The sequence below is a fragment of the Xanthocytophaga agilis genome (assembly GCF_030068605.1).
Taxonomy (GTDB): Bacteria; Bacteroidota; Bacteroidia; order Cytophagales; family 172606-1; genus Xanthocytophaga; species Xanthocytophaga agilis.
The window spans coordinates 115,343-230,685 of sequence record NZ_JASJOU010000005.1 but is presented as its reverse complement, the minus strand read 5'-3'; the positions used below and the strand labels follow the sequence as shown (position 1 = coordinate 230,685).

Annotated in this window: 106 protein-coding genes and 2 tRNA genes (1 of these 108 cut by a window edge); 61 read left to right on the top strand and 47 right to left on the bottom strand. The window is 38.6% G+C overall.

What is annotated here, in order from left to right:
• Together QNI22_RS16720 and QNI22_RS16715 are read left to right on the top strand one after the other, a co-directional pair.
• A protein-coding gene (locus QNI22_RS16720) for a hypothetical protein (RefSeq protein ID WP_314512311.1) crosses the window boundary here: on the top strand, positions 1–182 show its end. 409 nt of this gene lie to the left of the window's left edge; the window shows 182 of its 591 coding nt (coding positions 410–591); its start codon lies off the left edge, out of view; its stop codon occupies positions 180–182.
• 241 nt (positions 183–423) lie between these two features.
• A complete protein-coding gene (locus QNI22_RS16715; RefSeq protein ID WP_314512310.1) occupies positions 424–1,464 on the top strand; it encodes a patatin-like phospholipase family protein in 1,041 nt (346 codons plus the stop codon).
• Positions 1,465–1,522: 58 nt separating this feature from the next.
• Here the strand turns inward: QNI22_RS16715 and QNI22_RS16710 are convergent, their stop codons facing one another.
• Together QNI22_RS16710 and QNI22_RS16705 are read right to left on the bottom strand one after the other, a co-directional pair.
• Positions 1,523–2,416 carry a MerR family transcriptional regulator gene (locus QNI22_RS16710; RefSeq protein ID WP_314512308.1) on the bottom strand — a complete coding sequence of 298 codons (894 nt, stop codon included), beginning with the start codon at positions 2,414–2,416 and terminating at the stop codon, positions 1,523–1,525.
• 282 nt (positions 2,417–2,698) lie between these two features.
• Complete coding sequence (locus QNI22_RS16705) at positions 2,699–3,298, bottom strand: carotenoid biosynthesis protein (RefSeq protein ID WP_314512306.1); 600 nt, start codon at positions 3,296–3,298, stop codon at positions 2,699–2,701.
• 240 nt (positions 3,299–3,538) lie between these two features.
• Here QNI22_RS16705 and QNI22_RS16700 point away from each other — a divergent pair, with 240 nt between their 5' ends.
• Together QNI22_RS16700 and QNI22_RS16695 are read left to right on the top strand one after the other, a co-directional pair.
• Positions 3,539–3,844, top strand: a complete 306-nt coding sequence (locus tag QNI22_RS16700; protein WP_313979056.1) for a DUF4286 family protein — start codon at positions 3,539–3,541, stop codon at positions 3,842–3,844.
• Between the two features lie 40 nt (positions 3,845–3,884).
• Positions 3,885–4,649 carry a hypothetical protein gene (locus tag QNI22_RS16695; RefSeq protein WP_314512304.1) on the top strand — a complete coding sequence of 255 codons (765 nt, stop codon included), beginning with the start codon at positions 3,885–3,887 and terminating at the stop codon, positions 4,647–4,649.
• A gap of 110 nt (positions 4,650–4,759) precedes the next feature.
• On the opposite strand, the gene QNI22_RS16690 is transcribed toward QNI22_RS16695, so the two are convergent.
• Complete coding sequence (locus tag QNI22_RS16690) at positions 4,760–6,856, bottom strand: Ig-like domain-containing protein (protein WP_314512302.1); 2,097 nt, start codon at positions 6,854–6,856, stop codon at positions 4,760–4,762.
• Positions 6,857–6,999: 143 nt separating this feature from the next.
• On the opposite strand from QNI22_RS16690, the gene QNI22_RS16685 reads away from it, so the two are divergent.
• From QNI22_RS16685 to QNI22_RS16645, 9 genes are all read left to right on the top strand, one after another.
• Positions 7,000–7,419, top strand: coding sequence for a hypothetical protein (locus QNI22_RS16685; protein ID WP_314512300.1), 420 nt, complete (start codon positions 7,000–7,002; stop codon positions 7,417–7,419).
• Positions 7,420–7,551: 132 nt separating this feature from the next.
• On the top strand, positions 7,552–8,145 hold the full coding sequence (locus tag QNI22_RS16680; protein WP_314512298.1) for a DUF4291 domain-containing protein: 594 nt from the start codon (positions 7,552–7,554) through the stop codon (positions 8,143–8,145).
• Positions 8,146–8,299: 154 nt separating this feature from the next.
• The gene (locus QNI22_RS16675) at positions 8,300–8,635 is read left to right on the top strand and encodes a hypothetical protein (protein WP_314512296.1); all 336 of its coding nucleotides are present in this window, start codon (positions 8,300–8,302) and stop codon (positions 8,633–8,635) included.
• Between the two features lie 205 nt (positions 8,636–8,840).
• Positions 8,841–9,644 (top strand): SDR family oxidoreductase, encoded by an 804-nt coding sequence (locus tag QNI22_RS16670; RefSeq protein ID WP_314512295.1) that lies wholly within the window; start codon positions 8,841–8,843, stop codon positions 9,642–9,644.
• A 27-nt stretch (positions 9,645–9,671) separates the two neighbouring features.
• The gene (locus QNI22_RS16665) at positions 9,672–10,589 is read left to right on the top strand and encodes a helix-turn-helix domain-containing protein (protein WP_314512292.1); all 918 of its coding nucleotides are present in this window, start codon (positions 9,672–9,674) and stop codon (positions 10,587–10,589) included.
• A 212-nt stretch (positions 10,590–10,801) separates the two neighbouring features.
• The gene (locus tag QNI22_RS16660; RefSeq protein ID WP_314512290.1) at positions 10,802–11,734 is read left to right on the top strand and encodes an AraC family transcriptional regulator; all 933 of its coding nucleotides are present in this window, start codon (positions 10,802–10,804) and stop codon (positions 11,732–11,734) included.
• Positions 11,735–11,810: 76 nt separating this feature from the next.
• A complete protein-coding gene (locus QNI22_RS16655; protein WP_314512289.1) occupies positions 11,811–12,269 on the top strand; it encodes a VOC family protein in 459 nt (152 codons plus the stop codon).
• Positions 12,270–12,645: 376 nt separating this feature from the next.
• On the top strand, positions 12,646–12,978 hold the full coding sequence (locus tag QNI22_RS16650) for a PadR family transcriptional regulator (protein ID WP_314512287.1): 333 nt from the start codon (positions 12,646–12,648) through the stop codon (positions 12,976–12,978).
• The gene (locus QNI22_RS16645) at positions 12,914–15,625 is read left to right on the top strand and encodes an ABC transporter permease (protein WP_314512285.1); all 2,712 of its coding nucleotides are present in this window, start codon (positions 12,914–12,916) and stop codon (positions 15,623–15,625) included. The genes QNI22_RS16650 and QNI22_RS16645 overlap by 65 nt, the downstream gene beginning before the upstream one ends.
• 156 nt (positions 15,626–15,781) lie before the next feature.
• On the opposite strand, the gene QNI22_RS16640 is transcribed toward QNI22_RS16645, so the two are convergent.
• The 7 genes from QNI22_RS16640 to bshC all read right to left on the bottom strand — a co-directional run bounded on the left by QNI22_RS16640 (position 15,782) and on the right by bshC (position 22,570).
• A complete protein-coding gene (locus tag QNI22_RS16640; RefSeq protein WP_314512282.1) occupies positions 15,782–16,417 on the bottom strand; it encodes an MCP four helix bundle domain-containing protein in 636 nt (211 codons plus the stop codon).
• A 533-nt stretch (positions 16,418–16,950) separates the two neighbouring features.
• Positions 16,951–17,037, bottom strand: a tRNA-Ser gene (locus QNI22_RS16635).
• Between the two features lie 91 nt (positions 17,038–17,128).
• On the bottom strand, positions 17,129–18,187 hold the full coding sequence (locus QNI22_RS16630; protein ID WP_314512280.1) for an asparaginase: 1,059 nt from the start codon (positions 18,185–18,187) through the stop codon (positions 17,129–17,131).
• A gap of 56 nt (positions 18,188–18,243) precedes the next feature.
• On the bottom strand, positions 18,244–19,017 hold the full coding sequence (locus QNI22_RS16625; protein ID WP_314512278.1) for a TatD family hydrolase: 774 nt from the start codon (positions 19,015–19,017) through the stop codon (positions 18,244–18,246).
• Between the two features lie 56 nt (positions 19,018–19,073).
• Positions 19,074–20,078, bottom strand: a complete 1,005-nt coding sequence (locus QNI22_RS16620) for a glycosyltransferase (protein WP_314512276.1) — start codon at positions 20,076–20,078, stop codon at positions 19,074–19,076.
• 31 nt (positions 20,079–20,109) lie between these two features.
• Positions 20,110–20,730, bottom strand: a complete 621-nt coding sequence (locus QNI22_RS16615; protein WP_314512274.1) for a polysaccharide deacetylase family protein — start codon at positions 20,728–20,730, stop codon at positions 20,110–20,112.
• A gap of 286 nt (positions 20,731–21,016) precedes the next feature.
• Positions 21,017–22,570: a bacillithiol biosynthesis cysteine-adding enzyme BshC gene (gene bshC / locus QNI22_RS16610; protein ID WP_314512272.1), complete on the bottom strand. Its 1,554-nt coding sequence runs from the start codon at positions 22,568–22,570 to the stop codon at positions 21,017–21,019.
• A gap of 240 nt (positions 22,571–22,810) precedes the next feature.
• Between bshC and QNI22_RS16605 the strand changes: the two genes are divergently transcribed.
• From QNI22_RS16605 to QNI22_RS16590, 4 genes are all read left to right on the top strand, one after another.
• A complete protein-coding gene (locus QNI22_RS16605; RefSeq protein ID WP_314512270.1) occupies positions 22,811–23,656 on the top strand; it encodes a substrate-binding domain-containing protein in 846 nt (281 codons plus the stop codon).
• Between the two features lie 268 nt (positions 23,657–23,924).
• Positions 23,925–24,719, top strand: coding sequence for a M28 family metallopeptidase (locus tag QNI22_RS16600; RefSeq protein ID WP_314512267.1), 795 nt, complete (start codon positions 23,925–23,927; stop codon positions 24,717–24,719).
• Positions 24,720–24,724: 5 nt separating this feature from the next.
• Positions 24,725–25,663 carry a C45 family autoproteolytic acyltransferase/hydrolase gene (locus tag QNI22_RS16595; RefSeq protein ID WP_314512266.1) on the top strand — a complete coding sequence of 313 codons (939 nt, stop codon included), beginning with the start codon at positions 24,725–24,727 and terminating at the stop codon, positions 25,661–25,663.
• A 37-nt stretch (positions 25,664–25,700) separates the two neighbouring features.
• A complete protein-coding gene (locus QNI22_RS16590; RefSeq protein ID WP_314512264.1) occupies positions 25,701–26,252 on the top strand; it encodes an NADAR family protein in 552 nt (183 codons plus the stop codon).
• Between the two features lie 57 nt (positions 26,253–26,309).
• Here the strand turns inward: QNI22_RS16590 and QNI22_RS16585 are convergent, their stop codons facing one another.
• The 3 genes from QNI22_RS16585 to QNI22_RS16575 form a co-directional block, all read right to left on the bottom strand.
• A complete protein-coding gene (locus QNI22_RS16585) occupies positions 26,310–27,494 on the bottom strand; it encodes a hypothetical protein (protein ID WP_314512262.1) in 1,185 nt (394 codons plus the stop codon).
• Positions 27,487–28,023 (bottom strand): RNA polymerase sigma factor, encoded by a 537-nt coding sequence (locus QNI22_RS16580; RefSeq protein WP_314512760.1) that lies wholly within the window; start codon positions 28,021–28,023, stop codon positions 27,487–27,489. Before QNI22_RS16580 ends, QNI22_RS16585 begins: the two co-directional genes overlap by 8 nt.
• Positions 28,024–28,149: 126 nt before the next feature.
• The gene (locus QNI22_RS16575) at positions 28,150–29,361 is read right to left on the bottom strand and encodes a hypothetical protein (RefSeq protein WP_314512260.1); all 1,212 of its coding nucleotides are present in this window, start codon (positions 29,359–29,361) and stop codon (positions 28,150–28,152) included.
• 154 nt (positions 29,362–29,515) lie between these two features.
• On the opposite strand from QNI22_RS16575, the gene QNI22_RS16570 reads away from it, so the two are divergent.
• Complete coding sequence (locus QNI22_RS16570; protein ID WP_314512258.1) at positions 29,516–30,082, top strand: Maf family protein; 567 nt, start codon at positions 29,516–29,518, stop codon at positions 30,080–30,082.
• A gap of 65 nt (positions 30,083–30,147) precedes the next feature.
• Here QNI22_RS16570 and QNI22_RS16565 read toward each other — a convergent pair whose 3' ends face one another.
• The 3 genes from QNI22_RS16565 to QNI22_RS16555 form a co-directional block, all read right to left on the bottom strand.
• Positions 30,148–31,152, bottom strand: a complete 1,005-nt coding sequence (locus QNI22_RS16565; protein WP_314512255.1) for a hypothetical protein — start codon at positions 31,150–31,152, stop codon at positions 30,148–30,150.
• A gap of 462 nt (positions 31,153–31,614) precedes the next feature.
• A complete protein-coding gene (locus tag QNI22_RS16560; protein WP_314512253.1) occupies positions 31,615–32,109 on the bottom strand; it encodes a dihydrofolate reductase in 495 nt (164 codons plus the stop codon).
• A 105-nt stretch (positions 32,110–32,214) separates the two neighbouring features.
• Positions 32,215–33,066 (bottom strand): AraC family transcriptional regulator, encoded by an 852-nt coding sequence (locus QNI22_RS16555; protein ID WP_314512251.1) that lies wholly within the window; start codon positions 33,064–33,066, stop codon positions 32,215–32,217.
• A gap of 155 nt (positions 33,067–33,221) precedes the next feature.
• Here QNI22_RS16555 and QNI22_RS16550 point away from each other — a divergent pair, with 155 nt between their 5' ends.
• The 5 genes from QNI22_RS16550 (at position 33,222) to QNI22_RS16530 (ending at position 37,555) form a co-directional block, all read left to right on the top strand.
• Positions 33,222–34,166, top strand: coding sequence for an NADP-dependent oxidoreductase (locus tag QNI22_RS16550; RefSeq protein WP_314512248.1), 945 nt, complete (start codon positions 33,222–33,224; stop codon positions 34,164–34,166).
• A 74-nt stretch (positions 34,167–34,240) separates the two neighbouring features.
• Positions 34,241–35,311 (top strand): L-dopachrome tautomerase-related protein, encoded by a 1,071-nt coding sequence (locus QNI22_RS16545; RefSeq protein ID WP_314512246.1) that lies wholly within the window; start codon positions 34,241–34,243, stop codon positions 35,309–35,311.
• 190 nt (positions 35,312–35,501) lie between these two features.
• On the top strand, positions 35,502–36,359 hold the full coding sequence (locus QNI22_RS16540) for a helix-turn-helix domain-containing protein (protein ID WP_314512244.1): 858 nt from the start codon (positions 35,502–35,504) through the stop codon (positions 36,357–36,359).
• 65 nt (positions 36,360–36,424) lie between these two features.
• Positions 36,425–36,997 (top strand): DUF417 family protein, encoded by a 573-nt coding sequence (locus QNI22_RS16535; protein WP_314512242.1) that lies wholly within the window; start codon positions 36,425–36,427, stop codon positions 36,995–36,997.
• An 18-nt stretch (positions 36,998–37,015) separates the two neighbouring features.
• The gene (locus tag QNI22_RS16530) at positions 37,016–37,555 is read left to right on the top strand and encodes a carboxymuconolactone decarboxylase family protein (RefSeq protein WP_314512240.1); all 540 of its coding nucleotides are present in this window, start codon (positions 37,016–37,018) and stop codon (positions 37,553–37,555) included.
• A 151-nt stretch (positions 37,556–37,706) separates the two neighbouring features.
• On the opposite strand, the gene QNI22_RS16525 is transcribed toward QNI22_RS16530, so the two are convergent.
• Positions 37,707–39,050 carry a M24 family metallopeptidase gene (locus tag QNI22_RS16525; RefSeq protein ID WP_314512239.1) on the bottom strand — a complete coding sequence of 448 codons (1,344 nt, stop codon included), beginning with the start codon at positions 39,048–39,050 and terminating at the stop codon, positions 37,707–37,709.
• Between the two features lie 88 nt (positions 39,051–39,138).
• Complete coding sequence (locus tag QNI22_RS16520; RefSeq protein ID WP_314512237.1) at positions 39,139–39,714, bottom strand: tetratricopeptide repeat protein; 576 nt, start codon at positions 39,712–39,714, stop codon at positions 39,139–39,141.
• 379 nt (positions 39,715–40,093) lie between these two features.
• Between QNI22_RS16520 and rpoN the strand changes: the two genes are divergently transcribed.
• The 4 genes from rpoN (at position 40,094) to QNI22_RS16500 (ending at position 43,939) form a co-directional block, all read left to right on the top strand.
• On the top strand, positions 40,094–41,551 hold the full coding sequence (gene rpoN, locus QNI22_RS16515; protein WP_314512236.1) for an RNA polymerase factor sigma-54: 1,458 nt from the start codon (positions 40,094–40,096) through the stop codon (positions 41,549–41,551).
• 22 nt (positions 41,552–41,573) lie between these two features.
• Positions 41,574–42,335, top strand: coding sequence for a phosphatase PAP2 family protein (locus tag QNI22_RS16510; RefSeq protein ID WP_314512235.1), 762 nt, complete (start codon positions 41,574–41,576; stop codon positions 42,333–42,335).
• A 60-nt stretch (positions 42,336–42,395) separates the two neighbouring features.
• The gene (locus tag QNI22_RS16505) at positions 42,396–43,175 is read left to right on the top strand and encodes an enoyl-CoA hydratase/isomerase family protein (protein WP_314512233.1); all 780 of its coding nucleotides are present in this window, start codon (positions 42,396–42,398) and stop codon (positions 43,173–43,175) included.
• Between the two features lie 167 nt (positions 43,176–43,342).
• A complete protein-coding gene (locus QNI22_RS16500; RefSeq protein ID WP_314512231.1) occupies positions 43,343–43,939 on the top strand; it encodes a SprT-like domain-containing protein in 597 nt (198 codons plus the stop codon).
• Between the two features lie 74 nt (positions 43,940–44,013).
• On the opposite strand, the gene QNI22_RS16495 is transcribed toward QNI22_RS16500, so the two are convergent.
• The 4 genes from QNI22_RS16495 to QNI22_RS16480 form a co-directional block, all read right to left on the bottom strand.
• Positions 44,014–44,421, bottom strand: coding sequence for a RidA family protein (locus tag QNI22_RS16495; protein ID WP_314512230.1), 408 nt, complete (start codon positions 44,419–44,421; stop codon positions 44,014–44,016).
• Between the two features lie 181 nt (positions 44,422–44,602).
• Positions 44,603–45,169 carry a hypothetical protein gene (locus QNI22_RS16490; protein WP_314512229.1) on the bottom strand — a complete coding sequence of 189 codons (567 nt, stop codon included), beginning with the start codon at positions 45,167–45,169 and terminating at the stop codon, positions 44,603–44,605.
• A 59-nt stretch (positions 45,170–45,228) separates the two neighbouring features.
• Positions 45,229–46,035 carry an N-acetylmuramic acid 6-phosphate etherase gene (gene murQ, locus QNI22_RS16485; RefSeq protein WP_314512226.1) on the bottom strand — a complete coding sequence of 269 codons (807 nt, stop codon included), beginning with the start codon at positions 46,033–46,035 and terminating at the stop codon, positions 45,229–45,231.
• Positions 46,036–46,274: 239 nt separating this feature from the next.
• Positions 46,275–47,207, bottom strand: coding sequence for an AraC family transcriptional regulator N-terminal domain-containing protein (locus QNI22_RS16480; RefSeq protein ID WP_314512225.1), 933 nt, complete (start codon positions 47,205–47,207; stop codon positions 46,275–46,277).
• A gap of 291 nt (positions 47,208–47,498) precedes the next feature.
• Between QNI22_RS16480 and QNI22_RS16475 the strand changes: the two genes are divergently transcribed.
• The 7 genes from QNI22_RS16475 (at position 47,499) to QNI22_RS16445 (ending at position 52,131) form a co-directional block, all read left to right on the top strand.
• The gene (locus QNI22_RS16475) at positions 47,499–49,019 is read left to right on the top strand and encodes an aldehyde dehydrogenase family protein (RefSeq protein ID WP_314512223.1); all 1,521 of its coding nucleotides are present in this window, start codon (positions 47,499–47,501) and stop codon (positions 49,017–49,019) included.
• Positions 49,020–49,094: 75 nt separating this feature from the next.
• Positions 49,095–49,520: a DUF779 domain-containing protein gene (locus tag QNI22_RS16470; RefSeq protein ID WP_314512222.1), complete on the top strand. Its 426-nt coding sequence runs from the start codon at positions 49,095–49,097 to the stop codon at positions 49,518–49,520.
• A gap of 524 nt (positions 49,521–50,044) precedes the next feature.
• The gene (locus QNI22_RS16465; protein ID WP_313978778.1) at positions 50,045–50,329 is read left to right on the top strand and encodes a hypothetical protein; all 285 of its coding nucleotides are present in this window, start codon (positions 50,045–50,047) and stop codon (positions 50,327–50,329) included.
• 20 nt (positions 50,330–50,349) lie between these two features.
• Entirely contained in the window at positions 50,350–50,511 is a 162-nt protein-coding gene (locus QNI22_RS16460) for a hypothetical protein (protein ID WP_313978777.1), read from the top strand.
• Between the two features lie 118 nt (positions 50,512–50,629).
• On the top strand, positions 50,630–51,520 hold the full coding sequence (locus QNI22_RS16455; protein WP_314512221.1) for an AraC family transcriptional regulator: 891 nt from the start codon (positions 50,630–50,632) through the stop codon (positions 51,518–51,520).
• A 104-nt stretch (positions 51,521–51,624) separates the two neighbouring features.
• A tRNA-Arg gene (locus QNI22_RS16450) sits at positions 51,625–51,698 on the top strand.
• A 199-nt stretch (positions 51,699–51,897) separates the two neighbouring features.
• Complete coding sequence (locus tag QNI22_RS16445; protein WP_314512220.1) at positions 51,898–52,131, top strand: hypothetical protein; 234 nt, start codon at positions 51,898–51,900, stop codon at positions 52,129–52,131.
• Positions 52,132–52,408: 277 nt separating this feature from the next.
• Here the strand turns inward: QNI22_RS16445 and QNI22_RS16440 are convergent, their stop codons facing one another.
• Positions 52,409–52,738, bottom strand: a complete 330-nt coding sequence (locus QNI22_RS16440; protein WP_313978773.1) for a hypothetical protein — start codon at positions 52,736–52,738, stop codon at positions 52,409–52,411.
• A 598-nt stretch (positions 52,739–53,336) separates the two neighbouring features.
• On the opposite strand from QNI22_RS16440, the gene QNI22_RS16435 reads away from it, so the two are divergent.
• Complete coding sequence (locus tag QNI22_RS16435; RefSeq protein ID WP_314512218.1) at positions 53,337–54,146, top strand: DUF5672 family protein; 810 nt, start codon at positions 53,337–53,339, stop codon at positions 54,144–54,146.
• Between the two features lie 146 nt (positions 54,147–54,292).
• Here QNI22_RS16435 and QNI22_RS16430 read toward each other — a convergent pair whose 3' ends face one another.
• A complete protein-coding gene (locus QNI22_RS16430) occupies positions 54,293–54,496 on the bottom strand; it encodes a hypothetical protein (protein ID WP_314512216.1) in 204 nt (67 codons plus the stop codon).
• Between the two features lie 402 nt (positions 54,497–54,898).
• On the opposite strand from QNI22_RS16430, the gene QNI22_RS16425 reads away from it, so the two are divergent.
• On the top strand, positions 54,899–55,435 hold the full coding sequence (locus QNI22_RS16425; RefSeq protein ID WP_314512215.1) for a DUF2911 domain-containing protein: 537 nt from the start codon (positions 54,899–54,901) through the stop codon (positions 55,433–55,435).
• Positions 55,436–55,501: 66 nt separating this feature from the next.
• On the opposite strand, the gene QNI22_RS16420 is transcribed toward QNI22_RS16425, so the two are convergent.
• The 3 genes from QNI22_RS16420 to QNI22_RS16410 form a co-directional block, all read right to left on the bottom strand.
• The gene (locus QNI22_RS16420) at positions 55,502–56,395 is read right to left on the bottom strand and encodes a hydroxypyruvate isomerase family protein (RefSeq protein WP_314512214.1); all 894 of its coding nucleotides are present in this window, start codon (positions 56,393–56,395) and stop codon (positions 55,502–55,504) included.
• A gap of 77 nt (positions 56,396–56,472) precedes the next feature.
• A complete protein-coding gene (locus QNI22_RS16415) occupies positions 56,473–57,165 on the bottom strand; it encodes a 3-keto-disaccharide hydrolase (RefSeq protein WP_313978762.1) in 693 nt (230 codons plus the stop codon).
• A gap of 110 nt (positions 57,166–57,275) precedes the next feature.
• A complete protein-coding gene (locus QNI22_RS16410; RefSeq protein ID WP_314512213.1) occupies positions 57,276–58,328 on the bottom strand; it encodes a sugar phosphate isomerase/epimerase family protein in 1,053 nt (350 codons plus the stop codon).
• A gap of 887 nt (positions 58,329–59,215) precedes the next feature.
• Between QNI22_RS16410 and QNI22_RS16405 the strand changes: the two genes are divergently transcribed.
• From QNI22_RS16405 to lpcA, 3 genes are all read left to right on the top strand, one after another.
• Entirely contained in the window at positions 59,216–60,988 is a 1,773-nt protein-coding gene (locus tag QNI22_RS16405; protein ID WP_314512212.1) for a hypothetical protein, read from the top strand.
• Positions 60,989–61,064: 76 nt separating this feature from the next.
• Positions 61,065–61,400, top strand: a complete 336-nt coding sequence (locus QNI22_RS16400) for a hypothetical protein (protein ID WP_314512211.1) — start codon at positions 61,065–61,067, stop codon at positions 61,398–61,400.
• A 139-nt stretch (positions 61,401–61,539) separates the two neighbouring features.
• Positions 61,540–62,118, top strand: a complete 579-nt coding sequence (lpcA, locus tag QNI22_RS16395; RefSeq protein ID WP_314512209.1) for a D-sedoheptulose 7-phosphate isomerase — start codon at positions 61,540–61,542, stop codon at positions 62,116–62,118.
• A 73-nt stretch (positions 62,119–62,191) separates the two neighbouring features.
• On the opposite strand, the gene QNI22_RS16390 is transcribed toward lpcA, so the two are convergent.
• Positions 62,192–63,442, bottom strand: coding sequence for a TlpA disulfide reductase family protein (locus QNI22_RS16390; protein ID WP_314512208.1), 1,251 nt, complete (start codon positions 63,440–63,442; stop codon positions 62,192–62,194).
• A gap of 572 nt (positions 63,443–64,014) precedes the next feature.
• Here QNI22_RS16390 and QNI22_RS16385 point away from each other — a divergent pair.
• The 6 genes from QNI22_RS16385 to QNI22_RS16360 all read left to right on the top strand — a co-directional run bounded on the left by QNI22_RS16385 (position 64,015) and on the right by QNI22_RS16360 (position 71,720).
• Positions 64,015–67,299, top strand: coding sequence for a SusC/RagA family TonB-linked outer membrane protein (locus QNI22_RS16385; protein ID WP_314512206.1), 3,285 nt, complete (start codon positions 64,015–64,017; stop codon positions 67,297–67,299).
• Positions 67,300–67,327: 28 nt separating this feature from the next.
• Complete coding sequence (locus QNI22_RS16380) at positions 67,328–69,013, top strand: RagB/SusD family nutrient uptake outer membrane protein (protein ID WP_314512205.1); 1,686 nt, start codon at positions 67,328–67,330, stop codon at positions 69,011–69,013.
• A 109-nt stretch (positions 69,014–69,122) separates the two neighbouring features.
• Positions 69,123–69,962 carry an alpha/beta hydrolase gene (locus QNI22_RS16375; protein ID WP_314512203.1) on the top strand — a complete coding sequence of 280 codons (840 nt, stop codon included), beginning with the start codon at positions 69,123–69,125 and terminating at the stop codon, positions 69,960–69,962.
• A gap of 75 nt (positions 69,963–70,037) precedes the next feature.
• Entirely contained in the window at positions 70,038–70,937 is a 900-nt protein-coding gene (rsmH, locus tag QNI22_RS16370) for a 16S rRNA (cytosine(1402)-N(4))-methyltransferase RsmH (RefSeq protein WP_314512202.1), read from the top strand.
• A gap of 43 nt (positions 70,938–70,980) precedes the next feature.
• A complete protein-coding gene (locus QNI22_RS16365; protein ID WP_314512201.1) occupies positions 70,981–71,373 on the top strand; it encodes an FtsL-like putative cell division protein in 393 nt (130 codons plus the stop codon).
• 68 nt (positions 71,374–71,441) lie between these two features.
• Positions 71,442–71,720 (top strand): (2Fe-2S) ferredoxin domain-containing protein, encoded by a 279-nt coding sequence (locus tag QNI22_RS16360; RefSeq protein WP_314512199.1) that lies wholly within the window; start codon positions 71,442–71,444, stop codon positions 71,718–71,720.
• Positions 71,721–71,813: 93 nt separating this feature from the next.
• Here the strand turns inward: QNI22_RS16360 and QNI22_RS16355 are convergent, their stop codons facing one another.
• The 5 genes from QNI22_RS16355 to QNI22_RS16335 form a co-directional block, all read right to left on the bottom strand.
• A complete protein-coding gene (locus QNI22_RS16355; RefSeq protein ID WP_314512197.1) occupies positions 71,814–75,290 on the bottom strand; it encodes an efflux RND transporter permease subunit in 3,477 nt (1,158 codons plus the stop codon).
• A 121-nt stretch (positions 75,291–75,411) separates the two neighbouring features.
• Entirely contained in the window at positions 75,412–76,563 is a 1,152-nt protein-coding gene (locus QNI22_RS16350; RefSeq protein ID WP_314000323.1) for an efflux RND transporter periplasmic adaptor subunit, read from the bottom strand.
• Positions 76,564–76,606: 43 nt separating this feature from the next.
• A complete protein-coding gene (locus QNI22_RS16345; protein WP_314512195.1) occupies positions 76,607–78,109 on the bottom strand; it encodes a TolC family protein in 1,503 nt (500 codons plus the stop codon).
• Positions 78,106–78,795 carry a TetR/AcrR family transcriptional regulator gene (locus tag QNI22_RS16340; protein WP_313978726.1) on the bottom strand — a complete coding sequence of 230 codons (690 nt, stop codon included), beginning with the start codon at positions 78,793–78,795 and terminating at the stop codon, positions 78,106–78,108. The genes QNI22_RS16345 and QNI22_RS16340 overlap by 4 nt, the downstream gene beginning before the upstream one ends.
• A gap of 78 nt (positions 78,796–78,873) precedes the next feature.
• Positions 78,874–79,125, bottom strand: a complete 252-nt coding sequence (locus QNI22_RS16335) for a hypothetical protein (RefSeq protein WP_314512192.1) — start codon at positions 79,123–79,125, stop codon at positions 78,874–78,876.
• Between the two features lie 376 nt (positions 79,126–79,501).
• Between QNI22_RS16335 and QNI22_RS16330 the strand changes: the two genes are divergently transcribed.
• From QNI22_RS16330 to QNI22_RS16310, 5 genes are all read left to right on the top strand, one after another.
• Positions 79,502–81,637, top strand: a complete 2,136-nt coding sequence (locus QNI22_RS16330; protein ID WP_314512191.1) for a PAS domain-containing hybrid sensor histidine kinase/response regulator — start codon at positions 79,502–79,504, stop codon at positions 81,635–81,637.
• 144 nt (positions 81,638–81,781) lie between these two features.
• Positions 81,782–82,597: an alpha/beta fold hydrolase gene (locus QNI22_RS16325; RefSeq protein ID WP_314512190.1), complete on the top strand. Its 816-nt coding sequence runs from the start codon at positions 81,782–81,784 to the stop codon at positions 82,595–82,597.
• Positions 82,598–82,656: 59 nt separating this feature from the next.
• Complete coding sequence (gene pth, locus QNI22_RS16320) at positions 82,657–83,217, top strand: aminoacyl-tRNA hydrolase (protein ID WP_313978718.1); 561 nt, start codon at positions 82,657–82,659, stop codon at positions 83,215–83,217.
• A 49-nt stretch (positions 83,218–83,266) separates the two neighbouring features.
• A complete protein-coding gene (locus QNI22_RS16315) occupies positions 83,267–84,217 on the top strand; it encodes a glutamate--tRNA ligase family protein (RefSeq protein ID WP_314512189.1) in 951 nt (316 codons plus the stop codon).
• A gap of 428 nt (positions 84,218–84,645) precedes the next feature.
• Positions 84,646–85,233: a Crp/Fnr family transcriptional regulator gene (locus QNI22_RS16310; protein ID WP_314031496.1), complete on the top strand. Its 588-nt coding sequence runs from the start codon at positions 84,646–84,648 to the stop codon at positions 85,231–85,233.
• On the opposite strand, the gene QNI22_RS16305 is transcribed toward QNI22_RS16310, so the two are convergent.
• A complete protein-coding gene (locus tag QNI22_RS16305) occupies positions 85,230–86,282 on the bottom strand; it encodes an NAD(P)H-dependent flavin oxidoreductase (protein ID WP_314512187.1) in 1,053 nt (350 codons plus the stop codon). The genes QNI22_RS16310 and QNI22_RS16305 overlap by 4 nt on opposite strands.
• 78 nt (positions 86,283–86,360) lie before the next feature.
• Positions 86,361–86,777 carry an OsmC family protein gene (locus tag QNI22_RS16300; protein WP_314512185.1) on the bottom strand — a complete coding sequence of 139 codons (417 nt, stop codon included), beginning with the start codon at positions 86,775–86,777 and terminating at the stop codon, positions 86,361–86,363.
• Between the two features lie 355 nt (positions 86,778–87,132).
• On the opposite strand from QNI22_RS16300, the gene QNI22_RS16295 reads away from it, so the two are divergent.
• Positions 87,133–89,064, top strand: coding sequence for an ABC-F family ATP-binding cassette domain-containing protein (locus tag QNI22_RS16295; RefSeq protein ID WP_314512183.1), 1,932 nt, complete (start codon positions 87,133–87,135; stop codon positions 89,062–89,064).
• A 44-nt stretch (positions 89,065–89,108) separates the two neighbouring features.
• Here the strand turns inward: QNI22_RS16295 and QNI22_RS16290 are convergent, their stop codons facing one another.
• Positions 89,109–89,726, bottom strand: a complete 618-nt coding sequence (locus QNI22_RS16290; RefSeq protein ID WP_314512181.1) for a hypothetical protein — start codon at positions 89,724–89,726, stop codon at positions 89,109–89,111.
• Between the two features lie 102 nt (positions 89,727–89,828).
• Between QNI22_RS16290 and QNI22_RS16285 the strand changes: the two genes are divergently transcribed.
• The 3 genes from QNI22_RS16285 (at position 89,829) to QNI22_RS16275 (ending at position 91,953) form a co-directional block, all read left to right on the top strand.
• A complete protein-coding gene (locus QNI22_RS16285; protein ID WP_314512179.1) occupies positions 89,829–90,314 on the top strand; it encodes an HAD domain-containing protein in 486 nt (161 codons plus the stop codon).
• A 153-nt stretch (positions 90,315–90,467) separates the two neighbouring features.
• Positions 90,468–91,514, top strand: a complete 1,047-nt coding sequence (gene queA, locus QNI22_RS16280; protein ID WP_313978699.1) for a tRNA preQ1(34) S-adenosylmethionine ribosyltransferase-isomerase QueA — start codon at positions 90,468–90,470, stop codon at positions 91,512–91,514.
• Positions 91,515–91,590: 76 nt separating this feature from the next.
• A complete protein-coding gene (locus tag QNI22_RS16275) occupies positions 91,591–91,953 on the top strand; it encodes a 7(1) septoil knot domain-containing protein (RefSeq protein ID WP_314512177.1) in 363 nt (120 codons plus the stop codon).
• Between the two features lie 395 nt (positions 91,954–92,348).
• On the opposite strand, the gene QNI22_RS16270 is transcribed toward QNI22_RS16275, so the two are convergent.
• Both QNI22_RS16270 and QNI22_RS16265 read right to left on the bottom strand, forming a co-directional pair.
• Complete coding sequence (locus QNI22_RS16270; RefSeq protein ID WP_314512175.1) at positions 92,349–92,510, bottom strand: hypothetical protein; 162 nt, start codon at positions 92,508–92,510, stop codon at positions 92,349–92,351.
• A gap of 142 nt (positions 92,511–92,652) precedes the next feature.
• Positions 92,653–93,018: a hypothetical protein gene (locus tag QNI22_RS16265; RefSeq protein ID WP_314512173.1), complete on the bottom strand. Its 366-nt coding sequence runs from the start codon at positions 93,016–93,018 to the stop codon at positions 92,653–92,655.
• A gap of 276 nt (positions 93,019–93,294) precedes the next feature.
• On the opposite strand from QNI22_RS16265, the gene prmA reads away from it, so the two are divergent.
• From prmA to QNI22_RS16250, 3 genes are all read left to right on the top strand, one after another.
• The gene (prmA, locus tag QNI22_RS16260) at positions 93,295–94,125 is read left to right on the top strand and encodes a 50S ribosomal protein L11 methyltransferase (RefSeq protein ID WP_314512171.1); all 831 of its coding nucleotides are present in this window, start codon (positions 93,295–93,297) and stop codon (positions 94,123–94,125) included.
• Between the two features lie 110 nt (positions 94,126–94,235).
• Positions 94,236–99,506 (top strand): hypothetical protein, encoded by a 5,271-nt coding sequence (locus QNI22_RS16255; protein WP_314512170.1) that lies wholly within the window; start codon positions 94,236–94,238, stop codon positions 99,504–99,506.
• Positions 99,507–99,620: 114 nt separating this feature from the next.
• Positions 99,621–100,127 carry a pyridoxamine 5'-phosphate oxidase family protein gene (locus tag QNI22_RS16250; protein ID WP_314512168.1) on the top strand — a complete coding sequence of 169 codons (507 nt, stop codon included), beginning with the start codon at positions 99,621–99,623 and terminating at the stop codon, positions 100,125–100,127.
• A 77-nt stretch (positions 100,128–100,204) separates the two neighbouring features.
• Here the strand turns inward: QNI22_RS16250 and QNI22_RS16245 are convergent, their stop codons facing one another.
• The 5 genes from QNI22_RS16245 to QNI22_RS16225 form a co-directional block, all read right to left on the bottom strand.
• Positions 100,205–101,113: a DUF1338 domain-containing protein gene (locus QNI22_RS16245; RefSeq protein WP_314512167.1), complete on the bottom strand. Its 909-nt coding sequence runs from the start codon at positions 101,111–101,113 to the stop codon at positions 100,205–100,207.
• A gap of 72 nt (positions 101,114–101,185) precedes the next feature.
• Positions 101,186–102,244, bottom strand: a complete 1,059-nt coding sequence (locus QNI22_RS16240) for a saccharopine dehydrogenase C-terminal domain-containing protein (protein WP_314512166.1) — start codon at positions 102,242–102,244, stop codon at positions 101,186–101,188.
• 410 nt (positions 102,245–102,654) lie between these two features.
• On the bottom strand, positions 102,655–104,865 hold the full coding sequence (locus tag QNI22_RS16235; protein ID WP_314512165.1) for a LysM peptidoglycan-binding domain-containing protein: 2,211 nt from the start codon (positions 104,863–104,865) through the stop codon (positions 102,655–102,657).
• A gap of 180 nt (positions 104,866–105,045) precedes the next feature.
• The gene (locus tag QNI22_RS16230) at positions 105,046–105,687 is read right to left on the bottom strand and encodes an O-methyltransferase (RefSeq protein ID WP_314512164.1); all 642 of its coding nucleotides are present in this window, start codon (positions 105,685–105,687) and stop codon (positions 105,046–105,048) included.
• An 11-nt stretch (positions 105,688–105,698) separates the two neighbouring features.
• A complete protein-coding gene (locus QNI22_RS16225; RefSeq protein WP_314512163.1) occupies positions 105,699–106,937 on the bottom strand; it encodes a M16 family metallopeptidase in 1,239 nt (412 codons plus the stop codon).
• A gap of 146 nt (positions 106,938–107,083) precedes the next feature.
• Here QNI22_RS16225 and QNI22_RS16220 point away from each other — a divergent pair, with 146 nt between their 5' ends.
• On the top strand, positions 107,084–108,082 hold the full coding sequence (locus QNI22_RS16220; RefSeq protein ID WP_314512162.1) for a glycosyltransferase family 9 protein: 999 nt from the start codon (positions 107,084–107,086) through the stop codon (positions 108,080–108,082).
• A gap of 7 nt (positions 108,083–108,089) precedes the next feature.
• Here QNI22_RS16220 and rnc read toward each other — a convergent pair whose 3' ends face one another.
• From rnc to QNI22_RS16205, 3 genes are all read right to left on the bottom strand, one after another.
• On the bottom strand, positions 108,090–108,836 hold the full coding sequence (rnc, locus tag QNI22_RS16215) for a ribonuclease III (RefSeq protein ID WP_314512161.1): 747 nt from the start codon (positions 108,834–108,836) through the stop codon (positions 108,090–108,092).
• A gap of 174 nt (positions 108,837–109,010) precedes the next feature.
• Positions 109,011–110,258, bottom strand: a complete 1,248-nt coding sequence (gene fabF, locus QNI22_RS16210; protein WP_314512159.1) for a beta-ketoacyl-ACP synthase II — start codon at positions 110,256–110,258, stop codon at positions 109,011–109,013.
• Between the two features lie 50 nt (positions 110,259–110,308).
• Positions 110,309–110,545, bottom strand: a complete 237-nt coding sequence (locus tag QNI22_RS16205; RefSeq protein ID WP_313978668.1) for an acyl carrier protein — start codon at positions 110,543–110,545, stop codon at positions 110,309–110,311.
• 444 nt (positions 110,546–110,989) lie between these two features.
• Here QNI22_RS16205 and pyk point away from each other — a divergent pair, with 444 nt between their 5' ends.
• Positions 110,990–112,432, top strand: a complete 1,443-nt coding sequence (gene pyk, locus QNI22_RS16200) for a pyruvate kinase (protein ID WP_314512157.1) — start codon at positions 110,990–110,992, stop codon at positions 112,430–112,432.
• 325 nt (positions 112,433–112,757) lie between these two features.
• Positions 112,758–113,648: a TIM barrel protein gene (locus QNI22_RS16195; RefSeq protein WP_313978664.1), complete on the top strand. Its 891-nt coding sequence runs from the start codon at positions 112,758–112,760 to the stop codon at positions 113,646–113,648.
• A 39-nt stretch (positions 113,649–113,687) separates the two neighbouring features.
• Here QNI22_RS16195 and QNI22_RS16190 read toward each other — a convergent pair whose 3' ends face one another.
• A complete protein-coding gene (locus QNI22_RS16190) occupies positions 113,688–114,212 on the bottom strand; it encodes a DUF5606 family protein (protein WP_314512155.1) in 525 nt (174 codons plus the stop codon).
• A 485-nt stretch (positions 114,213–114,697) separates the two neighbouring features.
• Here QNI22_RS16190 and QNI22_RS16185 point away from each other — a divergent pair, with 485 nt between their 5' ends.
• Positions 114,698–115,270, top strand: a complete 573-nt coding sequence (locus QNI22_RS16185) for a DinB family protein (protein WP_314512154.1) — start codon at positions 114,698–114,700, stop codon at positions 115,268–115,270.
• Positions 115,271–115,343 lie beyond the last annotated feature (73 nt).

Here is a 115,343-nt window from a genome sequence, read left to right as displayed (position 1 = left end):
GAAACACAGCGGATGCAGTAGAAGTATCAATCTATGATAAATTTGGTCAAGCAGTTCACTCTGAAGTTCTTACTCAAAAAGGAAGCTTTACACGTGTGTACGATCTGAGCAAATTAAAAGCAAAAAACCTGACTTTCGAAGTGAAAGCAGCAGGTCAGGTTGTCAATCGTGTACAATTATAAAGATAACAGGTGTTAAAAAGTGATTTTTTTCTATCTAACGAAAAACCCAGTCTACTAAGGCTGGGTTTTTTTCTATTTACAGGAGTAACTTTTGGGTAGAAAAAACAATAATCAAATCAAACCTTACAACTACTAATTACTTCATATTTTGGTAATTATATAGATTAATGGAACAATATGCTATCTTTGACTCTGTCGAGTTGTTCAAACCGCAAAACTTTAATTTCAGATTACATAGCTTATGAGAAAGCCTGCTGGCAAGTTCGTTCGTATTCTTTCTATTGACGGCGGAGGTATCCGTAGTATAATTCCAGGGCAAATACTTGCTATTCTGGAAGAGAAACTGAAAGCCAAAACAGGACGTTCAGAGACCCGTCTGGTTGATTATTTTGATTTGATTGCAGGGAGTGGTAGTGGAGGTATTATGGCATGTGCCTATCTGAGTCCCATCAAGCCTCAAAATACAACTGCGAGATTCTCAGCTCCTCAGGTGGCTGATATCTTTCTTCGTTTTGGTAAGAAGATATTTGAAGAGACATTCGATCATAAGTTGTTATCAGTAGGAGGGCTTATAGATGAAAAATATTCATCCTATGGGCTTGAAAAGTTGCTGAAAGAGTACTTCGATGATTTACACTTGAGTCATTTGCTAAAACCCTGTCTGGTACCAACTTATGATATTACACGGAGAGAAGTACATTTCTTCACTCAACATACTGCAACTAAACCTTCTGAAGACTTCTTTGTACGGGATATTGCACGTGCTACTGCTGCTAGTCCTACTTACTTCGAGTGTAAGAGATTACAGTCTCTTTCAGGTGTTAGCTATGCTATGATTGATGGAGGAATCTTTGCCAATAACCCTACATTATGTGCTTATGCAGAGGCCCGAAAATTATTTAGTCATCCAGAAAATGCAGATAAAGGAGTGACTGCCAATGGGATGGTTATATTCTCATTAGGAACTGGCAAATCAAAACTGCACTATGAGTTTGATGATGCTAAAAACTGGGGTCTGGCTTCCTGGTCACGTCCATTAATTGATATTACAGCTTCTGCTTCTGCTGATGTGGTAGATTACCAATTAAGAGAGATCTTTGGTGCTGTGGAAGTGGCAGGACAATATCTGCGTGTTAATCCTGAATTAGGGATAGATATTAATGCAGAGATGGATAATGCTTCTGTTAATAATGTACAGGCGTTGAAAGAACTGGGACAATATATTGCAGAAGAGATGGATGGTAAACTTAATAACCTGGTGGATCTTCTAGTTGCAGAATAGACAATACTTTACATAAGAAAATAAGAAAGCCTTTCCTGTAGGAAAGGCTTTCTTATTTCTATGAAATCTCAGACGGATTGTCGATGAATTCGATAAAGTCCTGAATTTTCTTCATGATGAGTACATTGTTGGGGCAATCGAGCGACTGGGTGACAGCTTGATAGCCTGAAATTAAAATAATTGTATTAGGAAATGCCTGAGATAGTTTAGTAATATAAGGCTGTAGTTCGTCCGGACCTGGAACAGAAGTAACTATTGTAAACAAATAATCAGGTTTATGAATAGCATGTACACTTTCTATATCCTGAAAAGGAAGACTTTGTCCCAGATAGATAACTTTTTGCTTTCGTACCCTCAGTAGATAGTTCGCAAATAACAAACTTAGTTCATGCAACTCTCCATCTGGTAGAAAGAGCATATACTTGTGCTGTTGATTAGTGTAGTTCGTTATCTGACCATCTGTCGCTACAATTATTTTTTGCCGTATTAAGTGTGAAATAAAATGCTCTTGGGCAGGAGTAATGGCAGCAGTTTGCCATAGTATACCAATCCGAATTAGAAATGGGAAAATTACCTGAATCATTGTCTGTTCAAAGCCCATTTGCAAGGCACATCTTGTAAGTACCTTTTCAAAACGTTCTTCATCAAGATCAATCATTGCAATGGTAAGTGCCTGAATCTGATCCGTATATCGTATACCTTGTTCACTGAGATCTAATACTTGCCTGTGTATTATATCCGGCTGCATCTGAGCGATTTTGGAAATCTTAAAACCATGCTCCTGTAGCAACGATATATTCAAAACTAATTTCAGATCATTATCATCATAGTACCGGATATTGGTATCTGTACGCTTGGGCGTTACTATATTATAGCGTTGTTCCCAGATCCGAAGTGTATGAGCTTTGATCCCCGAAAGGTTTTCCAGATCTTTAATTGAATACACACTCATAATACATACTATTTAATCATAGACAGATAACTTGCTGCTACTTGTAGTTACTGCCAGGTCAAATAAAACTTTAATAAAACAATTGAGGAAATAACATATGCGACAAACCTGTTTAACTACAGGTCCCCGTAGCCGACTCCAAACGTTTCTTTTTCATATCGCAAACTGATACAAATAGATGGATACATGCTAAACACATAACTGTATGATTTGTTTAAAGAAACCGAATTTTTATTTAAAGCGATCTATTCTAAAGCAGACCTCCTATTATCTTGTGCAGAGTTAAAGGAAGTAATATAGTAAATTACAACTCAGAAAGAATGCAAATTGTATCAGGTATACAGGTAGTGCCATCGGATTTTGCTTGACAGGTACAAGTACTGAGAATACTAATTGCAAAAAGAATGAAGTAACATACCAGCCTAGATAGTTATGAAAAGGCACATTATTATCTTGCCACGACCAGAAGTCAAGATGCATGGCAACTGGTTCAATAAAATAATCTATAAAAATCATTAACAATGAAGCAAAAATAGGCCTTAGCCAATTAGTTCGAAGGTAGGTATGGGAAATGATACCTGTACAATAGATTAGAGTAAGCCAATTACAACCAATGATTATGGGTACTCCAGCTATCTTCCAGCCTAGAGTTGGGCCATATTCATAGTTTCCAAAAATGAGTCCTGTTTTTATGCCTGCAAGTTCTACCAGATAACCTGTTATGAAACAGATCAAACAGAAAATATAAAATGAGGTAGTTAAAATAGGTTGAAATAACAACAATAATATTGTTGTAGCCAATAGATTAAAAGGTACCAAAACGATAAATAGCGGTTGAGTCACTTGCCAGTTTAACCCAATAATCCCTGCAACGTGCATCATTATCAACAAGATAAAGATTGTTCTATACAATGTAGAACTAGTTTCTAATGGAATGGATGTAGAGGTAAAGATTGATTTGGGAAGAGTCATGAACAGCTGAGAGACATTATTTTTAATGCGAAAGACAGATTATTTTTTATACGAACAATTTTTTCCGGTAAATGTTTCTATTTTTCGGCAGAAAAGGCAACCGTCCTATTTTGTTTTGCTAATATATCTTTACAACACAAATCATACCCTATGATATTATACAATATCACCATTAACATTGATGATAATGTGCACGATGAGTGGATACAATGGATGCGTGAACATCATATTCCGAATATTTTATTGACAGGATTGTTTGTAGATAACAAAATATTGAAACTCCTGACAGAAATAGAGAATGGGGGTACTACTTATTCGTTTCAATACTTTATGAATAGTATGGAAGACTACGAGAAATACGAAAGCGAATATGCTACTGCTTTACGAACAGAACATGACGCTCGTTTTGGTGGGAAATATGTTTCATTTCATACATTGCTTGAAGTCATAGAATAGTTGTACATCTTAACTGTGTAACTACATTTAGTATACCTCTATGGATACTTTCTTATTGCAGGCGCCTTATTATTTTTTCGGTTCGGCTAACAGTTTAGATAAAGATGTACTGCTGGAATGCGAACATATTCCTGATAAACAAACCAGCCAGGAGTGGATCAATGCCTATCGGCAACACCATCATGTGAGCTGGAATATAAATCTCATCACTATTCAGGACGGAGTCATCGTAAATACGATTCCGTCCAAATCGACCATTGATGGATTAAACAATGCCTTGTTTGATACATATAGATTGCATATCCAGGCGTATCCATTACCTGTTACCCATAAAGTAAAGCGACATCTGCTACTCAATATCTATCGGTGTATTCGTACAGTTCTTACTTTTTGCACTCGCACCCAATATAGATCTGTTATACGGCCTACTCTGAATGGTATCCACCCGTTTTTTCATAAACTTGATTCATTGGAATTACTGGATTTTACTACTTTAACTTCCTTTGACGCAAAGTATACCAATGATATCGACATATGGAAAACTATCCCTTTTTACATAGGCCAAACACTTGCTTTGCTAGATGGAGTAGAAATCTATACTAAAGATGCCTTAGTAGATTCCTTTCCGCAATTTACCAATTTTATTTATCGTCAGCCCCTAACTTCTGAGGATATTGCCTATCTGCAACAAACAAAGAAACAACTGGCTACTATTCTGCGTACTTTGCCTTTTGAAAATCCTGAAAGTGGTATTCTGATTATGGGGGACGAAAAAATAGATATGAGCCTGGAGGTTGCCTTATAAAATCAATCGGCTTTGACGCAAAATAAAAAGCAATAGAGGCAATAAAAAAGGTGTTTACCGATAGTAAATATACATCCGGATAAACACCTTTGAATGATTTAACTAGCCTATCAATGTATTATTTTTTGTACAAGTTGTTGTCCATTCTTATCCTGAATTTTGAGGAGATAGATTCCAGTTGGTAAAGCATTGGTTCTCACTAAATAGCTTTGATTACCTACTACCTCATAAGAAATACGCTGTTCTACACCCAATTGATTTATCAACGAGATGCTTTCTATTGGATAATTGTATTGAATGAAAATCTCATCCAAAAATGGATTGGGGTAAGTAATCAGCTTTCTTTTAATATGGGGTTCTGTTGCATTGACTATATCTTTTACAGTTACTATAATTTCATCTGACAGATTGATATTACCTTCATTGTCTGTTACTCTCGTGAAAATTGGATAAGTACCTTCCTTTACATCAGCCCATGTTATAGAAAACGGAGCTGTAAGAGCTTCCCCTATTTTGGTTCTGAAAGTAAAAAACTCGACTTTAGCAATACTGCCGTCTGTATCTGTGGCATTGGCCTGAATTGTAAGAGATGAAGAGGGCGCTATTGTATCATTCGAAGCAGGTGAAGTAATCTGTGTAGTTGGTGTACCTGGTTTTAATAGTAAACTTGTGCAGGACGGATCTGTACTTAATGAATGAAGTCGGTTGTCTATACTACTAGATACAAGATATTGATAGGAGGTTCCTGGCTTTACCAATTCATCCAAAAAGGAGGTTGTCGTCAAGCTTGCTCTTCCTATTAAAGTATAATTTGCCGGAGCACCTATGGTATAAGCAGGAATAACTCCCGTTTCACAACCTTCTTTTCTCCATATATATAATACCCCTCTTGAACTGCATGTATAAGCATCCCAACTTATTTTTATAGATTGGCCATCTGCATGAGCTTGTACATTTGTGGGTGGTTGGTTTACAATCGTAACACGCCAGGTTTTGGTATCGGTCAGCTGGTTGGGAACCGGAGCATTGTCTTCTGCTTTGAAAACCACATCATAGGGTTGAGCCCGCACCTGTTCACAAACGGTTTTCCACTCAAAATTGCTTTGGGCCGGATTTCCCTGATACTGATACTGGTCTCTGACTTTGGGTGGATGGTTGGGTGGATCGAGTGTAGCGGCTGGCTGATTAGGGAACAAGGCAGTGGAAGTAGAGAAAATAGCCGATTCGGAAGAAATGCGAATGGATTGATTTTGATCCGGATCGGTGGCCCGAATGATGGCTTTGAGCACTGTACCGGCGACAATACAGGTATCTTTGGGAATAATCAGTTCAGGTCGTTTGTTGGGTTGCTCTCTGACAGTAATCTGCATATCACGGACAATCTCTCCGATTTTGATGTAACCGACAGCAGTTTTTCGCCATTCTTCAACTACAAAGGCAATACCATAATTTGCATAGCCTTTTGTTCCAATACCATAGACACCAGGAGCATCCCAGATGATATCTCCAGTAAGAGGGTTGATTACAAAAGTAGGCGAGCCAGAGCCTGCTTCTGGAATTCCCAATGGCGGTCCAACTGTTTCTGGAGATTGATAGCCATTCACTGACAGAGTAGTACTTTGTCTGGGAATCACCATTCGGTAAGCGAGACTATCGCCATCGGGATCAAAGGCAGTGGGATTGTGAGTAAATTTTTGACCTACTTTTGCATTGTCGATAGGAGGGTTGAGTAGTTGAGGGGTACTATTGTTCCCAATGGTTGGAACAAGATTGAGCATGGTCTCTACATAAAAAGGCGTGTTAACTGAATTATTCATATTCACAATTTCCGCGTTTCTGTTCTGCTCCTGGAAGTAAATGACATAGGAGCCTGAACCTGGGAAAGTATAATTGAAGGTATAGGTAATTTCTTCAATATTTACCCCTACAGTCCGACGAGGGGTATTGGCATCGGCTCTAAGGAATACAGGATTATTACCTCTTTGTCCATTGGCAAGAATAGGCACAATGCCTATGGTGGCTTCAGGTTGGTCAACACCCTGTGTATCTCTGTAAAGAGTTAGCGTGAAGATATATGTAGGAGTACTTAGATTGCTTGGATCCCGTACTGCTGTAATTTGTCCCGCACGCAAGTGAGTTGCAAATGTATTTACAGTAAGAAGTAGTGATAATAAGAGAAATGATAAAAAGAATAAACGTTTCTTCATAGAATCCAGATAAAGTTGAGTATGGTAACTTGTAAAGATAAGAAATAAAAATGTAGTCAAATAGTTTGAGGGTTCTATTAAAAGGTATATATATGAGTCACTGAATTATAGAATAGGGTTTATACACAAACATAGTTTAGTTAATGAATAAACTAAGTAATATTACGTTGGGAGTGTATTTTTTAGTAATTACTATATTCGGTCGGCAGCCTTCAATAAAGCTAAGCTTCTTTGATAAGATCCCTGCAGAAATAGATGGATGTGGGCATTACTATACATATGGATCTTTGGATTACCAAAATAGTAAGTATGTTTTCGTTACTAACCTCCAGGGTTTAGCATTTATTAGAATCAATGGACGTCAAATCTCCCTTAAACAGACAAATGACAAATATGCTAAAGTTTCTATTTATAAAGGAGGAGGATATACTGTTGTTGAGGAGACAAAAACAGTAAGACAAACAGGTGATGAAGTGTGGTTGAGTAGAGGAACCTTGAAAGTTATAAGGCACTCAGATAAACAGGAGATTCTGATCTGGATTCATGGAGAGGGAGGATGTTAAGGTAACTTTCAGAGAATATTGAGGTATGCATATAGTAGGTAGTATTATAAAGTGAGCTGGCTTTGAGTTATTGTAGATAGTATCTTATTGGCCATAGCCAATGTTGTCAAAACTTTATTGAAAAAATAAGAGATGCCATCTACATATGAAATAAGGGCAGATTTTGATTCCCAAAGTATTGTTGTTTATCAGGCTTATCCTGAACAGATTGCTCTTGCTGCTATCAAAAACCAAACTTTTGAAGCACCGTTTTCCTTCACCCGTATGACTTGGATCAAACCTTCCTTTCTCTGGTTGATGGAAAGAAGTAACTGGGCTCAAAAGTCTGGGCAGGAACACATATTAGCTATTCGCATAAGTCGGGCTGGGTGGGAAAAGGCTTTACAAGAAGGAGTATTGACATCCCCTGAAAAGAGAGTCTATTCAGATGGACAAATCTGGCGTGAGTTATTTGAACAGGCAAAGGTGCATATTCAGTGGGATCCGGAAAGAAGCCTGAGAGGACAAAAATTAGATTATAGTAGTATTCAAGTTGGTATAAGTCGATATCTGATAGAAGAATTTGTAAGAGAATGGATACTGGAGATCAAGGATTATACACCTCTGACCAGAAAGGTTCATAACTTATGTAAGGCTGGTAAGTATGAACAGGCTAAGCGGTTTCTTCCATCTGAGAAACGATATGAACTGTCTGATAAGTTAAAAAAGCAGATTGGCGCTAGCTAAAAGGTTATTTCATTTAACTCTATTCTTTCAGTGTATTTAGTTGGGGATATACTCATCTGTGCAGTCTCCAATAACGTTGTCTGATATTTTTAAGATAGTTTATTGCTTCCAGCATCAATTTCTATTATTATAGGATTGTTAATTAAGCAGCACAATGTCAAATTTTTTAGTAATTCTAGGTCTACTTGTCCAACTGGTTTTATCAGTCGTTGCCTTACTATGGATTCTGGCTTTTTTAGGTTTTACCGATGAAACCAAACGAAGTACTTCTGCTAACTTTTTGGGTAAATCCCTGGTTACACTATGTGTACTAGTGGCATTGTTCCCTATAGGGTTGGTATTCTGGGTTGGCTGGCGATATTATTTTTCTTCTTTGCCCTGGCAAGATATTCCTTTAGGTCTTTTTCTTCCTTTAGTAGCTACGCTGGTTTGCTCTTTACTTTGTGCGGGGTTAATCTATCTTTTTAAGGTGATAGGCTATCGTCGCTAATTTTAACCTTTTCGGATAAATTAGTTCATACTGTATTGACAGAAGTGTTAAAGCTCCATGAGGAGAATCGTTTTTCACTATGAAAAGCTCGAAATAACCACCCTGAGTCAAACTCGTTATTTTGGCTACAATCTGACTCATTTTGGCAACAGAGGCCTTCTGCTTTCTGCCGACTTTTGCATGTGAAATATAAACCAACAGAAAAATGCAAAAGTCTATCTTCATTACCGGAGCTTCCACAGGCTTAGGAAAAGAAACTGCAAAATTATTTCAGTCGAAAGGGTGGAATGTAATTGCTACTATGCGTACTCCTGAAAACGAAACAGAACTGTCAAAGCTTGAGAATGTTACTGTTCTGAAGCTGGATGTAACAGATCCCATACAAATTCAGGAAGTAGTAAATCAAGTAATTGCCAAACAGTCTGTAGATGTAGTGCTTAACAACGCGGGGTACGGGCTGATTGGCCCATTGGAAGCATTGAATGATGGACAGATTATCCGGCAGATCAATACAAACCTTTTGGGTGTAATCAGAGTATGCAAAGCATTTACGCCGTACTTTCGCAGAAAGAGGACGGGAAGCTTTATCAATGTAACTTCCATGTTCGGGTTGATTGGGTATCCAACTTGTTCGATTTATGCTGCTACCAAATTTGCTGTAGATGGCTTTTCAGAATGTATGGCATATGACCTGGCTCACTTTGGTGTAAAAGTAAAGATTATAGCTCCAGGTGGTATACAAACTGAATTTACAGGACGTTCCATGGATGGGGGACAAGATGAAGCCTACCAGGAATTAGTAGAAAAGGTAAGTAAAGGATATAGTGCGGAAAAGGTAAGTCAGTTTTCAACTCCTGAAAGTATTGCAAATACTATCTATGAAGCAGCAACAGACGATAAAAATCAATTACGCTATATTGCAGGATCTGATGCTATTGCATTATATGAAGAAAGATTGGCAATGGGAGCTGAAGCCCAATACAGAAAAATTCAGACAATGTTTATGTAGCAGAACAGATAATGGAGTGCTAGAGCTATGAAACAAGCAGGAGATATACCGAAAAAATTTAATTCCATTTCAGAGCTACATAGGGCTTTGGGATTTTCGAGACCTTTACATCCTTTGGTGAGTCTGGTCAATTATGCTGACATCAAAACACCTTATGCCCAGTTGCCTAAAGCCTTATTGCTGAACTTTTATAAGATTTCGTACAAGAGAAACCTGACAGATAAAGTAAAATACGGACAACATTACTATGATTTTGATGAAGGGGGATTGTCCTTTATTGCACCCAATCAGGTTATTTCAAGTGCCAAAGAGGAAAAGGATTATTCAGGATATACTCTGCTTTTTCATCCCGACTTTCTCAGTACTTATCCACTTGCTACCCGGATTAAAACGTTTGGCTTCTTTTCATATGCAGCAAATGAGGCATTGTTTTTATCTGACAGAGAGACACAGATCATTATTTCTGTTTTTGAAAATATCCAACAAGAGCTCTCTAACCCTATTGATGATTTTAGTCAGGATGTAATTATATCTCATATCGAAGTATTGCTCAATTACAGCAACCGCTTTTACAAACGTCAATTCCTCACCCGCAAAGCAGTAAATCATAATTTGTTAACACTCATGGAGCAACTTTTAACTATGTATTTTGATGAGGAACAAGCCTTAGAGAAAGGACTTCCAACTGTTGACTATCTGGCAGATCAACTTAATGTCTCCCCACGTTATTTAAGTGATATGCTACGAAATTTAACTGGACAGAATGCTCAGCAGCACATTCACGAAAAATTGATCGAGAAAGCGAAGATCTTTTTAACTTCTACTCATCTATCTGTGTCGGAAATTGCCTATCAGTTAGGCTTTGAACATTCACAGTCATTTAATAAACTATTTAAGAAAAAAACTAATCTGACGCCAATTGAATTTAAACAATCATTCAATTAGTTTTAGAAAAGATGCTAAGTTGGTGCACACTATAAAAAGCTGGTTTGTAATATAGGTTGGTTATCAAAATGGTAACGATCAGAAGTGACTACAGTTTTGAGGTAAAGTATAGGAGCATAATAGTATTATCTAACCGGTCTGACACTAAAATTCTTTAAACAATACTGTTGGAATAGTATATTTTTAAATAGTAAGCTTTTTTGATTATTCATATGCCTTATCAGACATTAGATAGCAAAGCCATTGACATGCTTCGTGATATTCCGGATCTGATACCTGTCTATCGGGAATACTATGAGGATTGGCGAATTCGTGTATTTGACAGAAAGGAGCACGAGTGCAGAAACTATGTGTCTCCCAATAGACGTGACTTTTTTAAAATACTCCTGGTTACAGAAGGCATCGGAATCTTTACGATTGGACTTAATACGTATCATATTGAAAAACCAACAATTTTATTTATTCATCCAAACGATATTATTTCCTGGAAGAATCTCTCAGAGCAAAACAAAGGTTTTTACTGTTTATTTAAGAATACTTTTTTAGGACAATATCCTCAGTTAAAAACAGCTATTGAGAGATACAATCTGTTTACTGATAAGTCCAAAAGTATCATTACTTTGAGCCAACAGGAGGCGCTTTCTCTGGAGTCTATCTTTATCAAAATCTATGATGAGGAATTATCCGGAAATAAATTCAGTGAAGATGTGATCCAGGCATATTTACAATTATTGCTTATTGAAAGCATCAAGATTGGTAACTATCCTCTGCCTGCCAATGTCTCAGATGAATACAAGCATATTCATCAGTTCTTCCAGCTTTTGGAACATGAAACGGCCAACATAAATTATACGACACCCATACGTATTAAGACCGCGCAGGAATTTGCTATAGAAATGTCCCTTCATCCAAACTATTTGAACGCTCTACTGAAAAAACACACCGGGCAAAATGTAAGTACACATATTCGCAATCGGTTGCTTGAAGAAGCAAAGATACTGTTAGCTCAAACAAACTGGACGTTGGAAGATGTTGGTTACAGCATTGGATTTTCGGAACAGTCGAATTTCAACCTTTTCTTCAAAAAGAATACAGGCTATACACCTGCTGCATTTCGAAAAAACTACCACCTTCGAAATTCATAAAAGACACTTTGTTTTCCATATAAACCCGCCGTTAGCTTGTTGCCATCTTTGTCTTATTAAATTAATCACTAAAAAGATGGAAAAAACGACAATTGTAATTCCTCCCAAAAATACACAAAGTGTATTTGCTAACATGAGAGGAGCCCATGTGGCTCTCAGAGTCCCAAACTATGATAAGACTAAAAAATGGTATATGGAAAAACTGGATTTTCGGTTATTGCATGAATGGCCTTTTGGAAATCTGCAACTTGCCTATCTGGCACCTGCTAACGACGATACCTTCTGGATAGAATTGCTGGCAGGTGGAAATCCAGAACCTAAAACCAGTTACCGAGATCTAAATGAAAGTTTACATCCCGCTGGTTATCATCACATTTGTATGGATGTGAAAAGCGTTGATGATACACTTGCTCAACTTCGTAACAGAGGTGTCACCATTCTTGGAGAAGCTTTTGATCTACCTGTTATTGGCAAACGACTGGGTTTCTTTTCAGACCTTTGGGGCAATGTAATCGAATTGTCTGAGGCTTTGTAATAGAAATAATCTATATAGGATGGATTAGATATGTAAGAGAAAAGTGGACAGAAAGTTAAGTTTAACTCTAAATTTCAGAAACAGTATAACCGTGTTCTCCTTTACAAACTCCCTAGGATAAAGATGAACTTGTAAAGAAAAATAGAATAACTCAAACAAGCGCTATTTGTCAAATAGCGCTTGTTTGAGTTATTCTATTTTGGGTAGGCAATTATTGTGGAGATTCATAATACACTAAATAAGAGTATTTACAATCTTCTATTTAACAACTAAATTACTAAGTTAGGTAGGCTTTAAATTATTTAATCATATTTTGTATGTATAATATGATTATTTTACATACATTTATGTAATTAATACATGGCTCATAGTAAAGATGAAAGGGACAAACCTAGGAGAATTTGAAGAACTGGTACTGCTTACTGTTGTTGCCTTGATGGAGGATGCCTATAGTGTAGCAATATGTGATGAGCTGTCCAATCTCACAGGCCGCTCAATTAAACTGGGTGTAGTGCATGCGGTACTTAATCGTCTTGAAGAGAAAGGACTTGTGAAAAGCGAATTAGGTGAGGCAACAAAGACTCGTGGTGGCAAACGCAAAAGATTCTATCAATTGACCATACCAGGAAAGGCAGCATTAGTACATGCCAAGTCAATGCGTGATCAGTTATGGGACAGCATACCATCACTTGTTTGGGAAAAAGTATAACATGAAAGAGCAACACCATCCACCTTTTTGGGCACAGCGGTTTATAGCGTGGTATTGTAAGCCCGAACTCGCAGAGGATCTTATTGGAGATCTTAACGAATACTTTGAGCGGAATGTACAGACCATTGGGCCACATCGCGCAAAGTTAATTTACACTATTGATGCTTTAAAGTTCTTGAGAAGTTATACGATACAAAGACCAAAATTTGCCAACCTTTTTATCAACTGGATCATGATCAGAAGCTACATCAAAACATCGGGACGCAATGTAATGCGCAACAAATTGTTCTCATCTATCAATATTGTTGGCCTTGCGATCAGTATGTCCGTCGGATTATTACTGATCGCGTTTGTGCTGGACCTGCATTCATATGATAGATTCCATAAGAACGGTGAGAGGATCTATCGCATCACCAATATATTAACTTCGAATAATGAACAAAGTAGCAAGTTTGCATCCACTTCTATAAAAACCGGAAAGCTTATCCGACAAAAAGTGACAGGTATTGAAGATGTAACTATTGTGCGAGACTTTTCGCAGGATGCTAAAGTTGGCGACAATATCCTCCCTGTTAAGGGCTACTGGGCGGAGCCATCGCTGTTCAGAATATTTACATTTCCTATGTTGGAAGGTAATCGAGACAAGGCGCTGAAAGACCCTTACTCAATTGTTCTCACAGAGACAACTGCAAGAAAACTATTCGGCAACGAATCAGCACTTGGTAAGGCAATTCAATTCGATACACTTACTTATCAGGTAACTGGTGTAATGAAGGATGTTCCTTTCTTTTCACATATTAATTTCGAAGCATTGGTATCATTATCAACAGCTGAGCAGCTCAACAAAAGCGACAGGAACTTCGAAAAATGGACGAATATGGGGTTAAACTATGTGTACCTGCTGCTATCACAAAATACCAATATGGCTGCCATTCAGTCCCAACTCAACGTAATTGCAAAAGAGGAGAATCTTGCCCAGGAAAACTCCAGAATACAACTTGAGCTTCTTCCTTTATATGAGATTGTAGTTGGAGAGAATCTCCGGGATATGCGTGGTTCCGTGCGGGTTCATATGCCTCCGGTTATGCTTTGGATATTGGGAGGACTTGCCCTTGTTGTAATATTATCTGCCTGTTTCAACTATACTAACCTTTCAATCGCACGTGCCATGCGCCGCTTTAAAGAAGTTGGGATTCGCAAAGCTATCGGTGCCGGTAAGAGCCAGATACGGCAGCAGTTTCTTACAGAGGCAATCATGATTTCTCTGGCGTCTCTTATTCTTTCGTTTTTCATCTTTCTTGTATTGAGACCACAGTTGATAGACCTGGCTCCGGAGATGCAGCGTACAGTAAAACTTGAGATCACTTCCTCTATGATCGTAACCTTTGTTATCTTTTCTGTTACAGTAGGTGTTATTGCTGGCTTTATGCCAGCTATATTCTTTTCGAAAATCAGTGCAATCAATGCACTCAGAAATGTGTCGTCTGTAAAAGTATACAAACACATAACACTCAGGCGTGCTTTAGTGGTTATTCAATACACATTCACACTGATCTTTATTACAACAACTGCCATTGGTTATGTACAGTACAAAAACATACTCGCATTTGATCTCGGATTCAACACTGAAAATATCCTTAATATCAATATGCAGGGTAATAAACCTGATGCGCTTCTTAAAGAACTGAGCGAAATACCAGAAGTAACCGCATTGTCCCGGTCGTTAATAATTACCAGCGTTGGGAATGCTTGGGGCGGCTATATGAAATATAAAGACTCGCACGACTCTGTATTGGTCCTTACCAACAACATCGACGAAAATTATCTGACTCTGCATGACTATAAGCTTATTGCTGGAGGAAATTTTATGGCACATCCCACTACAACCGCAGCTGCCTCAGAAGTGATCGTTAATCAACAAGTTTTAAAAAGATTTAACATTGCCAACAACAACCCCGAAGAAGCAATAGGGGAAGAGATTACATTCAGTAATGCCCAAGGACATGGACGCAAAATGACTATTGTTGGAGTAATGAAAGACTTTCACTATGGCAAGGTCAACAACCTAATCGAGCCTGTAGCCTTTATGCCATGGACACCCGAAGACAGGACAATCATTAATGCCAAAATAAAAAGTACCGACATGCTTGCGACCATGGCTAAGATTGAGTCCACATGGAAGAAGATTGATCGTATTCATCCATTTCAAGCTGAATTCTATGAAGAAGCGATAGAAGATGCTTATAGTGAATTTTCCTCCATGATCAAGATTATTGGCTTCCTTTCCTTTCTCGCTATTTCTATCGCATCGATGGGGTTGTTCGGAATGGTGGTATTTACAACTGAAACAAGACTAAAAGAGATCAGCATCCGCAAAGTGATGGGTGCAAGTTCGAGCAATCTTATATATTTGCTGAGCCGTGATTTTCTATTGCTGTTGTCAATATCGGCACTTATTGCTTTACCAGTAACTTACTTCTTCTTCAAAAATGTTATACTTACAAATTTTCCCTATCACACACCTGTGCAAATCGCTGAGCTATTTGTTGGCTTGTTAACCGTATTGTTTATCGCATTCATTATGATTGGCTCGCAGACAATGAAAGCTGCCAGAAGTAATCCCGCGAAGATTCTGAAGAGTGAATAAGGTAGGGATACCTTAATTGACAATTCTCATATTTATGGCGAAATAGGGGAGTGCGAAAAAATTCTGTTGATAGTAAGTAAAGAAGTAGAGGTTTTTCCAAAATGACCTCTACTCTAAGTAATCTCACAATATAAGTAGTCTTGCTTCTTGACTTAACTAATATCTCTGCCAGAAGAGATTAAGTCCAACTATCAGCACAAGGCCAATCTGTAGGGCAGTCAGTACATACATATAGTTAGCCTGACCTCTCGACTGGTTTAGTAGTCGCTCTCCTACAGTTAACTGCAAGCTTGATAGCTCTGTCAGAGTTTGGGCTACTTGGCCAAATGCGGTATGGGCAGTACCTACAAATAAGGCTTGCTGTTCCTTTGGTTGGTTAACTAATTTGGCTGTTATCTCCTCTTCTAACTGATTATAAAGGGATAGCCGTTGTTTTAACAAAGTGTATTGGCCAGCTTCTTTAGATGTTAATTTGGTCTTGTCATATTCGATCAGCAAAGAGTCTATCTGGCGGTTAAGACGATTAATGGTTGATCCCATAACGCTTCCACCTGAATCAGTTTTACCTAGCACATAGGATTCGAGCAGTAGCCGTTTCTGGTAAACTTTTGAATTTAGACTGGCAATAATTGCAGTTGGAACCAAGCGATCCTTGTAAATGGAAGCTGATGTTTCCTGAATTTGATTTACACTACGACGGCTTAAAAAAATGCTGGTTAGAATCAGTCCCAACAGACTAGCAATCAATACAGTAAGACGTAGCGTTGAACGGTTATTAGTTGATTTTTCCATATATTGTACGAGGCGAAGTTTTATTTTTTCAGTATGAGTTTGAAAATCGCATATAAGGTTTTGCCATAGACTTGGTACAAAATTAAATTGTCGTTGACGTAACCTACCGCGATTTAGATGCTTATTGCTAAAGTTAAGGATTGAACTTTAGCATCAGAAATTTTGGAGAGTAAAATAAGATCTATAATCGTAAGATCAGTGTACCTAAGTAGACCAAAAATTACCTTAATTACTAAGTCCACTCATAAAAGTTATGGAGAGATTATAAAAGGAAAGAATATGAGATAGTAGTTGAAGAGTGAGAGAGTAGTTGAAGAGGTATAACATTTATTTCAAGCGACATTTAAATATGTCAACCACTTAGAAATGTATTTTAGTAAGACTAGCCTCTAGATACGAAATAATTAGTTGTATTTATTAATACTAGACACCATCGCTATACTATTCGCGCTCAGCGATAAATAAAAAAAATGCCTTTCCATTATCATCTGATAAACAAAAAAGCATTAAATACTTGTTATTTAATGCTTTTGCAGAGAGGAAGGGATTCGAACCCTCGATACCGTTTCCGGTATACACGCTTTCCAGGCGTGCCCCTTCAACCACTCGGGCACCTCTCTGTATGGGAAGCGTAAAAATCGGACGCGAAATAAGGGATTTTATTCCAGATTGTAAAAGATTATTTGAAATAAAACAACATTTTTTCTTTTATCAACTTATCTCACCACAAATAGAGGTTGTTAGTAAAGGTTGCCAGTCAGTTTTAGAGAGACCAGAACCTGCCAGATACATAAGTTTTGTAATAGCAGCCTCGGTGGTAATATCACCTCCACCTATCACTCCAATGTCTAATAGATGTTTACTCGTAGAGTATCTTCCTTGCAATACGGTACCTCCCAAACATTGAGAAACATTCAGAATGACAATGCCTCGTTGGATAGCTTTGGATAAACATTCAGTAAACCATGTATCAGTGTGTGCATTGCCTGAACCATAGGTTTCTAATACAATCGCCTGTAGGTCTGGGATATTTAATACGCTTTCGACTACAGAGCGACTGATACCAGGAAATATTTTGAGAATAGCTACCCGATCATCCATGTGTTTTTGAACTTGCAAGTTTGCTTCAACTACAAATGGACGCATCAATGCTGGACGGAAGTCAATCGATATACCTGCCTCAGCCAGTGGGGGATAATTCTCAGAATAAAAAGCATCGAATTGAGTACTTTCTACTTTCTTAGCTCGGTTGCCTCTCAGTAAGCGACTGTGAAAATAGATACATACTTCTGATACTTGTGGTTGATTGTGTTCATTTCGGCCAGAAGCTATTTCCAAAGCAGTGATCATATTCTCACGGGCATCTGTACGAATGGAACCTATTGGCAACTGAGCCCCTGTAAAAATAACAGGTTTATTCAAGCCTTTTAATAAGAAGCTGAGGGCTGAGGCACTATAGGCCATTGTATCTGTACCATGCAATATTACAAAACCATCATGTAGTGCATAGTTTTGTTCAATAATTCGAGCCCATTCAATCCAGTGAGCTGGTGTTACATTAGATGAATCTATAGGTACATCAAAAGCAATGACGGTTAAGGTGAAATCAAAACGGTCAATTTCTGGAAGATTTTGAAGGATTTGCCCAAAGTCAAAAGGCTTGAGTTGGCCATTAGTATCATAAGCCATTCCCAGAGTACCTCCTGTATAGATCATAAGGATGGATGCTCCTGTTTTGGCAGGGGTATGTACACAAATTGTTGAATACATGAAAGGTTATTTACGTTCCTGATTTTTAGTTTGTGATAAAGTACTGACTGGTATACTTATGCCTTTACTCCAAATAATAAAAGTGCATTTTGTGTAGTTGCTTCCGCTACAGTGGCTACAGAAACTTCTTTCAGATCTGCTACCCGTTGAGCAATCAACGGGATATAGCTGGTTTCATTGCGTTTACCCCTATATGGGACAGGTGCAAGATAGGGACTGTCTGTTTCCAGTACCAGATGCTGCAGGTCTACAAAAGGAATTACCTTGTCCAAACCTCCGTTTTTAAAAGTAGACACTCCGCCGATCCCCAGTTTAAATCCCATTTCAATAGCTATCTGGGCATCTTCCAGAGTGCCTGAGAAACAATGGAAAATTCCTGTGACCCCTGTAAGCCCGGTTTCTTCCAATACTGCTACAGTATCTCTAAATGAGTCTCTACAATGAATGACAATTGGTAGATCGTATTTTTTCGCCCAGCTAACCTGTATTTTTAATGCTTCTTTTTGTTGTTCTACAAATTCCGTAGACCAGTAATAGTCTAGTCCGATTTCACCAATAGCCACGAACTCTCGTTTACCAAGCCAGTCTTCTGCAATCTTTAATTCTTTCTCAAAGTCTGCTTCTATGCTACAGGGATGTACTCCCATCATAGAGAAACACTGATCAGGGTAGTGGTCTTCTAAGGCTAGCATGCCATCAATGGATGTGCTGTCTACATTGGGCATAAAAATCTTTGTCACACCCGCATCAAACGTCCGTTTGAGCATTGTCTCCCGGTCGTTAGTAAACTGGTCTCCATAAATGTGGGCGTGTGTATCTACAAATTGCATAATTCAGTATGGTCAGATAAATATTCTATGTTGAGCAAACATTTGGATTCGAAAAATCATTCATATACCCGTCCTTTCCAAATAGTTTTAACAGGTATATAGTAATAAATCAATGTTGCCAGTGTACCAAATTGGAAATACAAAGGGAACAAGATACTAGACCAATATAATTTCTGTTGTTTTAAACGGTGAATGCCTGCTACTGCTACTAAGGTCTGGATAAGCATACTTCCTATCCATAAAAGAATAGATAGCCATGGCTGAGTTATTGCCAGTATCAAAAGTATAATCCAGAAGAAAACAGGTGCCAGCAACGGTAACCGGATATACCAGGGAGTTTGCAAGGCTCCATGTGCCCATCTCTTTCGTTGTTGTAGCCAGGCTGGTATGGTCGAAATTGGCAGTGTGAGGGCTAATGCCTCATGAGTATATACTTGTCGAAAGGTATATCGACGGTCCAATATCTCTTTGAATAATTGGTAATCTTCTGTAATTGAAAAAGGAATGGTTTCGTAACCTCCTGTAGCCTCATAACTGGCACGGGTTACCAGCATATTGTTACCCATAGCAGTAGCTGGAATCTGCCAGTGGGACAACTTTTCTATAATATACAATGCATATACCCAGTCAATGGCTTGTAGTGCTGTCCAGATGTTGGTATATGTAGGAATGGTAATGCCTGTAACAACCCCTACCTGACCTTGACAAGGTGCCAGCATGCACTGTATCCAGTGAGAAGAAACCGCGACATCAGCATCTGTTATCAGAAAATAGTCTCCTTGAGCTTGTTGGGCCAGATGAGCTAATACATTGGCCTTTCCTCTGGCATTACCCAGTGTGTTTGTGATGCGTAGAAGATGAAAGTTAGGTTTGTTGCAAATAAAGCCTTCTATCAGTGTATGTGTCTGGTCCTGAGAATCATCATCGCCAATCCATACTTCCCATTGGTCTCTGGGATATGTGAGTTGATCTATGGATTGCAGACAGCGGAGAATGGTGTGTTCCTCATTTCGTGCTGCAATCAGAATAGAGACCATACGCAAATTGTCATTTTTAGACAAATGTATAAGATTTCTTTTGTACCTGTATGTGTTATTTCAATAACTCAAATGTAAAGCCTTTCTCTAGGCAATGTTCAATATAGCGGGGTAGTACATGGGTAATGCGTTCTTCAGCTTTGACATTGTCATGAAAGACAATGATAGATCCATTTTCTGTAGCTTCTATAGTTTTTTTTAAGCATTTTTCAGGAGCCAGCTTTCTGTCGAAATCGCCTGTAAGCACATCCCACATAATAATCTCATATCCTTCCTGTTGAAGCTGCAATGCCTGCTTTTTTCTGATACGCCCATAGGGAGGACGGAAAAGTTTGGTATCAGTGGAGAGAAACCGCTGACAGAATTGAGTATTACGAATATACTCATCCTGAGGAGTCTTCCATCCGTTCATATGGTTAAAGGTATGGTTACCTAGTGCATGCCCTTGTAAACGTACCCATGAGAATACTTCAGGGTATTTACGGATGTTATCGCCTACACAAAAGAATGTTGCTTTCACTTGATATTGTGCCAACTGATCCAGAACCCATGTGGTCATACCTGGGATAGGACCATCATCAAAAGTAAGGTAAAGCTTCTTCTCCGTATCCGGTCTTCGCCAGGTAAAGGTTGGATAAAACTTTCGCAGCCAGGAAGGGGTTTTATGCCAGTACATAGTCTGTATAGTTTAAAAACAGTGGACAAGAATGGTATTAGTATATATGCCAGATCAGCATTAGATTTTAATTACAACACAACTGATATAATTACCATTGAAATTGTGCCGATTCTAACTTTGAACGGATAGTCAACTATGCCTCTGTTTATTGTTAAACTCTTAATTTTAAGAGGCTTACTGACAGCACAAAAATAAGGCTATTCTGCATATGTTACTCTGCAAAATAGCCTTATGTAATATTGACAAAATGATTCTATAATCTGAAGAGGGGAAAAATGTAATCTTAACCTGTTATAATCTGAAATTCAAATCGCAATGGGTCAAATTGTTGCAGTAACGTATGGATGAACTCTGGATTGTTGGCATAAAAATTCAGCATATTATCTGTCCGCTCCTGTAAGCTTCCTCCTGGAAATAATTTGTTTTTCAGTGTTAAAACTTGTTGAATACCAGTTTCCTGCTTTTGTTCTTCTGCTTTCCGAAGACGTTTTTCTATATTCTCTAAAGATGTTTTCGCCTTTTGCTTTTCTGCTCCTACAAATCCTTCCAGCGATTTGTCTAAGGTAACCGCTTTTTGTACAACTCGGTCAAATAACGATGTAAGATCCTGTATTTCTGTATATAAAGAGATAGGTTCTCCCACTGTCTTTTCCACATACTTTCGTTTTAGAGAGACCTCATCTGTAAATAGGTCAGCTACTGTCAGACCTGTTTTATCAAGTTTCTTTTGGGTGTTTTCGTTAAGGATTAGTGCAAAGTTTCTGGGCATTACAATTGGAAATGGTGTTCCTAGCTTATCGAACAGATCTTTAAGCTGTAACCAGTAAGCTACTTCTGCAGGACCACCAATATAAGCCAGGTTGGGAAGTATTGTTTCCTGATAGATGGGACGAAGTAAGACGTTGGGGCTGAAACGTTCTGGGTGCTGATCTATCATTTGTGCAACTTCTTCTTTTGAGAAGGAAAGTTCGGTATTTAATATTCGGAAACGACCATGATTGTGCACAATTCGTTCACGCATACCGTGATCTAAATAAAAGAAGTTGCTGTCACGTGCGTTGACTTGTGTTTTATACCCCAGACTTTCTAGTTTTTCAGATGTTTGATTAACAACAGTTTGGGTGACCTGGTCAAAAACATCTGCTTTGATTATTTGTCGGAATTCGCCCTTGAGTGTCGGATGATCTGCATCTATACAGAGCAATCCCTGATCACCAAACAGGTCTGTAACCCAACATCGTGTAGCATCTGCCAGGGTTTGGTAGGTTAGATAGGCTTTTTCGAATATGGGAAATTTGTCTGACAGTTGATCTAATACAGTTTGGATCTCTGTTGGATTCATCCGTCCTACAGCCCCGGTTTGAGTTGTTTCCCATGTGTATTTTTTACCAAACAGATTGAAGTAGCTGATTTCCTCAAAGTCATGATCTTCTGTTGCCATCCAATAAACCGGAACAAAATGATAATCTGGATATTTTTCCTGAAGTTGTTTCGCCAGATTAATGGTTGTCACCAGCTTATAGATAACATACAAAGGCCCACTAAAGATATTTAACTGGTGACCTGTAGTCACTGTAAATGTATTGGGTTGAAGCAGACTATCAATCTGCTTTTGAACTATATCGGAAGAATAGCCTGTATATTGTTCTTTTAATACCTGATGTAGAGCTTCTCTTTTTGATACATCAAAAGCACGGGATTGCAGGATCTTACCAAAATTATCCAGTGTTGGAAATGTAATGTAAAATGGGGCTAATGTGTTCTTTTGCTGAATATAATCTAGAAAGAGAGAAGAAAACTGATTAGTCTGTTGCAGAGATAAAAATTGTGTTGTCATTCATGTGGATGTTTGCGTGCGTAAATATAAAGGGATGAATAGATTTGTTGTATATGATTTTAATAAATGGTCTATTTGAACTATGTCGGGTAGATTATTTGTGTCTGCTGATAATTTACTAATATTGCCAAAACTGTAATCCGGGCTTAAATGGTTCGTTTTCTTCTGATTTACTGTTTATAAAATCCGACAGATACAGTTGCTTAAATCCGGTTTTTCACTCAAGTTACTTTTATTTTTATGCGTATTGGTGGTGTACCTGAGCATTTTAATCTTCCCTGGCGACTGGCTATTGAGGAAGGAATTTTTTCATCGAAAGGCATTGAACTGGAATGGACAGATTATCCAGGTGGAACAGGAGTTATGAATAAGGCCTTGCGGGAAGGAGAGCTTGATATAGCAACGATTCTTACAGAAGGTATTGTAGCAGATATTATTAATGGCAATCCTTCTCAACTTCTGAAAATACATGTGCAAACTCCTCTAAACTGGGGGATTTTTGTGAGTGAGTCTTCTGCATTTCAGCAGGTAGATGATCTAAAGGCAGCACGATTTGCTATCAGTCGGTTAGGATCAGGCTCTCAACTGATGGCTTATGTTAATGCCTTGCAGCGGGGATGGAATCTGGCAGACTTGTCAATGGTTGTACTAAATAATCTGGAAGGAATGCGTAAAGGATTGAGAGACAAAGAAGCTGACGCATTTATGTGGGAAAGAGTAATGACACAGCCTTATGTGGATAGTGGCGAATTAAGGCGAGTGGGCATATGTCCAACTCCATGGCCTGGATTTGTATTAGTAGCTCGTAATGAAGCTATTGCTAATGAGACTGAAAAACTACAGCTTATTTGTGATCTTTTTAATGAATTTGTAAGTGGTTTCAAGCAACGGACTGGTTTAGATGAGTTGATTGCTCAACGATATTCATTGCCACTGACAGATGTACAACACTGGATTATAGAAACAGAATGGGCTACTACTAATGATATTGAGGTTACTATGCTGGAAAATGTAATGGAAACTTTGCAAAAGGCAGGAACTATCACTGGAAAGATGCCTGCAAGTAAATTATTAGCTAATTTGTAAAAATGATTAACCCTATAAATTTTTCATAACTATCTTTCTTAGTTTGAGAGGCAAAATTACCTTTAACTGATATATAGTTCAGAATGACAGACAGTAATTTTTGTTCCATTATCTGAAATTATGATTATTATGCGAACATCCCACTTTGGAGAAAATACCTCCTGAGTGGGATATTTTTTATCTCTATAAAGATGTTCCCTTAGAATTAAAAAAAATTATGTAGCATACTGCCTACTCTTTATAAATTGCGGAAAAAGAATAGCTGTACATGCAACTGCTGGAAATTATAAAGAAGTTAGAAGGAAAAAGTGATCACCAACGGAGTGAATTCATTGAACAAACCCTTATTCGCTGGGGAATACCTTATGAAATACATCCCTATGCTACCGGAAGAAATATCTTGTTGCCTTCCGGGCGACCCCAATGGATAGGGATAAGTTCACATTTTGATGTAGTGAAAAATTCGCCTGGGGCTAATGATAATGCTTCTGCGATAGCTGTATGCCTTGATCTAATCCGACGGAACCAAATTAAACCATTAAAGTCTTTAGGGATTGGATTCTTTTTCTTTGATGAAGAAGAACGAAATCTGAAAGGTTCTACAGCTTATGTAAAGCAACTGGGAATCCATGGGATGACAGGGTTAATTAACCTGGAAATGGTGGGGCAAGGTGATCGTCTGGCATTATGGTCATTGACAGAAAAAAGCAAAGGGCGAGTTCTCAAAACGTTGGAAACTACAGCCAATGCTCACAATATTTTTACCCGCCGCTTTGATCGTATAGTTACCAACCAAGCTGATCATATGAGTTTTCAGAAAGCGGGTCTGGCTGATGCATTCTCCATAACCTGTATTTCTGAGAAAGATATTGAAGTAGCATGGCATTACTATAAAGCTCAGGAATTTGATGTAGACCAAGCTACTCTCTGGGAAATTATAACACAAGCCCCCTTATTTAAGCACTACCATCAACCTTCTGATCTTAGCGAACACCTTTCTGAAGAAAGCTTACAAATGACCTCAAATGTAATCTGGCAAACATTGCTCGCACTCGATAAATAAGTAGTATGGAACAATTGATAATAAATTTGGACTTGCCACCTCAGTCCCGGTGGGATTTTTTACAGAATTATCAGAGCGAGGTTGATGTATTGATTAGCTACTATCTGAAAGATCTGGGAGATGTGAGTTTTTTTCAAGATGCTATTGACTATTATAAATCAGCCTTTGTAAAAAAAGAATATTTGCAGGAAGTTCAAAGCATAGCAGCCTTTTCGCAGTTTTCGGAAAATGAAATCTTACTTACTAATCTGTATTATGATGCATTAAAATTCGTCTTTGGATGTACTGCTTTTGCTGTAACTAATGGAAGAAGTAACCTGCATGCCCGAAACCTGGACTGGTGGACAGAAAATGATGCATTGAAGAAACACACAAAAATTTTTCATTTTACACGCAATGGAGAGACACTTTATTCTGCTGTGAGCTGGATTGGTTTTGTGGGTGTGCTTTCAGGCTTCAAACCCGGCAAGTTTTCAATTACGTTAAATGCTGTTTCCAGTACAGAAAGTCCTAATCTGGCTCCTCCTGTTACATTGCTCATTAGAGATGTGCTAGAGAATGCTAATTCATTTGAAGAAGCGAAAGATATGTTGAGTAAAACAGAGATCGCATCTGACTGTTTATTGATGTTGGTAGGTACACAAGCTGACGAAATGGCTGTTATCGAACGGACGCCCAGAAAATATGCGTTGCGTTATCCTCAAAATGGTCATCTGATTGTTACCAATAATTATCGTGAGTTTGCCAATGGTGTGAAAACAGGTGATATATTACAGCAATCCTCCTGTGGTAGATTTGACCGGACAAATGAATTATTATCAATTAAAACTCCTGATACCGCAGCGGCTTGTCTGGAGATTTTGAGTGATATGCATGTAAAGATGGGAATTACCGTGCAACAGATGGTATTTGATTTGGAAAGTTCTTCAATTACTATACAATAAGGTATTAAAAACATTTTACCACTAAGCACAAACAACTATGAATTATCACTTAGACTGGCTGATTGAAAAATATGAAAATAATGAACGGTTAAAGTATGTCTTCTTCTGGGGACATCAACCCAGTAAAGATGGCTCTTTAAAAGAAACCTGTTTTAGCCAATGGTGGTTGTCGGCCTTTGAGGTAGACACTATTATATATCAAACTGCTGAACATTGGATGATGGCTCAAAAAGCTCGTTTGTTTAATGACAAAGAAACGCTGAAAAAGATCCTGATAGCAAATACTCCCGCTGAAGCCAAAAAGCTGGGACGAGAGGTTCGCAACTTTGATCCTGTTATATGGGATGAGAACAAGTATGCATATGTAAAAGAGGGAAATATCTATAAGTTTTCTCAACATCCGGATTTAAAAGAATATCTTCTGAATACAGGTGATCGTATATTGGTTGAAGCTAGTCCTGTCGATAGGATATGGGGAATCGGGATGGCTAAAGACAATCCGGATATTGAGAATCCTCGTAAATGGAAGGGTGAAAACCTGTTAGGATTTGCCCTGATGGAAGCAAGGGATGTGCTAGGTAAAGAATAAGTTTATATGTTTAAGAAAACGTTCTGTCATCTGTATTATCAGAATGACAGAACATTTTTATTTTTGTTTCCAGAATTGATGGAATTTACGCAATACAAAATGTCCTTTTTTGTATTTATAGCTTTTACCTCCAACTTCTATACGTGTTCCTGTTTTTATAGTCGTCAGATTGGTGAGATCAGTAGCGGCGGTATGTAAAGATCCTTTGGTTGTCACAGCCAATTGAATCAGGTCCGGCTGAATGCCTGTATTTTCTTCGTAGGTAGATCCACATACTATAATGTGTACGGGTCTCTTTATCTGAGAGAGCAGATCCATGTCTTTGATCGGACTGCCATTATCTGCAATAAGCACAAAAGATTGCACAGAAGGAAAAGTGTTTTGTGCATACAGAATAGCTTCAAGATTGTTCTCGGCGAGTCTGATATTTTGCTGTGTATTGCGTGATGCATCTATGAAGGTCGATAGCACATTGGCTTTTTCCCAATTGCGAATAGTGAACATCTTTCCAGAGGTCTGGTCAGGGATTGTTTCATGTCCAAGACTATCACAATCCGTAAAGAATACAGCTCCCAGAATGGATTTATTTCTTCGGTTTTTATCTAGCCAGGTAAAGAGTTCTGTTGCATATGGATACATACTGGACGTGAAATCACCCACAACAGCCACTGTGCGCCAGTTACTTTTATTTCTCTCCCATACTTTAGTTATTATAGAATCTGAAGTCAAAATTCTCTGTTCTATCCTTTTGCGTATATCCTCTTCAATTAGCTGATTGAGACTGATTTCCGGGAATACAATAGGATTCAGGAAGATTTTTTTTGTAATAAGAGATTCTACCGCATACCATGTTGGCGACTCTGTTTTGAAATCAGGATAATCTACTTTATCCGAAGAGTGTTGTATTGGCTGCAAAGCAATAGCTTTACTGATAGTATCTGCTAGTCTTGGCACAACAGATGGTAATGGTTTGGATTTTTTTGTCTGAGACTTGGGAGTAATTGAAATCGCTGAAGTTTTAGTAAGAGAAGTCTCTACAGTGTTTTTCTTCCAAATGAACCAACTAGCGAGTAATACCACCACACATGTAACACTTCCTATCCAGAGCCAGTTTGGGTGTTGAGGTATCTTATGAAGTTTACCCTGCATTTTCTCCCAATGTAGTTCTTCATAAGATGGTTGGATTTGTACCATTGCCTCTCTTACCAGATCATGTAGATGCTGCTCTTCCTGATTAGACATGATTTTTCTTCGCTTGTAAGGTTAATAATTCCCGTAATCGATTGTTGGCTTCACTTAGATGTGATCTGGACGTACTTTCTGCAATTCCTAGTTTTTCGGCTATTTCGCGATGTGAATATCCCTCCAGTACATACAGACTAAATACCATCCGATAGGGGGCAGGTAATTGTTGAACCTGTTTCAAGATCTCCTCTGCCGAAAGTTGTGCATACACATATTCCTCTCCGTATTCTTTTGTTGGATATATTCTGGCTTTCTCCAGTGACTTATTATTCCTTAGATGCTGATTACGCCTGTAATGATCAATGGCTGTATTCACTATAATTCTTCGAAGCCAGCTTTTTAGAGTATTGATATTCTGTTGTTTGCTTAAACTTTGAAATGCTTTCAAAAATCCATCATTCATAATCTCTACAGCATCATCCTGGTTGTCTGTATAGGCAATACAAATAGATAAGGCATAGCCATGAAAGTGCTGGTAGAACTGTTTCATGGCATTTTCATTGCCTTTTACACATTGTGTAACGATATGTTGTAAGTCTGGCTGAATAGACGATTTAGTAGAGTAAATTGTTTAGTAAGAAAAGCTGATCGATAGGTTGTTCTGTATTCAGTAACTATGAATATAACAATCAAATGATCAGCTATTTATATTTTATTTTAACATTCTTGTTCGGGATGATGTATTATCACCACTTCCCTTATTTAACTGTATATATCTGCACTTTAAATCAAGAGAGGCTGTTTGTATAAGTTCTTGTGGGACAGATGGTAGTTGTGTTGTAACAACAGCTTGAGAATTTCCGATGATAGCCCAGGATAGGGTTGGATTACTAGGAGTAGGATTGGCAACGACTTTACTCCAGCCTATCGTATATGAATCATACTCTCCTGTTGTTGTCATTTGAAAGTTTTGAGCAGATGTATTTTGAACCTCAAAGTCTGCATCCAATGTAGGGACAACATCAGGGATGGAACTATTGGTAAGAAATACCTGCAATTGCTCTTTCTCATAGAGTGTGCTTTGTGACAAATCCTTATCTAACGCGGTATACATCCAGAAATTATCTACTGACACATTGGGATAGGTTACATGAAAAGAGGAAATTGGTTGTTCTAGATGTGGGTGTCTTAGAATTCCATCTTCAAATACACCTTCAGATTTATTCTGGTGTATAATGCCCATAGAAACCAGTGACAGTCCGAAACCGGATTCTTTTACAGTAAGTGTTTTTGAAATACCTGTTTCAAACGCAGATAGATCTACTGTGTAGGTTTTATTGGCCTGGACGTTTTGTAATAAATAGTATTTATTGGGTTGATTGTCTGTAAATTCCAACCGCATCCTTATATTTTCAGAAGTCTGGTAAAGAGTTAGAGGATAAGACACCCCTGGTTGTAAACCTCCATTACCACTACTGTTTGAGACCAATCGAAAAACATTCGGTGGTATATTAGTTACATGAAAGGAAGCACTATAAGTAGGTGGAGCTGCAGGGACGCCATTATCCCATGTCCACTCACTACCTGTCTGCACATGTTTGGTTGTTATCAGATTATAAGAATTATAGGTGGCATTCCAGTATATATAGGTAATAGTTAACTCATTACCAGTATAATTCTCTGGCTTATCAAATGTAAGCGTTGTATTTGCCTGCAGTTCTTTATAGGAAAGTACAGTTCCGTTTTCATCTCCCACTACCACATATTTTTTATTTAGTGGGTCTGAAATAGTCTTTACCTCTAATGTAAAGATCGTTTCAGAGGTAGTACGGGCAGAAATATTTTCATCTTTACAACCACTGACAAGACCAAAAAAAGTACTGAGAACAAATAGGAGCAGTATGTGCTTGATAAAGAAATACATAGTTTTCATAATCGGAATAGCTAGTGAAACATATAGCCCCAGACGCAGTATGCAGAAGAAACGCTGGCAGGAAAATGAAAAATTTTAGAATATTATGAAAAATGTAGTTTTGCAGGCAGATAAAGAGTCATTATATAACCTGAATTAACCATATATGCTTTCGTTACCTCCTATTATACTAGCGTCTAATTCGCCCCGCCGACAACAACTGATGCGTGATGCCGGATTTACATTCAGTGTACAGTCTAAAAATGTGGCTGAAGATTTTCCTACGGATATGCCTTTACAGGATGTGCCTGTATTTCTTGCTGAAAAAAAAGCGACTGCTTTTGCCAACGAGGTTCAGGATGAGGTTGTTGTATCTGCGGATACAGTAGTTATTGTTCAAGGTCAGATTCTAAATAAGCCAGCGGATAAGGAAGAAGCCAAAGTTATGCTGAATCTGCTTTCCGGAAAGATGCACGAGGTAATTACAGGGGTTTGTATTGTATCGTCTCAGAAGAAAATTGTATTTTCAGATCGAACGGAGGTATATTTCAAAGCTCTGACAGATCAGGAAATCGAGTATTATATTGAAAAATATCAGCCCTTTGACAAAGCAGGTGCGTATGGTGCACAGGAGTGGATGGGGATGGTTGGAGTAGAGAAAATCATAGGTTCCTATTTTAATGTAATGGGATTACCCATTCATAAGGTATATGAGGTGTTACGAGAGTGGTAACAAAAGAAAAGCCCTTCCTGCTTTGATAAGGAAGGGCTTTGAGAAAGATTTATATTCTATCTTTATTAACGTAGTACTTTTACACTAATAGTGATAGTTCCTGTTCCGTTATTAGGAACAGAAGGAATATCATTAACATAGATCAGACCTTTTTGTCCATCAGAGTTTAAGAATGCATATGTACCACCTTTAATAACACTAATGCTTTTTGCAGAACTGGTAGATACTGATAATCCATTTAATACAGTTGCATCAGCAGACGCAAAATCGGTACCAACAGGAGCTGCTGCAAAATAGCTATCACGTCCACCTTTTGTTGAGAAGGTTGTACCATCACAGGTTGCTTCCGTGCTAAATTGGTAGGTATCTGAAGTTGCTTCTGGATTTGACATCAGAGTAGGAGTAATAGGAGCAGCCTTAGGAAGAATACGATATACAATATCAACATACTTTAAGTTTCCTTCTGCAGTTGTTCCATCTGCACTTGTTCCATTAGCCAAGTCACAAGAAGTATAAATAACACCTGAAGCAGATGCAAAACGTGATGCAGTAGCATCAGCTTGCGCTCCTAAAGTAATGTTATCCCATTGTGCATATGCTTCTGTTCCCCCTACAGTAATAGTTACATAGGTCGTTTTGTATTTATCACCGCTTTCGTCTACCTCGAAATACAGATACGTAGTTCCGTTAGTGTTTGGAGCTGTGTATTCAATTGTTTTTGTTTGTTCATCTGTATTTTTCAGATCAATTTTTTCAAAAGCTTCATTTTCTTTTGTACCAACAGTAGATGTTTCATACAAACGAAGTTTCTGAGGACGGTTGCCACCTGTTGCTTTCGTAATCTTCAAAGATAAGATTACCTTCTGTCCAGGAGCAACACTGTAATTGTTCTTGTTAGGAACTAATTCGATATTAACAGTACCATTGTTTTCAAATGGTTCTGTCTGATCCAAAGGATCTCCATCTGTAGAATCACAAGATGATAATAGGACCATTACAGGCAAAACATACGCTAATAAGCGTAATGGAAGTCGCATAGCTGTTGCAAATGAATAGTTTAAAAGTTTCATATCACTGTTTAAATTTGATGAAAAAAATACTTCTCATTCTCTTTTACGAGAGGTGCAAAAATAGAGTTACAATTATGAAAAATGAATAGTTGGCTACAGACTTGTAATGAATTAGTAGTTATTACAAATCTTAGTCTTTCATTAAATAGAATAATGCCACTTCGATAGAATGAAGTAACGGGGGATAAGTGTAAGTTTTTCTACAGTTTGTATATTGTTTATGAGGTTATGTCTACGCATGCCATTAACTACTAAATAAAGGGGGCAAGATAAATGAGTTGACCATGCAAAATATGATTATACATTTTGGTAAATAATCCATAATGAAGAATTTCATTCTTAGAAGTAGAGAAGAACAATGTCCGGGAAAAGGACAATAAATATAAGGGAACCTTTATTGAAAAAAGGATCGGCTTTAGCCGATCCTTTTTTATTTGTTCATGCATTATCTTTATAAGCTCTTTAAGATAACCGCTTCCATGTCACAATATCAAAATCATATATATGCTTCTCATCTTTCTTAAAAGATAAGTTATGGGCAATATTCCATTCCTGAGATGAGAATACAGGGAAAAAGGTGTCTCCCTCCAGTATCGTATGAACATGGGTCAGGTACATTGTATCTGCCAGCGGTAGAGCCTGAGTATAGATTTCACCTCCACCAATAATAAAGATTTCTTCTCTGTCAACAGCTGTAGCCTTTTGGATCGCTTCTTCCAGTGAAGAGACAATTAGACCTCCTGTAGCCTGGTAATCCGGATTGCGGGTAATGATAATGTTCGTACGATTGGGAAGTGGACGGCCTAACGATTCAAAGGTTTTACGACCCATAATGATAGGATGACCACTTGTGAGCCGTTTAAAATTCTTCAGGTCTTCAGGTAAATGCCAGATAAGCTGGTTATCTTTTCCCAAAACTCTGTTTTCTGTAAAAGCGGCTATAATGCTGATTTGCATACAATGAATGGATGTGGTTTGTCTACAAAGGTCAGGATATTTTGGTGTGGATTCCTAATTTTCCAAAGAAAGTATCATCTTCACAGAGATAGTAATGATATATCGTTAAGGAAGGGAGGCCACTCTTACCTGTTTACGATAAGATAATGGGCTTTGCCCTTTATTTTTTCTGAAAAATTTATTGAGGTGGCTTTCGTCTGTAAATCCCAGTGAATGAGCAATTTCATTGACACGCAGATCACTGTGTTTTAATCGGTTTTCTATTAACCGTACCCGGTAATTGGTAATATATTGTTGCAGGGTTTCTTCGGTATGCTTTTTAAAATAGCGTCCCAGATAGGTTTCAGAGATGCCAAAATGATCACTGATTGATTTTGCCCGGATTTTATCCGGCTCATAGATGTGCTGCTGAATATACTGCAGTATATCTATGATTTTTTCGTCTGAGTATTCATTTACCTTTTCTGGTAAATATTTGGCAATGTTTCGGGCTACTACTATAATAAGTGTATTCACCAGCTGGGTAATTAGCTCTTTGTTATTTATGTCCTGATTAACTTGCTCCCGTATAATGGCCTCTACTATCGGGCGAACCAGTGTTTTATCACTCTGATTTTTTAGTACACAGCCAGGTTCATGGCTGGCATTGTGGAGAATATATTCCAGTTGCTCTACATACTGAGGAGCCAGTCCGTTTTTCTGAAGATAAATGTCATTGAAGCGTAAAAAGAAAAACGTTGTCTGGGATCCTATGTCAAACTTGTGGCAGTCATTGGGAGTAAGGAGAAACATATGGTTCTCATGATACTGGAACTTGTGTTCATTGATACACTGCTTGCCAGTACCTGATAAAATATAGACAAGTTCAAAAAATGTGTGTTTGTGCTCCAGTTTGGGACATTCGTCCAGGGTTTGGTAGACTATTTCAAACGGTTGGTAAATACTCTCTTTCTGCATTACACTATCAAATTATGTGTTCAAGTTCACTATGCCTTTCTGCAAAGGGCAACAAGTAGTACAAATATACCAAAAAAGAGAAAATAAATACCGTGTATTTGGTTGGTATTGGTAGAAATTTGCATTGCAATTACGAAACAAAAACAGATAAATACATGAAAGCAATTATTTTAACAGAGTCAGGAGGTGTCGATACCTTAACCTATACTGAGGTGGCTATTCCCCAAATTACAGATCATGAAGTATTGATTCAGGTCAAAGCTATCAGCATCAATCCCGTTGATGTGAAAACCCGTGCGGGCAAAGGCGTATATGGTCGACTAAAGACTATATCACCATTGATTATTGGCTGGGATATATCAGGCGTTGTAGTGAAAACAGGAAATCAGGTCACTAAATTCAAAGAAGGTGATGCGGTTTTTGGTATGGTGAATTTTCCCGGACATGGACAGGCCTATGCCGAGTACGTAGCTGCTCCTGAATCTCATCTGGCACTAAAGCCCCAAAATATTTCTTTTGAACAGGCTGCTGCTTCTACATTGGCTGCTCTAACTGCATGGCAGGCGTTTACCAAACAAACTACCATACAACCGGGGCAAAAAGTACTGATTCATGCTGCTGCCGGAGGTGTCGGACACTTTGCTGTACAGGTTGCCCGTTACCTGGGCGCACATGTAACCGGAACCGCATCTGCTGCCAACAAAGCTTTTGTCTTAAATCTAGGCGCAGACACACACATTGATTATCGATCTCAAAAGTTTGAAGACGTGATTTCAGACCAGGATCTGGTACTGGATGCTATTGGAGGGGAGAATATAGACCGTTCGCTACAGGTAATAAAACATGGGGGCACATTGATCAGCATTCCTTCCGGATTGAATGAACAGGTTGCAGAAAAAGCCAAAAGCAAAGGTATCAATGGATTCTTCTTTTTAGTACAGTCCAATGGAGAAGATATGCAGCAGATTGCCAAGCTTTTAGAAGAAGGTATTATTCATCCGTATATATCGAAGGTATATGCCTTTTCTGAAATGAAAGATGCCCATCTACAACAGGAAACGGGTGGAACGCGAGGTAAACTGGTAATACGAGTAAACTAATTAGTATGCCTGTTCACCAGAATTGGCTGTATGGGAAAGGTAATTACTTTAAAAAACAAGAAATAAGAGTGAGTATGAAAAAGTTAGTAGCGTTAGTCATTTTTTTACTGAACGGGGAGGTCTACGCACAGAAAAAAGCTGAAAAGCAAGTGGCACATTCTCCAGTTATAGAAACAGTAGCTGAACTACCCATCAGACCGGGAAATGTAGCTGTTTCAAAGACAGGAAGAGTTTTTGCTACGATCCATTCCCTGGGAAACAGAAACATTCAGATGATTGAAATTAAAGGAAAAAACAGTTATATCCCTTATCCAAGTGCTTCTTATCAGAAAAATGAAGGGCCTGCCAGCGATGATGTCATTGATTCCCCTTTAGGGTTATTATTTGATAAGAAAGATAGGCTGTGGGTAATTGACATGGGGCAGGAACTAGGTAAGACACGTTTGTGGTGTTTTGATATACAAACGAATAAAGTGCTCAGAAAGATAACATTGCCTGAAAGCATTGCTCCTAAAGGTAGCTTTATACAGGATTTGGCAATAGATGCTGAGAACGACTGGGCCTATATGGCAGATATTAGCAGCCCCGGTATTATTGCTCTGAATCTGAAAACGGAAAAAGCACGTCGCTTTGGTAATGTATCCGAATTGAATGCAGAAGATATAGATATGGTAATTGACGGGAAGCTTATCTATTTCGGGGGAAAGCCTGCCAGAGTTGCCATAGATCCGATTTCGCTAAGTTCAGATGCAAATACGTTGTTTTTTGGGGCAATGAACGGAAGAACATGGTATAAGCTGGATGCATCCCTGTTTCGCAGAGAAGCGGATGATTCTACCATTGCAACCAGTATTACAAAAGTAGGAGAGAAGCCAATAAGTGATGGAGCTACAACTGACCAGAATGGCAATCACTACTTTACCAATCTGACACAACATGCGATCAGTAAACTGGATATCAAGGGAAATCTTACTAATATCATTATGGATGCCAGGTTAAAGTGGCCGGATAATGCTTACCTGGCACCTGACGGATATATTTATATTGCAGTGAACCAGTTGAATACTACTCCAGCCTTCACAGGAGGCAAAGATGAAGGCACTCCTCCTTATTTTATCTATCGGTTCAGATATAACTTTAAATAAGATTGAAAAAGTAAAGGGTACATTATTGTTTAATCCATAACAGTACTTTTTGTATAGGTTGCCTGATTTCTGCTGGTTATATTTTCTAGTAGAAACCAGGCAACTTTTTATAAAATGCATAGTAGATTGCGCGTAAAGAAAATTTGTTGGAGTTTCGCCATTTATTAGCTCCAGACTGCCATTCTATTTTATGATCGGATTACTTACAAGTACAGGGACAAGTTTATTGGGTATTAACAGGGTACAGGAGAATATTTTAGCGAAACCTATTCAATTTACTGAGTATGCAGTAATTTTTGTAAGTGAGGGAGAGGGTACCTTTTATTCTGACTTTGGATCATTCCCTTTTCAAGGCCCTGTTCTGTTGTTTGCTACACCTTTGCAAATGATCTATATACAAGAAAAAAGCAAGGTTCAGTACACATTACTTCAGTTTCATGGGGATTTCTATTGTATTGAATACCATCGTGAAGAGGTCGCATGTAATGGCTTGCTTTTCAATAATATCTACATATCCCCATTCATTAAGCTTACTGCTGCTGATCATAGTAGTTTCAATATACTAATTGATCAGATAGAACAGGAGCTTTGTGTATCGGTTCCATCAGATATTGTTCTAAAGTCCTACCTGCAATTATTTCTGGCTAAATCAAGCCAAGTAAAAAGGCGTGAACTGGTAGATGGTAGCGTTCATACTATCAGAGATGAACAAATGGAGTTTTTTAAACAGATGCTTGAGGAAAACTTTCTTACACTCAGAAAGCCTAATGATTATGCCACATTGCTTTCAATGCCACCTAATACACTTACCAAACGGTGTACAAAATATTTCAGAAAAACACCTTCTCAACTCATCATTGAACGACTCATTCTGGAAGCTAAGAAACAGTTGCATCTTACCCGCAAAAGCATCAAAGAAATAGCCTATACTCTTAATTTTGAGGATGAGTTTTATTTTAGCCGGGTCTTTAAGAAATATACAAACGAGTCTCCTCAAAGTTTCAGAGACAAAACGGGTATATCTATAGTGGCAGATTTGCACAGGTAATATCCTTTTTTGTCCATGTCATGGGGTGGTTGTGTGATGTAGTTTTGTATCAAACAAATTCAGATATGAAACACTCAGTCATCACAGCCATTGCCAATGTAGAGGGGGTGGCTAAAAGCACAGTTCGTTTTGGGATAGTACTTGTATTTTTATGGATAGGCGTCCTGAAATTTTTTACATACGAAGCGGATGGGATTGTCCCTTTTGTGGCAAATAGCCCTTTCATGGCATTTTTTTACAACACGCCTTCTGAATATAAACCCCACATAAACAAGGAAGGTGAATTCGTTGCTGCCAATCACGCCTGGCATGAACGAAACAATACATACGGGTTTTCCAAAGGCCTGGGAGTATTTCTTATCGCGTTGGGTATTCTGGTAGCACTTCACAGAGTGGCTCCTTTATGGAGTGTGACAGGCAGCGTTTTGGTCTTTCTTATGACAATGGGTACACTATCATTTTTACTTACCACGCCGGAAACCTGGGTACCATCTCTTGGAGACAGTGATCATGGATTTCCCTTTCTCTCTGCCAGAGGCAGGCTTGTTATAAAGGACATTGTGATTTTGGGAGGTTCTTTGATTACTATGAGTCAATCTGCTCAGCTATACCTTACCAAAACTACTACTAAACATTAATCAATAAACCATATTCATATGAAAACCATTGATGTACCTGTAAGAGAACAGGTAAGTGCTCAGACACAGGAAATATTTGACAAATTAAATAAGAAGATGGGACGGGTGCCCAATCTATATGCAACCATAGGTTATTCAGATAATGCTCTCAAAGGTATACTCGACTTTGAAGATGCATTCAGTCATGGAGCATTTACTCCAAAAGAAAGAGAAGCGGTTAATCTGGTTGTATCGCAGGTTAATAACTGTAGCTACTGTCTGGCTGCCCATAGTATGCTGGCTGGCCTTAAAGGTTTTTCCTCCGAAGAAATTATGCAGATAAGAAAAGGCCTTTCTGTAAATACCAAACTACAAGTAGTGTTACAACTTGCCAAATCCATCGTTGAGAATAAAGGCGCTGCTAAGCCTGTTTTAAAAGAAGCTTTTTTTGATGCAGGGTACAACGAAGCAGCTTTGATAGAGCTAATCGGACTAATCACAGTAAGAACATTCACAAACTATGTGTATGCCCTGACAGACATTCCAGTTGATTTTCCGGCTGTTCCTGCATTATCGTAATTCGATGGCTGGTTAGAAGGTTTATCGTATCCTATTTTTAATCTTGAGGGGCTTAAAAAAGGTACTGATTCAAATGGATGTCCGAATCAGTACCTTTTTCCCATAAAAACTATGAGGCAGGCTCTCGTGACTACATATCTTAGATGTGACCTTATTTTTGCCTTGGAATTAGCCAATAGTCTTTTTGCCTACCATCTGTATATTGTACTCCGGACGGCAGGAATACAGCATTCTGTTCAAGCATTACCCGAAGTTCTTTATTATTCCATTCGGGTAGTTTTACCTTGGCATTTAATTCAATGGCATATAGGGTATTGTACTTTAATGTATACTCACCTGAACCAGGCACTCCATTCTGCATATCCCACATACCAATGGCTGGTCCGGCTGCATGACCATGATAGCCTATCGGGTGAGAGTAAATCTGAGGGACAATCCCTTCTTTTTTTGCCTGAGCAATGGTTTCTGCCAGAACTTGATTACCTGTTTTACCTTCTTTGTAATTGCTGGTCAGAATATCCTGAAGACGATTTCCTGTGGCAAGTGCTTTCTTCAGATAGACTGGTGCGTCTTTCTCTCCCGGTTTCAGTACATAGGCAAGTTCCTGGACATCCGTATTGAGGCGCAGATAACTAATTCCAAAGTCAATATGAACCACATCACCAGGCTGGATAATATCAGCTGTAGGTCGCTGAGCAAAGGATCGATTGGCTTCCTTGTTATTTTCATCAGGTCGTTGCACATCTACAGTGGGATGAAACCATGTATCCAGTTTCAGCTCCTTGATACGTTCACGATACCACCACACCACATCTTCTGTAGTAGTAATGCCGGGATGAATTACTTTTTCGGATAGTCCTTCCGCAATGATTAAATGGCCCATTCTGCAGATCTGCTCATAAATTGCCAGCTCAGTGTTGGTGCGAATTTGCAGCCAGTCTACAGCTAGGCGTTCTGCAGACACCATAGTGGATTGATAGGCTGATGAAAGTTTCTGTAACAGGTCTGTGTACTCTGTATGGGTAATTCCATCTGTATGTCCAAATACAGAGGATTGGTTAATAGCAATCTTTTTGGGTTTCCTTTCTTCAATAAGCTGGGTAAGCCGCTTCCATTGGTCAGGTTCCTTTTCAGGGTTCCAGGCACTTTTGAAGGTAGTACCTACATTATATCTTGCCACCGCCAGACATTCTATACCCTCATTGCCACCTTTGTCAAACACGACAAGCATAGTATGCCGACGGGCCGATAACCAGGTAGAAGGTAACATTGTACGCAATACCGGATCTTCATTGTATTCCCTTCCGATGATCAGCCACATATCTATACCTTCACGACGCATGAGCCCTGGTAGCAGATTTTCGATGCGTTCCTGTAAAATACGGTCTTCCACTGCTGCCCGTTCTCGGAGAGTCAGAATGACTGGCATGGAAGATTGTGCATATACAGTATGTAAAAAGAATAGGGTTAAGAAGGTCAGGTAAATTTTCTTCATATATGGTTTTGAGTTAGGAATGAAAAGTAAAAAAACGTGTCAGATAAAGCTGACACGTTTCAGGAAATAGGATAGGGGTAATTATTCGCTAATTATCTATTTCTATCGTATCCATGCTGTCACCCCGCATAGAAAGGAAGTAGGCTGCGTTTTCATCTCCAAGATTCATGGCCTTACGAAAATCTTGTTCAGCTTTTGTATAGTCTCCCAGTTTCAGACGGGTTATACCTCTCCATCGGTAAGCATCTGCACTGGGTGTAGCATTGACATTAAAATACCAGACCGCCTTATCAAACTGGACAAAAGCATCCTTCATTTCGCCTAAGTGCACCAGTGCAATACCCTTATCGAGATAAATCGAATCAAGACAATGGTCCAGTGAAGCTGCTCGGTTACAGTCCGTGATAGCATGCAGCCAGTCACCCTGCATCAGATAACATCTGGCACGGGAGGCAAGGGCTAGTGCACAACGAGGTTCTTTTTGCAGAATAGTATCAAAATAGGAAAAGGCCTCCTTGTAAAGTTTTTTTTCAAGTAGTTGAACGCCTTCCTGAAGGCGAATGCGATCCTTATCTGATTGCGTGATACCTGCCCCGCGCCATAGAAGATAACGGATATAAAGGGCAGAGCCTCCTACAAATATTAAAAGACATATTGCTTCCATTTGCACATCAGCCTATTACGCTATTTTGTATTGTGAAACTACGAAAATAATACTTTAGATCTAAAGTATTGTTTCATAATTGCGAAAAAATCTGAATTCATTTTTCTATTTTTTATCCTAAATTTGCCAGATGACAGATTCTATTCTGTGTTTATAACCAATAATGCAGAGTAGTCTATACAAGCTACATATACATTTAGGTATAAGGTGTAGATATGTTCCTCAGAGCCATACACCCAAGGCCGAAACAATCCAGAGTAGGTACAGACTGATATCAGATTTTTTTACTTTCTTTGGTTAGTATTGCCAAAAGAATTGATGATAGATGCTCACCAGATAGTTAGATATTGAATAAATAGATGCAAAACAAAAGTACACTATGCAAAAACTAGGTTTAACACAGTCGTTACAGCAAAAACTGTCCCCTCAGCAGATTCAGTTTATTAAACTGCTGCAGATTCCGACAGCTGAGCTGGAAGCGCGTATTGAAGAAGAACTGGAGAATAATCCCATACTGGAAGAGGGTAGGGAAGAGGTATTTGATGATTATGGATCGGAAGATGAAAGTTATGATGACCCGGAAGATAGTTTTGATGATGGGATGAATGATGATCTGAATGTGGATGACTATCTGCGAAATGAGGATGAAGCTAGCTATAAAACACAAGGTGATACTGGCGGAGATGACGAAGAACGTACTTTGCCCATTGCAACTATATCCACACTGACCGATTCGTTACTCGCTCAGCTGGATTTTGAAAAGCTGACAGAAAAAGAGAAAATCATTGGCCGACAGATTATTGGAAGCATTGATGAAGATGGATATATCCGTCGTGATCTGGAGGCAATTGTCAATGACCTTGCTTTTTCACAGAATATTGAAACTGAGTATGAAGAAGTAGAAAAGATTTTACATATTATCCAAACTTTTGATCCTCCGGGCATAGGTGCAAGAGAATTACAGGAATGTTTGTTGTTGCAGCTCGACCGAAAAGAGCATGACAATAAAATTGTTACATTAGCAATTCGTATTGTTGATGACTTCTTTGATGAGTTTACTAAAAAGCATTACGAGAAGATTCAGAAGAGATTAGATGTGTCAGATGAAGATATCAAGGATGCTATTCGTTTGATTACCCGTTTGAATCCAAAGCCAGGAGGTTCTGCTTCCGGTGATGTACGTACACAATACCTTATTCCAGATTTTCTGCTTACCAATAACAGTGGCAGACTGGAGCTGACACTGAATTCCCGTAACGCTCCGGAACTACGGATCAGCCGTTCGTATGCTGACATGCTGGATACATATGACAAGAGCGATAAGAAAGATAAGTCTATTCGCGAAACGGTGTCGTTTGTAAAGCAGAAACTGGATGCTGCCAAGTGGTTTATTGACGCCATCAAGCAACGGCAACAGACATTGTTACGTACTATGAATGCTATAGTACAGTTTCAGTATGATTTCTTTCTGGAAGGCGATGAAAGTAAACTACGCCCTATGATCCTGAAAGATATTGCTCAGGCTATTGATATGGATATTTCAACTGTATCCAGGGTGGCTAATAGCAAAGCTGTGCAAACAGAGTTTGGGATCTTTCCATTAAAGTATTTCTTTTCCGAAGGCATTGCTACTGAAACCGGTGAGGATGTGAGTAGTCGGGAAGTAAAAAGTATTTTGAAGGAATTTATTGATAATGAAGACAAACGCAATCCGTTATCAGATGATAAACTGGAAAAAATGCTTAATGATAAAGGATATAACATTGCTCGGAGAACGGTGGCTAAGTATCGTGAGCAACTAAATTTACCAGTTGCGCGTTTGAGAAAAGAACTGTAACAAACCCCCTCTGATCCCGGAGGTGGAAATAACAAATATCCCGAAGGGGTGGGGCTTTTATTTTATGCTTGACAATCAACCTGATAGTAACGACGATTCAGCGCATTCGCTTATTACACGTGCTAAATATATACCTTCTGAACTCTTACCTGTCAGAAAGACTCCAACCGGGCGTGCTGCACTGGTTGTGTCGGTACTACTACACCCATTGTTGTTGCCAACCTATTTATTTCTTCTGCTGTTCTGGATGTCTCCTTCCATGATGGGAGTTTCCAATGATGATATCCGGTACCGGATTTTATTGCTGCTTATTGTGTGTACATTGCTGATACCATTGCTTAGTACATATATGTTGTATCGTCTAGGTAGTGTGAAGAGCCTGCATATGGAAGATCGGCAGGATAGAATATTTCCTTTTGTATCAACAACATTGTTTTATATGCTGACAACCTATTTGTTCGTCAAGCAATTGTCTGCATTATATCTCATTACACTGATTTTGGGAGGCACCACTTTCTGTTTGCTGGTAATGACAGTGATTTCTTTTTTCTGGAAGATCAGTGTTCATAGTACATCTATAGCTGGAATTGTTGGCTTTCTGATAGGGTTGTATTATCATTATGCTGCTGTTGAATATTTTTATCCTCTGTTGCTGGTAATCATTCTGGCAGGTGTATTAATGAGTGCCAGGCTCTATCTGAATGCTCATACTCCTGCTCAGGTACTCGCAGGTGCTGCTATTGGTTTAAGTATTGGATTGGGGACTATTCTGATGATGGGGTAGATTCCGTTCAGAATTAGTTGTACTTTGTATAGTCTGCTTTTATATCATATCTGTTATACTATGTTTGAACATATTCTTTATCAGAATCAGGATGGCATTTGTTTTATTACACTAAACCGCTCGGAAGTTTATAACGCCTTGAATGTGAAGCTTACCTATGAGCTAAAAGAAGCATTTGAGCAGGCAGGTCAGGATGAATCTGTCAGGGTGGTGGTACTTTCGGGCGCAGGAGATGCATTTTGTTCCGGGGCTGATCTGAAAGAAGCTGCTACAAAAGGCATTGCTTCCTATTCTGATGAAGTACGCAAGCGGTATAATCCCATGATACTGGCTATGCGAAATCTGCCAAAGCCTGTTATCGGAAGAATCAATGGTGTTGCTGCCGGAGCGGGTTGTTCGCTGGCTCTTGCCTGTGATATTCTGGTGATGGCCGAAGAAACCTACCTGACAGAGGCTTTTGTTGGCATAGGATTAGTAATGGATTCCGGATCAGGATATTTTTTACCAAGATTGGTTGGATCTGGCAAAGCGTTTGAATTAGCTACTACAGGAGCCAAAATCTCAGCGAAAGAAGCTTTACAACTAGGAATGGTGAATAAAATAGCTCCTGTTGCTATGTTGGATGAGGTTATAAAAGTGTATACAGGTTATTATATATCTGCTCCTACAGTGGCAATCGGACTGATGAAAAAAATGCTTAACCAGTCGTTTTCGTCTTCCCTAGAAGAAATGCTGGAATATGAGGCGCAGTTGCAGGATATAGCAGGAGCTTCTAAAGACCATAGAGAAGGAATAGCTGCTTTTATGGAAAAGCGTAAACCTGTATTTAAAGGAAAGTAACTTGATAAAATACATATCAATCTGTCTGTATATCAACGTTTATTCTATACAGATTGATACAAAGACAAAAGTATAGGGATAACTCCTGAAAATACCGTCTCCCAAAACTCAAAAATCGAAGAATATGTTATGGGATGTAATCACTAAGTATTGTATTTTTGTTTTCTATGCAAGATTCTATTACCATCTTTAGGAAATATCTGCCAGACGCAGCTGTAGATTATTGCTATCAGTTATGGCAGCAACATGGGTTTGATTTTAAAATTACAAAGGCACGTAGTTCTAAGTTTGGTGACTATCGGTTTTCGGATAGCCGACACAGAATTACAGTGAATGGTGACTTAAATCCCTATGCCTTTCTGGTTACTTACCTTCACGAAGTAGCACACCTGATCACATTCAGTAAGTATAAACGTAAAGTAGAACCTCATGGAAAGGAATGGAAAAAGTCATTTCGGGAAGTGGCTCAACCAGTTTTGTCTCTAAGTGTGTTTCCTGCGGATGTACTTCAGGCTTTACAGCAGTATTTGATTAATCCCAAAGCTTCCTCCTGTACAGATCCGATTCTGTTTCAGGCATTGCATCAGTTCGATACACAAACAGATAAAGTGCTGCTGGCAAATCTCTCAGAAGGGGCTGTTTTTTCGTTGAATGGAAGAGCTTTTCGTAAAGGTGAAACCAGACGTACCCGTGTTTTGTGTGAAGAAGTAAAGAGCCGAAAGAAATACCTGGTTCATACCCAGGCTTTGGTCGAGATTAAATAAGTTTCCTCTGTATCAGGTTATGTATCCCTTTAGCACAAACTAAAGGGATTTTTGTTTTATGACATTTCGTTTTTTTAATCAGGAATAAAGGCGATGGCTTCTATCTCCACCAGAAAGTCAGGATTACCCAAACCTGCAACTATCAATACTGAAACAGCTGGCGGATTAGATAATTTACTCATAAATTTTTGCGAAGCAGCAAACCCATCCAAAGGATTTTGTCCCTGGATCAGAAAAACTGATAACTTGACAATATTTTCAAAATCAGCGCCACAACTAGTTAGTGCAATCTGAACATTTTGTAATGCCTGCTCTGTTTGTTCCTTCAGATTTCCTTTTCCTATGATCTCGCCACTGGCATTGACTGCATTCTGCCCTCCGACATAGATAGTCTTGCCTGCTCCTTCAGTAACTACAGCCTGAGAGAATGCTGGATTTTTAGATAATCCTTCTGGATTTATATATCGAATTCTTGTATTCATACCATTGAATATGTAGTGATAAAAGATTTTCGATAGATAAAACATAAAAAATGATTCCTTAGTAGAGGCAAATCTCATACAGTGTAAAATAAAAAATCTTATCAGTTCTCATCAAACTCTGTATACCTTCTGGGTTTGATGAGAACTGATAAGATTTAAAAAGTTTTAACTAGTACCCATTTTATTGCAGTCGTCGTACAATCAGACTATTGACCAGTTCAAAAAAGCGAGGAGGCAAGTAGGTACGCCAATTTTCGATTTGTAAGGTTCCTCCAAAGTTGATGTAGTAGTCCAGATGAAATTTTTTCCATTCTGCTTCTACAAAGTCCCGGAAGCTTACTGCTGCAATCCAACCATCTTCTACTTCTTCAAACCATTCGGCATAGTATTCATCATCAGAGCCGTGGAAGTTAAGAAGGTTTTCGCCAATAAGAATATATTTCTTTATTCCTTCACCTACCAGATGGTCAATTACATTTCTTTTGAAATACATGACATCGTTGTGTAGGGTATCATTCCATTCTCCAAACATTTCTATGACGGTAAACTGCCGGTCATAGTCTGTATAGAGAATCTTACAATATAAAGTTTCTGAGCCAAACTCATCCCAGAGGGGATGAATATAGTAGCCATATACATCGTGTTCGTACTCATTAAAGTTATATTCCCGGCCATAAAACGGGCTACGTTCATCTTCTGCTGCTATATAATAGGTCTCCCAGTTGTAAGAAGGTTCAATATCGTGCATAGCTATCTCCTTATATGATTATATGTATTGTAACGGGATGCTTGGTTACTGGATTTATGTCAGAGATTCTGAAAAGCATCAATCGCTTTACGTACACTGCCATGTTTTTCTAATAACTCTGCCGCCTCTTTTTCTTCAATTTTCAGTTCATCCATCACCATATGTACTGCTCTGTTTACCAGTTTCTCATTGCTTAGTTGCATATCTATCATCTTATTGCCTCTTACCTTCCCCAAACGAATCATTACCGAAGTAGAAATCATATTCAGTGTTAATTTCTGAGCAGTACCTGATTTCATACGTGTACTACCTGTAACAAATTCCGGGCCTACTACTACCTCTACAGGGTATTTTGCCTGTTCTGCTACTTTGCTACCTGCATTGCAGACAATACATCCTGTTTGTATACCGTGGGCATTGGCTTCACGCAAGCCGCCAATCACATATGGCGTACGTCCTGAGGCTGCAATACCAATAATTGTATCTTTCTCATTGATCTGATATGCCTGTAAGTCTTTCCATGCCTGTTCAAAATCGTCTTCTGCCTGTTCTACAGATTTGCGGATCGCTCCATCTCCGCCAGCTATAATACCAACAACCAGTCCATGCGGAACACCATAAGTGGGTGGACATTCAGATGCGTCTACCACACCCAGGCGTCCACTGGTACCTGCACCTATATAAAATAAACGACCTCCATTTTGCATCTGTTCTACAATGGCGTCTACTAATTTTTCAATCTGTGGAATTGCTTTCTCTACCGCAAATGGAACTGTTTTATCTTCCTGATTGATGCCAATCAGTAATTCACGTGTAGATAGTTTTTCCAGGTTAGTATAATGAGAAGGAGATTCTGTCGTAAGCATAAATATATCTTTTGTGAGTATGACTTAACTGTCCCATGAGTGCGTTTGACTAACGACTAGCGGGTACGGAGGTAAAGTTTGCAATTTTGTCAGGCAAAGGCAACCGAAACGCTCAGAAAACATGCAGAAAAATATAGACTTCACGTTTCTGATCCTTTGTTGAATCATCTACAAGGAGATAGGTATTGTCGACCAGCTAGTTGATAATGAGTTGATAAGGTGCGATTTTTACATGAACATCAACCAAGATGGTGAATGGTATTCTCCCTGAAGGCTTTGGGTGTAGTGCCTTCGTATTTGCGGAATAGCTTAAAAAAATAATTGGTATTGTTGAAGCCAGACCGGAAACATACCTCTGTAATCGGCACCAACGGATCAGCCAGAAGCTTTTTGGCGAGTTTGATGCGTTCTTGGATAATGAATTCGATAGGAGTAAGACCAAATTCCCGTTTAAAATAGCGAAAAAAGTTAGGTTTACTCATACAAGCCAGATCACTGAGTCGATCAATATTCAGATTTTCAGCCAGGTTTTCCCGTATATAAGCAGCAATGTAGGCAAAGCGATGATTGTTGAGGTATTTTTTGTAATTATCCAGTATCAGATGTCTGGCCTGTGTTTGCATTAACCGGATAAGCAACTCTTTAAGGGTAAAGCTGGCAAGTACCTCTTTTGCGCCTATATTTTCGCGACTTACATGCACCAGTCGGTCTACTGCATTGGTAATCTCAAATGTGTTTTGCAGATGAAATGCACTCATGTCTATACGCCACATATCATTATCTTCTGCTTTAGGAAACTTTTCATTGAGCAGACCAATAGTTTCCTTTAATACTTCTCCATTTACTGCCAGGGCAATGCATTGGGTAGGATTGTGCTGACTGGCATCTGGAAAGTCGATGATCATTTCCTCTTTCTCTGGCACTATAACAGACTCTCCTGGCAGGTAATCAAAATGTTCGCTCCCAAAAAGATGCATCACCTTTTTTCCTCGCAGCATGGTTGTAAGCACAAGATCATTAAAGCAAAGTCGCACGTTTTTGCTTTGTTGATGTGTCTCAAATACATTGAGTTCACACTGATTCAGTGTATACACAGAGCGGTGTTCTACCAGTGTTTGTAATTCTGTCAATGGACTTAAACCGATGGGATGAAGTTTGTGCCTGGTTTCCATTTCCTGAATATTTTTAGTGAGTAGACAGTTTTGATTACAGGTTTAGTATCAGTCAATGGCCTAATTTGCCCATTGTCAGTACATTATAAGAACGTATAAATTCGGCTATAGCAGATGATAAAATGGTGTATAAATAGTTTGATACAATTGTTCCCAACTGTGATACGATAGTACCCTTTTTTTGGAAAAATACAAAATAACTTTGGAAAAATTACAAACGACTGTCAATCTCTCAATAACGAAACCATACAGTCATTCATTGTATTTCTCACAAAAATCACTTTTAACATCATGGAAACCTTAGCAGTAAGCGAACGGCTGGTAGCCCGCCCAAAATTCAAAGAACGTTATGATAATTTCATTGGCAACGAATGGGTTTCTCCTGTTAAAGGAGAGTATTTTGATAATATTTCACCCATTGACGGACGGTCGTTTACAAAAGTAGCACGGTCAACCAAAGAAGACATAGATCTGGCGCTGGATGCTGCTCATAAGGCGTTTGCGACATGGTCAAAATCTTCAGCAGCCTATCGCAGTAATATTCTTTTAAAGATTGCTGATATCATGGAAAAAAATCTGGATTATCTGGCTGCTGTGGAAACCGTTGACAATGGAAAGCCGATCCGGGAAACCAAAGCTGCAGATCTTCCACTGGCGGTTGATCACTTCCGGTATTTTGCTGGTTGTCTTCGTGCAGAAGAAGGCACTGTTTCTGAACATGATGAGCATACATTATCCATGCAACTGCATGAGCCTATCGGTGTAGTGGGACAGATCATTCCTTGGAACTTCCCATTGCTGATGGCTGCCTGGAAACTAGCTCCTGCCCTGGCAGCAGGCTGTACAGTAGTAATGAAGCCAGCAGAACAGACACCTGTGGGTATTCTGATACTGATGGAACTGATAAAAGATGTGTTGCCTGCCGGAGTTGTAAACATTGTAACAGGGTTTGGACCTGAAGCAGGTAAGCCACTGGCGCAATCACCCCGTATTGCCAAAGTGGCATTTACAGGCGAAACCACTACAGGCCGGTTAATTCTGCAATATGCCTCTGAAAATATTATTCCGGTAACTATGGAGCTGGGAGGTAAGTCGCCTAATATATTCTTCCCAAGTGTAATGGATGCCGATGATGAGTTTTTTGATAAATGTCTGGAAGGAGCTGCCTTCTTTGCCTTGAACCAGGGAGAGGTATGTACCTGTCCATCCCGTATACTGGTGCATGAAAGTATCTATGATAAATTTATTAAACGGGTGGTAGAACGGGTTGAGAAAATTAAGATGGGTAACCCGTTAGATCCTGATACTATGATGGGAGCACAGGCTTCGAAAGATCAGTATGAGAAGATCCTGAACTACATTGATATCGGGAAAGAAGAAGGTGCTGAAGTATTGACAGGAGGAGGAGCACAGTATCTGGATGGCTTAAAAGACGGATATTACATTAAGCCAACTATCTTTAAAGGACATAATAAGATGCGTATCTTCCAGGAGGAGATCTTCGGTCCTGTAACAGCTGTTACCACATTTAAAACTACCGAAGAAGCAATAGAAATCGCCAACGACAGCCTGTACGGATTAGGAGCAGGTGTGTGGACTCGTGATGCCCATGAAATGTTTAAGGTTCCGCGTGCTATTCAAGCGGGCCGTGTATGGGTCAACTGCTACCATGCTTATCCGGCACATGCTCCGTTTGGCGGGTATAAAAAGTCTGGATTTGGACGCGAAACCCATAAAATGTCTATGAATCAGTATCGTCAGACTAAGAACATGCTGATTTCGTATGATAAAAATAAACTTGGGTTTTTCTGAGCTATTTCTCTGCTTCTCTGTTGTCTGAGGTAGATTTTATCAGTAATAAACAATCAGAATATGGAAATAGAACATATGAAATCTTCTTCAGTTGCAGAGAGCAGGGAAACTGTAGCCAGAGTATCTGTTACAGATGCGGCTGCTCAGGTTATTGATACACTTAGGGAAAAACATGGAGAACTCATGTTTCACCAGAGTGGAGGGTGTTGCGATGGATCACAGCCTATGTGTTTTGCCAAAGGAGAATTTCGGGTGGGGAGTAACGATGTGTGGATAGGCACTATTTATGGCTGTGATTTCTTTATGAATGCCGACCAGTTTGAATACTGGAAGCATACACATCTTACCATTGACATCACACCTGGGCGGGGTTCAAGCTTTTCTCTGGAAATTCCTTTGGGATTACGGTTTATTGTTAAATCACGTTTGTTTACAACACAAGAATCAGAAAATCTAACATCTGTGCTAAACGGAGAAGATTATCTGGCTCAGCAAAAGTAGGTAAAGAGACGGTTACATAGAAAATCCTATTGCTCTATGGCGGTAGGATTTTTTGTTGTTTTTACCATAAACTTACATAGTATAATAGGTATGTACCTAAGAGTAATCGGTAGAAACAGCCTGTGGTTTTTCTACTGGTAAATGGGAAACAGAAAAATATTTTTATAAATAAAAATGAGTTGCATTTTTTATAAAAAGCTGTTAATTAATTTATTATCGTACTGTGAGGAGATGTGTATTAGGCCTAAGTATTAACATAATGATGTGAGTAGGCTTGGTAGTCTGCACTTTATTGTTTTACTTGAGGCAAAACAAAGAATAAGAAATCTCTAAAATGAGATACCATACATTAGCAGAACTAGCTGTAAATTTAGTTTGAGGATTAAACCCAGACAGCTTGTATATGTCTAAATTAGTAAGAAAGCTACATCTTTCCGCTTCTCTAATCCCAAAAACTCAAATAATTTTCAAACCTGATACTAAATACTTTTGTACACGATTTTGAAAAGTAGTATATAGAATATATGGATGTACGATTTAAGTTATATAATACACAGGGGATACCTGCCTGGAAAGTAGAACAGAGTGAAGCAAATTTTAAAAAGCATTATAGCAAACATTTAAAAAAGATAGAAGATCTGCTTGTTCAGAAAGGTGAATCTGAGACACCTGTTGAGATAAAAATAGATATTGATCTTAAAAATGGTAAGATATTTCCGCCCATAGTTCATGTAGGTACAGAAACAGACAAAGATCTGGAGAAATACCAGGAGCTGAAAAAGGAAATACTTTCAATACTCCCTGCATAAACCTCTTAAACTTTACTTGAATGAAAAACAGAAAAGAAGCAATTCCTGCAAGTGCTGCATACATGCAGAATACAGAATCTGTATACGCGAAGATCAAACAACTGGTCAAAGGCGAGAAAACGGATAAGGATAAAGATGATATTGATGAGCACGAAAAAGATAGATCAAAAGACGACGAATAACAAAGGCAGTTTATGCGAAATAGGTAATCTCAAAAGGATTACCTATTTTTCTTTTTTATAGGGTATAATCAAAGAGGAATCTATACCTATCTTCTATGATTTGTTTTGAAATAGAATTATGAAGCCTGCTATTCCTGTTTATGATATTTGTGCAATAGCTCAAAAAACGATAGATGAAAACGACCTGTTAATTGAACGTTTTTCTGTGTATTTACAAACCAGAAAAAAGCTATGGTTGCCGCACCGACATTCTTTTTATCATCTGGTGATGTTTACTAAAGGTGGCGGAGGGCATACAATTGACTTTGTTCAGTTTCCTGTAGTGCCATTTCAGATTTATTTCATGATTCCCGGACAGGTACATAGCTGGGATTTTGAAGGGGAGATGGATGGATATGTTATTAATTTCTCGTCCGAATTTTTCCAGCCATTTCTGAAAGACCCTGATTATTTAGACCAATTTTCTTTTTTTAAGGGAAATTGTGAGAGCTCGGTTGTGTCGCTGACAGAGTCTGAGAGAGAACGAATTGTAATGTTATTTGAGTATATGTTGGAAGAGTCTGCATTGGAAGACAAGGGAAAAACAGATATCATACGGGCACTGTTGCTGGAATTATTCATACGAGTAGATCGTATAGTATTGTCTTCCACATCACAGTTACCTAAACATAATTCCAATTACCATATACTCAGAGAGTACCAGCGATTGATAGATCTGCATTTTGCCACATTAAAGCTACCAGGTGAGTATGTTTCCTTCCTGAATGTAACAGTTGATCACTTGAATGAGATTTGTAAAGAGTTCCTGGGGCAATCGTCCGGGCAACTTATTCGCAATCGCATCCTGTTGGAAGCAAAGCGCTTATTGGTTAATGCCGATTTGAGTATCTCAGAAATTGCCTATCAGCTTAACTTCAGTGATAATTCTTATTTTACGAAATTCTTCAAAAAGTACACACAGATTACGCCTGAAAGCTTTAGAAAACAGGCACTTATCAAGGTGGTTTAGCATTTTTGGGTAAATAAACACAGCACATAGAATGGTTTTTTTCTAAAAAGATGCTATTTTTTTTGTGCCCTAATGTAAAAAATATATTTTTGCACTCGCAAAATGGTCCCGTAGCTCAGCTGGATAGAGCAACTGCCTTCTAAGCAGTCGGTCACACGTTCGAATCGTGTCGGGATCACCTTGTTAATCAAAGGCTTACAGTAATCTGTAAGCCTTTCTTGTTTTTGAGGTGCACGAAAGGGTACTTTTTGAGACCTTTTATGATTGGCATAGATATTTTGTAATTGATAATCTGTAGAGAAAGCAAGCCTATAATCTGATTTACCAAACAGGTTATCATAAATTATATAAAGGAGTATTCTACTCACAATACAGCTATGGAAATTCTAAAATTTAAAATGCCTAAACATTCAGTTGATACACAGAGACAGCTTGCACCAATACTAAATAAAGAAAAAGGAATTATGCATTGGAATCTGAATACAAACTATCATATCCTGACTGTTTCCGGAGAGAATATTAATCCTGAAAAGATTGGGAAGTTAATAGAATCGTTAGGCTTGCAAGCTGATCTTATGAATGTGTTTGGAGTTAGTGGGGTAGGTTTATAGCTCTTATCTTGTCCCATATATTTTATGTCCCATATGTTTTATAAAGAGGATGTTTGTAGATGAAGAACATCCTCCTCACTCCCCTTCTGAAAGAGTCTTTCCTTTATATCTGTCACGACTTGCCTGCCACGCATCGGCATGAGCGGGACCGGAGTGACAAAAACGGCAGCCTTCCCAATTAGAACATATTCTTTTTCTCTGAAACTGAAGTATAAATGCAGAGTATAAGCTATGCCTGTAGTTTAATTCTCTTATGTCAGTTGTCTGGAAAATTTACCTATGAGACCCGCCGTCGGGTATCAAATATATCCAATAATCTGTCCAGTTCTGAAATAGGCAAATGTCCCAGTCGCATAATAGACGAACAGAGTGACGTTAGTTCTGCACTCAGTTGCAACGTAATATCCAGCATCTCTCTACTGAGTTCAAATTCTTCTCTGATCACATCCCAGTCCTTGTCGTGTTTGATAAATGCAGGCAAGAGGATAATTTTTTTGAATGCCAGTGCATCCCGTAGATAGGCGCAGAACAAAGAATGTATCTCTGGTTCCCTTAAAATAGGTTTTATTGCCTTAAACAACGCAAAATCAATCAGGCTCTCATTCATAGAGGATGAAGTTTGGTTTTACATGCTTATTGTCTTGTTAATCAAGTAAATGTCGGAAAAAATGATGCCTGCCTGCTAATTTTTGTCAGGAAAAGATAAAATAAATGAGACAGGGAAGTTTATTTATACAACAATTTATAACGAATATATAGTTACTAATATGTTACTATATGTGGTTAGATATGTTGCCGTCAGTTGTATAATCTTAGACTCGCTTATATCTACTGTTTTTTGTTTTTCTGTTAAACAACTTCCGGTTTATAATGCAGAAATAGCAATTTTTATATTTTAATTGGATTTTAATCTCCTAAATTATCACTTTTGTAACTTTATATCTACTAATAGATAAATAGAGGTGTGCAGGTACTTCAGGAAGTTATAAAGCCTACTAAATGATCAGCTAACTATAAAGTTTGATATACAATAAAGTGAAACCTATATATACTGTAAAATATGACTGAGAAGGTATACATTTTTTGCAGTGATACGCTAAGAGGTTGTCTAAAAGAACTGGTATAGTAGTTTGCCAGATCTTATTTTTTGATCTATAGGAAGCTATGTGTGAGAATGAACGAATTTTTATTTATAGACTATTCACATGAGCCGGAATAAATTAGTTGCAGTCGTGATTCCTGTACATGAGGCAACGCCTGACGCAAATGAAACATTGGTACTGGGATATTATTTGAAGCTTTTTGCTCAGTATCCGATTGTGTTTGTAACACAGTCTGATCTGGATACAGGATTTTATGAGCAGATGATCCATGAGTCCAGTCACCCAAACTGTAGTTTTGAACGCTTTGAGTACAAAGGGTATGATGAGTATATGCACCTGTTGGTATCAGAAGCCTTCTATGCTCGGTTTCTGGAGTATGAGTATATGCTTATGACTCACCTGGATGCGTTTGTGTTTAATGCGGATCTGGAGCACTGGTGCAAACTAAATTATGATTATATAGGGGCGGTAGTCTATCATAAAACCTATGTGAGAGAATATGTTGCCTCTTCACGTATACTACAAACACTACATAAATTTAGATTATTGCGTAAACACCCTCTGCAAAAAGGAGGGCTTTCACTCCGGAAAGTCCGGACATTTTACCGCAATAGCCGTTTGTTTAAGCCAGTTATTCGACTTACAGACATTTTTTATACAGAAGACTTCTTCTGGAGTATCAGAGTGCCTTTACTCAATCCTTTCTTTCGGGTTGCGCCTACAAAAGTAGCACGCCACTTTGCTATTGAGTTGCCAGATGCCCGGAGCAAGGACTTCGATCCTTTTGTGAATAGACTATATCATCTGCCTATGGGATGCCATGGATGGAAAGTATATGGGTATACTTTCTGGAAGTCATTCCTGGAGACGTTTATGCATAAACACTTAGTTGATACAGGTAAGGAAGATTAAGTTATCTAGCCAGCATGTAGTAATAGAGATGTGCACCCGAAATAGCTAAGGACCTTTACTAAATATATCCTGTTGGTCCTGATACAATTAGTGAACATAGCTGGTATCAGTCTTAGTATTTTCCGCAGTTGAAAAGCATTTGTTTTTCAGCTTATCAGCGTATTCTTCTCCAAATGATAAACTACTATCGCTGCCGGATGGCCTTCAGGTGTAATGTCTTTGATTTCTTTGACCTGATAGCCTTCCTTAAGAGCTGCTTCCAGCTCAAGGTAGGGAATCAGGTTTTGTGAGGAGTTATATAGAAGTTGTTCTACACCGTACATTTGGACGGTAACAGTTTTCGATTTCATAATAGAGTTGGTTATGTGGTTAGGGAAAGTTAAAAGAAATAGTTTGTAAAGTCAAGATTATCAGGATATTATATTTGATTGAGTCCTTGGCGATGAAAATGTTATGACAACTTGCTACTAGGCGAAGAGGTAGTTCTGTCTCAAATACCAGGAATATAGTCTAATGTGCTGATTTAAAGAACATAAAAGATAAAAAACGACAAGAAAAGATACAAGCAACAGAGATAACTTCTATCTTTCTGCTATTCTTTGTAGTACCCATTTTCCAATCCCCATGTTGTTAGTATCACCAACGTGCATAATGAAAAATAACTCGTTGGTGATAATACTAATGATGGACAAAATACGAGAACCCTACTTTTTTCTTAATTCTATTCTAACAATCCCTAAACAACAATTCGTATGAAAACAAATGGTATAGGAGTCGTTATCATTTTAACATTTACATTTTTTACTATGGCAACATCTGTATTCGCACAAGGCGATAAAGCAAGCCGCCCTAGTCCACCCGCAACCGCAACAGGTAAGATCGGTGCGGCTACTGTTACAATCAATTATAGCAGCCCCTCTGTAAAGGGGAGAAAAGTATGGGGAGATCTGGTTCCTTATGACAAAGCATGGAGAGCAGGGGCAAATGAGGCAACTATATTTGAGACAGATAAAGAGATTAAAGTAGCTGGTAAGGCCTTGCCTGCTGGAAAATACAGCCTGTTTGCTGTTCCGGGAGAGAAAGAGTGGAAAATAATTTTTAACTCTGAGACAGGACAGTGGGGAATTAAACGTACTGGAGAAGCCAACCACGATCCAGCAAAAGATGTATTGACAGTAGCTGTAAAGCCTACAAAGTCTGCCATGACTGAAAAGCTATTATATGAGGTGAACAAAAACAATGTAACATTGAAATGGGAGACAGTCGCCGTCCCAATTCCAGTTCAATAATCTGTAAATCCAAAAGCCAGCAATAGTATATCGCTGGCTTTTGGATTTATGAGCTTTCTAAAAAAGTTATATATCACATAAAATAACTGCCTTTTTCAGAGAAGTTAATTGGCCTTGAGGCTCTTTAGGTGTAGGTACAAACTCTTGTGCAACAAAGCCTTTGTAGCCAGTTTCAAGAATTGCTTTCATCACTGCTGGATAGTAAATCTCTTGTGTCTCATCTATCTCATGTCTACCCGGATTACCACCTGTATGATAGTGTGCAATGTATTTACTGCTTTCTTTGATGGTACGAATGATATCACCTTCCATAATCTGCATATGGTAGATATCATATAAGAGCTTGAAGTTTTCAGAACCTATTCGTTTACATAGCTCTACTCCCCAGGATGTACGATCACACTGATAATCTTTGTGATTTACCTTGCTGTTAAGCAGTTCCATTACCATTGTCACCTTATGCTTTTCAGCTATAGGCATTAGCTTCTTTAGGCCAAGAGCTGCATTTTCAAGGCCTTGTTCCTCTGTTTTACCATTACGGTTTCCTGAAAAGCAGATGATGGTACTAAAACCCGCCGCAGCTACTTTCGGAATCATGTCTTCGTAGCTCTTGATCAATGTTTCGTGGTATTGTGGATCATTAAAGCCTTTTTCGATACCTAAGCCTGCACCCCAGGGCATGGCAGAAACAAGACCATATTTCTTCAACACCGGCCACTCTTCAGGACCCACAAGGTCAATGGATTTAATACCCATCTCTTTGGCGGCTTTGCAAAGGTCTTCGAGCGGAATTTTATCATAGCACCAGCGACATACCGAGTGATTGATATTTCCTTTAAGAGGTCGCGCTGCTTCTTCATTTTGTGTGTTTTCCATGGCAAGAGAGGGAAGCGAAGTAAGTAAAGCCGTGCCACCAAGCATTTTTTTGGCAACAGACCGACGGGTAAGTTTAGCTGACATAAATCTATAGGTGAAAAGTGAAATCTTCTGGTAGGATGCAGGTAAGAGATGTCTCTTACCTGCAGTAAGTTACTATATTACAATTCACGAATACGGATGTTGCGGAATGATACCACATCTCCATGATCCTGCAAACCGATATGTCCTTTCGCATATTTATTGAATCCTTCCCAGGTAGCAAACTTGCTATCCTTTACCATATTTGCCCAGTCTGTACCACTCAGATTGTATTCCACAACTTTGGTTCCGTTTGTCCAGTGTTCTGCATGATTGTTTTTAACAACAATACGAACCTTGTTCCACTGTCCTGCCGGATTTGCTTTTTTGCTGGGAGGCAACATATCATACAATGAACCTGCTGTACGGTTGTTGTTTTTTCCTGCTTTTGCATCCGGGTGTCTTTCATCATCCAGAATCTGTACTTCAGGGCCAGTTAGATACGGAACTTTGTATTTTTCGTCTTCATGTACACGATAGAAAATACCACTGTTGCCACCTTCTGCTATTTTCCACTCCAGTTCCAATTCAAAGTTTTCATATTCTTTATCAGAAACCAGATCTCCTCCACCTTTCCCACTTAGAGTAAGCACGCCATTTTCTACAGTCCAGGCAGAAGACACATCCTTTTTAAGGTAGTTGTGCCATCCTTTGGTGGTTTTACCATCAAACAAGCTTTCCCATTTCCCTGGTTTCACCTTAGCTTCTGGATTGACAAAAGACGCCATCAGAAAGCTGGCCAGTACAAAAGAGAAAGAAAATAAGATTTTCATAATCAGATTGTTTATGTGTGAATGTGATGAACTACTTCGGTTCGGAAATAAACCGTATATGACACTTCCCAAATATATAACGTTGGAAGTACCTGATCTTTATTTAAGAATTATAATCCCAATACTTTTTTGTTAAACTCTTCATCTGCCCCCGTTCCTGCAAAATCATCAAATGCCCGCTCTGTAACACGTATGATATGATTTTCGATAAACGGTGCTCCTTCTGCTGCGCCTTGTTCAGGATGTTTAATCGCACACTCCCATTCCAGTACAGCCCAGCTATCATAGTTATACTGAGCCAGCTTGCTGAATATGCCACTAAAATCTACCTGACCATCACCCAGAGAGCGGAAGCGTCCTGCTCGTTCTACCCATCCCTGAAAACCACCGTACACTCCTTGCTTACCTGTAGGATTAAACTCAGCATCCTTTACGTGGAAAGCTTTGATACGTTCGTGGTAAAAGTCTATAAACTGAAGATAATCTAGTTGCTGTAATACAAAATGGCTGGGATCGTAGTTGATGTTAGCTCTTGTATGGTTGTTGGTGTGCTCAAGGAACATTTCAAATGTAATCCCATCATGCAGATCTTCGCCCGGATGTAATTCATAACACACATCTACTCCAGCTTCATCAAATGCATTCAATATAGGTATCCAGCGGTTGGCCAGTTCTTTAAATCCTGTTTCTACCAGACCTGCAGGGCGTTGAGGCCATGGATACATAAAAGGCCATAGTAGAGCACCAGAAAAGGTAGGATGTGCTTTAAGTCCCAGGTTCTGACTGGCTTTGGCTGCCCATTTTAGTTGCTGGGTAGCCCATGCCTGCTGGTCCTTAGGTTGGCCTGCCAGTTCAGCCGGACCAAATCCGTCGAACATAGCTGCATAGGCAGGATGAACTGCTACTAACTGTCCTTGCAGGTGAGTGGCCAGTTCTGTAATTTCTACACCAATATCTTTTAATTTCCCTTTTAGTTCATCACAATATGTTTTGGATTCGGCAGCTTGTTTTAAATCAATACAGCGACTATCCCATGTAGGGATCTGAATGCCTTTATAGCCCAGTGATGCCATATAGCGGGCAATGGATTCTAACGAATTGAAGGGTGCTTGGTCACCCAGAAACTGAGCCAGAAAGATCGCAGGTCCTTTGATGTTTTTCATTGGAAATGGTTGTTGAAATAAAAAGAATAGCAAAGTTAGTTTACAGAAAAGTGCAATCTGTGTCAAAAACGGTTGCTTTGCAAATTGCGAAAAAATTGCCTGTTTTTATTATTTTCTTGCAAAAAAACAAGGATTGGCAAAAATGTCAGAGAGACAATGGGTTAGTCGCTAACTGATAAAAAATAATAGACCCAGGATTACATAACTGTATATTTTCGGGGGGATATGCAGGTGCTGGCAGTTGTATCTGTTGAATATAGTAGCTTATCAGGTTTTTGTTTGTTAAATTTCTTATTTGCCCGTTGTTGGTGTTATTCACCAACAACTACCTTCCCCACAGTTCATGGTGGTCTTATCACCAAGATGGGAGGCGAATTTTGTCAGGAGGCAGGCAGTAGCTGATGAGATAGAAAAACAAAAGAGCCGGATGGTAAGTCCAGCTCTTTTATCGTTGTAGTAGGCAGTCTAAATATATCCGGGCTGCAATTTCTGATAGCGGTTGAAATAACTTGGGAGTGTTTTGTTTATAAGCACATCCACAATCCAATGAGTAGTATCATTACCAGCTTAGCCAGTTGACAGTACAACAGTGGTAAATGCGAAATTTGTCTGATAGTTTTCATAGTTGAAAGAATTATAATCACGAGGTATTTAATCTGTCGCAATACATCTATTGGTAAATATATGCTTAGTATTTGTAACCTCCCTCTTAAAATACTTTTTACACTATAAGTAGTATCAAATAATGTGCCAGTTTTGATTTTCGGATCTGCCTAGACTTGTGTTTAACAACTTTCCGTAGATTGATTACGTATAGTCTTTCATTTCAGGAGTTTTTTCTATATTTCTGCCTTGATTCTTGCTTTTCTATTCCTAAACGTGACTATATGTGTCCAATTAATTACCCATACCTGCGAAGTTTTATAGTTTTTGGATTTTTGTTGGCCGGAGTTTTTGGTGCTCATGCACAAAGTGTTTATGCCCCCCTTAATTCAGATTATTACCATCTGGTAGAGCGTTATGAAATCAAGTCTGGAAAATTTGCAGAAGGAATGCATACACAGATACGACCTGTATTGCGACAAGCTATTGTGCAACTCACTGATACTATAGCTCAGAATAACAATTTCCTATCAGACAGAGACAGATTTAACCTGACATACCTGCGCAATGATAGCTGGGAGTGGGCTGGTGATAGTGCTGATAACGATAGCCGTAAACCGATTTTAAAACATTTTTATAAGAAGAAATCAGATTTGTTTTCGTACCAGGATGAGGATTTTGATCTACATCTGAATCCGGTTATTTACTTTGCTGGTGGGGGAGAGAGTGGTACAAAGAGCGGAAATTATTTTACGAACACCAGAGGACTCGAACTTCGGGGCATGATCAGTAAGAAAATCGGATTCTATACATTTATTGCCGATAACCAGAGTACTTTTCCTACTTATGTCCAGGACTTGATGAACCAGTACTATGCTGTACCTCAGGAAGGATACTGGAAATTATGGAAATCGGGAAATAAGGGAGGCAGAGATTTTCTAACTGCCCGTGGTTATATTACCTTTCATGTGGCCAAACCTATCATGATTCAGTTTGGTCAGGATAAAAACGTTATTGGCAGTGGTTATCGTTCACTAGTGCTTTCTGATTTTGCAGGTGCTTATCCCTTTCTGAAAATCAATACCAAGGTCTGGAAGCTGAACTATATGAACCTATATGCTCAGATGACTGCCGATACTCCACCAGGGGCGAGAGATTATCTGCGTTCCAAAAAATATTTTGCCTTTCACCATCTAAGTATCAATCTGACTAAAAACCTCAATGTGGGTGTGTTTGAATCCATTATGTTTGGCCGTCCGGATGATCGCCGCCGTTTCCGGTATGACTTCCATTACTACAACCCGATTATTTTCTATCGGTATGTAGAACAACAACTTGGTAGTGATGACAATGCCGGACTGGGTATGGACTTTAAATGGAATATCAAACGTCATGTGCAGCTATATGGCCAGGTTATGCTGGACGAGTTCCTGTTGTCTCATGTACGTGCCAGAGATGGCTGGTGGGGCAACAAACAGGCTATTCAGCTTGGAGCCAAATACATAGATGTATTGAATATCCGCAACCTGGACTTACAGACAGAGTTAAATATTGTACGTCCTTACACCTATACCCATATATTGACAAAAGTGCAAAATTCCCCTGGTTCTACTGACTCCAGCATGGTGTCATTTACAAATTATGTACACAACAACCTGCCACTGGCTCATCCTCTGGGAGCTAACTTTGTAGAATGGATAGGCATTTTGCGTTATCAACCGGTTAAGAGATTGCAGCTAACCGGAAAGTTAATTATTACCAAATATGGGGCTGATCAGGCCAATGGAGATGGTACAACTACCAACTGGGGAGGAAATATCCGGTTAGATTACGATACACACGAAAAAGAATATGGAAACACAATTGCACAGGGGGTGCGAACCAATATGGTGTTTGCCGATATGACAGCTTCCTATATGATAAAGCATAACTTATTTGTGGATGGTAAACTTACTATCCGGAGATTAGATAGTGCATTACCAGAGCGTAATCTGAATTCTGTAATTGCTTATCTAAATCTGCGCTGGAATATTCCTCAACGATTACAGGAATATTAATGTATAGTCTATTTTACAACTTTTGCTAGTTAAAAAGTGTTATTCTCTGTATCAGACATTAAACGTGTACAAGTGTATGAAATCATTTAAACCTTTTCTATACGTTATTTACACATTGTTGTTTTTGTGTACCTTATTGATGGCTTATCTGAATGATAGTATAGTGGCAACCTTCACTATTGAAAAAGTAAATCAGTTCTGGATATACTGGGCTATTCTCGGCTTTGTGCTGTTAATGCTCGAAAGCGTGTTTGAAAACATCCATATTTCCAGTGTGAGACGGAAGCATGAAAAGCTGAATCGGGAAAATAATGAATTGAAAGCTAAGCTATATGATAGATATGTAGCAGGAGAGCGGACCACATTATTGCCAACTTCCCAGTCTTCTATAGAGAGCAAAGATGATATTTAGATAATGGAAGCTTAGTAAAAAGAGATCGCAATAGGTCTACAAAACTTGGCAGAACCATTTTTATGCTGTAATCTTGCCTCAGAATAGCTCAGGCTATTTCATATTCTTATTGGATTTGCAAGACAGAAATTATTTACGAATGGAATTTGAAAGTGTAATAACCAGCGAATTGAAGGAGTCCGCTCTGGTACTGGAAAAGTTTATGTCTAATCCTGTATCTATTGCGCAGATTCAGAAAGCAGCCACTTATATTGCTGAGGCTATTCGCAATGGAAAAAAAGTAATATCATGCGGTAATGGAGGGTCACACTGTGATGCAATGCATTTTGCAGAAGAGTTATCAGGCCGTTACCGGGACAACAGAAAAGCATTACCTGCTATTGCTATTTCAGATGTGAGCCATATTACCTGTACAGGAAATGACTATGGGTTTGAATATATCTTTAGCCGATTTGTAGAAGGTTTAGGCCAGCCAGGAGATGTGTTACTAGGAATCAGTACAAGCGGAAATTCGGCTAATGTAATTCGTGCCTGTGAAACAGCCAAGTTCCGTGGAATGACAGTGATAGCTTTAACTGGGAAAGATGGAGGAGAACTAGGAACATTTGCCGATGTAGAGATACGTGTTCCTCATTATGGATATGCAGATCGTATTCAGGAAGTGCATATCAAGATCATCCATATACTCATATTGTTAATAGAAAAGATGGTTGCCTAATCAGAAGACGACCAATAGTAAAAAAGGCAGAAAGTCGCATACTTTCTGCCTTTTTTAATTGGGTATTGTTAGATTATTCGGCCAGAAGCTTATCTGTAAATAACGTAAAGTCTTCTACAAACTCATCATAGTACTTGCCTGTACCTGGCCCATTGAATCCAGTGTGTATACGGCGAACTTTTCCTTTTTTATCAACAAAGATTGTGGTTGGATATCCCTTAATCTTCTCCAGCATAGGCAATGATTTTGAGGCAGTAGAGTCGTTAACACCTGCCAACAATACATCATACTCCATTCCAAAGCGTTGCTTCATCCGTTCAATCTTAGGACCTGAAACTTTGAGATCATTACTCTTTTCAAATGCCAGGCCTACAATTTCCACTCCTCTGTCTTTATTTTTCTTATACCAGGGAGCTAGAAAATTAGTCTCATCCATACAGTTTGGACACCAGGAACCTAAGATCTGTACGATAACCACTTTGTTTTTGTACTTAGGGTCTTGAAATGATATATTTTTACCGGTTGGATCAGGAAACGTAAAGTCTATGGTGTTATATCCTTTTTTCAATAAGGTATAAGTATTGGCATCTGGTAAAGCTGCTTTATCATTTTTAATAGCTTTCCATTTGCGGTATCCTCTATCTCCTGACCAGAATTCTCCAGTAATTTCATTTCCTGTATCTGCTGTAGTACCTTTAAAAAGATATACGTGACTTCCATCAAACGTGGATAATTGGAAGGCAGTACCCTGTACACTACCTGCCAGATAGCGGTAATCGCCTGTAGGGGTGAGAAATGATCCTGTTAACTCTGTTCCATTCTGATTGAATACCCCCACTGCCTGCGAAGTATCACTATCTCCATAAAAATAAACATCCCATTTACCTGTGATGCTGGTTTTAGGTGCTTCGGAGGTAGTAGCGAAACGATAGGTTACTCCCTGTTGTGCAGAGAAATCCATCTTTACAATACGGTTGGAAGATTGCTTGGTATAGTATCCGGTCAGGACACTATCACCTACATGAGCTGTAATTTCCGCATCAAATAAGCGCATAGGGATATGAAGAGAGTCTTCCCGTAAAATGGCATCATCCATTTTGAGCCGTTCTGTACTATTTATAACATACACCTGATACGTGCTGTCATCTTTTTTAGAAATGTCTAGTCCAAACGGAAGTTCTCCTCCCGGAGATTTAATTAGACCTCTCCATGTACCAGTTTTTAGTTCTGTTGATGTTTTTTGGTCGTTTTGGCCTGTTTTACAGGAGGGTAGAATTAGTACAATCCATGCTGCCAGACAGAAAGCTGGAATAATCTGTTTCATATAAATACTCTATAGGTTTTGTAGTATAAAGATACAACCTTCTGGGAATGCTTAAAAGTTCGTTGCCTTCGGAAAATGCAAACTTGACCTTCTAAATGCAATAAACACAATTTTGTAAAATATAGAAAAAGCAAAATACTATTTTATAGTTTTTACTACATGCTGAAATAAATATGGTATTTGAGTTGGAGTTTTGATTACTGTTTTATGTGTTTTGGTGCTTTCTTTGATACTCTTTTGTGTTTAGTTCAACTCTTAATTAGTTAAGTTATATTCTCAGTAAACAGTAAAAAAATATTCTTACTTATGTATTGTTTCGTAAATCGAAAATATGTAGTATTAAATTCGATGAATGAGTTAAAAATCGAAATAATATTAAGATAAATAAGATCAATTCAGAATTATTTCACTTTTTTGTTGATTTTATTGCTGAGGACCGAAATAGTAATAATATAAATTAAGACTTTGAATTATCCTGTTGTAATGAATTCTTATAAAATATACAGCTTATAAACCAGTTAATCTATTCTTAATTACCAAACAATCTATTAACCAATCAAACAAAAGTACCTATGAGGAAAACTTACAAATTTCTACTTGTGGTGCTACTAACATTTTGGATAGGAGATGCCTGGGCGCAAACTCACTCTGTTAGTGGTAAAGTTACAGACTCAGGAGATGGTTCACCTTTGCCTGGCGTGAATATAATTGTGAAAGGAACTACCCAAGGGACTAATACCGATGCTAATGGAAAATTTACATTAAACAGTGTTCCAGATAATGCAACATTAGTATTTAGCTTTATTGGATTTCTTCCTGAGGAGATAGCTGTAGGAACAAAGACGGCTATTGATGTAAAGATGGTATCAGATGTAAAAGCTTTGCAAGAGATTGTTGTTACAGGTACAGGTATTGCGACAGATAAAAAGAAGTTAGGAATCTCAGTAGAGTCTATTTCTGGAAGTAAGCTACCTCCTGCACCTAGTGCTTCTATTGATCAGGCCTTAGTTGGTAAAATTCCAGGCGCACAAATTTCTTCTATAAGTGGTAATCCTGGTGATCCTGTAAATATCGTATTACGTGGTATTAATACTATACAAAATGGTACCAAACCTTTGATCATTATGGACGGAGTACAAATTGCTGCTACTGATATTAATTCATTGGATTTGAGTAACGTGGAAAGAGTTGAGGTTGTTCAGGGTGCAGCATCTGCGTCAATTTATGGTGCACAAGGAGCAAATGGTGCTATTCAAATATTTACTAAAAAAGGAAAGCAAGGTAAGGTTTCTATAAATTTCTCCACTAGTTATGCGGCTAACCAATTTATTAATAGTGGAAATTTACAGAAAGCCAAATTACATCCTTATGCAACAAATGCAAGTGGCAATCTTGTAGATTCAGAGGGAAATGAGCTAACATATAATGAATATGGCTCTGTTGAAGGACTAAGATATGTTTATGGGCCAGATAATGGAACACCAAATGGAAATGGAGCAACACGTTATGCACTTCTTGATGTTCGAAATGTGGCAAATAAACCGTATGGTTCTAATCTGAAGTACTACGATCATTTTAAACAGGTATTTCAAACGGGTACTACATGGAATAATAGTATCAATATTTCAGGCGCAAATGACAAAAGTGATTTTGCTATTGCTCTATCTAACAATAATACAGTTAGCCCAGTAATGAAGAATGGGTCAGTAGATAGAACTAATTTTACTGCCAATTTAGGTACTGAATTATTTAAAGGGTTTAAAATAAGATCTACTACTCAATTAGTATACACTAAAAATGATCTTCATCCTGGCTTAGGTGCAGCAGGCTATTATTATTATGGGCAAGGTAATTCATTAGGTAGCATTGGTACTATCTATAGTTTTTTGAATACTTCTCCATTTTTTGACCTGACTGCTAAACTAGCAGATGGAACTCGTCCTGCTTATCAAGTGGCTGATTTTGTAAGTATCAACGCCTATAACCCATATTATCAGCAGCAGTATGCAAGTAGTGTTGATAATAAAATAGATGTACTTCAGAGCTTTAATGCCACCTATACTGTTAATAAGTTCTTAGACTTAGATGCTAAGTATGGTTTGAACTATCGTACTGAACATGCCAGATGGACTTATACCAATCAGTCTCAAAACATAAATTCTAATTACTATGAGTCTTGGGCAGGGACGTTTGCGCCTGATAATACAGGTGAGATTGCCGATTGGAGATATAATACAACATTCCAGAACTTTTTAGCTACTGCTTTTATCAAGACAGATTTTGAGAAAGATTTTGGCTTAAGTATACCTATTCAGACTAGCACACAAATTTCATTTGATTACAGAAAAAATAAATATACTGAATATGATACCTATGGAGTTGGTTTGCCACTATCTCCTCCTATTAATATGGAATCTACTTCAGATCAAGCAGTTGCTTTGGATTATGTAAAAACTTTTGTCACCTATGGTTATTTGCTAAATCAAAAAATTGATTTTGGTGATTTTGGTGGTATTACAGGTGGTTTCCGCAGTGACTGGTCATCTGCATTTGGTGGTGGATCTAAACCATTTACTTTCCCTCATTTTGATGGCTATATTTTACCTTCTACCTTCTGGAAAGAGAGTTCTGTTGCTAATACACTACCCTATTTTAAATTGAGAGCAGCTTATGGGCAAGCAGGTATTCAGCCAGGTGCGTTTGATCGTTATCCAACCTTAGGTCAGCAAAATCTTGGTTCTCAAGTGGTCTATACTATTGCTGGTACCTCCAATAATCCAGATTTGAAAGTCGAAGTTTCAAAAGAATTTGAAGTAGCTACAGATTTTACTGTAGATCTTCATAATGGAAAGTGGTTTAAGTCTATTAATGGTTCTGTGGCTTACTGGCAACGTAAGAGTGAAAATGTAATTTATACAGTTAGTACTGCTCCCTCTACTGGATCTACCGGAACGTTGAACAATGCGATTGGGATGTCTTCAAACGGGGTTCAGTTTTCCTTGAATATTCCTGTATATAATTCAGGTGATATAAGCTGGGATTTCACAACCAATTTTGGTCATCAGGTTTCAAAAATAGATAAGATTGCTGGTGGCTCTGATATTATTCTGACTTCTAATGCTGGCAGTACTTCCTTAGTCTTAACTCCTGGACAAATAATTGGTCAAATATACGGATATAAGGCATTAACGAGTTTGGATTTTAAACGCAAAGATGGTACCCGTTATATTTCTGAAGCAGATGAAAATCAATACGAGATTGTTGATGGACGTGTAGTTAATAAGAGCAAAAAGCAAATACAGTTCACAGATGAGACATATGCTTTAGCTAATCCAAACCCTAAATTCAATGCTTCATTCATCAACTCTATAGCTTATAAGAGCTTTTTAACACTGTCATTCCAATTTGACTGGGTGTATGGTAGTCACCTATATAATCAAACTAAAGAATGGATGTATAGAGATGGTATACATGGCGACTTTGCAAAACCCGTGACTATAAATGGAGAGACAGGTGCATATTCGGCCTATTATGGAAGTGCTTATTATGCTTTGTGGGGAAGTGATAGAGGTGCAGGTAATAATGCAACTAAAGACTACTTCCTTGAAAATGCATCTTTCTTAAGATTAAGAAATATTTCTTTGGGTATTGACTTAGTGAAGTTTATTAAGACACCTGTTGTGAAGAAATTACAATTAGTATTTACCGGTAGAAATATATTGACGGTGACTAAATACACTGGTATGGATCCTGAAATTAGTTCTGGTTCTGCGAATTCATCTTTTGATAGAGGTGTAGACCATAGCACATTACCCAATACTAAGTCATATCAAATTGGCTTAAATGTAGGATTCTAATATCTTAAAATCTTAAAAAATAAAAATCATGAATAAACATAAATTAGCTTCTTTGATTTTTTTCATGGCTGTGTTTTTTGGAACAGTTGCCTGTAAAGATCAGTTAGATGTTGGTAATCCTAACGAGCCTACTGTTGAACAAAATGTAACAACACAATCCGGACTTGTTTCTTTGGCGCAAGGAGGAGTATATATTAATGGCTTCTATAATGGTGACGGATGGTTAGGAAATAGTTATTTTTCTTTGCCATGGGGATACAATGAGTTACTTGCTGATAATTTAGGTGCAGATGCCTCTAATAACCAGATTACCACAGTAGGCGTACCTGATTATATGATTTTTGATGATGGAACAAAGGTTACAAACCCATCTCCTTCTATTGGTATATTGAGAACCTATAACAGTAGACCAGCAACAGGAGCAGGAAATAATCCTACCTATTATCAGTGGTTGAATATGTATGCACTTAATAACTCATGCAATGTAGTTTTGAGCCAACTAGATAACATTACTTTTACCGGTGACGCTACTACTAAAGCAAATACATTTAAAGCATGGTGTTACTGGTGGAAAGGGTATGCCTATGCGTCTATTGGTTCTATGTATTATTCTGGACTTATTATTGAAGATGTTAGTGGTACCAATAGTGTGAGTAATAGTAATTATGTACTGCATGATGTTATTATTGAAAAATCAAATGAATATTTCAAACTGGCAGCAACAACATTGGATGGGATTAGTACTATCAGTGACTATAATGAAGTTCTTGGCCAATTGATTCCAGAATTTTGTCAGGTTGGAAATGGTGGTGTTCTTTCACCTGAAATGTGGAAACGTAGCATTAATACCATGCTTGCACGAAATATTCTTGTAAATAAACTTTCTCCATTTGTTAATGGTAACCCAAATGCTACTATTACTAAGTCTTCTACTACAACAATGACTGCTTCTGATTGGAACGAGGTTTTGACTTATGCAACGAATGGTATTAAGGAAGGCGATTATGTATTTACAGGAAGAAGTGCTTCTGCAAATGGATTCTTTACTGCCTCTGGTGGGACTGCTGCATCTCTTACCGCTGGTGTTAATACTACCTCAACATTCAAGATCAGTGAACGTTTCATTCAAAATTTCAAACCTGGTGATAAGCGTTTTACCAATAATTTTGTTCAAACAACTACTTATAAGAATAATTACTCCTTTACTACTCGTCATAGTTTGGTAGATGGTGGAAATGGAGAAGCTGGAGTATATATGTATGGTTCTAAAACAGTAGGTGAATATGAAGTATTTATTGGTGGATCTTATGAAGAGAATGCCTTGATGTTGGCAGAAGCTAATATACGTTTGGGTAATATAAATGAGGGGCTTGAATATATTGACGATGTAAGAGATTATATGGGCGCCGGTGTTGCTCCTGTTGCAGGTACAGGTTTATCTTTGACAGGTGCTTTAACAGAATTAGTGAAAGAAAGGAGAGTTGCACTAATATTCAGAGGTCTGTCTTTCTTTGATAATAGAAGATGGGGATGGATTTACGATATCTCCAATGGAGGTGGAAGTTATGGTAATACAGTCGCTACAGCTGGTGGTGCTATTTTTACCAATACAACTATTAATTACAACTTCCTTGATTATTGGGATGTCCCTGCTGACGAATCAGTTTTGAATCCTTCAACAAGTGAAGTTCCTACTAAAAATCCTAACTTTTAATTAGATTTAAAGTTTGATAACAGACAAAGCCACATCCCTAAGGATGTGGTTTTGTGCTTTATAGAGTTTTGGCAATATTTGCAAAACACCTAAATCAATCTTTGTTGAAATGAACTATAGAAAAATTTTCACTCTACTTATATTATTTACTGGAATCGGTGATCTTGTTTTTGCTGCCAAAGTTGATACTGTAGAAACAGTAAGTGTTGTAATGAATAAAAAAATCAAGGCAGTCGTAATTATACCTGATTCATATGTAGGTGGTAAAGAGTTTCCTGTTGTGTATCTGTTGCATGGATATAGCGGAAATCAGTCAGACTGGATAAAGAAGGCACCTGCTATACGGGAATATGTAGATCTGTACAAAATGATTATCGTGTGTCCGGATGGAGGGTATTCAAGTTGGTACTTTGACAGCCCTGTAGACACAAAGTGGAAATATGAGACCTATGTGGCAGATGAACTGGTGAAATGGGTAGATAAAAACTATAAAACAGTGAAAAGTCCTGCAGGAAGATCTATTACAGGTTTGAGCATGGGTGGACATGGTGCATTGTACCTGGCCCTGCGTCATCAGGATGTGTTTGGTGCAGCAGGAAGTATGAGTGGTGGAGTGGATATAAGACCCTTCCCAAAAAACTGGGAGATTGCATCTCGTTTAGGTAAATATGCTGAACAGCCTGAGAATTGGGAAAAACATACGGTTGTCAATATGTTGCATCTACTTACTCCCGGAGCGTTAACTCTTCTTATCGATTGCGGCACAGAAGATTTTTTCTTTCAGGTCAATGAAAGCCTGCACAAAAAGCTATTGGAACGAAATATTCCTCACGATTATATAACACGCCCTGGTGCACATAACTGGGACTACTGGGCAAATGCTGTTCAATACCAGCTTTTGTTTATGCATAATTTCTTTCAGAAAGGGACAAAAATAAATAAAGGATAGCTGGATTATCTTTAGGCACTATATTAATTAACAGCTTGGTTTCGTACTTTTGCAGTATACTATTTCGTTACTACCTTGTATCATATCCCTGTTTTATTAAAAGAATGTATTGATGGCCTGAATATTAAACCTGATGGGGTTTATGTGGATGTAACGTTCGGAGGAGGAGGCCATTCCAGATTGATAACAGAGCATTTAACTACAGGAAAGCTGTTTTCCTTTGATCAGGATGAAGATGCCGTTGCCAATGCAGAGAGTATAACTTATCCGGGATTCCAGCTGATTAAATCCAATTTTCGCCATCTTCGCAAGTTTCTGAAGTTGTATGGAGCTGCCAAAGTTGACGGAATTCTAGGTGATCTAGGCATTTCTTCACATCAGATAGATGCGCCAGCCCGTGGTTTTTCAACCCGTTTTCCTGCACAACTGGATATGCGGATGGATCAAACGGGAGATGTTTCTGCCCGAGATATTGTGAATTCCTATAGTGAAGAACAATTGCATAAAATATTAGGTATGTATGGCGAAGTAAAAAATGCCCGTACATTGGCAGCCGCTATCACCCGCAATCGTTTCTCTAAATCTATTGAGACTACAAATGATCTGATAAGTATATTGCAGCAGTATGCACCAAAAGGTAAAGAATATAAATATTATGCTCAGGTGTTTCAGGCATTGCGGATAGAAGTAAATCAGGAACTGACTGCTCTGGAAGAAATGTTGTCACAAGCAGCGGATGTACTGAGGCCAGGAGGAAGATTAGTTATTCTGTCTTATCATTCACTGGAAGATCGACTGGTAAAGAATTTTATTCGTACGGGAAAGTTTAGCGGAGAAGCTGAAAAAGATTTATATGGAAATACCAATGTGCCTTTCCATATTGTTACTAAGAAGCCAATAGAGCCGGATGCAGACGAAATCGCCCGAAATCCACGTGCTCGTAGTGCCAAGCTACGAATAGCTGAACGTATATAATTGTTGTGAATGTAAACTGATAGTGTGATATAGAATAAATACTATGGCAACAAATACCTATAAAGAACCCGTAAAGCAAAATTCCAAAATTGAAACCAAACGGAAACAGGTAAGTTTCTTTCGGTTTCTGGAAGGATATCTGAGTTTGGGAGGTGTTTTTGAGCAGGGATTACCAATTCGTTATATCCCTCATATTTTATTTCTGACATTTCTGGGTATTATCTACATTGGAAATATTCACTATGCAGAAAAAAATGTCCGTAAAATGACTCGCTTGAAAAAAGAAGTGGATGATTTGAGGGCTGACTATACAACTACCCAATCTGAATACATGCAGGCCAGTAAACAATCCGATGTGGCTACAAAAGTGTCTAAGTTTGGATTGGTAGAGAGTTCTACGCCTCCTTATAAAATCATTGTTAAAAAAGAGAAATAAATTCTAAAAAGATACCAGGTTTGGTATGCTTGTGTTGAGAATATTGATTATTTAACTGTCTAAAAGCTATGAGTAAATTTCATGCACCTGAGAAGTCGATATTTATCTGTACAGGAAGTAAGTGTGGAAAGCGGGGCGGTAAAGATATGTGTAAAACATTGAAGCATCATATCAAGGATGCAGATTTAAAAGATACTATAGAAATCGTTCGGATAGAATGTACAGACCGCTGTAAGTTTGCACCTATATTATCCATACAACCTGCAAATATATGGCTCAAAGAATATGAGGAAAGAGATGCTTTACGTATTCTGAAGCTGGCGATAGATGGCCAGGCTGAAGGCTAGTTTTATCTTCAGTCTTTACTTTAATCCCAAGACAAATAAAAAAACTCGTAGCCATCAGCTACGAGTTTTTGCGTTATTTCAGAATGGGAAAAATTATTCGGCAGGAACTTCAGTGGCTGGAGTATGGGTCACAACTCCAGATTTTCTTCCGCCTGATTTTTTTAAGAAACGGTCTTTGATCTTTTCTACATTATAGTACATACAAGGTACAATCACCAGTGTTAGGAATGTTGTGGCTAACAATCCAAAAATGATTGTCCAGGCCAATGGTCCCCAGAAGACAGAACTCTCTCCTCCAATAAATATATTAGGATTAAAGCGAGTAAATAATCCGGCGAAGTCAACATTCAGCCCTACACCTAAAGGAATCAAGCCAAGGATTGCTGCAGATGCTGTTAGGATTACAGGTGTTAAACGAGTAGCACCTCCATCCACAATGGCTGTCTTCAGGTCTTCACCACGCATACGTAACTCTTCAATAAACTCCATGAGGATGATACCATTCTTTACAACTATACCTGCCAGCGCTATAAATCCAACACCTGTCATAATAATGGAAATAGTCATACCTGTTAAGGAGAAACCTAGTAGTATACCTATCAAACTAAATACAATCGTAGCAAAAATAATAACAGGTTTGGTGATAGAGTTAAACTGAAGCACCATGATAAAGAACATCAATCCAACTGCTGTGAGGAATGCTATGGTAAGGAAATCCTGAGTTTCTTTTTGGTCTTCCTGCTCACCTGCTGTTTTTACACTATATCCTTCTGGTAGAGTAAGACTGGAAAGCACCTGACTGTTAATCGCGCCAACAATCTCATTGGCATTATAACCAGGCATTACTTCAGAACCCAGTGTGATAAGGCGTTCCTGATCTTTTCTATTAATGCCACTGAACGTAGTTCCATAATGGATATTGGCCACTGAGTTAAGAGGGATCTGACGGAAACCTCCTGTTGCTATATCCATGTAGCCTATTTGCATAGCTAACAAAGTTTCAATCTGTTTCCGTTGAGTCTCTTTTACACGGATCTGAACCGGATATTCATCTTTGTTATCTCTGAACTTAGTAGCTTCTGCTCCGAAGAGTGCAGTACGTACAAATAGAGCAATTGTTTGAGTAGAGATACCTTCTCTCTCTGCTTTTTCTTTATCGATATCAATGATAATCTCAGGTTTGTTCATCACCAGATCAGACTTCAGGTTCTCAATCCCTTCAATACCATTCTTTTTGATACCAGCACGAACTTCTTTCTCTATTTTCAATAATTGGTTAAAGTCTTCGCCAGCAATTTCTATACTGATAGGCTTACCTGTTTGTGGACCATTACGTTCACGTTCAACAGAGATTTCTGTACCTGGAATGCCTTTTACTTTTGCACTGATAGCTTCCATGATTTCTGTTGTGGATACACCAATACGCTCATTCAGGTCTACAAACGCAATCGTAATTTTACTTTTATAGGATGCAGGTTGACGATCCGCTGCATTTTGAGGATCACCCGCATTAACGCCTACATTGGTAATAATAGATTGAATTACCGGATTACGATGTCCATTGGGAAGAGTCGTAACTTCTGCAATTCTTTTTTCAATTATTCGGGTTATTGAATCTGTAACAGCAGCGTCAGTACCTACAGGTAGCTTATTGTATACATATACAAAGTCAGGTTCACCACTAGGGAAGAAAATAACTTTAGGTTTCATAATACCTGTTACCACAAATGAGATAACAAGCACAACGATAGAGGCCAGAATAAATAGCCAGGATCTATATCCTATCAAAGCAAATGAAAGCAATCTTCTGTATCCGTTCTTTAACTTAGGTAAGAAACGATCTTGGAAAGCAAAGATCATCGGATTAAACAGATAATGATTGGCTACATATAATACAATTACAAAGAGCATAAAATTACCTGCACCTACATGTATCATATAACCCAGTACTGCCAGTACCGCCATGATGATTAGCGGACGAACCAATGGTTTGAAACCTTTATTCGCTTTATGATCTTCTGTGTTTTTCATAAAGTCAACAGCAAACACAGGGTTCATTACAAAGGCTACAAATAAGGATGCAAATAAGGTTGCAATCAATGTAATAGGCAGATATTTCATAAACTCACCTACTATACCAGGCCAGAATAACAATGGGATAAAAGGCGCTACGTTTACCAATGTTCCACTCAATACCGGTGCAAATACCTCACCTGCAGCCTTTTTAGCTGCTTGTTTAATCGACAGATTCTCATCATGGAAGATACGATGGGTATTCTCAATTACCACGATAGCATCATCCACTACTATACCTAAGGCGAGCAGGAATGCAAACATTACTACGGTGTTGAGTGTAAATTTGAGGTCCGGATTAATCCATGCAATGATTGAGATAATCAAGAATGCCATCAAAGACGACAGAGGCACAGATAGTCCCACAAAGAACGCATCAGTAGTACCCATGAAGAACATCAACACAAACACCACAAAGATGAAACCTAAAATAACCGTTGCAATTAAGTCATTTAACGTATTCTTGGTACGTTCAGATGTATCACCTGTAACAGTTATGGATAAACCTTCAGGAAATCTATGTTCTTCAAAATCTTTAATGAGTTCTTCTATCTTTTCAGATGCAGAGATCAGGTTTTCACCACCACGTTTAATAACGTTTAGGGTGATTACTGTTTTTCCATCCAATCGGGCATAGTCTTGTTTCTCTTTGAATCCATCTGCTACATCCGCGATTTCTTTCAGGAATTTAGCATTGCCACGAGCAGAACGAACGATTACATTTTCAATTTGCTGTACATTTTTGAATTCGCCCGCAACACGTAACGTCCGACGTACTCCTGATGTATTTAATTCCCCTCCTGATATATTGATATTTTCAGCCGCCACTGCCTGGGTGATATCATTGAATGTGATACCAGCAGCTTGCATTTTAAATATATCTACATTCACCTGAAATTCTCTTTCAAGAGCCCCGACAATGTCCACCCGATTAATTTCCGGTAATTCTTCAATCGCGTCTTCCATATCCTCTGCATAGTCTTTCAGTTTATGCAATGGATAGTTACCTGCCAGGTTTATGTTCATGATCGGGATCTCAGATAATTCGATTTCCTGTATCTGAGGTTCCTGATCCAGCTTTGTAGGTAAATCCGGACGAGCTTTGTCTACTGCATCACGAACCAGATCCTTGGCATCAGAAATGGATATACCTGTATTGAACTCAACAATAACCAGTGAAAATCCCTCTAATGAAGTTGAGGTTACCTTTTTTACATTCTTTACTGATTTTAGTTGTTTCTCGATGTGTTTGGTGATAATGTTTTCAACATCGGCTGGGCTTGTACCAAACTGCACAGTTTGAATTGTAAATTGTGGGAGTACAATATCCGGAAAGTTCTCTTTGGGCAAACTAGAATAGGTAAAGAACCCAACCAAAGAGATTATGGCTGTCATGACGTACATTGTGGTTTTATTCTCAATAAACCACTCAGTCGGCTTAAACCGTTTAAATTTTTCTTCCTGATCTATCTCAGGTTTATGAGTATGTTGTGCCATAATATAATATGGTAAGAGTATTTTCGTAAGTTATAAAGTACAGAAGAACTGTAACTTGTTTGTAACATCAGGAAGTTGTAAAGATGATTGAAAGAGCTTGAATCAAATCTTTACGTTATCCTTACTTGCTGGCAACTTGCTGATTAACTTTAATTACCTGACCGTCTACAAGGTCTTGACTTCCGACAGTAATAAGCTGACTACCTGCATCCAATCCTGATGTAATTTCAACTTTACCATTGTAAGAAAGTCCTTGAGTCACTTTTTTAGCTTTGGCAACAGTCTTTCCACCTTCATTAGCTGCAACGTATATGATATTACCTGATTCTGTATTTTGTACCAGATTTTGGTCAATTACCAGAGCGTTATTTTTGGTTTTATCATTGATGTTAACTACAGCTAACAAGTTTGGCTTAAACTTATTGTCTTTGTTTGGAACACTAATTTCAATATCAAAAGTACGGGTCATCGAATTAACTACCTGACCAACAAAGGTAAGGCGAGCCTGAATCTCTTCATCAATATCTGGAAACTTAACAGTCACAGGATCACCTACTTTAATAGAATTGATGTAGGCATCTGCTACTTTTGCTTTTACTCTCATCTCTGCCAGATTCACAACCTGAACAGCAGGTGCGCCAGGGGCAGCCATCTCACCAATCTTAACATTGACTGCGTTTACAGTTCCATTGATAGGAGATGTAACCCGTGTCATAGCAATCTGTGTTTGCAAAGTAGCTATCTGACGTTCTACGCCTTCTTTTTGATTTTTAGCTTGAAGGTATTGAATCTCTGAGCCTATCTGCTGTTTCCAAAGGTTTTCCTGACGTTCAAATGTAGTCTTGGCTAGTTCGTATCCAGTCTGTAATTGTGCCAGATTCTGACGAAGTGTAGCATCATCCGTAACCAATAGTACTTGTCCAGCCTTTACATAATCTCCTTCTTTTACATATACCTGAGTTACATTTCCACCCATCTTAGGTGTTACATTGATATTGTTGCGAGAGTCAAGAGATCCCTGTATTTCCACAAAATGTTTGAATGTTTGGGGTTGTACAGTAGTTGTCATTACAGTGGTAATGCGTGTGCTATCTGTTTTATTTGTTCCCAGTTCCTTCTCCAGTGCTACGATTTTAGTTTCAAGCTCTGCTTTCTGTTCTTTTAATTTAGCAAGTTCTGCTTTTTTGTCTCCTCCTGAACCACAAGCTACTGCTAGAAGTGTAGTGGCTGCTAAAAGTGAGGTCTTACTGGTTTTTATGATCGTATTTTTCATATATAAAGTCAATTTGTATAGTTATATCAGAATTGTATGGGGGTTATTGAGCTTTGTACAGATCTCCAGTTGCCTTATCCAAATCTACTTTAGCAATAAGTGCATCATAGAGAGCTGCATAATAATTGGTTTGAGCTTCTTTCAGAGATGCTTCTGCATTGATCACCTCAATGTTAGATCCTACTCCTTGTTGATATTTGATGCGGGTTACCCGAACGATCTCCTGTGCCAGATCCAGATTTCGTTTTTGCATTTTCAGACTTTCCAATGCATTCTGAAGTGTAACATTTGATTGCTGAACCTGGAAATCAACCGCTTTCTTAAACTGGACTAGGTCATTCTCTGTTTTCTTAACCGCAATCTTCTTTTGTTGTGCCTGATAGTTCTTACCTAAACCGCCAAATATTGGTACATTGAGCTGAAATGCCAGGAAAGAATAATTGATCCAGCGATCTGACTGGGTAATATCTCGTAGGCGGGTTGCTGCCGGATTATAACCTGTTGTAAATGAGGCGCCCAATGTTGGATATCTACCAGACTGAATATTTTTTAGATCCAGTAAATTAAGTTGTTTCTGTTGTTGTAGTAATGTGTATTCAATTCGTTGTTCATAATTTACAGTTTCACTTGCTACAGGTGAGAAAGTAGTATTTGTCAAATCTGCTAACTTTTCAGTCAGAACAATATTCTCATTAAGAGGCATATTCATCTGATATTTTAAAGCATTCATAGTCAGATTTAATAATCTCTCAATATTTTGCAATTGTACTTTCAGATTATTAGTCTGCACTTCTATCCGATCCACATCAATCTTCTCTACAAATCCATTTTTATTGAATTCACGAGTTTCATTAAGAAGCTTTTCAATGCGATCTACGTTAACCTTTACCAAATCATATTGTTCCTGATTAACCAAAACACCGTAATATGCTTTTGTTACATTTTCTACTACAGTGATTTTAGCGCTTGTCAAACTTTTCTCACTAAATTGACGGTAAGCTTTCGCTGCCTGTAATCCAACAAAATAGGAACCATTGAAAAGTAACTGAGAAGCTGTCAGTGATACTCCTGCATTATTTTTCATTCCAAATGCAAACGTTGTGATTGTGTCAGGATTTGGTGGTGGTGCTGGTGCTGGTGTATATGTTGTAAGATTCTCATTTTTACCAATAAGATCATTATAGATATGCTGAGCTAATGGGTCGGAACCAGTTGCCAAGCCGGAAAATGGATTATTTGCTCTTCCATCAAAGATAGATTGTTGTATTCTGAAGTTGTGTTGCAACTGCGCTTGTCCACTAATTTGTGGCAGCCCAATGGAACGAGTCTCACCAATACGTGCATTGGCAGTTTCGATGTCTAGTTGTGCATTTTTTACAGTTGTACTATTTTGCAATGCATACTCAATAGCCTGTTGAAGCGAATAACTGGTTTGTGCCTGACTGGCAACTGACACTAGCAATAGACTAGCTATTGTTAACTGCCAGCGGCCAACCGTGAAAGGGAAGCCGGTAAATGTAAAAAGTAGTCGGAGAATGGTTTTCATTGTTCATTAATCGTTTGTAGGTAAAGGTTAAGAAACTCCCGCCCTTTATCACTGAGAATGCCGTGCAGGAAGTGTTCCAGTAGTTGTAGTTGTATCTTTTTTAGCACAAACTCTTGTCCCGGAAAAATAGTAGGATCAAAACCCATGGCTATTTGTTCCACTCGCAGGCGTGCCAGTATATCAGGATCAATATCAGATCTGTAAAATCCCATCTCCATTCCTTTCTTCAGATTGTCAATAATGGATTGTAGTATCCATTTTTCTTTGTGTTCCTGAAAAATAGCCCAGGCTTTGGGATGATATTTTTTTAATTCAAACAGGATAGTAGGGTGTATGTTATGAGTGGTAAACTTCAGATGCTGAGCCTCTATAACAAACTCTTCTACCGGATTGGATACTTTCGCCCAGATCTCATTGGCGGTACATTTTTCATAGTCCAGATGGTTTTCGATGCAGTGGCAAACAATCTCATCCTTATCAGCAAAATGCTGATAGATTGTTTTTTTGGATACACCCAGATGTTTGGCTATTTCGTCCATGGTAATGCTCCGGAATCCATATTGCAGAAAGAGTTCTTCTGCTCCTGTTAAAATCCTTTCCCGGATTTCTTTGTCTTTGTCTTCTCTTTCGTCATTTCTCTTTTCTGCAAAGTCACTTTCGCTTTGGCCAACAGATTTTCTAATCATGGTCTTACTTCCTTCTGATCAATTGGGTATCTGGCTGATTCTCCTGAATCGGCCTTAGGGTGCAAATACTAATTTAACTTAACAATCAGACTCTGAATAGTGAATGTGTGTGTGAAGGTAATTCCGTATGTCGGCAATGCTGTTCCAGTTGTGTTGTGGAGATACAGGTGCCTTTACAGAAAAGCCTCGTTCGATTCGTTTGGAAAGCTTAATGATCTTTCGGTAGGGAATACCTAAATCATCGGAAAATAGAGCTTCATCAGGGATTAGCCGATCGTCAATCTCAAAGTCTATGAGAATGTGGCGGAGTTTTTCATTAATAGTGTTCATAGTTTTGTATGGAAAAAAATGTATGGTATGGTTGTAAAAGAAGATACTGTATGATTATCAGAACTACTATTACTTATATACTTGCAAAACTATGGAAACTTTTCTGTTACAAAAAGTTTCCGATGGGATTTTTTGACGAAACTACTATTTTATCGGATGAACTGTGTTTTCTATCAGATGAATGGTGTACTATGGAAACTATTTTTGTGGTGAAAGTTTTTTGCTGTGTTTTTTGTTAGACAATACATCGAAATCCTGTTTTTTATCAGTAAGAAAAATATACATCGCCGATTTGTTAGGAAAGGAGTTGACCAGTTTCTATATTTTATCTATATTTCAATTCTTTTTTTCAGGAAGATGGTTTTGCTATATAGCTATGGGTATTTTTCATTCCGTACTGGACGAACAAATCAAAAAGTATTTGGACAATAATTACCTGATAGACGAGAAGCTACGCGGTTTATTGTTGGAAATCAGTCAGACATATGAAAAGATTTCAGATAGGGAAGAGAAAGAAGTATCTGAACAGTCTTTGCTACAGAAACTGCAGTTTAACGAAGCTCGATATCGGCAGATTGTTGAATGTACAACTGATCTGATTTATGGATGTGATGCAGAAGGTTATCTGATTTATGCCAATCCGGTAGCATGCCAGCGGTTTGGTTACACAGAAGAAGAGATTCGTCAATTACATTTCACAGATGTAGTTGCATTAGAGCATCGTGAGATGGTGCGGGACTTTTACAAACGACAGTTTGAAGAAAGAATCATAGATACATATCTGGAGTTTAAGTGTCTTACACGAGATGGAAAAACAGCCTGGATCGGAAATAATGTGCATTTGCAACTTAATGCAGAACATAACTGGGTGGTTGGTTTTCAGGGTGTGGCCCGGGATATGACAGAGGCCAAACAGGCTGAAGAAACATTGATTCAGGCAAGGCGAATGGCTGAAGAATCTGTAAAGGCCAAAGAGCATTTCTTGTCTGTAATGAGTCATGAAATACGAACACCACTCAATGCCGTAATTGGTCTGTCTCATTTGCTCCTGGATGAAAATCCGCTTCCTAATCAGGTTGAACACCTGCAGGCTATCAAACACTCCGCAGATAGTTTGATGATTATTATCAATGACATCCTGGATTTTTCAAAGATAGAGTCTGGTAAGGTGTCTTTTGAAAATGTTGATTTTAAACTGGATGATATCTTTCGTGGCATAGAGAAGAGCTTGGCTTATAAGGCTAGAGAATCTAATCTGCGTTTGCTGATAGAAACAGATCCTCGCTTGCCAGCTACTGTAGTGGGCGATCCGTTGCGACTGAATCAGATAATCCTTAATCTGGTCAGCAATGCTATTAAATTTACGGAGAAGGGCTTTGTAGAAGTAAAAGCTCAGATGGTGAGCCAGAAAAAAGATACGATTACTATTGAGTTTAAAATTACAGATACAGGTATTGGTATTCCAGCTAATAAACTGAGCACTATCTTTGAAAGTTTTACCCAAGCTTCGCATGAGACTACCCGTAAATATGGTGGTACAGGACTGGGACTTACTATCACTAAAAGACTGGTCGAGTTGAAGGGTGGAACTATTCAGGTGAAAAGTAAGATAGGATTGGGATCTACATTCACAGTATTACTTACCTTTGAAAAGTCTCATCTTACAGCACCTGTTATTCCTGTTCCCAGTGGAAATACAATTGAAGCATCTACAGAGTCTCTCGATAACTTACAGGTATTGCTGGTAGAAGACAATCGAATGAATCAATTGGTTGTAAAAAAGTTTATGGAGAAATGGGGAGTGAGAATGGATATTGCAGAAAATGGGATAGAAGCTATTGAAAAGCTGAGAGAAAATACTTTTAGTCTGGTGTTGATGGATTTGCAGATGCCCCAAATGGATGGATACAAAGCTGCCCGTTATATACGCTACAATATGGACTATCCGTATCGAAATATTCCTATTGTAGCACTGACTGCATCTGCCATGGTGGATGTAAGACGTAAGGTAATGGATGCTGGCATGAATGACTTTATTACCAAACCATTTGATCCCCGTGATTTATACCTGAAGATTTTAAAGTTTTCTATGAAAGGATCTCAGTCTGATGAAAGTCCCATTTTCACACCATCTGTGTTACCTGGAAACAATGGATATGTAAATCTCCAATATCTGGAAGAAATTTCTGCCAATAATCAGGAGTTTATAACAGATATGATTCGGTTATTTCTGCGTCAGATGCCTCAATTTGTACAAAAGCTTAAAAAGGCTTGTGAGAATGCCAACTGGATGGATTTGAGGTATATTACCCATAAAATGAAATCTTCATTATCTACCATTGGTATTTTTGAATTGGAATCCGTGATTCGACAACTGGAGACCTATGCTGCACAGGAAAGTCATCTGATTGAGGTTGTACAACTATGCAACCATGTGGAGCGGGTATGTGAGGAGGTCTATACTGAACTAAAAGAAAAACTCAATGAGAAAAATCTAAAGCTGATTAAATAAGGTTCTTCTATTGAACTGGAAAATAAAACGCTCCCAAAAAGTTTTGGGAGCGTTTTATTTTTCGGCTAGATTCCTCTATAGTATCATTCAATTAGAAGATGTTATCTTTGCCACATCTTTACTACTGCCTGATTTTGACTTCTAATGTCCGATTTTACTTTTGGTGGTTCGTCTCTACATTATAACTGTACAGGTTCCGGAAAACGTGTGTTATGGGTGTTTCACGGATTTGGTCAGACACTCCGGAATATGGATGTACTTGTGCAGCAACTTAGTGAGCAGTTTACTGTCTACTCATTTGATTTGTTTTTTCATGGCCAAAGTGTGTGGGGACACAAGGAGAATCTGCTCTCAAAACTACATTGGAAAGAATTGCTAGAGACATTTCTTACCCAGGAAAAGATTGACAAATTTTCGGTCCTAGGATTTAGTATGGGTGGAAAGTTTGCATTGGCAACCTTGGAAAGTTTTCCTGAGCGAATAGAAGAACTAATTCTGATTGCACCTGATGGAGTGAAAACTAACTTTTGGTATAGCCTGGCTACCTACCCTTCCTGGGCAAAAAAAGCTTTCAGAGGTGTTGTGATACGACCTCGTCGGTTTCAACAACTGGCACTTTGGATGAGACGTTTGCGCGTGGTAGACAAAGGAGTCGTGCGATTTGCTCAAAGTCAGATGAATACTCGTGAAAAACGTCACAGAGTGTACTTTTCGTGGATGGTTTTTAAGGAACTAGCTTTTGACATGAACCATATGGCAGAATTGATTAAACAATATCAGATAGGAGTGAGTATGTTCATTGGGAAGTATGACAAAATTATTACAGAACATAACATGCGTCCATTTCTGCAAAAAATACCTGATCATACATTTATTATACTGGAAAGCGGGCATAACAGATTGGTTGAAGCCGTTGCTGAACATTATACCAAGGGATTTTCGGTACATAAAAGTCGGTGACTTTCCTTTGTACTGGAAAAGATACTATTTTGCATACAGTTTTTATTCTTTATTGATACATGAAATATTTGATTGCAGGGTTAGGAAATATAGGCCCGGAGTACGAATTAACACGACATAATATTGGCTTTCTGGTGGTAGATCAACTGGCCGACAAAATAGGTACAGATTTTACAATGGATCGGCTGGCCTATCGGGCAGAAGGTCGTTACAAGGGAAAAACGTTGATTATCATAAAACCTACCACTTATATGAATCTGAGTGGTAAAGCTGTCAATTACTGGTTGAAAACCGAAAAGATTCCTCTTGAGAACCTATTGGTTATTACAGATGATCTGGCTCTGGACTATGGCAAGATACGTGTACGTGGTAAAGGGTCACATGGTGGTCATAATGGATTCAGAGATATAGAGGCTGTACTTCAGACACAAGAGTATGCCCGTTTGCGTTTTGGTATTGGCAGCACCTTTTCCAAAGGCAAACAGGTAGATTATGTGTTGGGAAACTTCTCAAAAGACGAATTTGCGGAACTGCCTTTGCATATTGATAAGGCCTGTGATGCGGTATTTTCATTCTGTACAGCAGGATTGTCTCAAACTATGACACAGTTTAACTCCTAGAAACTGCTGATCTGTATTGATGACATGTTAGTTTGAAGAAAACTTTAGTATGTCCGCAACAAAGTTATCTGGCAATTTTTTAAAACCTTTTCATTCCCGAATTGCACCCACTCCCAGTGGTTTTCTGCATATTGGGAATGTTTTTTCATTTGTTATCACCTGGCTACTGGTTCGTAAAACACAGGGAAGCTTACTACTTCGTATTGATGATCTGGATTATGACCGGGTAAGACCTGAGTATATCAAAGATATATTTGAAACGCTAGACTGGCTTGGTCTGGATTGGGATCATGGTCCGCAAGGAGTGGATGACTTCAATAATCATTATTCGCAGATTCACAGACTGGATATGTATCAGGCTTTGTTGACTAAACTGGTCAAAGATCCTGTTGTGGTATATGCTTGTGATTGTTCCCGAACCAGAATACAGGAACTTGGTAGTTATACGAATATATGCCGTTATCGGCATCTGCCACTGGATAATAACGATAGTGCATGGCGTATGTGGGTATCTGATGATACACATGTTTGCTGGAATGAACTACATCAGGGAACCACTCATGTAGAATGTAGGTCTGTAACAGAACAGATTGGAGATTTTGTAGTGAAACGACGAAATGGGCAACCTGCCTATCAGGTAGCTTCGCTGGCAGATGATCTGTATTTTGGTAGTAATTGTATTGTGCGAGGAAAGGATTTGTTGCCTTCCACTACTGCCCAACTCTGGATGGCAGGTTTGTTGGCGCAAACAAGCTTCTCGGGGTCTGTCTTTTATCATCATCCTGTGGTAATGGATGTATCTGGACAAAAATTATCCAAGTCGGCAGGAGCCATGTCTGTTCGGTCTTTGCGTGAGACTTCTGTACAGGCTGGAGTTGTCTTTCGCAATTTGGCTCGAAGTATGGGAATACCGTATGAGGACATCTTTACTGCCCAGGATTTGTTACAACAATTTAACTTTCAATTACCCCAAACACTTTCTCCTGATCTGACTCTATGAGTAGTTATTCACTATGAAAAGTATCAGATCTCTGATAATTCTGAAATGTGACCAGTATTTCGATAGTTTGAAAAATTAACCGGAACTTCAGTCAATGACAGAGATGACTGGAATTCCGGTTAGACAGAAAAATGAACCGAGTTCAAATATTTTTGTAAAATGACTGGTATTCGGATATTTTTTCAACCTGACCGCATTTCCAGTCAAAACCAAAAGTGAACGGAACTATGGTCAAAACTAAAAGCGATTCGATTTCTGTTCATTTTTTATTTTGATCAACAAGTTTGTGTATGCAGGCTTTGTTGGAAGTTTGAACAGAATTCAAATATTTTCCAAACCAATCAGAATACAAATTATTAATGATGTTGGTTTTGTCACTTACAGAAACCTATCAAAACTTACTGTAAATCTAACAAGAAGTACTTCGCATGAATAAAATAGAGTTGCTTGCCCATGCCTTACAGACATTTTCAGGAATGGATCAGGAAGCATTTGATTTGTCAGTGCCTTTCTGGCAGGAACGTAGTTATGACAAAGGCGAGTTCTATAATGAGTATAAAAATGTATGTCGACATCTGGGATTTGTTATTGATGGCGTTTTCAGGACCTACTATATTCATTCTGATACCGGAGAAGAGAAAAATGCATTCTTCTTTTCCAAAAATCAGATCATAGTTTCCTACAAGAGCTTTATCAACCAGGCTCCATGCAATTATTATACGGCTAGTCTGACAAATTCAACCATTCTCTATATTGGGTATGAGCAACTGATGCATCTGTATTCACAATCTCATCAATGGGAAAGGCTAGGGCGACTGATTGCCGAATCTGCTTTCAATACCTCCATGGGGCGAGCCGAAGATTTTATGTTTCGTACACCTGAACAACGCTATCAGGATCTGGTTGAAATGCATCCGGATATTTTTAATAATGTTCCATTATATCATATTGCTTCTTATTTAGGTATTCAGGGGCCTTCACTAAGCCGTATTCGCAAACGCATGGCACAACGTTAATTTCCTTCTAACAACTGACGAATAATCTCAGATGTAGTCCTTCTGGGTGCTTTCGATGCATTTTGTCCTGCCCATAGAGAGAGAAACTGGCTATTGTTTGTCTTTCTGGCTAGTTCACGTATCGCTGCAGTGAGGCTATTCTGAACCGGATAAGGAGGAATGGATATACCTGAGGAGTCTACAGCTTGGGTATACAGATTCGGAAGGCCACGAGCCCATCGTCCTGAAAAGGATTGGGTAAGGATCGAGTCTTCTGCTACTGATTGTTGTATGGCATCTTTGTATGACTCAATCGCAGCACTTTCCGTACTTGCTAAAAATAAACTACCGATTTGTACACCGTGTGCCCCTAGTGCCAATATCGCATCAATACCTGCCTTATTATAAATACCTCCGGCAGCCAGTAGTGGCTTGTTGGTAACATCTCTAACCTGTGACAGTAATGGCAGCAGTCCTACCATTGGTAAATGGTCATGTTCCAGAAAAGTACCCCGATGACCACCTGCTTCTATTCCCTGTATTGTAATGATATCAATATCTGTCGCAGCTACCAGTCTGGCTTCTTTTACGCTGGTTACTGTTGCTATAAGAATAGTTCCTTTTGATTTTAGTAAACGAATTTCTTCATCCGTGAGGATTCCGAATGTAAAGCTGATAATCCCTGTATTCTCTTCCAATAGGATATCCAGTTGGTCTTTATAAGAGTAAAACCGCACATTTTCAATCGTAAGAGGTGTATACGGTACTCCATTTTCTTTACAGAGTTTTTCCAGAAAAGTATTCATTTGAGAAAACTCATCTATTGAGAACTGATCTGGAATTGGATGTGCAAACAGGTTAACCGCAAATGGTTTATTGGTAAGTGCTTTGACCTTTCGAATCAATTGCTGAGCTGTTTCAGGAGACAGTCCACCTATTGCCAGAGAACCTAGCGCACCTGCATTGGAAGCGGCAGCAGCCATTTCAGGAGTGGAAACGCCCAGCATAGGAGCTTGTACAATTGGATAATCAATGTATAATAGCTGGGTTAAGGAGTTGTTCCAGGTCATGATAATAAAGCCAAAAATGGAAACAATGCTCAAAAAATAATATACCCTCTCTCATTAAATGAGAGAGGGTTCTGAATATTAGACTAGTTTAGCACTAAGAGTAATTTCAGCATTCAGCAATTGGGATACCGGACAGTTTTGTTTGGCTTCTAAAGCTGCTGCCTGAAATGCCTCTTCTGTAATAGAAGGGATAGTAGCTGTCAGATCCAGATGGATAGCAGTTATCTTACCATCTTCAAATGTAACCTTTGCCTGTGTATCCAGATTATCAGCAGTGAATCCTTTTTCGGCCAATACAAAACTCAGTTTCATGGTAAAACATCCTGCATGTGCTGCGCCAATTAATTCTTCTGGATTGGTACCCACACCATCTGCAAAGCGGGTTTTAAATGAAAGCTGTGCTTTGTTCAATGTTGTGCTTTGAGTAGATACTGTTCCCTGGCCTTCCATGCCAGTTCCTTTCCAGTTTGCACTTGCAGTTCTTGAGAATTTCATAATAATAGATTGTTTAAGGTATAAAAATGTGTGAGAAATATAAATAATTAATTGCTATTGAGCCAAGTTAATCTATAATCTGCATTTTGGTTTTGGTGGTCTGAGGTGTTTTCTTATTTGATTTTGATGAGACAAAGATCCGGCAACTAGAGGAGAATAATTTTAACCTGGGTTAAAATCGTAACGTAATGCAAAAATTATTTGACAGATTTTTGTGTTTGACCTTAGATGGAGCCTAGCCCTATAGAAGGTTGCATTTGTTTCATCTCTTTGTTGGGTTACACTTTGTTATATTAAATCCTTTGATTTTTTCGTAACTTTGTGAAAAAACAGTTTTTAAGTTGTCTGAATCAAGATGTTATCTATAAATAATCTTTCTTTTTACTTTGGTGGGCGGGCATTGTACCAGGAGGCAAATTTACACATCAAACCCAAAGATAGAATTGGCCTCATAGGATTGAATGGAACCGGAAAATCGACATTACTACGTTTGATAGATGGTGAATATCAGCCAGATGAAGGCAGTATTTCCAAAGCGGGTGGCTGTACCATTGGCTTTCTGAATCAGGATTTACTTTCCTATCAGACTGAAGACAGCATTTTGTCAGTTGCAATGCAGGCGTTTGAACAAGAGAATAAACTTCAGCAGCAGATCAATGAGTTATTACATCAGCTGGAAATTTCCTATACGGATAGTCTGATCGATAAACTTACCCGCTTACAAGAACAGTTTGATACATTGGGAGGGTATACCATTCAGGCAAGAGCTGAAGAGATTCTGGAAGGGTTAGGTTTTCGTACAGAAGAACTGCAACGTCCTTTGCGTGAGTTTTCCGGAGGATGGCGCATGCGTGTTATGTTGGCTAAAATGCTTCTTTCCAAACCAGCTCTGCTGCTTCTGGATGAGCCTACTAACCACTTGGATCTACCCTCTATCCAATGGCTGGAAGATTACCTAAGCGACTATGAAGGTGCCTATGTAATTGTTTCTCACGATAGAGAATTTCTGGACAATGCCATTGAAACTACTGTAGAGGTGGCCAATCAGAAACTAATTACTTATCCTGGAAATTATAGCTTTTATCTGGAAGAGAAAGCTTTGCGAAATGAAATTCAGCGGGGTGCTTACGAAAATCAGCAGGCTAAGATCCGTCAGACAGAACGTTTCATTGAACGCTTCAAGGCAAAAGCAACAAAAGCGCGTCAGGTGCAATCACGTGTAAAGGCACTGGATCGAATGGATATGATCGATGCGGTTGTGGATGAAAATGTGAAAGTGCATTTTCGTTTCAACTTCCGCCAGCAAAGTGGACGCAATGTACTTTCTATTGAAGATGTAAGTAAGTCTTATCCACAGAAACCTATTCTTAAACACGCTACTGCTCGTATCGAAAGAGGTGACAAAATAGCCTTGATCGGAGCTAACGGTAAAGGAAAGTCAACCTTATTACGCATTGTTGCCGGAACGGAAAACATAGATGGAAAACGTGAGATTGGACATAACGTAAATTTTGCATTTTTTGCCCAGCATCAGTTGGAAGCATTGAATGTTGAGAATACTATCCTGGATGAACTCAAACAAGCTGGTACGAATAAAACAGAAGTAGAGCTTAGAACTGTTCTGGGGTGTTTTCTTTTTAGCAATGATGATGTGTTCAAGAAGATCAAAGTCCTTTCCGGAGGGGAGAAATCTCGTGTGGCTCTGGCTAAAACGCTGATCTCTGAGGCTAACTTTTTGCTTCTGGACGAACCTACCAACCACCTGGATATGCAGTCGGTAAGTATTCTTATTCAGGCCCTTGAACAGTATGAAGGTACGTATGTAGTCATAAGCCACGATAGACACTTTGTAAGTCATGTAGCTAATAAGATCTGGTTTATAGAAGATTATCAGATTAAAGAATATCCTGGTACCTATGACGAGTTTGAAACATGGTATGCAGAACGTGAGAAAAATAAAGCTACACAGGTGGCTCCTGTAGAAACAAAATCTGTTACTACCAAGCCTGTTACCAGTAAACCCATATCTGCTGACCCTACTGTTACTAAAAATCTTCAGAAAGCGAATCGCCGTGTAGAAGAGTTGGAGAAGAAAATTGCAGAATTGGAAACACAAAAACATGATCTGGAGCATCAGATGGCTCATTTCTCCGCTGAGAATAATACAGAAGAAGTTACCAGAATCTCAGGAGTATATCAACAGGTAATGCAGACAATAGATAAAACGATGGAAGATTGGGAAATGGCAACACTGGAAGTAGAAGAATTGGAAAAAAAGCTAGCATAGTTATAGCATAAAGTCTGATGCGAAGCAAGAAACTTGTATCAGACTTACTCCTTTATTTTCTTTTGAAGTTGAGTTTTGGCAGAGGAATATCTTCGCATCAGACTTTTTTCTACTCCAATAATATCAGCCCAGGGTTGAAACAGACTTAATGCCTCTGCTGTATTTATCCGATTGTCTATATTTGTCACTTTATCAAAAATAAGGGTACGAGTCCATAGCTTGTACTCCTCCTGATAATTGTATACTTGTGCAATAGCATGGATAGTCTCAAAATCAAGTCCTTGGAGTGTATTGCTAATCAGACCAGACTGGTACACAGAGTTCTCCAAAGGAGGAATATAGATACCTTTCCATCCAGAAATTAGTTGAAATCCTCCACTTTTCCAGAAGCCTGCTTGTAATCTATCTTTACCAAGTGTATGATATAACTCCTGGCTTGTTTTCAGAACGTGTTCACGATACGCCAGAGATTGTTGTAATTTTTGCTGGTTGGAGTCAATCTCCATAGACAGGTTTTTAAGAAAATCTTTTTGTTTAATCGTTTCATTATGTTGTTCATTCCAGTTGCTGGCAACAATACCCAGATACACACCTGCTGTAATAAGAACCAGTTCTCCTAATAGCTTAACTATACCTTCTTTGATGTTTTGACCTATGGACATTGGTAGTTTAAAATGTTTAGACGAATTTGGCCGAATATAATTATTTGAACATAAAAACTACAGTTATTCGTAATGCATTTATAATGTAATAGTCTCAATATCATGATAAATAAACATAAAAATACTATTGTTACCCCTTGGTATATATTTCTGGATATAGATGGAGTATTGATTACAACACCTATCTGGAAGCCGGATGTGTTGCATGAGGATGGGTATTCAGATTTTCGCCAGGACTGTGTAAAGAATTTCAATGAACTGGTGCAACAAATAGATGCTCGCATTGTGGTTACTTCTTCACGCAGGCATACCAAAAACAGAGACGAACTAGCTCTTATATTTCAAAACAGAGAAATTTACACTCCAATAGAAGCATTATTGCCCATATATACAGAAGCAAATAATAGAAAAGAAGAATTAACGTTATTTATATTACAGAACCGGTATGAGAAGTACATTATTGTAGATGATGATTTGTCATTGCATGAACTTGAACCAACTATAAAGCAGAATTGTATAATTACAACCTATTCCAAAGGATTTGATAGGGAAGCTTTGGCTACTGCACAATTGCTCATTTCAGGCTGATAGTGATAATATCATCATTTCAGATACATTTCTTTGTATTCCTGATTTACTTCGCTACCTTTGCAACCTTTTGTAATAAATAGAGGTTTTATACTGAAAATCTATTGTTTTTAAACTGACAAAACACTCCAAAGGTGTTTGTAATTCCTACCTATGAAGCTCTCTGAGTTTAAGTTTGATCTTCCTGCGAGCCTGATTGCCAATTATCCTGCCGAAAATCGGGACGAAGCTCGGCTTATGGTTGTTAATCGCCAGACCAAAACTATCGAACATCGCGTGTTCAAAGACATCATCGACTATTTTGGTGATGGTGATATGATGGTGGTGAACGATACTAAAGTATTTCCTGCCCGTTTGTATGGTAACAAAGAAAAGACAGGGGCAAAAATTGAGGTTTTCCTATTACGGGAATTAAATCGTGAAGCTCATTTATGGGATGTACTTGTAGATCCTGCACGTAAAATTCGTGTAGGTAATAAGTTATATTTCGGAGATGGAGATTTGGTTGCCGAGGTGATCGATAATACTACTTCCCGTGGCCGTACTATTCGTTTTTTGTATGATGGTACTCCGGAAGATTTCTATCATACAATTGAATCATTGGGTGAAACCCCGCTGCCAAAAATTATCAAGCGGAAGGTAGAACCTGAAGATCGTGACCGCTATCAGACTATTTTTGCTGAAAATAAAGGAGCTGTCGCTGCTCCAACTGCTGGCTTGCATTTTACCAAGCAGGTTGTACGTCGTCTGGAAATCAAAGGTGTGCATCTGGCTCCCATTACATTGCATGTGGGTTTAGGTACATTTCGTCCGGTAGATGTAGAAGATTTGACCAAGCACAAAATGGATTCTGAAAACTTCAATGTACCTGCTTCTACAGCAGATGCAGTAAATGTGGCACTGGACAATAAAAAGAAAGTATGTGCTATTGGCACTACTACCATGCGTACACTTGAATCCTCTGTATCTGCTAATGGACGTTTGAAGCCTAATCAGGGATGGACAGATAAGTTTATCTTTCCTCCATATGATTTCAAAATTACCAATGCAATGGTAACTAACTTCCATCTGCCTGAGTCTACTTTGTTTATGATGACAGCAGCTTTCGGGGGATTTGATTTTATCCATCATTGCTATCAGACTGCGATCAAAGAAAAATATCGTTTCTTTACCTATGGTGATGCAATGCTGATTCTATAAATTATAGTAAATCCGTTCTTCTGCTTAGTAAGAGGAACGGATTTTTTGTATTTCTAAAGGTTTTAGTTGCCTGATCATGAAAACCTTAGCTCTGTATTTCTCTCTTCTGACAATTGGTATTATCTGTTCTTCGTCAGTTCCTGCTAATACTACTCCTAAAAAACTTTCTATTGATTATTGCGAGGTCTATGGTGCCATTTATCTGGAAAAGGATCGGTCTTTTGCAGATGTGCGTGTATATATCGAAGAAAGTGAAGGATTAGCTAAAATGCAGGTCTTTAAGGAAGATAATGCCTTGTATGCTGATAAACCTGGAATCTGGTATATTACCAAGAACCGTAACCTGGCCAATTATCGTGTCTATATTGAAGAAAATCGATCATTTGCTCAGTTTTCTATCTATTACATTGACAATCCCTCATTTGCTGGCTGCCGGTAACCTATACCGTTTTTGAATAATCTGAGCCATGGCGTTGATTGCTGCATAGGATTCTGGTGTAGTTGTTTTCAAATACTGCAGATGCTATATTTCTTTCTTTATATATATAAACCTGGCTTCTGAAGCCTGTCGTAGTGCTCTCATGATAGATATATGACCACTATCCTTATCTACGACCCAGTTCCAGCCAATCGCAAATGGAGATATACCATAATGTAAAAAATGGAAAATAGAAGGTGTTAACAGTATAGGTTGACTGAGTAAACCTTGTAGTTGACTTTGGAGAAACCGTCCATAATCTGAAAGTTTTTTATATTTATATTATCCGCAGGTGTAAGAAGCTCAAGTTTATAATCAGCGATAGGTGCTAACGGATGGAGGTTTTCATCATGACCTCAGGTTTGATTTCTATCTGTCTGGTTTGGATAACCGGGCTGAATGTCTATTTCGAGTATGAATCCCAATGCTGTTATCAATTGTTCCCATGTTTTATTGCTTGCTTTTCCAGTATACAGGCTGCGAGTATATGGCCGCATTACTGACTTGAGGTAATTCATTTGATAAAGTAGGTAGTTGTTGTAGTATCCAGGATGCAAGCTTTCTTCGTTGTTCTGTTGACTTACCTGTAAGAGTCATTTTGGAAGGAAAAGAATCTGTAGAACTAAGTGGAATAAGTTTTATCTGTGAAGATAACAGACTTTATAGTGTAGTACCTGAGTATGTGTTGTTACTGGCAGCTTTTGGGTTGGGGAAGATTGAGAAAAAGGATGTATTCCATTCAATCTTATGCTGGCTAACAAGCAAGGCTGCAATCATTCCTGTAATACCTTTCGTGTTAGATACAAGATAAAATTGATCGTTACTAGTAGCTATTGATATAATATCCAATCGCTTTTTACCTATTGCCTGTATATCTACAATCCGATCAGAAGAGGCTACAACATAAGCTGGTTCGGGTACTTGATACCTGGAGCGGATGCTATCGGCTGAGCTTTTTAAGGATTGACTATTGGCAAAAATGGAGATAAGAGAAAAAATTGAGGTGTGGAGGTAGTGTTTGCTCAAGCTATGAATGAGAAAAGTTGGAAAAATCTTACTATCCCATAAGACACCTTAGAGAACAAATAGTACCAATAAGCAGTATAATGTTTTTATTCTACTGAGGAGAAAGAAGAACTTTGTTTTTTTACGACAGAAAGTGTTGTGAATAATTAGTTGAGATGCCCACCGCTTATCTAAAAATCACTTATGTAAGTTTGTGACACTGAACGTGTTGGATACTGTCTTATAAATTCTAATTTTTGTAATTGGCAAAAAAATACTATACAAACCCTTACCACATTGGATTTCATTGAGTTAAAAGTTTTCGTATCGCCTGAATGGGCAGAGATTATTATCGCCGAACTAGCTGAAATTGGCTATGAATCGTTTGTAGAGTTCGACGAAGGCATTATTGCCTATGTACAAAAGTTGCAGTTTAATGAAGAATTATGGCAGTCAGTTGTTGAAAAATACACTGATTTTGTGACAATTGACTATACAATTGCAGAGATGCAACGTAAGAATTGGAACGAAGAGTGGGAAAAAAATTATCAACCTATTGTAATCGATGATCAATGTATTGTAAAAGCATCATTTCATCAGATTGAAGAAAAGTATCCCTATGAGATCACTATCAACCCTCAGATGTCATTTGGTACAGGGCATCATGAAACTACTACACTGATTCTTCAAAGTCAGTTACAGTTAGAACATGAAGGATTAAAAGTGATGGATGCAGGTAGCGGAACAGGTATTCTGGCTATTATGGCTCAGAAAAGAGGTGCAGTTCTGATAGATGCTTTTGATATAGATGAATGGGCGGTAACCAATGCTGTAGAAAATTGTCAGTTGAACCAATCTGACAAAGTTCGCGTACAGCAAGGAACGATCTCCACTGTACAACTGGAAGATGTTTACGATATTATATTGGCTAACATTAATCGTAATATTTTATTGGATGAAATGCCATTGTATGCCAGTAAGTTAACAACCAATGGTACATTGTTGCTAAGTGGTTTTTATGAACAGGATATCCCTGAACTTGAAAAAAGAGCTAGTGAATTTCAGTTAATTAAGAAACAACAGACCTCAAAACACCAATGGGCGTCTTTGTGGTTTGAAAAAAGATAAGTAGTAAAAAGAAGCTCTCTGCCATAAGTTGCTCTTAGCGCAGAGAGCAAATACGTTTGTGAGTATACCAGCTAGTGCAAAAAAACGTTTAATAAAGAAACGAATCTTAGATGAAAAAGAAAGTTTACATTCTTCTCGTATTCAATCTGTTAGCAACCATACTAACATATGCGCAGTCTTTTAAAATTTCGGACAAACAGGAAGAGTTTGTAGCGGATGTGTCTAAGATGCTGGCAAGCACTAAAAACGAAAAGCTAACTCAACTGGGTTCTGACTTTGGAACGGCCTGGAATAGCCTGAATGATGCCCAGCGAACCAAAATAATAGCTATTACACAGAAAATGAATGTGAAGAAATACCGTGTCTCTCCACATTATGAATCATTATTTGGAACTCTGACTTATGCAATTACGAAAGAGAATACACCTGCTGATGAATATTCCAAGCTATTAAATGTGATAGAAAAGTCAGTAAACCAGTATGATGGTAAAACACTGGGAGAAGTTTTAAAGAATATGTCTGTATTCTTTGAGAATAAAGCATTGTATAGCACACACTATAATAGTTTGCTGGTAAATGGTGGAAGTTATACGTTTGAGTTTATTGGAGAGGCAGCTCCTTCTGAAGTATTGCCTCCTGCTGAAGAACCAAAAGAAGAAAAAAAGATAGAAGAGGCGGTGGTTGAAACGCCTAAAAAAGATGACAAGAAAACCCCTGCAAAGAACACAGTTACAAAGAATACCGCTAAGCCCAAAAAGGCTGATGACGGTTGGGGATCATTTGATGATAAGCCAGCTGAAGATGCCAGCAAAAAGAGCGCAGATGATGGATGGGGATCGTTTGATTCAAAGGATGATAAGAAAACCGCTAATAAAACAAATGATGATCCTTGGGCATCTTTCGATGACAAACCTAAAACAAGTTCAAAAAACAAGACTAAAACAGCGAATACGAACAATAAATCTACAGCACAGGCTAAACAAAATGATGGATGGGGGGAGGCACCTGTAGAAGAAAAGAAACCGCAAACAGATGATTGGGGTACTCCGGCTACAGATTCTGAACAAAAATCAGATGCGAATAGTGGATGGGGAGATAATTTCCAAACACCTGAGAGTACGTTTCTACAATCTGCTTTGCCTCAGGTTTCCGGACCTGTACTGGTGTTGACAAAAGTAGACTTTACATTTATCAGTCCACACGATTCCGCTGCTCTGAAAGAAACAAGCGGATCTGTAATGTTGCAAACTGGTACTTTTGTTGGTAAAGGTGGAAAGTTTGACTGGAGTACTGCTGGAAAACCAGAGATTTATGTAGAACTAAAAGATTTCAGCTTTAATGTGAAAAAATCTCAGTTAGCAGCAGATAATGTTACTCTGCACTACCCTGAAAAAATAGAGACTCCTGTGCCTGGGGTTTTTCAGTTTGCAAGTAAGAAACATTCTTCTCCTGCAACTGCAGAGTATCCTAAATTTACATCCTTATATAGCAATATTGTCATCAAAGATATTGGACCCAATCTGGTTTACAAAGGTGGATTTTCATTGTCTGGCCGGAAAATGTCCAGCAAGTCATTATATGGCAAGATGTGTAGTTTGAGTTATGTGAAAGATGGACAGACAAAGTTTAAAACGCGGGGAACTCAATACGAATTTCAGGATTCTACTATTATTGGTCAACAGGTTAGCATGACTATACCTATGCGTCGGGATTCTATTTTTCACCCTGCAGCACGAATGACATACAAACCGTTTACAAAACAGTTGCGGTTAAATCAGAAAAATGATGGTTTTCAGAATACTCCTTATATCAACTCATTCCATAAAGTAGATATCGTTATGGATGGGTTGCAATGGAACCCTGACAGCAGTGAGATCAATTTCTATACATTGAATGCTCGTATGGAAGTGCCTGGTATTCTGGAATCTCATGATTTCTATGATTCTACACGGTATTTTGATTTGCGTGGCATGTATTCTTTCCATCCACTGCAAATATTAGCTTCACAAGCGAAAAAGGCCAAACGTACTACTTTTACTATTACAGAACTAGCTACCACATATAAGCTTAATCCGTCTGTAGTGCGTAATGCGATGATTCGGATGATGCAGGGTGGTTTTGTGGATTATAATTCTGATATGGATGAGGTGCGTATGACGCGTAAAGGAGATCATAACGTGTTGGCAGGTAATAAAAAACGTGACTATGATAGCTTTGTTATCAATTCCTATATTAAGGATAAACCCAATGCGTCCCTGGATCTTCAAACCAATACACTGACGGTAAGAGGGGTGGAGAAATTCCCATTGAGTGAAAAACTGGAGGTATATGTATTGCCAAGAAGTAAAGAAATTCAATTGCTTAAAGACCGTAACTTCCTGCTGGAAGGCGAAGTACAGGCTGGTAACTTCCGCTTTAAAGGATCTGGATTCTCCTTCCTGTATGACGAATTTACTGTGGAGATGAACCAGATTGATACTATTCTCTTTACCCCAAAAGAAGCTAAGGGCAAATCAGACAGTGTGCAGTTAGGATCAGAAATCCGGTATTCTGCAGGAACATTATATATCAATAAACCAGATAACAAAGCTGGTTTGAGAGATTATCCCGAATACCCACGTCTGAATGTACAATCAGGTGCTGCAATCTATTTTGACCAGAAAGACCGTATCAATGGTTCGTATAACCGAAATGTGCGTTTTGAGGTTCCAAGTATTACACTGGACAGTTTGAACTCAAAGAACCCCGAATACAAGGGTACATTCTATTCGGATGGTATATTCCCGGAATTCGAAGAAGATCTTATTGCTATGTCTGATAACTCTCTTGGGTTTAAGCATAAAGTTCCGTCAGGCACCTATCCTCTTTTTGGTAGTGAAGATAGCCGTATGATCTTTGCCGGAGATCTGGTTATGGATCGCAAAGGCTTACGAGCTTCTGGACGCATTGATCACCTGAATACTACTTTGACAGCCAAAGATATTATCTTTACCCCTGACTCTGTATTTGCGCGGGGCCCTCAGGCAGATATTAAAGCGGCTACTTTAGGAAGTGTGGCTGTACCAAAAGCGACTGTAAAAGATTTTAAGCTGACGTGGAAAGCCAAAGTGGATAGTATGATGATATCCAGTACTAAGACTCCTTTTGAAATCTATAAAGAGACAGGTGCATCCTTTAGTGGTACTATGGTTGTACGACGAAATGGTTTGTTTGGTGATGGACAGTTTGATAGACCTGACTCAGACATAAACTCTCCTTCATTTTCTTTTGAAAAAAATAAATTCAGTGCTGGTGATGCAGAGTTTCGTATTAAATCCAAGACTCTGACTAAACCGTCATTACTTGCCAACTTTGTAAACGTTAACTTTGATATGGGCAAAGGGATGGTAGAAATCAAGACCAGCACAAACCCTGATCTCATTGGTTTTGCCAGTCTGGAGTTCCCTTATTGTGAGTATAAGACATCTATTCAGGAAGCTACCTGGTTGCTTGACAAAAAGTTAGTATTCATGAAGGGGGATGTGAAGACTTCTACATTTACATCCAACAATCCGCAGCATGAAGGACTGACATTCAATGGTAGTGTGGCAGGTTATAATATTGATAAAATGACATTGAGTATATCTGGTATTCCATACATCGTTTCTGCTGATGCCCGGATCTATCCAAGCAAAGGAACAGTAATGATTACTGAGAATGCTAAAATGCAACCTTTGTCAAAAGCTGTACTGACACTGGATACAACAACCTCTTATCACAAGCTGGTTGACGGTGAAATTCAGATCTTGTCTCGTAAAAAGTTTGCAGGTAACGCAACATACGCCTATACCAACTTTGAAGGAAAAACCTTTAACGTAAAAATGCGTGACTTTGAAACACGTACAGAAGAAGCAAAACGTAAGAAGGATGCACCGCTTGAATATACAGCTGCTACGGGTATTGTCGATGAAGATGATAAGTTTTATCTGACATCCCGGATGTTGTTTAAAGGAGCTATCACTATGAAATCTCCTCGAAAATACCTGGATCTCGATGGCTTTGTGAAGCTGGACTTAAAATCTACCAGTAGTCTTGCTGACTGGATTTCTTACAAAAGTAAGCCAGAGGATGAAGGGGTAACAATTACTGTAGATGAGAATCTGAAGAGTGGTGAGACACAGATGACTGTGGGTGTGCATGTTGATAAAGAAACATCTTCTGTCTATACTACCTTTATTTCTGCCAAGAGCCATGCAGATGATAAAGACATTCTGATGGCCAAAGGCCAGCTTACAAACAATGATGAAGGAAACGAATTTAAGGTTGTTGATCCTGAAAGAGCTAAGAATAACAAATATGCAGGAAATCAATTCATATTGGATGATAATACAGGTAAGATCCGATTGGAAGGAAATCTGAGGCTGTTTGAAGATCCGGGAAATTATCTGCCTGTCTCTTCAGGAAGTGGGGAAATTGACCTCAAAACCAATAAATACACCTTCAATACTCTAATGGGATGGAATTTCCCTACATCGACTCAGATCTATGATGAGATGGCAGCAGGAATTCTGGAAGCAAAAGAAAATGAAGGGGTAGGGCAGGAGGCTGCAGAAGATAATAAAGAAAGATTCCTGATGAAGATTGCCCAGATTATTGGTGAGAAAGAAACACAGTACTGGAAAGACAAACTGACTATTGAATATATTCCAATGCCTCAGATTTCCAAGCGATTTGCGCTACCATTGGTATTGTCTAATGTGGATCTGCTGTGGAATGATGAATCTAAAAGTTTTGGTAGTGTAGGTAAAATCGGTGTATCAAATATTGGAAACAACGACATCAACTCTGCTTTTGATGGTATGGTTGAAATCCGCAAAACAGCTGAAGGTGACCAGGCTACTATTTATCTGGAGATTTCATCTGATAAATGGTATTATATGAACTATCAGCAAGGCCAGTATTCATTGCTTTCTTCTGATGAGAACTTTAATTCAGTAGTTTCTTCCAAAGGAAAAGGAGGAAAATCATTCACTGTAGCTTTGGCTACTGAAAATGATGTAAACGGATTTAAAGATCATTTCAATGGTACTCACAATAAAGGAAAAGAAATTCCTAAGAAAGAAAAGTCTGTTGTGAAGAAAGAAGAGCCTAAAAAAGAAGAACCTAAGAAGGAAGATTCTAAGGTTAAAGATAAGGCAGATGAGAAACTGGTAGAAGGGGGAGTGGATGAAAGTGCACAGCCTGAAGGAGAAGAAAACACACCTCCAAAAGAAAATAAGAAGGAGAAAGAAAAGAAAAAGAAATCTGATAAAAAGGCTGACTCTAAAGCGGATACCAAAGAGAAGAAGAAGAAAGAAGAGAAGCCTAAAACTATCGATGAAGAAGAAGAGGATGGTTTCTAATTCTAGCTTATATAACCAAAACGCCCTGGCAGAGATGTCAGGGTGTTTTGCTTTAAGGCATACTTTTTTCATCAGTTATATTTTCTGATTTATTAACTTCTAATGTAGAAAGCTATGTATGCTCAATCCATGCAACCCGCAGAATACGAAAAACTAAAAGATAAAATCAAGGACATTAAAATTGCCATGCTCACTACAATTGACTCTCAGGGTGATTTACGAAGCCGCCCAATGGCAACACAGGAGATGGATGAAAATGGCACTTTATGGTTTTTCACAAGTGATGACTCTCATAAAGTAGAAGAACTGCAGCAAAACAATAAAGTACAGATAAGCTATTCTGATGAGGATGCAGTTACCTATGTGTCTGTTTCCGGAATCGCTGAGTTAACCAAAGATGCTCAGAAAATTAAAGAGCTTTGGTCGGATGCTTTCAGAGCTTGGTTTCCAGGAGGAAAAGATGATCCTCGTTTAGCTTTGCTAAAAATTACTCCTTATAAAGCAGAATATTGGGATAGTCCAGGTGGTAAGATGCAGACTTTGTTCGAAATGATCAAAGGTGTACTGACTGGAGAGCCTGATAAATCCTCCCAACATGAAAAGTTAGGAATCGGTTCTTAAAGATTTCTGGTGGTAATGGTAATGAGAAGCTTATAGCCTAGTAAAATCAGGATATAAGCTTCTTTTATTATGGAATACTATTGCTTTTGTGTTTGACTGGTGAAGGTACTCTCAAATATGCGGTCGGCATTATTGGTTTCAAATCCATCCCGTAGGTGTTCACGTTTGATTTGATCCGGAGGTAAATGGCGAAATTGAGGTAGTACACGGCGTTCTGCAAACTCTACATAACTACCTGATATTTGATGTTTATCGCCCTTAGCAAACTCTGCCTCAATCATTTCTGCCACAGAAGAACTTTGAGCCAATCCTCCATCCGGACTTGTTTTTATCTTGCCACCTGAGTCATTGAGTTTTATGCCAGTATGCTCCAGAAAAGCATTGAATTCAGGCAGCGTGTTGTAACCTTTTTTTAGGTTTTGAACACTGATTGTGTAATGATTCAGATAATATCTGTTGTAAATAACCCAGGCAGCATATTCACTTTCTGCCTGCAAAATCTGATAGTCTTCCCAGGTAGGAGTACGCCAGAGAGGTTTATGCAAAAAAGCATCCACAGCAGCGGGATCATTCAGATCAAGATCATTTACCGGATCTGATTTTACTTCATCTGTATAGCTGGTAATGATCTTCTGAGCAGGCTCCGACAAATCCTGAATACGTAGCTCACTAACAAAGATACGTGGAAAATGAGGCTCAGGTGGAGAAAACCAATAGGCATTCAGCTTCTTTCCCTCAAAATAAAAGTAATCACGTTTCTGATAGCCATAATGCATAAATATCTTCTCAAAAGATTGAATGCCAAGTTGTGGCACTCCCATAGTTCGAAAGGCTATATGGTCATTTTCTATCTCATCGGCATTTTGAATAATTCCCTCATTAACCATGGCATTGAGGATATGATTAACATCCGGAACCCGTTCCTTGTAACGGCGCATAAGTCCGTTCAGAACAAATGTTAAGGTTTCTTTTCGATCTGTACTCATAATGGGATACTGTTTTACTGATCTGAATTATGATATACATATTCCGGAATCTATTTCCGGAATATTCTGAATTTATTTGAATAGAGTACCGTTAGAAGTTGCCAGAAAGAGGTCAAAAGGAATATCTTCTTGTTTAAGGAAGCCTTTTTGTGGCAATGATTCATTAGCTACCATTTCCACAACTGCCGCCACAGAGGCTGCTGTTGTCCATGATATAGCGCGCCAGTGCTGGCCCTCTATTTGCTTAGGATAATATGCCTGATAAAATTCCTCGCGTTCAATTTTATCATCCTTCCATCCTTCTACCACTGTATACACATAAACCACATCTTCCTGTACAGGAGGTTTCGCATTGGTTAAAATATTTTCGATTAGTTGTCGGTCGTCTTTCATGATTAGTTCATACAACATAAACTTCATGAGTTTAGCATGTCCGGGATAACGAATCGTCTTGTAATTAAGTGTATCAACTCTACCTTCATAGGTTTCACACATAGTTCCTAACCCACCTGATGTACTGAATGCCTCAAATTCCTGTCCTTCTATATTAATAACTTCTATGCCATCCAATGAAGGAACCATTTTACGGACACCATTATGGATCACTTCAGAGTCATTAATATATTCATTGATCACACCCGCCGGAGACCATGTAAATGAATAACCAAGTAGCCCGTTAGGATAACGTGGCAGAGCACCTACACGTAGCTCCATATCGCGGAGTTTGGTAAAACGTTTGGCCAGATCTGCTCCAATAATACCTATTAATCCGGGAGCCAACCCACATTGTGGGGCCATAATAGATTTAGAGGTTTTTGCCATCTCCCGAATGCTATTTGTTGTAGGAACATCTTCTGTAAGGTCAAAATAATGTATACCCAATTGGTGAGCAGTTTGCGCGATAGGCAGATTGAGATTATAGGGAAGGCAAGATACAACTGCATCAAATCCTTTAAGGGTGTTCTGCAGAAATGTATGATCTGCAACATCACCTTGCAGAATATCAAAAGGAAGAGGATATGAGTAATGAGGCTTATTTTTATCAAGACCTGTCACACTAAAACGTTTACTTAAAAGTACACCGACCAGTGAGCCTACTTTGCCCATGCCGATTACCAGGACATTTTTCATGGTTTTAGGGATATTAATTAGTAATTGGATAAATGATACAAATAGGTAGAGCAATACTATATTCAGTCTATCCAAAAAATAGATGGAAAGTAGACTGTTATCTAATTATAGTAGGTTGCCTGGAAAATGTTATGTGTTTATAGAACCATGATTGTCTTCATGGTATATACAGACGAGCTTTCAGTCTTTTATTGGAATAAAAGAACTAGCACTGCGAAGATAGGACAGACGTGCCAGATCAGACTGTAGTTCGGGGTTCAAGAACAATAAATGTAGATTAGATTAACACTATATCTACAAATTTATACATTAGACTTTAGCTTGCAAGTATCCTTATGGGAATTTAAAAGAAAAGCCTTCCTGAAAATTATCATTCAGGAAGGCTTTTCTTAGTAAGAAGATTGAAAATACTATTTTTTGATTTTCAGTTTTTCTCCAATCGAAACGCTGGGAGTTGTTTTATTATTCCACTCTAATAGTTTTTCAACAGTTACTCCATAGGCTTTGGCAATCTTGTAAAGTGTATCACCAGGCTTAACCTCATATTCTGTAACAGACACACTGGATGTTGGTTGAGTTTTGGTTGTATCTACACTATTTTTAGTGGTTGATTGTGCTCGAATAGATAATGCCTGACCAATTTGCACTCCATCTGTCTCTGCCAGATTATTCCATTGGCGAATCTCTGCAACAGAAACACCATAACGACGACTGATTGAATATAATGTTTCACCTGCCTGCACAGTATGTGTAGTTGTTGAAGCTGCTGGCTTGGAAACCGTTGTTGGTTTGGTTATTACAGGAGCCGATGTATTGGTTGTGATAGGTGTTTCATCTCCTACAATAAGTCGTTGTCCAATAGATAAGCTAGCTGTTTCACTAAGGCTGTTCCATTGGCGCAGTTGTGCTACACTTACTTTATACTGACGTGCAATAGAGTAAAGTGTTTCGCCTGCCTGCACATTGTGTGAGTTTACCAGAACCACTTCTTCAGTTTTAGGCTGTGTTACCACCGTCGGTTCTTGTTTTACTGGTTCATTTTTTGGAGGCGTTACTACTATAGGGGCAGATGTCTCTTGGTTTGTTGGCGTTGGTTTGGTAACAACAGGTGGAGTCACTACAGGAGAAGTATTTTGTTGCTCAGTCTGAGGACTGGTAACCACAGGTTGCTTTTCTTCTGGTGTAGTAACTGGCGTAGTCGGAGTAACGGTAGGTTGCTTTACTACTGGAGTAGTTGATTTTACTGGTTCCTTAACAACAGGAGTAGTTGCTGGTTTGGGAGTAGGTCTTGGAATATTACGTATCTCAACTGGCTTACTGGATGGCCTGCGAAAACGTAACCAGAGAATACGGCCATGTTCCAGCTTTTCGTTGTCTCCCAAACGGTTCTTGGTTTTCAGCGATTTTTCACGAATACCATATTTTTGAGAGATCTCCCACAACGTTTCGCCCTCAATCACAGTGTGAAAATGTAGTTTAGCCTTATTTCGTTTTTTCTTCAGATAATATACTTTCCCTGATACTATGGCATCATTAGATTTTAAATCATTATAGGTCATAAATTTCTCAATGGAAAGATGCCCTTTTTCTGCCAGAGTCATGATGTTATCATTACTTGCTGCCATTATACCGGCTCTGCCATTGATTTCATAAAATATAGTTTCTTTCTTTTTCAGCACAGGAAACTTAGAGCTCTGACGAAAATCGGCTTCTACTTCATGACTATACTCATAATTAAAGATAGAAGTTTTAGTTGTTGTCGTAGGACTAGTAGTTGGAGCAGGTTTATTGGTAGATGCAATAACATCTGCCTGGCTGGCAGGTACAGGAACAAGGATGGTATAAGGTTTATCCTCGGGTACTCTGCGTGAGCTTAACCATTTATTATAGAGAGCCAGCTCTTCTTCCTGTATATTAAATGTACTGGCAATGTCAGATAGTTTTTGACCACCTTTGCAAGGGTATTCTGCTAATACCAGAGAAGATGAACTTATAGCAGCTGATTTTTCAAAGGCAATCTGATGGGCCAGAAATTTGAGGATATACCAGTGGGTATCTTTATCTATTTCCATACGGGTAGCTCCTTTATCGCCTTCTCCTACAAGGTTCTTAGCCCCTGTCAATCCGGTATTATAAGCCATAAGAGCATACAACCAGTTATCAAAAAAGAAATTGTTGCGTTTTAAGTAACGTGCCGCTGCCCGGGTAGATGCCACAATATGTTTACGTTCATCTACGTCGCTATTTACTGCTAATCCCATTTCAAGGGCGGTTTCGCGTTTAAACTGCCAGAACCCTACTGCATTGGATGTTGAGACAGCATCTGCTATCAGATCGCTTTCCTGAATAACCAGGTATTTGAAATTATTGGGAAGTCCTTCCTCTGCTAATACTTTTTCAATTAAAGGAAAATACATCCGGATACGTTCCAGTTTAGCTTCGGCATGTTTACCGGGTTTGGTAAGGCGATCCACATCTGTACTAATCTTATCACGAATGTTGTCCTTTATTTTCAGACGTATACCTGCAAAGTCGAGTTGCTCAGGTATGTCTGCTGCATGAAGGGTGATGAAAAAAGACGAAAGAAAGGAGAGGAGGACTACTGGAAAGTATTTATTCATGTTGAAATGTGGTTGCATTGTCATGAAGTGGAATGTTTTGCTCAAATCACGCTCAGAATTATAAACACCTGTATTGAGCAGGTATTGATTAGTTAACGGCAAAGATACAGGCATTCTGATAAAAATATACCACAACTTTTGGGTTGTGGTATATTTCAGTGATTATTTATTCCTGAATAATTAACGTTTTCTGGCAACAGACAATCCATCCCTGATTGGGAAAAGAACATTTTCGACCCGCGAGTCATTTTGAATCATTGTATTAAAAGCAAGCATGTTTTGCAGATCTTTGTCCTTCTTGGCTGTGGGATCTGCTACCTTGCCACTCCATAACACATTGTCAGAGATAATAAAACCACCTTGCCTCACTTGTGGTAAAACCAGCTCATAATACGTATGATAATTCAGTTTGTCTGCATCAATGAATACCATATCCCAGGTTTCTTTCAGTGTGGGAATAATATCCACTGCATTGCCAATCTGGTAGTTGATTTTTTTTTCAAGTCCTGCCTCTGAAAAATATCCACGTACTCTGGTTTCAAGTTCTTCGTTGATATCCAGTGTATATAATAAACCATCCGCTGTAAGTCCTTCAGCCAGACAAATAGCAGAATATCCTGTATAGGTACCTATTTCCAGAATACGCTTAGGCCGCATCATATGTGAGAACATAGAAAGTACACGACCCTGCAGATGTCCTGATAACATTCGTGGCATTAACACACGGGCATGAGTTTCACGATTGATGCGTTGCAACAATTCAGATTCAGGTGCACTGTGCGCCTCGACGTATTCGGAAATAGCTTCAGGTAGAAAATCCATATGAGTAATGATTAATCTTCTTCAGGTAAATACAATAACTTACTCCATTCATTTTCATTTAGCATTTCATTCGCCAGATCCTGAAGTTGTTCCGCTGTAATAGTACGTATTTGTGAAAAAATCTCTGGTAGAGACTCAATGCGTTCTGTATCCAGCAAACTCTTCGCCATCATTAGCATAAAGTTTAGATTGCTTTCCTCAGACATGGCTAACTGTCCCATCAATTGTTCCTTAGCAGTATGAAATTGCAGTGTTCCCATCTTTTTGTCCCGCAACAGCTTTAGCTCCTTACTAATCAATGATAAGCTTTTCTGTAATTGCTTGGGTTCTGTACCAAAGTAAATAGCCATCAAGCCTGTTTCCAGAAAAGGAGAATAGCTGGCTTCAACAGAATACACAAATCCATGCTTTTCACGTAATGCGAGGTTCAGACGTGAATTCATGCCAGGTCCTCCCAGTATGTTTACCAGCATATAGAATGGCAAACGGTTGGAATGGTTTAATGGATAGGACGTCCTGCCAAGAGCACATTGCGCCTGAGTAATCGCCCGTTTTTTGGTAATCTGCTGAGGTGTAAAGTGTAAAAACGGCTCACGCTGACGCTGAGATGTATAGCTTGGAATGGGTGCCAGATACTTGTCGGCCAGTTTTTTTATTTTACTAAATGGAATATTACCAATAGAAGAAAATATGACTCTGGATGTATTTAAGTTTTCAGCAATAAATTTCTTGAAGTCTTCCCGATGAAAGGATCGTACGCTTTCATTGGTGCCAAGAATATTAAATCCCAGCGAGTGATTTTCAAAAACAATAGCATCAAATTCATCCTGAATAGAATCTTCAGGAGAATCATAGTACATCGCCATCTCTTCCAGAATCACATTTCGTTCCCGTTCTATCTGTTTTTCCGGAAAGATAGAGTCAAAAGTTATATCTGTCAGTAGCTCAAATGCTTTCTCATAATGATTATCCAGTACAGATGCGTGAAAAGAGATCTTTTCCTTTGTTGTAAAAGCATTTAATTCGCCTCCTACTGCTTCCAGTCTATTAAGTATGTGAAAGGATTTTCGCTTTTTGGTCCCTTTAAAGGCCATATGTTCCCAGAAGTGGGCAATCCCTTGTTGATGGGGTTTTTCATCACGACTACCAATGTCTAGTGTAAAACCACAGTGGGCTATCTTGGTATGTGTGACTTGTTTGTGTACTACCCTAATGCCATTAGGCAGGGTATAAATATCATATTCTTCCATGTATTACTACTCTCTTTGCAAAGATAAGACTTTCTCGGTCTTATTGATCTTCTTTTCAAGAACGTAATCACTAAAGGAAAAGTTTTCTCCGAAAATAGTACCTTTGAATCCTTATACGGTATTGTACAGGACACGAATATAGTTTCATGGCGGCTTCATTTCTTATTATTCAGACGGCATTTATTGGGGATGTTATTCTGGCAACAGGTGTAATAGAAAAACTAAAAAAACACTATCCGGATGCTCGGATTGATTTCATGGTTCGCAAGGGAAACGAGGGCATTGTTAAAGATCATCCTTATTTGAACACTGTCTATATCTGGGATAAGAAAGGAGGTAAGTATAAAAACCTATGGAAAATTTTGAAACAAGTGCGCCATCGGAAGTATAGCTATGTAATTAACCTGCAACGATATGCGACTACAGGTTGGTTTACAGTATTCTCAGGTGCAGATACTACGATAGGCTTTGATAAGAATCCTCTTTCACGTTTTTTTGACAAAGCAGTTCCTCATGTATTTGATGGCAAGCATGAGATAGAACGCAATCATACCCTAATACAGGATTTGACAGATACCATTCCTGGAAAGCCTCGGTTATATCCAGCTGTGGTCGATTTTGAGATTGTAGCTCCCTGTAAAAAGCAGCCATACATCTGTATTGCACCTACTTCCGTATGGTTTACCAAGCAGTTTCCAGAAGATAAGTGGATGGAATTGATCCAGCAGCTCTCAAATACATATTCTGTGTATTTATTAGGTGCTCCCACTGACTGGGATATCTGCGAAAACATTCGGGTTAGTAGTCAGCAGGGAAATGTATATAATCTGGCAGGGAAGTTATCTTTGCTGGCATCAGCAGCACTAATGCAGGATGCTGTTATGAATTATGTAAATGATTCTGCTCCTATGCACTTATCATCAGCGATGAATGCACCTGTTTGTGCTGTATATTGTTCAACGATACCTGGATTTGGGTATGGCCCATTGTCAGATCGATCATTTGTTATAGAGGTAGAAGAAAAGTTGGCTTGTCGACCGTGTGGGTTACATGGACACAAAGCTTGTCCGGAAGGACATTTTAAGTGTGCCAGAAATATTGAGATTCGTCAGTTGAGAGTAGGACAAGTAGATAGTAGTGTATAGAATTAAACTATTTTAATTCCAGTAATTCACAGGACTTTTCTGCGGCAGCTTGTTCCGCTTTCTTTTTGCTGTAGCCACTTCCGGTCGCAAATGGTTCACCATCTACAACCACTTGAGCTATAAATTCCTTGTTGTGGACAGCTCCTCTTTCTTCTACTATCTCAAAATGAACTTTCTTATTAGCACGTTGCGCCCATTCAATCATAATACTTTTATAGTTCTGATTATTCTGAACTATATTCTCCAAATCAAAGTGAGGTTTGATTAAACGTTTGATAATAAAGCGACGGGAGAACTCAAACCCTTTATCGAGATAAATTGCACCAACCAATGCCTCCAATGCATCTCCATACATGGATTTATGAGTCAGGGCAGTACGTTTATGACCATCAAATACAATCAGCTTATTGAGTCCGATCTTTTTCGCCACATTATTAAGTGATTCCCGGTTCACAATACGGGAGCGTATTTCTGTAAGAAAGCCTTCTTCTTTAAATGGGAATTTTTTGAACAAAAAGTCCGCAATAACAGCTCCTAGAATAGCATCACCCAGATATTCCAGGCGTTCATTAGACTCTCTGAATCCATCAGAGTTGATTTCTTTTGCTGCTGAAGTATGTTGGAGTGCCAGTTTGTATAGATACAGATTTTTTGGGCTGCTACCAGTAATCTGTTTGATAGCCTTTACAAGTTGTTTGTCTTTAAGAGAGGAAAATTTGAATAACTCAGAAACAAAACCTAAAACGGAAGGCACAGGCTACGCTTTATTAAGTACGAATAATCACGAAACTATGCTCATGTATATATTCATGCATAAGCACTTAGACAAAGATAAGTAAGTTTATGAAAAAAAATAATATAAGTGCAGCAATAATGTTATTGCTGCGCCTGGAGAATATGAAATTTTATTTGGTAGTCGGTAACTGACTCAGATTTTTTTGAAAATGATAGAGCAGTTATGTCCACCAAAACCGAATGTATTACTTAATACAATATCCAGTTTCCGCTGTTGCGCTTTATTAAAAGTGAAGTTTAATCTGGAATCCAGACTTTCATCATCTGTAAAGTGATTGATCGTTGGAGGGACGGTTTGATGCTGAATTGCCAGCACTGAAGCTACTGCTTCCACTGCTCCTGCGGCTCCCAGTAAATGTCCTGTCATCGATTTGGTTGAGCTGATATTGATCTTATACGCATGCTCTCCAAACATTTTCTGAATGGCAAGTATTTCCTGAGGATCTCCGAGTGGAGTAGATGTACCGTGTGTATTGATATAGTCTATATCTTCTGGTTTCAGACCCGCATCATTTAGGGCATTGCGCATCACATTGTGTGCGCCTAGTCCTTCCGGATGGGGAGCTGTGATATGATAGGCATCTGAACTCATTCCACCACCTACCAGCTCGGCATAAATCTTAGCACCACGCGCTTTTGCATGTTCATATTCTTCCAGAATCAGACATCCGGCTCCTTCACCCAATACAAAGCCATCTCTGTCTTTGTCATAAGGCCGGGAGGCAGTTTCGGGTGATTCATTACGTTCTGAAAGAGCTTTCATGGCATTGAATCCGCCAATACCTGCTTCTGTCACAGCTGCTTCCGAACCCCCGGTGATGGCAATGTCCATTTTTCCCATGCGGATGTAGTTAAAAGAATCTACAATGGCATTGGTAGCTGAAGCACAAGCTGATACTGTAACATAGCTTGGACCACGAAAGCCATAACGGATAGAAATATATCCTGCGCTAAGGTCCGCAATCATTTTGGTAATAAAGAATGGACTGAAACGAGGAGTTCCGTCTCCTACGGCAAATCCGGAAACTTCATCCTGAAACGAGCGAAGTCCGCCTATACCAGATCCCCAGATGACACCTGCCCTATCAACGTCGATGGTGGCAAGATCCATACCTGAATCTTGTATAGCTTCTTCGGCTACTACCATAGCATATTGGGTGAAGGGGTCCATCCTGCGGGCTTCTTTGCGGTCTAAGAACTGCTCAGGGTCGAAGTTTTTCACTTCACAGGCAAACTTTGTGCGGAATTTTGTCGCATCGAACTTGGTAATAGGTGCAGCACCACTTACTCCGTTAGCTAATCCGTTCCAGAATTCGGAAACAGTATTACCAATCGGAGTAAGTGCACCTAAACCCGTAATGACTACTCGTCTCAATTGCATAGAGTTGGTAAATCCGCAGAAGCGAATCGGGATTCAATAGAGGGGTAAAATTATTTTACGTTGGCTTCCAGGTACGTTACCGCCTGGCCAACAGTGGAAATGTTTTCTGCTTGGTCGTCAGGAATGGAAATACCAAATTCTTTTTCGAATTCCATGATCAGTTCGACTGTGTCCAGAGAGTCAGCGCCAAGGTCGTTTGTAAAACTGGCATCAGTTGTCACTTCAGACTCTTCCACACCCAACTTCTCAATGATGATTTTTTTTACTTTTTCTGCTATTTCTGACATTTTTTTGAATTTTAATAGTGAAAACTTGCTGCAAAGAAATGCATTTCAAACTATATTGTCAAACAATTTTTTATTGGTCAGACAATCTTATGACAATAAAAAGAGCTTAACCCATGGGTTTTTCCGGGTTTTGCTCTCTAATACCACCCTGCCTGTTTGTTCATTATTAGGTATAAAAGTACAAGAGCGAAGTATTTTTTATGTTTTTTCTGATTTTTTCAAAAAAACTGAGCAGTTTTGCAGGCCCACTGAAAAAGCCCTAAGTCGTTTGGTAATCAGATGTAATTTGCTAAATAATCATACATGACTTAGGTTTTTGAACGCAAAAAGATATTATTTTGCTGGTCATCTGCTTTTGCACCGGGCCTGGGATTGCTCTATAAATTTATTATTCAAAATAATCCTGTACTACATACTAAATAAATAACGACTAATTGATAAATCATGAACATTCCATTTAACAAAACAAAAGTTATTGCCACTGTTGGCCCGGCATCCAATACCAAAGAAAAATTATTGCAGTTGATTCAGGCTGGTGTTGATGTGTTCCGGCTTAACTTTTCGCATGGAAGCCACGAAGATCATTTGAAAGTGATTCAGTTTGTTAGAGAATTGAATCAGGAACACAAACTAAATATAGGATTGCTACAGGATTTGCAAGGTCCTAAAATTCGTACCCGTGAAGTAGAAAATAATGGAGTAGAGCTACGTGCAGGAAACAAACTGGTTATTACTACTGAGAAAATTATCGGAACCAGCGACCGCATCAGTACTACCTATGTGGAAATGGCAGATGATGTAAATATTGGAGAGCGTATCTTGTTGGATGATGGAAAGCTGGAACTGCGCGTAACAGATATCAATAAGAGTGGAGAGTATAAGGAGGTCATTACAGAGGTAGTATACGGTGGTATCCTGAAGTCTAAGAAAGGTATTAACCTACCAAACACCAATGTATCTATTCCTGCACTGACAGAAAAAGATCGTGAAGATCTGGTATTTGGATTAGAGCATAACCTGGACTGGATTGCTTTGTCTTTTGTACGTACTGCTGAAGAAGTACTGGAGATGAAAGAAATAATCAAGTCAAAAGGAAGAACAAGTCGTGTTGTATCTAAAATTGAAAAGCCAGAAGCCATTGTAAATATCGATGCAATCATTGCTGCCAGTGATGCAATTATGATTGCACGTGGTGATCTGGGTGTGGAGGTTCCTGCCGAGGAAGTTCCTATGATCCAGAAAATGATCGCAGACAAGTGTAATAAATCTGCTAAGCCGGTAATCGTTGCAACACAGATGTTGGAAAGTATGATTACTAGCCCTCGTCCAACCCGTGCAGAGACCAGCGACATTGCCAATGCGGTTATTGATGGCGCTGATACCGTTATGTTGAGTGCGGAAACTGCTTCAGGTATGTATCCTGTAGAAGCAGTACGCTCTATGACAGAAACCATCCGTCAGGTAGAGGAAAGAGCTAATATCTATTTCAAAAACCATGCATATGCACAACAGGTACATGATCAGAACTTCTACAGCAACAATGTAGTTGTAAGTGCTTGCCGTTTGGCTCGTGATACAGATGCTCAGGCTATTGTTGGTTTAACCATGTCTGGTTATACTGCATTACGTATCTCCAGCCATCGTCCAAAATCACAGATATTTGTATTTACATTTGATGAGACATTGTTAAATACATTAAGCCTGGTTTGGGGTATCCGTGCATACTACTATGATAACTCTAAGAGCACAGATGAGATCTTTGAAGATATCAAGGACATTCTGGTAAGAGACGGACATGTAAAAACTGGTGATGTTATTATTAACACAGGAAGTATCCCTGTAAGCCGTAACCGGCATACAAATATGCTGAAACTAAGCATTGTATAAATTTTCTATATTTCGAGTCAGAATTATATAGTGATGTATTTATATACATCACTATATAATTCTGACTTTCTTTTTTTTAAACTGGCAGCTTTTTTGCTACAAGGTGGTATAGGCTAATTTTTAAATGAGCGAAATATGTAGATTTTAAACCGAGCCGAGTTATATGCCTATAAATCAGTCACAATATAGTCAAATCCATGGCTGGAAGATAGGTGGAGGTGTAGGCTAAAAGATGACTTTAAAGCTTTATAAAATTAGGCTATACTACTTCTCATAAAAAATAGTACTTTAGTGATGTTTTTTATCATAATTAATACGTAATACAATGACACTTAACCGCAGAGATTTCCTTAAAATATCCGGAGCTGCTGCTCTATCTGCATGGGCAATGCCTTATGCTCAAGCCACACCAATCAAAAATATTGGAATTCAATTGTATACTCTTCGGGATGTAATCGGAAAGGATACAAAAAATGTACTTACTCAATTGGCGAAAGACGGTTATAAGGAATTGGAGGCGTATGGTATTGATAGTGGTAAGTTCTTTAATTTGTCAGGTGCTGAATTCAAGAAGATAGTAACAGATCTGGGAATGAAAACAATCGGATCTCACGCGTCTCCTGATGTAAAGTTTGACAAAGATGTTAAAGCAGGTTTGGATGCTGTAGCGCCAAACTGGAAGAAAGCAGTAGAAACAGCTAAAGAAGGTGGGTTAACCTATATTACTTGCCCATGGTGGAAAGAAGAGCACCGCAAATCGGCAGATGATTACAAAAAATCTGCAGCAATCATTAACCTGTTGGCTGAATATGCTGTAAAACAGGGATTAAAATTCACCTATCACAATCATGATTTTGAATTTAAAAAATTTGGAACTACAGATTTCTATGATGTATTGTTGACTCAAACTAACCCGAAAGCGGTTAACTTTGAGATGGATTTGTACTGGGTGGTAGCTGCTGGAAAAAATCCGGATGATTATTTTACCAAATACCCAGGACGGTTCCATCAGGTACACGTAAAAGATATGAGTAAAGCTGATAAAACAAAAAATACAGAAGTGGGAAAAGGCTCTATCGACTTTGCTAAGATTCTGAAACTAGCTCCTAAGGCAGGTATCAAACACTTCTTTGTAGAACAGGAAAATAACTATTCACCTGATTCTCTTGCCAGCGCGAAACTGTGTGCCGATTATCTTAAAAAATTCAACTACTAATACGAAAAACGCCCTGATGCTAGTCAGGGCGTTTTCTTTTTATGCTTCACTTTTTTGTTTCTTTTTAGTTGCCTTCTTAGGTGCCGGTGTTTCTTCTGTTTCTGCGCTTACCTTTTCTTCAGATGCTTCAGCTTTCTCCTCTGCTGCAGTAGCCACAGCTTCCTGTTTTTTCAGAATCTCAGGAGCATACTCAAGCAGAATACCATACCAGGTAACCAACTTTTTGATATCTGAAGCATATACCCGGTCTCTATCATAATCAGGAACAGCCGTTCCCATAAAAGATGCCAGTTCTTCAGGACTGGATTTGCCAGATACAGGCAAACCTTTGTCGCCATAATTATCACCCAGGTTGTATAATACATCCTGTAATGGAGTACTTCCTTCGGAGGTATTTGTATAAACAGAAATCTCTGATAATAAAGACAAACGATGTTGAGGTCCTACAATAAAGCGAGTTTTTTGTTTATCCATTGATTCCAGAATCATACCTGTCCGGGTTGGCTTTACCACTTTGAACAAGCCCCCTTTGCCCGAAACTGTAACAATCTCTTTTAATTCCATGATAATCAGATACGTACTTAAAGATTAAGAAAATAGTAAAATAAATTTAACTAATTCGATGATTTGTGATAAACGGATCCTACTGCAATTCGGACTGCAAAGATGTAAAAAATATGGTTTGAAACATAATCAGATACAGGAAAGAAGTAAGGATATTTATACAAACAGAAATATGTAACTTCTTAATTATCTGCATGTTTGTTGCCACATTTCTCCTGTGTGGATATAAATTATTTGTCTTTCACTATTTCTTTACTGATATAGATGGACAGATAGAAACATTTGGTAAGCTTGCCTACATGTGAAAGTTTAATGAAAGCTATATAGCACAGGTTGATTGCAGTAAGATTTTATAACCGATGATAACCCACAAAATTCTTACCAATCTTTTTTGAGTAACGAAGAAACCTGGAAAAACCATCAGGTATGTATTGGAGCTTGATGGCAAACATTTGTAATTTTGCAGTTCTTAGAAATAAACAACTATGAACATTCATGATTTAATCAGGGAAATACAAGATACACTGATAAGTGTACAGAACAGGATACTGGTGTGGTTTGATAAACCCATACAGGAAAGACAATACAAACCAGAAAACGGCGGTTGGTCCATTAACGATATTCTGGAGCATATTACATTAACAAGCCACTTTCTGCTAATCCTTATCGATAAAGGAGCTAGAAAGGCACTTGAGAATATGCAGAAGCAGGATTTACAAGCTGTACTGGAACATTATGCATTTGAACGCAAAAAGCTGGATGAGATAGGCATGTACCAGTCTTTTGAGTGGATTCGTCCAGAACATATGGAGCCAACCGGACAGAAATCAGAGGAAGAGATAAGATCGCTCTTTATTGAACAAATACAACGTTGTGTGACATATCTGAATCAGATGCCTGATGGAGAGGGAGTTTTGTATAAAACAACTATGACAGTGAATAATCTGGGTAAAATAAATGTCTATGAATATATTTATTTTCTGGCAAAACATGCAGAACGCCACATTGGTCAGATGGAGCGCAATGAAAAGGAATATGAGGCTACTATGACATACTAATTGTTCTATCTAGAGAGCCAGACTAAAGAGATATAAATTTTTTCACTAATCTGATTTAAATAGAGTTATAATT

Coding starts and splice junctions, on each gene's coding strand:
- QNI22_RS16445 (WP_314512220.1), top strand. CDS start 51,898: ATGGAAATTCTAAAATTTAAAATGCCTAAACATTCAGTTGATACACAG.
- pth (WP_313978718.1), top strand. CDS start 82,657: ATGAAATATTTGATTGCAGGGTTAGGAAATATAGGCCCGGAGTACGAA.
- QNI22_RS16630 (WP_314512280.1), bottom strand. CDS start 18,187: ATGTATTCAACAATTTGTGTACATACCCCTGCCAAAACAGGAGCATCC.
- QNI22_RS16205 (WP_313978668.1), bottom strand. CDS start 110,545: ATGTCAGAAATAGCAGAAAAAGTAAAAAAAATCATCATTGAGAAGTTG.
- QNI22_RS16650 (WP_314512287.1), top strand. CDS start 12,646: ATGAAAGGGACAAACCTAGGAGAATTTGAAGAACTGGTACTGCTTACT.
- QNI22_RS16710 (WP_314512308.1), bottom strand. CDS start 2,416: ATGAGTGTGTATTCAATTAAAGATCTGGAAAACCTTTCGGGGATCAAA.
- QNI22_RS16400 (WP_314512211.1), top strand. CDS start 61,065: ATGAAATCATTTAAACCTTTTCTATACGTTATTTACACATTGTTGTTT.
- rpoN (WP_314512236.1), top strand. CDS start 40,094: ATGCAAAAACTAGGTTTAACACAGTCGTTACAGCAAAAACTGTCCCCT.
- QNI22_RS16480 (WP_314512225.1), bottom strand. CDS start 47,207: ATGGAAACCAGGCACAAACTTCATCCCATCGGTTTAAGTCCATTGACA.
- QNI22_RS16585 (WP_314512262.1), bottom strand. CDS start 27,494: ATGTCTAATCAGGAAGAGCAGCATCTACATGATCTGGTAAGAGAGGCA.
- QNI22_RS16675 (WP_314512296.1), top strand. CDS start 8,300: ATGTCAAATTTTTTAGTAATTCTAGGTCTACTTGTCCAACTGGTTTTA.
- QNI22_RS16680 (WP_314512298.1), top strand. CDS start 7,552: ATGCCATCTACATATGAAATAAGGGCAGATTTTGATTCCCAAAGTATT.
- QNI22_RS16230 (WP_314512164.1), bottom strand. CDS start 105,687: ATGGATTTTCTACCTGAAGCTATTTCCGAATACGTCGAGGCGCACAGT.
- QNI22_RS16525 (WP_314512239.1), bottom strand. CDS start 39,050: ATGAAGAAAATTTACCTGACCTTCTTAACCCTATTCTTTTTACATACT.
- QNI22_RS16590 (WP_314512264.1), top strand. CDS start 25,701: ATGAATTATCACTTAGACTGGCTGATTGAAAAATATGAAAATAATGAA.
- lpcA (WP_314512209.1), top strand. CDS start 61,540: ATGGAATTTGAAAGTGTAATAACCAGCGAATTGAAGGAGTCCGCTCTG.
- QNI22_RS16470 (WP_314512222.1), top strand. CDS start 49,095: ATGAAATCTTCTTCAGTTGCAGAGAGCAGGGAAACTGTAGCCAGAGTA.
- QNI22_RS16245 (WP_314512167.1), bottom strand. CDS start 101,113: ATGAGTACAGATCGAAAAGAAACCTTAACATTTGTTCTGAACGGACTT.
- QNI22_RS16405 (WP_314512212.1), top strand. CDS start 59,216: ATGTGTCCAATTAATTACCCATACCTGCGAAGTTTTATAGTTTTTGGA.
- QNI22_RS16665 (WP_314512292.1), top strand. CDS start 9,672: ATGAAACAAGCAGGAGATATACCGAAAAAATTTAATTCCATTTCAGAG.
- QNI22_RS16465 (WP_313978778.1), top strand. CDS start 50,045: ATGGATGTACGATTTAAGTTATATAATACACAGGGGATACCTGCCTGG.
- QNI22_RS16475 (WP_314512223.1), top strand. CDS start 47,499: ATGGAAACCTTAGCAGTAAGCGAACGGCTGGTAGCCCGCCCAAAATTC.
- QNI22_RS16300 (WP_314512185.1), bottom strand. CDS start 86,777: ATGAAATTCTCAAGAACTGCAAGTGCAAACTGGAAAGGAACTGGCATG.
- QNI22_RS16555 (WP_314512251.1), bottom strand. CDS start 33,066: ATGCAGAAAGAGAGTATTTACCAACCGTTTGAAATAGTCTACCAAACC.
- QNI22_RS16505 (WP_314512233.1), top strand. CDS start 42,396: ATGTTTGAACATATTCTTTATCAGAATCAGGATGGCATTTGTTTTATT.
- QNI22_RS16275 (WP_314512177.1), top strand. CDS start 91,591: ATGAAAACCTTAGCTCTGTATTTCTCTCTTCTGACAATTGGTATTATC.
- QNI22_RS16440 (WP_313978773.1), bottom strand. CDS start 52,738: ATGAATGAGAGCCTGATTGATTTTGCGTTGTTTAAGGCAATAAAACCT.
- QNI22_RS16685 (WP_314512300.1), top strand. CDS start 7,000: ATGAATAAACTAAGTAATATTACGTTGGGAGTGTATTTTTTAGTAATT.
- queA (WP_313978699.1), top strand. CDS start 90,468: ATGAAGCTCTCTGAGTTTAAGTTTGATCTTCCTGCGAGCCTGATTGCC.
- QNI22_RS16690 (WP_314512302.1), bottom strand. CDS start 6,856: ATGAAGAAACGTTTATTCTTTTTATCATTTCTCTTATTATCACTACTT.
- QNI22_RS16335 (WP_314512192.1), bottom strand. CDS start 79,125: ATGAACACTATTAATGAAAAACTCCGCCACATTCTCATAGACTTTGAG.
- QNI22_RS16250 (WP_314512168.1), top strand. CDS start 99,621: ATGTATGCTCAATCCATGCAACCCGCAGAATACGAAAAACTAAAAGAT.
- QNI22_RS16430 (WP_314512216.1), bottom strand. CDS start 54,496: ATGAAATCGAAAACTGTTACCGTCCAAATGTACGGTGTAGAACAACTT.
- QNI22_RS16700 (WP_313979056.1), top strand. CDS start 3,539: ATGATATTATACAATATCACCATTAACATTGATGATAATGTGCACGAT.
- QNI22_RS16355 (WP_314512197.1), bottom strand. CDS start 75,290: ATGGCACAACATACTCATAAACCTGAGATAGATCAGGAAGAAAAATTT.
- QNI22_RS16315 (WP_314512189.1), top strand. CDS start 83,267: ATGTCCGCAACAAAGTTATCTGGCAATTTTTTAAAACCTTTTCATTCC.
- QNI22_RS16715 (WP_314512310.1), top strand. CDS start 424: ATGAGAAAGCCTGCTGGCAAGTTCGTTCGTATTCTTTCTATTGACGGC.
- QNI22_RS16575 (WP_314512260.1), bottom strand. CDS start 29,361: ATGTATTTCTTTATCAAGCACATACTGCTCCTATTTGTTCTCAGTACT.
- QNI22_RS16285 (WP_314512179.1), top strand. CDS start 89,829: ATGATAAATAAACATAAAAATACTATTGTTACCCCTTGGTATATATTT.
- QNI22_RS16310 (WP_314031496.1), top strand. CDS start 84,646: ATGAATAAAATAGAGTTGCTTGCCCATGCCTTACAGACATTTTCAGGA.
- bshC (WP_314512272.1), bottom strand. CDS start 22,570: ATGACAACACAATTTTTATCTCTGCAACAGACTAATCAGTTTTCTTCT.
- QNI22_RS16425 (WP_314512215.1), top strand. CDS start 54,899: ATGAAAACAAATGGTATAGGAGTCGTTATCATTTTAACATTTACATTT.
- QNI22_RS16560 (WP_314512253.1), bottom strand. CDS start 32,109: ATGCAAATCAGCATTATAGCCGCTTTTACAGAAAACAGAGTTTTGGGA.
- QNI22_RS16530 (WP_314512240.1), top strand. CDS start 37,016: ATGAAAACCATTGATGTACCTGTAAGAGAACAGGTAAGTGCTCAGACA.
- QNI22_RS16190 (WP_314512155.1), bottom strand. CDS start 114,212: ATGGAATTAAAAGAGATTGTTACAGTTTCGGGCAAAGGGGGCTTGTTC.
- QNI22_RS16490 (WP_314512229.1), bottom strand. CDS start 45,169: ATGCACGATATTGAACCTTCTTACAACTGGGAGACCTATTATATAGCA.
- QNI22_RS16435 (WP_314512218.1), top strand. CDS start 53,337: ATGAGCCGGAATAAATTAGTTGCAGTCGTGATTCCTGTACATGAGGCA.
- QNI22_RS16415 (WP_313978762.1), bottom strand. CDS start 57,165: ATGAAAATCTTATTTTCTTTCTCTTTTGTACTGGCCAGCTTTCTGATG.
- QNI22_RS16520 (WP_314512237.1), bottom strand. CDS start 39,714: ATGGAAGCAATATGTCTTTTAATATTTGTAGGAGGCTCTGCCCTTTAT.
- QNI22_RS16640 (WP_314512282.1), bottom strand. CDS start 16,417: ATGGAAAAATCAACTAATAACCGTTCAACGCTACGTCTTACTGTATTG.
- QNI22_RS16550 (WP_314512248.1), top strand. CDS start 33,222: ATGAAAGCAATTATTTTAACAGAGTCAGGAGGTGTCGATACCTTAACC.
- QNI22_RS16185 (WP_314512154.1), top strand. CDS start 114,698: ATGAACATTCATGATTTAATCAGGGAAATACAAGATACACTGATAAGT.
- QNI22_RS16565 (WP_314512255.1), bottom strand. CDS start 31,152: ATGAAACTTTTAAACTATTCATTTGCAACAGCTATGCGACTTCCATTA.
- QNI22_RS16235 (WP_314512165.1), bottom strand. CDS start 104,865: ATGAATAAATACTTTCCAGTAGTCCTCCTCTCCTTTCTTTCGTCTTTT.
- QNI22_RS16360 (WP_314512199.1), top strand. CDS start 71,442: ATGAGTAAATTTCATGCACCTGAGAAGTCGATATTTATCTGTACAGGA.
- QNI22_RS16705 (WP_314512306.1), bottom strand. CDS start 3,298: ATGATGCACGTTGCAGGGATTATTGGGTTAAACTGGCAAGTGACTCAA.
- QNI22_RS16350 (WP_314000323.1), bottom strand. CDS start 76,563: ATGAAAAATACGATCATAAAAACCAGTAAGACCTCACTTTTAGCAGCC.
- QNI22_RS16670 (WP_314512295.1), top strand. CDS start 8,841: ATGCAAAAGTCTATCTTCATTACCGGAGCTTCCACAGGCTTAGGAAAA.
- QNI22_RS16375 (WP_314512203.1), top strand. CDS start 69,123: ATGAACTATAGAAAAATTTTCACTCTACTTATATTATTTACTGGAATC.
- QNI22_RS16290 (WP_314512181.1), bottom strand. CDS start 89,726: ATGTCCATAGGTCAAAACATCAAAGAAGGTATAGTTAAGCTATTAGGA.
- QNI22_RS16660 (WP_314512290.1), top strand. CDS start 10,802: ATGCCTTATCAGACATTAGATAGCAAAGCCATTGACATGCTTCGTGAT.
- QNI22_RS16270 (WP_314512175.1), bottom strand. CDS start 92,510: ATGAATTACCTCAAGTCAGTAATGCGGCCATATACTCGCAGCCTGTAT.
- QNI22_RS16380 (WP_314512205.1), top strand. CDS start 67,328: ATGAATAAACATAAATTAGCTTCTTTGATTTTTTTCATGGCTGTGTTT.
- QNI22_RS16240 (WP_314512166.1), bottom strand. CDS start 102,244: ATGAAAAATGTCCTGGTAATCGGCATGGGCAAAGTAGGCTCACTGGTC.
- QNI22_RS16325 (WP_314512190.1), top strand. CDS start 81,782: ATGTCCGATTTTACTTTTGGTGGTTCGTCTCTACATTATAACTGTACA.
- QNI22_RS16345 (WP_314512195.1), bottom strand. CDS start 78,109: ATGAAAACCATTCTCCGACTACTTTTTACATTTACCGGCTTCCCTTTC.
- QNI22_RS16495 (WP_314512230.1), bottom strand. CDS start 44,421: ATGAATACAAGAATTCGATATATAAATCCAGAAGGATTATCTAAAAAT.
- QNI22_RS16365 (WP_314512201.1), top strand. CDS start 70,981: ATGGCAACAAATACCTATAAAGAACCCGTAAAGCAAAATTCCAAAATT.
- QNI22_RS16605 (WP_314512270.1), top strand. CDS start 22,811: ATGCGTATTGGTGGTGTACCTGAGCATTTTAATCTTCCCTGGCGACTG.
- QNI22_RS16615 (WP_314512274.1), bottom strand. CDS start 20,730: ATGTACTGGCATAAAACCCCTTCCTGGCTGCGAAAGTTTTATCCAACC.
- QNI22_RS16295 (WP_314512183.1), top strand. CDS start 87,133: ATGTTATCTATAAATAATCTTTCTTTTTACTTTGGTGGGCGGGCATTG.
- QNI22_RS16645 (WP_314512285.1), top strand. CDS start 12,914: ATGCCAAGTCAATGCGTGATCAGTTATGGGACAGCATACCATCACTTG.
- QNI22_RS16545 (WP_314512246.1), top strand. CDS start 34,241: ATGAAAAAGTTAGTAGCGTTAGTCATTTTTTTACTGAACGGGGAGGTC.
- murQ (WP_314512226.1), bottom strand. CDS start 46,035: ATGCTTACGACAGAATCTCCTTCTCATTATACTAACCTGGAAAAACTA.
- QNI22_RS16460 (WP_313978777.1), top strand. CDS start 50,350: ATGAAAAACAGAAAAGAAGCAATTCCTGCAAGTGCTGCATACATGCAG.
- QNI22_RS16420 (WP_314512214.1), bottom strand. CDS start 56,395: ATGTCAGCTAAACTTACCCGTCGGTCTGTTGCCAAAAAAATGCTTGGT.
- QNI22_RS16385 (WP_314512206.1), top strand. CDS start 64,015: ATGAGGAAAACTTACAAATTTCTACTTGTGGTGCTACTAACATTTTGG.
- QNI22_RS16570 (WP_314512258.1), top strand. CDS start 29,516: ATGCTTTCGTTACCTCCTATTATACTAGCGTCTAATTCGCCCCGCCGA.
- QNI22_RS16330 (WP_314512191.1), top strand. CDS start 79,502: ATGGGTATTTTTCATTCCGTACTGGACGAACAAATCAAAAAGTATTTG.
- QNI22_RS16220 (WP_314512162.1), top strand. CDS start 107,084: ATGGCGGCTTCATTTCTTATTATTCAGACGGCATTTATTGGGGATGTT.
- QNI22_RS16500 (WP_314512231.1), top strand. CDS start 43,343: ATGCAAGATTCTATTACCATCTTTAGGAAATATCTGCCAGACGCAGCT.
- QNI22_RS16225 (WP_314512163.1), bottom strand. CDS start 106,937: ATGGAAGAATATGATATTTATACCCTGCCTAATGGCATTAGGGTAGTA.
- QNI22_RS16540 (WP_314512244.1), top strand. CDS start 35,502: ATGATCGGATTACTTACAAGTACAGGGACAAGTTTATTGGGTATTAAC.
- QNI22_RS16340 (WP_313978726.1), bottom strand. CDS start 78,795: ATGATTAGAAAATCTGTTGGCCAAAGCGAAAGTGACTTTGCAGAAAAG.
- QNI22_RS16305 (WP_314512187.1), bottom strand. CDS start 86,282: ATGACCTGGAACAACTCCTTAACCCAGCTATTATACATTGATTATCCA.
- fabF (WP_314512159.1), bottom strand. CDS start 110,258: ATGCAATTGAGACGAGTAGTCATTACGGGTTTAGGTGCACTTACTCCG.
- QNI22_RS16455 (WP_314512221.1), top strand. CDS start 50,630: ATGAAGCCTGCTATTCCTGTTTATGATATTTGTGCAATAGCTCAAAAA.
- QNI22_RS16625 (WP_314512278.1), bottom strand. CDS start 19,017: ATGCAATTTGTAGATACACACGCCCACATTTATGGAGACCAGTTTACT.
- QNI22_RS16390 (WP_314512208.1), bottom strand. CDS start 63,442: ATGAAACAGATTATTCCAGCTTTCTGTCTGGCAGCATGGATTGTACTA.
- QNI22_RS16535 (WP_314512242.1), top strand. CDS start 36,425: ATGAAACACTCAGTCATCACAGCCATTGCCAATGTAGAGGGGGTGGCT.
- QNI22_RS16600 (WP_314512267.1), top strand. CDS start 23,925: ATGCAACTGCTGGAAATTATAAAGAAGTTAGAAGGAAAAAGTGATCAC.
- QNI22_RS16655 (WP_314512289.1), top strand. CDS start 11,811: ATGGAAAAAACGACAATTGTAATTCCTCCCAAAAATACACAAAGTGTA.
- QNI22_RS16255 (WP_314512170.1), top strand. CDS start 94,236: ATGAAAAAGAAAGTTTACATTCTTCTCGTATTCAATCTGTTAGCAACC.
- pyk (WP_314512157.1), top strand. CDS start 110,990: ATGAACATTCCATTTAACAAAACAAAAGTTATTGCCACTGTTGGCCCG.
- QNI22_RS16195 (WP_313978664.1), top strand. CDS start 112,758: ATGACACTTAACCGCAGAGATTTCCTTAAAATATCCGGAGCTGCTGCT.
- QNI22_RS16695 (WP_314512304.1), top strand. CDS start 3,885: ATGGATACTTTCTTATTGCAGGCGCCTTATTATTTTTTCGGTTCGGCT.
- QNI22_RS16410 (WP_314512213.1), bottom strand. CDS start 58,328: ATGAAAAACATCAAAGGACCTGCGATCTTTCTGGCTCAGTTTCTGGGT.
- QNI22_RS16595 (WP_314512266.1), top strand. CDS start 24,725: ATGGAACAATTGATAATAAATTTGGACTTGCCACCTCAGTCCCGGTGG.